The sequence below is a fragment of the Streptomyces glaucosporus genome, assembly GCF_039533345.1.
Classification (GTDB): Bacteria; Actinomycetota; Actinomycetes; order Streptomycetales; family Streptomycetaceae; genus Streptomyces; species Streptomyces glaucosporus.
Map to the genome: position 1 here is coordinate 1 of NZ_BAAATJ010000004.1, position 113,874 is coordinate 113,874.

A 113,874-nucleotide genomic window follows, 5' to 3' on the forward strand; every position below is an offset into this window, starting at 1 on the left:
TGCACTGCGTTCGCCCCCTGCCCGAACCGGGACGTCCCACCCCGACTCCGGGCCAGCCCGGCCTTCCGGACAGATAGCGATCATGCAACAGCCCCTGCCTTGATGATGCTCTTGCCCTCTTCCCAGACGTCGTTGGAGAGTTCCCAGATGATGACGCCCTGGGCTCCCACGTCCCTGAGGAACTTCAGTTTGGTGACGGCGGTGTCCGGGGTCTCGAAATAGATGTTGTGGGCATAGGAGTAGTCTCCCGGCGGCAGGGGGTTGGTGAGGACGGGCCGGGGGGTGGTTCCTGGAACCTTGATGTTCGCGTTCGCGGCTCGATGCGCGTCCGGGAACGCGGCCAGGATCTCCTTGTACCTCAGAACCTTGTATCCCGGGGGCACCTGCCCGGTCAGGTCGTCCGGGTCCTTGGCCGCGGCGAAGTCATATCCGTAGACGGGCACCCCTGCCGCTATTTTGTCGCGGGCCACTCCCTGCCCCGCCCCCTGCCAGTTCACGAAGAGCGGGTTCGTCCAGTACCAGAGGGAGTCCTCGACGGACAGAATCGGGTTGTTCTCCATGTTGTCCGATTCCGTGGCATTCGGGCTGCCTCCCGTTCGGGGGCCTGGCCAGCCGCCCTGTTGTTCGGGAAGGTACGACTCCTGGTAGACATCCGACTCGCGAATGTTCGACGTGTCCTTGCCGCGTATCTTGAACAAGGCGGTGTGCGGGCCCACCGGGGACCCGTCCCAGGACCCGGTGAGGTCGTAGGTCATGATCCCGAGCCAGTCGACGTGGTCCGCGATCCCTGAGTCGTAGTTGTTCCCGTACCACGAGGTGCCGAAAACGGCTGCCGACACGATTTTGTCGGGCATGGCCTGCTTCAGTCTCTGAGCGAGCAGCGTCAAACCCCGCCCTGCGGGATGCGGCCCGTCGCTCTTCATCCGGCCACCCTGGTCCTGCTGGCCGGGCCTGCCCCACCAGCACTCCAGGTCGAGGTCAACGCCGCCGAGACCGTTGGCGGTGACGAAGTTCACCACATTGCGCACGATCTGGTCGAGCCGCGGGGTGGCCGGGTTGTTCCCCACCTCCGTCATCAGGTCCAAGAAGGCGTAGTCGTTCGCGCCGCCCAGCGCGACCATGATCTTGGTGTTGTACAAATTCCCGGCGATGACCACTTCCGGGAGGACCGTCCTGATCTCGGCGACCGACGCGGGGTCGAAATCCCCGGGGTCGGTCTCGCTGAACGTCAGGAACGAGATAATGCCGTGCGTGATGTACTGGTACATCTCGCCGTTGCCGTAGTCGAACCCCTCCCCTTTTCGCCACGTGGGGATGTAGGCGATGATCTTCGATTGCCGGGCGGGTGTGCTGGAGGTCTGATCGTACAGTTCGTCGAAAAAACGCCAGCCATTCGTGTTGGCGTCACCCACCCCTGGCTCCGAAGCCCAGAAGGCCGCACGGAAGATATTGCCCTTGTACTTGGTGACGGCCCCCGCCTGGTACCCTTCGGGTTTCGCAACCCACTCGGGAACGTCAGGATAATCCGACGAAACACCCACTGGGAAATCACTCCTATGGTGCGGACCATTTTTCTCCGGATGAGCACCCCGTCCGGCGGGGTTGATTCAGTGCAGTCGCGGCCAGTCAACCAGAGGCGTTCCCATCACCCCAGGCCAGAATCAGCCATCGAAGGTTTCCCCGATTGTTCGGATGAACGGCTTGGACTCTTCGTCCCGGTCCTTGACCCGGAAACGGATTTCTGCTGCGAGGACCTGGGTATTTTGACCTGGCCGGCCGATCAGGGCTTCGGCGTAGTCGCGTGACGTCCGTTTCGTGATCATCCGAGGCCGGGGAGTGCGAGGGGGCGGCGGGCAGGTGGATCCTGCGGCCCTTCGCGCTGGCCGCGCCGCGCAGGGGCTTGCCGTCCACTGCGAGGCCGCGCAGCCCGGTCGCCTTCGGGCGGCGGCCGGCGAGCCACCTTCCGACGGCCAGGCGGTGGCGCATCCCACGTGGGTCACGCGGGGTCCGGCACCTCGGCCAGCCGTTCCAGCAGGCCCAGGACCTCCTCGGGTCCGACCTGCGGATTCCCGCGCAGTTGGTCAAGGGCAGGCGGGACCGGGGATGACGCGTCGGCAGGCATGGCCCTCCACCCGGATCACGGGGCGTGGAGAACTCCATGATCTTGGAAGCCGTGCCTGTCACGTTCCCAGATCACCACCGCCGAGCCGGCAGTTCGCCGCAAGCCGGGCGTCACGCGACTACGCCGAAGCCCTGGGGGCGCAGGACCCCGCGCCCCCAGCCCTCTGCCCGTCCAGGAGCCCAGGCGGCTCCCACAACGAACCGGCTGCAGACGGGCCGGGGCATCAACGCCGTCAGATGTGCTGTATATATGCCTGATGGCCGCTTCTCAGTTCCAGCTTCGCTGTGTTACCGAGCAGGAGTTCGCTGCCTGGGCGCGTATGATCGCCGACACCTACGGCGCGGATCGGTCGGAGGAGGAACTGGCCGATCAGCGAGCCGCGACGGACCTCTCCCGGACCCTGGCCGTGTTCGACGAGGGCCAGCCGGTTGCCGGGGCCTCCGTCTACAGCCGGATGCTGACCGTGCCCGGTGGCGTCCTGCCCGTGGCGGGGATCGCCTCGGTGGGTGTGGCCCCGACGCACCGCCGCCGCGGCATCCTCACCTCGATGATGCGCGCCCAGTTGACCGACCTGCACGAGCAGCGACGAGAGGCGATCGCCGCGCTTCGCCCTTCCGAGGCCGGCATTTACGGACGGTACGGCTACGGCCCCGCGACGGTCGGCAACCGGATGCGGTGCGACCGGCGCGCCATGCGCTTTCGCCCGGACACCGACTTCGGTGACGGAACCGTCCGGCTGCAGCACGCCGCCCAGGCCCGGCCCCTCCTGGAGGAGATCTACGATCAGGTCCGCATCACTACGGTCGGCTGGCCCGACCGGCAGGCGGCCCACTGGGCGGTGCGCCTCGCCGACCATCCGCACCGGCGCGGCCCGGCGACCTCGCTCCGGTTCGCCGTGCACTACGAGCGTGACGGACGCGCCACCGGCTACGCGCTCTATCGGCACAGCTCCACGCCGGACGGGCTCGGCGGCAGTGCCGGGGTGGTGGAGGTGGTGGAGCTGGCGGCGTGCTCGCGCCGGTCGTACGCGGCGCTGTGGCGCTTCCTCGCCGGGATCGATCTGGTGACCTGGATCGACTACGAGGGTGCCGTGGACGAGCCTCTGCCGCACCTGCTGGTCGAGCCGCGGGCGGTCCGGGCCGCACCGGTGGACCGTCTGTGGCTGCGGCTGGCCGATGTCGACAGGGCCTTGGCAGGCCGGGGCTACAGCTTTCCACTGGACCTGGTGCTGGAGGTGCGGGACGACTTCTGCCCGTGGAACAACGGGCGCCACCGGCTGCAGGCAGAAGCAGGTAAGGCCCTCTGCGAGCCCACGACCGCTCCAGCCGACCTACGGCTGACGGCGGCGGAACTCGGTGCCGCCTTCCTCGGCGGCACCTCGCTGACCGCCCTCGCGGCCGCCGGCCACGTCGAGGAGCTGCGGCGCGGTGCGCTCTCCCGCGCCTCGGCGGCCTTCCGCGGCGACCGCGAACCCTGGTACCCCGGCGGCTGGGCCTTCCCGCTCTACTGAACAGCCCCTCGAACGCCGCTGCCGTCTCGTCCGACGAGAGCCCGGCGACGGTCGCCCGGCTCGTGCGGGGGTTCCACGGCCTGGCGGCCGGCACTCCGCTGACCGATCTCACCGCGCTCAGCGATGACGGGTCGGGCAGGCGCCGGTCCAGCCGGCGAACAGGCTCCGCGGTTCGCGCCCACGCCGGCCGACAGGTCCGACGGTCCGGTTCCGCCGGGGCACCTCGTGTCGCGCTGGGACCTGCCGTCTGCGGCGTTCGCGGTTGACGCGGCTCGGGCGGCGGGACGCCGACCGACGGCGGTGCCTCGGCGCCCGCGACGCTGTTCGCGCCGCGGGCCAGGGCCTTCGGATGTGGAGGCGCGCTTACGGGAGGACGATGTCGCGGCCGGGTCCGCCTTCGAGGGTGTCCTTTCCGGTGCCACCGCAGAGGAAGTCGTCGCCGCCTTCGCCGTCCAGTGTGTCGCTGCCGGGGCCGCCGAGGACGATGTCGCGGCCGTCCCCGCCCATGACGTGGTCGTCGCCGGGGCCGGCGTGCACGGTGTCGTCACCGCCGTAGCCCTCGATCATGTCGTCGCCCCGGCCGCCCCACATCCGCTGGTTGCTGCTGTCACCCATCAGGTGGTCCATGCCGTCGCCACCGTGCAGGGCTGCGGGCCCCATGACCATGTCGTTCCCCGCGTCGCCCAGCACCGTGCGTGCGGTGTGGGCGTGCAGTTCGTCGTCGCCTGGGCCGCCGCTGACGGTGCCGACCCCGGGGGTGAAGGCGGCGATCGTGTCGTCGCCGTCGCCGAGGAAGACGTCGATCCTGTCGGGCCGTGGGCTGTCGGCGGGCAGTTCGCAGACGACGGAGGTGGTGTCCTCGGGTCTGGAGTACGTGCAGTGGTCGCCCGGTTCGATCGGGACCACATCGCTGAAGCCGATCCGCCGGATCCCGTCGCTGGTGTACATGGAGAATATGTTGAGGTTGTTGGCCTGCCCTGCGGCGGCGGTGAAGACGATCGACTGAGTTGCCCAGTCGGCTCCGACGCGGGCCTTCGCCTCGGCGGCGGTGGCGGCGGCTGCCGGGCCGACGGCGAGGCCGGCGGTCAACAGGGTCGCGGCGACCGCGCTGACGGCGGCTCGGCTTCGGTTCATGAGACCTCATCTCGGTGGAGTGACGGTGGACCGACCTGCTTGGCGTGGTGCTGCCGGGGACGGGGCGGCCCCGGCCGTAAAGGCAGTCCCCCCTGCTGGTCCGGATCCGTAGGACCGCGAACTGACGCGGCGTCATGGTAAGCCGATGTCCCTCCGGATGTAATGGTTGGACTTCTTTGGCCGGGCACGCTCCCGGTGTCGCCGCGACAGGGGGCGCCGGCTCGATGCTGGTTCGGCGAAGGCGAGTTGGCCGACGCAGTCGATGGCCGGGATTGCCGGAGGAGCGGAGGGCGGCTGCCCGGCCGCGGGCGGAGGGGCTTCGCCCTCAGGCGGAACGAATCGCGGTCGGATTCGCCGAGGCGGAGGCGGTGTCGGAGCGTTGGGTGATCGACCGGGGGAGCTGCCGGGGCCCTGGCCGCTCCGGACGTGGCGGGAGTGCCCGCCGCGGGCGCGCGGGGCGGTATCGGCGGTGGCCGAAGGGAACCCTGGCGCGGGGGCTGCCGTGCCGCGCCGGCACGAGGCGGCGACCGTGGAGGTGATCGCGGTGGACCACCGATGGATCGTCGGTCTGGTGGCCGTCGCGTGGGTGAGGGCGGAGGGCTCGGCGGGGGACCGTCATCAGTGGGGAACCGGCGACGGCCGAGCCGCAGCCCATGCCGCCCGCTCACCGCGGGGCGGTCCTGTCCGGAACAGCCGTGTCGGCGAACGTGGCACGGACCCGGGCGTGATCAGCCGGGCCTCTTCTCCATGGCCTGGCTGACGTTCACCGGGAAGTGTTCCGGTATCTGGTCCGCGAGCGTCCTGGGGTCGCCGCGGCGGCCCAGGTGAGCCGGAGCGCGCCGGGACTGATCCGCGTTGCCGGCGGCTTCCCTTCCCGCGGCATCCACGCTCCGGCGTCGTCGGTCCGGATCCGAGGAGTACGCACGCTCCCGCTGCGTGCCGTCGGCCGCGTTCCCCGCCCGATGCGCCGTACAACCGCAGCTCCCACCAGGCAACCTGTCCGGCGAGGCCGACTCGGGTGTACCGAAGCGCGCCATCGGGGCCCGGGGTCTCGCGTGCTGTGGAACTGGACGGCCCTCACGCCGGAACCGGGTCTCGCTGCCATGCCGCGGACGTCCCTCCCCGGCATCGCCCCGCACACCGGTCCGGGCCGTATTCTCGCTTTCCGGTCCCGGGAACGGTTCTGGCTCCCGGCTCACGGCAGATTCCCTGCTCGCCGCCCACCCCTGTGATCAATTCCGTTTGTGTCATTGACATTTCACTCAGAAGACGTACCGTTGGGAGCGCTCCCATTGCACCTTGCAACTGGAAGGAGTTCCCCCCACATGCGCAAGCAGAGTTCGTTAAACGGGCACTGGCGGTCGTCCCTCCGCCGGCCGCTCCAGGCGCTCGTCATGGTGTTCGCCGTGGTCGCCAGCGCACTGACCTGGTCCGCCCCCGCCCAGGCTCACGGCACCATCGTCAACCCCGCCTCCCGCGCGTACCAGTGCTGGAAGACGTGGGGCGGCAACCACATGAGCCCGGCCATGCAGACCGAAGACCCCATGTGTTATCAGGCGTTCCAGGCCAACCCTGACACCATGTGGAACTGGATGAGCGCGCTCCGCGACGGCCTCGGTGGCCAGTTCCAGGCGCGGACTCCCGACGGGACGCTCTGCAGCAACAACCTCTCGAGGAACGCCAGCCTGAACAAGCCCGGGCCGTGGAAGACGACCAACGTCAGCAACAACTTCACGGTCCAGCTGCACGACCAGGCGTCCCACGGCGCCGACTACTTCAGGGTCTACGTGAGCAAGCAGGGCTTCAACCCCAAGACCCAGACCCTGGGCTGGGGTGACCTCGACTTCATCACGCAGACCGGCCGCTTCGCCCCGGCGCAGGACATCAGGTTCAACGTCAACACCTCCGGCTACACCGGACACCACATCCTGTTCGTGATCTGGCAGGCCTCGCACCTCGACCAGGCCTACATGTGGTGCAGCGACGTGAACTTCGGCTGAGCCGGAGGGAGCCGCACACGGCACCGGCCTCCGCCGGGCACCGGTGACCCGCCGCCCGGCCGACCGAGCCCCGTCGGGGCAGGGGACCCGTTGGGTCACCCCGCCCCGACGGGGCCCCCTGCTCTCCCGGTGCGAACACACCCGATCGCGCGGCAGTCGCACGGTACCGGCTCCCCACCGTCTCGTCGTACGACTCCGGCACTCAACGGCCACGGAGAATCCTCGGCACCGTCAGCCCACCGGTGTATCGCGCCGCCCTGGCCTTCCCCGGCCTCGGCGCCCGGGCCGCCCCCCTGCTGCGCCTCCGCCTCGCCGACGTGGTGATGACGGAGGAGGACGGCAGCACCAGCCACCGGTCGTTCGCCAAGGACCTCACCTCCGCCCCGCTCACCATCGTCGGCACGGGCGCCTACGCCCCGCTGGCCAACGCCGTGCTGGACGCCATGCCCGGCGACTGGGGACCGGCGGTCCCGATTACGTGGACTCCCGGTACACCCTCGTCCGGAACAACACGGGCTCGTTCAAAGGCGCGCGGGGCGACGGCGCCATGACACTCGGACCGTACTGGGTGCCGGCCTTCTGAACCGACGCCCGGACCGGTCCCGGTGCGGCCTGCCGGCTCCTCCCGATGCGGTGGAGCCGGAGCGTGCGGGGGCTCGGGCCCCGGGCGCAACGGCAGAAAAGGCTCAGTCCTGCCGGGCGGCGGCGGAGTCCGGGTCCGGAGCGCTGTCCGCACGGCCCTGGTGCGTCAGGATCCGCAACGCGTCGGCGGAGCTCGGGTCGTTCGGGGTGTAGACCTCCAGACGGTGGTCGGGGCTGTCGGGCTGGAGCCAGACCTGGTAGGTGACGCTTGCGGCACCGACGGTGGGGTGCTGGAGGTGCATGGTGCCGACGGTGCAGTCGGCGACCTCCCCGGCCGCCCACATCATCGCGAAGTCGTCGCTGCGCATCGTGAGTTCCCCGATCAGCTCCGCCAGCCGCGCGTCGGTGGGAAAACGACCGGCGGTGAGGCGGAGGTAGGCGACGTGGACGCGGGCGAGTTCGTCCCAGTTGCGGTACAGGTCACGGGTGAGCGGATCGAGGAAGAACATCCGGGGAACGGAGGGACGCCGCGCCGACTCCTGCGGTGCGTTGAAGTCGATGTGCTCGGCGATGAGGGCGTGACCTGTGCGGTTCCACGCGAGCACGTCTCCACGCCGGCCCAGCACGATCGCCGGCGTCGCTTCGTCGAGCGCCTCCAGAAGCGTGAGCACCCGTGGGTTGGGCGTCTCGTGACACGGCTCGGAGAGTCCGGGGTTCGGCGGCTGCCGGGCGAGATTGTGCAGATGGACGCGCTCGACCTCGTCGAGTCGCAGCACCCGCGCGAGGGCGTTGAGAACCTGTTCGGAGGCGGTCCCCACCTGCCCCTGCTCCAGACGGGTGTAGTACCCCGCACTCACCCCCGCGAGTTGCGCGAGTTCTTCACGTCGCAGGCCCGGGACCCGGCGGGCGGCCCCGTATGTGCGTAACCCGATCTCGGCTGGTGTGACCCGGTCACGTCGGCTCTTCAGGAATGTTCCAAGGCTCTCCACGTCATCGAGGGCAGGCCGCCCGGACATCCCGTTGGGTACACCTGTCAGGTGTACCCATGGCAGGAGGATGGCTGGCGGACAGCCCTTGCCGGAGCGTGGGAGACATGTCCGAACAGCACGCGCACACCTCACCCGGCCGACGGGCCTGGCTCGGTCTCCTGGTGACCCTCGGGCCGGTACTCCTGGTGTCCATGGACGGATCGATCCTGTTCCTGGCGATGCCCCGGGTCAGCCAGGCGCTCACGCCCACCGCGGACCAGGCCTTATGGATCCTGGACATCTACGGCTTCGCCGTCGGCTCCCTGCTCATCGCGTTCGGCGGCATCGGGGACCGGTACGGTCGGCTGAAGCTGCTCATGATCGGTGCGGCGGTCTTCGGCATCGGATCCGCGGCTGCGGCCCTCGCGCCCACCCCGGAGTTCCTCATCGCCGCCCGCGCCCTCATGGGAGTGGCGGGGGCGACCCTCCTGCCCTCCGCCCTGGCGGTGCTGAGCGAACTGTTCGGCGACCCCCGGCGGCGGGCCCAGGCCATCGGGATCTTCGCAGCGGCATTCGCCGTCGGGTTCGCCATCGGTCCGGTCGTCGGCGGCGTCCTGCTGGAACGGTTCTGGTGGGGATCGGTCTTCCTGGTCAACCTCCCCGTCATCGCTCTGTTCCTGGTCTTCGCGCCGGTCCTCCTCGGCGAAGTACGCGCGACCCGGCCGGGCCGTGTCGACGCGTTCAGCGTCGCGACCTCCGCGGTCGGCCTCCTGCTCGTGATCTACGGTCTCAAGCACACTGCGGCCGGAGGCGTCTCGGCCGTCCCCCTGGCCACGGGAATCGCGGGAGCGGCGTTGCTGACGTGGTTCGCTCTCCGCCAGCGGCGCCTCGAGTACCCGCTGATGGACTTCTCGCTCTTCCGCGACCGCGTCTTCACGGTCGCGATCATCACCGGGTTGTTGCCGCTGGCCGCGTGGTCGGCGACCGCCTACCTGGCGGGTGTCTACCTCCAGTCCGTCCTCGGACTGCCGGTTCTGCGCGCCGCGCTTCTCGCCCTGCCCGGCGCTATGGTGCTCACCACCACGTGTATCGTCACACCGATGGTGGTGGACCGCATCGGCAAGCGGACCGCCCTGGTCATCTGCCACTTCTCCATCGCCGGAGGCCTTCTGCTCCTGCTTCCGGCCACGACCGCCGGCGGAGTCGGCTGGTACGTCGCTTCCACGGCCGTCGCGGGTGTCGGCTATGGCATCTCCTTCGCCGTCGTCGCCGACACCGCGGTCGGCGCGGTCCCCACGGAGCGAGCCGGTTCGGCAGGGGCCATCGCCGAGACCGGCAACGAGATCGGCAACGCCCTCGGCATCGCGCTCCTCGGCTCGCTCGCCGCGCTGATCTTCCGTCTCCAGGGGCCCGACCTCGCGCCCACCCTCGACGAAACGCTCCAGCTCCCCAGCCTGGCGTCCCACCTCGCCGGGGAAGCGAAGTCGGCCTTCGTCACCGGCCTGCACGCGGCCGCCGTCGTGGCCAGCCTCCTGCATCTGGCCCTCGGGGCCCTCGCGCTCCGCTGGCTTCCCAGGTCGGCAACACCGGAGGCCACCGCCGACCCCCTTTCCGAGGACACGGCGGACCGCGCGAGGACGACCGCCTGACGCACCGGGTGTGACACCGCCTGCCCCGGCGGCCGGAACCGGAGGCGCCGGGGCAGGCGGTGCCCCTCTTCCCGAAGGCTCCGGAGTCCGTTGCGGGACGGGCGCGTACGAGCCCTCGTCCTGTGTGCCGGCTGGTCCTGGCTGGTTTCGAGGGGTCTCAGCCAGGCGGCCGGTGGTCGGCCAGGGCACCCGGGGCAGCGCGAAGCCGTCGCCGGCCTCCATCCCCTTGATCGCCTGGACACCCATCGGCACCGCCGCCAGCCGGGCGTCGCCCACCCCGTACTTCTGCATCCCGCCAGGTCCGCGTGGCCGGGCCGGCGCCGGGTCAGCGGCGCGTTCCGGGCCAGCGCGGCCAGCTCGGCCTCGTCCACCGGATCGGCCGCCATCACCTTCTCCCACTTGGGCCACTCGGTGTTCCCGCTCGGCCCCGCGCATGGCCGAGCGGCTGGTTCGAGGACATCACGGTCGGCCGGTGACACCGTCGGGCCCAGAGGGTCCCCCGGCCGGAGGGGGTCGGCCGGGGGCGCTGGGAGGGGATGCTCAGGCAGCCGGGGTGTTCAGCACGTACTCGCGTGAGGCGTGGACCTCGCGGCGCAAGGCGGTCAGGTCGACGTCAAGGACGTGGCCGTTCCACTTTCGGGGCTCGCCGCCCACGAGGACGGCGCTGATGTTGCGTGCGTCGGAGCCCAGCACGACGGTGCCGATGGGGTCGTTGAGCGGCATGTTGTTGAGGTCCTCGGCCCGGACGACCAGCAGGTCGGCCTTCTTGCCCGGGGTGAGCGAGCCGGTGACGGCGGCCAGGCCGTTGGTGCGGGCGCCCTGGAGGGTGGCGAAGTCCAGGACGTCGTGGGTGGTGATGCGGGCCGGCTGCCGGTCGGTGCCGTGGGCGGCGTTGACGGCCCGCATCCGCTGGATGGCGTGCAGGGTGCGCATCTGCGTGAACATGTCGCTGACCAGTGCCACCTCGACGTCGATGCTCAGTCCGGGGCGGATGCCGGCGGACAGGGCCTCGTCGACGGCGGGGATCGCGGTCTCCAGGCCGATCTGAGCGTCGGAGGTGGGGGCGAGCGCCACGGTGGTGCCGGTCTCCCCCATCGCCTTCCACGCCTTCGGGGTCAGTCCGGTGGCGTGGACGAGGGTGACGTCGGGGCCGAGGATGCCGTCTTCGGCCCAGCACAGGACCGCCTCGGAGGAGGACGCGCCGAAGACGGCGTCCACGCTCACGCCGATGCCCAGGTCCCTCGCGACGCGGGCGAGTTCGGGGCCGTAGGCGAGCGCCGGGCCGGCGATCTCGTCGGTGGCGAGTGCCGCCAGGCGCAGGGTCAGCAGCTGGTCGTCGCTGTTGAAGTACCGTTCCCTGAGGCGGGTCAGGTCACCGGGCCACTGCTTGTCCCAGTCGCCGAAGTGCGGGCCCATGGAGGCGTGCACGCCGCGGATGCCGGTGTCGAGGAGGGCCTCGACGGCGGCGTCGGAGTGTTCGGGGGTGCGGGAGTTGTGGGAGAAGTCGAGCATGGTCGTGATGCCGCTGTCGATCGCGGTGAGGGCGGCCAGCTTGGTGCCGACGTACATGTCCTCGGGCCGGTAGACCGTGGCGTGGCCGGCCAGGGTGGTCATGACGTAGGCGCCGAGGTCGTCGACGTCCGGCATGATCCGGCGCAGCTGGGTCTCCCAGGCGTGCCGGTGGGTGTCGACGAAGCCGGGGGTGAGGACGGTGCCGGTGGCGTCGACGACGACGGCGTCGCCGGCGTCGAGGTCGGGACCGACGGCGGTGATGGTGTCGCCCTCGACGTGCAGGTCGGCGTTGTGCAGGACGCCGAGGTCGGGGTCCATGGTGACGATGGTCGCGCCGGTGAACAGGATGCTCCGTTCGTCCGCGGGGCGGCGCCGGAGCCGGTCGAGGACGGCCGCGCTGGTGGTGTCGTTGACGTTCACGAGGGGTCTGCTTTCCGTGGCTCTCAGGGAGCGGGTGGTGGGCTGCCGGGGGCGCCGGCGCCGGTCGGTTTCCGGTCCTGGTCGGCCCGGCCGCAAAGGCCAGGGCGCCGTTTTCCCGGGTGCCGCGCACCCGGGATCAGGACGTGTGCGGGCGCGGCCGGCGGTCAGCTGCGCTTCATGACGTAACCCGCGTGGTGCAGTTCGTCGCCCTTGAACTCCCCGTAGGCCCAGAAGCCGAGGTCGTCCAGGTAGTCGATGCGGTCGCCGTCGATCCAGAACCGGCCCTGGTAGGCGTGGGGGCGACCGCCCCGTGTCTCGTCGTAGCGGCCGTCGGCGGTGAGTTCCTGGTGCAGGAAGTCCTCCCGGTCGATCCAGACGCCGAGCCGTGGGCTGCCGGTCAGGTCCGGTGCGGCGGGGATGCCCGCCTCGGGGGCGGTTGGTCTGCCGGGGACGTCGGCGCCGGCCCACCGGACGGGCCGGCCGGCTGCGACCAGCGCGCGGACCTGCTCCGGGCGGGAGACGAGAGTGGCCACCGCGCTCGGCACGTCGGCGGCGAGTTCGTCGGGCACCACCAGGAAGTCGGTGGTGCTGCCCGGGGTCAGTGTCGCGACGTACTCCGAGCGTCGGCCGCGTCCGCCGACCAGCGCGACGGTGTCCACGACGGCGGGAACGACGGTCGTGCCCGTGCAGTCGACGACGATGGCGTCGTCGTCCTGTGCCGCGGTGACGATGGCGGGACCGACGCCCACGATCAGGGAGCCGATGAGCAGGATGTCGGCACCGGTCATGGTCCCGATCAGCGGGTCCATCGTCATGATCCGGGCGTTGGTGAACAGGACCGGACGGCCACCGTCGTTCGAGACGATCTCGTCGAGGGCCTCCGGGTTCCAGTTCACGGTGCCGGTGTCAGTGGTGGTCATGGTGTTCCTCAAGGTGGGTTCGGCTCGTCGGTCGGCCCGACGAACGAGGCGAGCGCCCGTGTGGGCAGGGGGAGATGCCCCGCGGTCTGCTCTGCGGTCACCGCAGCGGCATGACCACCAGGTTCGTCGCGCCGCGGAACCGGAACCAGGCCGCCGTGCTCCCAGGTGCGCGGCACCCACGGCCGGCCCCACTGCTCGTGCCGGGCCGCAGGGCGGTCCCGCGCGTTCCCGGTCCACCGCTTCCGGGGCTCGTCGCCTGTTCCGGCACCCTCGCCTGGCCACGCCGTGTTCCGCTCGCCATCGTGGGTGCACGACTCCCGGGAGGCCCGCTCCTGGGGGGACGGCGGCCTGGTCGCCTCCCGGCGCGGGCCCGAGAGTGAAGCCATGACCAGCAACGACACGCCCCGCGCCCCGCACCCGTACGTCGGGATGTGGGTGACCGCGGACGGCTTCATCCGCCAGGAACTACTGCCGGACGGCCGCTACGACGAGGCCCGCGGAAAGCGGCGGAGCGCCTACACCGGCCGGTACACCGTCACCGGTGACCACATCGACTACGTCGACGACACCGGATTCACCGCCACCGGCGACGTCCGCGACGGTGTCCTCTTCCACGAGCATCTGGTGCTCTACCGCGAGGGCGACGAGCGCATCCGGCGGGGAGGCACCCCGTCGTGTGGCTGAGGCTTCTCCGTCATCGGTCCGAGCGGCCAGGCGCAGGGTGAGGACGGCTCGAACGAGACGGGTGATCCGGGTGGTCGAGCACCGGAGCCTGCGGAGGGCCGCCAGGGCTTGAGGGCGGCGGCCTGCTCGACGAGGGCCCGGATCCTCGTGTGGGACCGGTTGTCAGCCTGCTGACCAGCGAAAAGGGTCTCCCACCGACCCCAGTGCGGGATGCGGATCGTGCCGTCGGCACCCCGGTAGCCCCCGTCGGCGCAGCGCGTGATGCCGGCCTCGGCGAGGGCGTCGACGATGCCGTGGGGGCGGACGGCGTGGACGGCGTCGGGCAGGGCCGGTCCACTGCGATGTCCCCCGGCCTTCGGCCGGGGGAGCCCCCGGTCGGTGGCGAAGTCACCCTCGCCCAGGCCGGTCAGGGCCTCGTACAGACCCGGCGCCCACGAGGCCAGAGCGAGCAGTGGCTGCCGGAAGCAGCCCGGCTTCCGCCACGCGAGTTCCGTTCACGCCTTCGGGCGCAGACGGGCCACGAGCCGTGCCCGACCAGCTCGTGCGGGACGCCGGGCACGGCTCGATACGGAACCAGCAGGGCCCCTCGGGTCGCCGGTGTCGAGTGAGATCGACACTTCGACGACGAGGGGCCCTGCCGTGTCACCGCCCCTGCCGGCCAGCCGTTTCAACTCCGGCGTCTACAACGTCACGTCCCGCGACAATCAGGTGCGGGTGACGCGGAAGGCGCTGACCCAATTGCCGATTTTCGAGTAACCGGTTCTGTCGATGACAATCGCCCCCCCGGTGCAGTTGTAGTTGTCCCACAGTTCCACTCTGGTCCCGCTCTCGGTGCGGGCGGACTCGATCTCATCGTTCCAGTTGTCGCCGACGTACTTGCACTGCCCTGCGTTTCCTTCGAACCACCTGTCCCTGCCTGACCAGCTTTTTCCGTCGTAGGCGTGGAACTTGCCGACTGCGGCAACGCCGTTGGAGGAGCCGGGGGACGAGAGTGCGAGGGGCTGGGCGTATGACGGGTGGGCAATGACGACTGTGGCGGCCAAGGCCGCGGACGTGAACAGAATTCTACGCAAGACATCTCCTTCGGTCGTCATGTCATGTTCGGGTGAACGAGGCCATGGGAATCGAAATCGATGCCCTCGGTGAGCTGGTGCACCTGGACCGGCGACGTTCCCTCCGCATCGGCGACCCCCGTACATGCTCGCCGGGCGGAACGCCTCGCGTGAGGTGCCGGCTCCCTCGCTCCCCTTCTTCCGCCTGCTCTGGAGACAGAGACGAGTCCGGTTCGGCGGTGGTCGGTTCAGCCGACCGGGCTCTTTCAGAGGTTCACACGGCGAGGCCGCCGGTGTCATGCGGTAATCGATGAGAACTGCGGCGCATTCGATAAACTTCCGTCCATGGTTGCAGGCGAGGCGGCAGGAGAGCCCGCCGGCGCGGTCGCGATGTCGTCGGCGGAGCCGAGCATTCACCAGTTGCGGTTGTTTCTGGTGTTGAGTGAGGAGTTGCATTTCGGTCACGCCGCGGCCCGGCTGTTCATCACACAATCCGCTCTCAGTCAGCAGATCCGCAGTCTTGAGAAGCGCCTTGGGGTGGCTCTTTTCGAACGCTCCAGCCGGGCGGTCGCCCTCACCCCGGCCGGCCGGGCGCTGCTGCCCGAGATCCGGGCGGCCATCGAGGCGGTGGAGCGGCTGCGGCGGACCGCGGACGCACAGCGGCGTCACCTCTCCGGCCGGGTGAGGGTGGGCACCGTCGGCGCGGAGGCGGCCATGCCGCACACCCGCGCCGTACTGCAGGCGCTGCGCCGCCGGCACCCCCGCCTGGAGGTGGAGATCCTCGGCCTGAACTTCGTCGACCAGCTGGGCGCCCTGTACCGGCGGGAGGCCGATGTGGTCTTCCTCAGGCCGCCGGTGCCCGGCGACATCGAGGTGCACCACCTGGCGACCGAACCCCGCGTGGCCTGCCTGCCCGGCGACGACCCCCTGGCGGCCCTGCCCCGGCTCACCCTCGACCGGCTCAGCGGATACCCGGTGGTGGACGTCCCCCCGCGGGTACCGCGGGTGTGGTGGGATTTCTGGGCGGTGGATCCGCGCCCCGACAACACCCCGGTGCGGTACGGTCCCGTCGCCGCGGACCTGGAGGCCCTGCTGCACATCGTGGCGCAGGGCGAGGCCATGGCCTTCCTCCCGGCCGTCGCCCGCGACCTCTTCCGCCGCCCCGGCGTGGGCTACGTCGACGTCGAGGACCTGCCGCCGTGCACCTCGGCCCTGGCCTGGGCGGCCGAACACCGCGACGACCCCGCCGTCGCCGCCGTACGACAGGCCGCACGATCGGTTCCACACGGCCGCACCCACCCCTGACCTCCCCTGCAGGCGACCGCGGCCGCCACGAGGCCGCTCAGGGCATCCCGGCGGCGGGCCCGGGGCGGTGCCGGGAACGGTTGCCGCGCGAGTCGTACGCCTTGTCGGCCGTACCCGGTCCGGTCGCTCGCGCGGCCTGCCGGGTCCGAGCCGGGAGGATCCCGCTCCGGCGACAGACTCTAGGGCTTGCGGGCCACCAGCGCGTAGCAGTTGACGGCGCTGTCGGGCAGTTCGGCTTCGAGTGCCTTCCCGGGCTGCCAGCGGTGGACCGACACGATGCCGGGCTCGACCAGTTCCAGTTCCTCCCCCAGCAGGGACCGGATCTGCTCCCGGCTGCGGGGTGCGCCTTGGGCGTTGATCCGGCCGCCGCGTGCGTAGATCTCGGCGACCCGGTCCATCAGGCGCGGGTTGGCGTCGGGGGTGGCGTGGCTGACGACCACGTGGCTGCCCGGTGCCAGGGCGGCCGTGAGGCGGCGGACGATCCCGCGGGGGTTCTTGTCGTCGCCGATGAGGTGGAGCAGCGCGCACAGGTAGAGGGCGACCGGCCGGTTCAGGTCGAGGGTGTCCGCGAGTTCGCGCGAGCCGAGGACGGCGTCGGGGTCGGTGGCGTCGGCGTGGAGGTACTCGGTGCGGCCTTCCGGGGATCCGGCCCGCAGGGTGGCGGCGTGGGCGAGCACGGTGGGGTCGTTGTCCACGTACAGCACCCGGCAGGTCGGTGCGATCCGCTGCACGGTCTGGTGGATGCTGGGGGTGTTCGGGGCGGGGATGCCGGTGCCGATGTCGAGGAACTGGCGGATGCCGGCCTCTTGGGCGAGCCAGCGGGCGGAGGCGTGGATGAAGGCGCGGTTGGCGGCCACGGCCTGACCGACCTCCGGCCAGATGCCCATGATCTCGCGTGCGATCCGCTCGTCCGTGGCGTAGTTGTCCTTGCCGCCGCCGAAGGCGTCGTAGACCCGTGCGCTGGAGGCCGCTCCCGCCGGTATGGCAGGTTCCCGGCCGCTGGAGTCGTCCGTGGTGGGCACGTCATGCATGCTTGCACTCCGGTCTGGGTCGTCGGCTCTCCGCTGCCGAGGGAGTCTCTGCGAGCGCCGGAAGCATATCGAGCGGACCCGCCCCCCCGGGGGTGATCGCCGGAACGAGCCAGGCGTCGTGCCGGCCCGGGGTCTCCCCGTCTCCGGTACGGACCGGCCTTCCTTCTCCGCACCGTGCCGGACTACGGGTACGCCTGCCACCGGCGTTCTGCCTCGGCGCGGGCCACTTCGGTGTCGTACTGACGCGCGTCGAAGTGGAACTCCGGCGGGGGACAGGGCGCGGCAGTGCCCCCCTCCCACGGAACCTCCCAGTCCGACCACTGCACGATCTCCCCGAACCGCTGCACGGCCACGGTCAGGAAGCCGCAGCAGCCACCGGTGCATTCCGGTTCCCCCAGTTCCAGACGGCGCGCCTCGCCGGTCGCCCGGAGAGGACTGGGGCGATCGGCCGGCAGTGCCACAGCCGCGTACGGTCCGCGGCCGCCTTCGCCGACCGTCCCCTCGACCACGTCCTCGCCGTTGACCCAGAACCGCACCTGAGCAGCGAACCGAGGGCCTGGCGGCATCACCCTGATCTCCAGACGATCGAACACCCACTCACCCTACTAGGCGCTTGGCGTCGGCTCGTGGCCCAGTCGACGCCTGTCCTCACCGGGCCGGCGGAAGGGCTCACGAGGTGCCCCCGGTCTCGTGGGCGTCGACCACGGCCCGGACGGGGTGCCTCCGGAAGTCGTGCTCACCTGCTGCCGGAATCCGCGAGCGGAACCGCCGCTCCCCCGCCGGTCGGCCCGCCGGATCCCGGGCGCCCGCGAGGAGCGCCGGCTCCGAACCGGGAAGCCGCCCGTCAAGGACGAGGGCGTGGGGGTTGTGGACAGCCGCGCCGGCGCCGTGAACACCACCGCGATCACTTCCCGGGCTTCGCCGGTCCGCCCCTCCACCAGGGGCCGGTGCCCCGGGAACCCGCTGAGGCACCGGGCCTGTGCCTGCGCCCGCGGCAGAACCGTACCCAGGGCCTGGCGGAGCGTCACTAGACTCCCGTCATGGCAGACATCGCACGTGGTATGCGGATCAGGGCGGGCGGCCCGGCCGACGCACCAGCCGTACTGGACATGCTCGACTCCGCGGTGGCCTGGATGAACAGTCGCGGCAACACCGAGCAGTGGGGCACGACACCGTACTCGCGGAAGCCGGGCGGAGTGGAGCGGGTCGAACGGTACATGACCGAGAACGCCCCGTACATCGCGGAGTTGGACGGGGCGCCTGTCGGAGCCCTGGTGCTGGACTCCGGGCCCAACCCGCAGATGCCGATCGCGCCGGCCGGGGAGCCCGAGCGGTACGTCCGGCTGCTGGTCTCCGACCGGCGGCACGCCGGTCGGGGCATCGGGGCGGCGCTGCTGGCCCACGCCGCGGAGGAGACCCGGCGGGCCGGCGTGGAGCTGCTGCGGGTCGACTGCTGGGCGGGCGGCGGGGGCGAACTGGTCGCGTTCTACGAGCGCAACGGTTTCACCCCCACCGAGAGGTTCCTGTCCGGCACATGGCCGGGACAGGTGCTGGCCCGGCGGGTCGGCTGACGGCACGGGCAGGGTGCCCGACGACAGGCCCACCCGGCGGGTCATGGGCGCCGGCCGGCCGCGCTCCGGTGGTGCACGGCTCCTCGTCCGTTCCGGGTGCCCTGCGGGGCGTCGTCGGCGCTGCCGCGATGCTCGCGCGCCGCGATCCGGGCCGGCTTCGTCAGCCGTCATGCCGTCGCGGACCGGGGCGGTACAGCCCCCAGGGGGCCCGTGCGTCCGGACGCATGGGCTCCCGCAGGGGGTGCCGGTCGGGGACGGGAGGGTGTTCTCGACCGGGGATCGCGTTCATGGCGATGCGGGCTGCGCCGAGGGCTCTGCCCCGGCGTCCGGTTCCAGACGGCGTCGCGGCTCGCGGATGCGTGTGGCGCGGGTGTCGTCGAGGACCGAAGGCCGAAGGACCGACGCCGACTCGGGCTTGCGGGCGGGCGCCCGCTTCCGGCCGGTACGGGTCCACGGCGGGGACCTGTCGTGTTCCTGGGGTCCGTTCCCCGTGGCGGTGGCCGTCGGACAGCCGGGCTGGGGCTCCGGCCGGCGGGCTCGGGATCGGACGGCGGTTCCGGGCCGCGCTTCACGCTCTTTCTCCCCGCCGGGACCGGTGTTCACGGCCGCGCTGTCAGACGGGGATGATCCGCCCGTTCTCGATCCGGTAGTTCTCGGTCGGCGAGCACCCGGTCGACGGCGTGATCAGCAGGCTGACGGCAACCGGTGCGGGTTCCGTACCGGCGGTGGAGAACTCGCACACCGCGTGGCGCCCGGTCAGCGGGAACCAGAACCAGGCGTCCGTCTCGCCGACCAGAGCACGGTCCGATTCCCTCCACGCACCGTCCTTGAAGGTGAAGACCTGGAGGCGCACGGATGCCGCGAGCGGGTCGGTTGGCGACCTCAGCGCGGTGAGTGTGAACGTGAAGTCCCTGCCCAGGACCGATGTGGCGATCCGTCGGCTTTCCGTCGCCCGGGGCCCGGTCTGCGGTTCCTTCCCCTGGCCCGCCGTCGGGCGGGCCTGCGGGCCGGCCGGCGGCGGGTTCGGCGGGCCGCCGGCGGTTGCGCCGACCGTGACGGTGGCGGCCGTGGCGGTGGCCAGGACGGCGCCCCAGCCTATGAGCGTGCGGAGGTTTCTGGTCACGGTGTCTCCACATGTGGTGGTGGGTACGGGTCGCGGGGGCGCTTCGTGTCGCTCCCGGCTGCTCGGGCCTCTTGGAGCTCACGGCCGGTCGGCGGCCGCGCCGACGCCGGTCCGAGGTGGTGCGCCTCCGTCTGCTGGGGCGCTGAAGGCCCTGTGAACGCCGGCCGGGACGGGCCCGCGGCAGGAGCAGCCGCCCGACACGGTTCGGGGAAACCCCTGCTCCTGCCGCCACGTCCCGGCCGGCGCCGGTACCGCCTGACGCGGTTACTTGCCGGGGAAGGACGGGGGCGTGGTGGGCATCGGCGCCTCGGACGGGCTGCGGCCGTCCCCGGTTCGTTGAGGCCGCACGTCGAGGACTTCGAACGTGAGGTGCCAGGTCGCCGGCGTCGACACCCGCTGTGTCACCTGGCCGCGCGCCTCGCGGAACTCCCCGGTGCCTCCGGTGATCGCGTTGACGACCGGGCCGGGTACCGGAATTCCGGCTTGCTCGCCCTGGACGGTGATCTGTCCCTCCGGCAGGACCGCGGTCGACGAGCACTGTCCCGCGTTGCGTTCGAGGTCGGTGATGACGCAGAACCCGCCGAAGCGTCCGACGAGGCGGTCCTCCGGTCCCCCGGTCGACACCAGGTTCCCGCTGAAGACGAACTGGTCTCCGACGCTGCGGCCCGCTGCGCCCAGATCCAGTTCCTCCCCGACCCGCAGCCGGGCCTCCACGCGGATGGTGCGGCTTCTCGCCGAGGAGTCTCCGGCAGGGTGGGTTGCCGTGGTCTCGGCCGTCTTCCGCGGGACCACGTCGGCCGACACGGATCCGATGGGAGCGAGCCCGGCGGATCCGCCGAGAACCGCAGCGGCGAGGAGTACGAAGGGTCGGCTGGCGAAGCCCATGGTCGCCTCCGTGTTCGTGGGGACGGGCAGGGTCGGAACCGTCCGGGCTCCGTCCGGCACCGGATTTCACCGGACGGCGACGCGCCGGGTCGGTTCGCGGGGGATCAGGCGCCCGAGCGGATCCGGGACCCGTGGGCGAGTGCGGGTGGGAAGGCCCGCGGCATCACCGGGGGAGTTCGTCCTGGTCGCTCCGGCGTGACGGATGTCGTCCGGACTGGTTCATGACGGGCACTCCGTCTGACGACAACGCTAATGGCAGCGGTGAAGACCTGCTCAGCGGAGAACCGGGACTGGGGCCATTGGGGTGCATTCCCCGGAGGGCGGGGGCTTCGCGTGCGGCGGAACCGTCCGGTCGGGCATGTGGTCCCGGTCGATCGCCCCGGCCGGAGGGCGGTGAGGGAGCGCCGGCGGTCACGGCGGGGGTCGGCCGCGGGTCCGCCGTGGGCGAACCCGTCTGGATGCCCGGTGGCCGCGGTGCTTGGGTGTGGGGATGGACCTTCTGGTGCTGGGCGGAACGGCATGGGTGGGCCGGGAGCTGTCCCGGCAGGCGATCGAGCGCGGCCACCGGGTGACGTGCCTGGCCCGCGGCGAGAGCGGGGGCGTCGCGGACGGGGCCGTGCTGGTGGCCGCCGACCGGCGCGATCCCTCGGCCTACGCGCCCCTGCTCGGCCGTGACTGGGACGCGGTCGTGGAGGTGTCCTGGCAGCCGGGCTTCGTCCGCGGGGCGCTCGACGCCCTGGGCGGCAGGGCCCGGCACTGGACCTGTGTCTCCTCCATCAGTGCCTACGCATCCCACGCCGTACCGGGCGCGGACGAGTCCGCGCCCCTCCTCGCCCCGACCGGCCGGAGCGAGGTCGACCGTGCGGTGTACGGCGAGGCGAAGGCGGCCTGCGAGCAGGCGTCGGAGACGGCCGTGGGCGGCCGTCTCCTCATCGCCCGCGCCGGGCTCATCGGCGGCCCGGGCGACCGCAGCGGACGTTCCGGCTACTGGCCGGCCCGCGCCGCACGCGACCCCCGGGGCCCGATGCTGGTCCCCGACACCCCAGCCCTGCCGACCCAGGTGGTCGACGTGCGGGATCTGGCCGCCTGGCTGCTCGACGCCGCGGAGGCGGGGAGGACCGGCACCTATGACGCCGTCGGTCCGGTCGTTCCCCTCAAGGAGTGGATCGCGCTGTCCCGCGCCGTCGGCGGGCACACCGGTCCGGTGGTCGCCGCCGATTCGGCCTGGTTGCTGGCGAACGGCGTGGCCGAGTACATGGGGGCCGAGTCGCTGCCGATGTGGCTGGTGAAGCCGGGCTGGGAGGGGTTCTCCGCCCGGAGCGGAGCCGCGGCACGCGCCGCGGGGCTGCGTCATCGGCCCCGGGCGGAGCTGCTGGCCGACACTCTGCGCTGGGAACGCGAGCAGGGCCTGGACCGGGTCAGGCGCGCCGGCCTGAGCGCCCGGCGCGAACGCGAACTGCTCGACGCCCTCGGCTGAACGGCCCCGTCGCCTTCCTGGTGGCCGCCCGCTGCGGCAAGCGCGGCCACGTCCGCCCCCGGCAGCGCCGCGGCGCCCCCGGTCGGCCGGCGCCTCCTGCCGGTCCGGGAGGCCGGCGTTCCCCCGTCGTGGCGGAGGGGGCCGCTCCAGCCGGTGCCGGCGCCGGGCGGGGTCACGGCCGCTCGTGGTCCGTGCGGAGGCGGGCGAGGAGTTTCCCGGCGGCGTCCAGGGCCGGTTCGCGCACCACATAGCGAGTGATGCCCCAGCGTCGCTGATACTCGGCCAGCGAGGCGGCGATCTCCTCCTCGGTGCCGATCCAGGCGTACGGCGCGGCCAGGACGTCCCGTGCGGTGCACCCGGCCAATTCGGCGAAGCGGTGCGCGGCGGCCTCCGCATCGTCGGTGATCTCCACCACCTGGACGAGCGCCTCGCGTGCGGGCGCGCTCTCCCGTCCGGCGGCACCCCGCTCCACCAGTTCCACCTGCCGGTCGATGTCCTCGCTCCGCCACCGCACTTCGTGGTTGTGCCCGTCCGGCAGGGTGCGGCCGAGCCCGCTCAGTGCGACGACGTCGGCGTGCTCGCCCGCCCATCGCAGCAGGGTGGAGTTGCCGCCGCCGAAGGTGAACGGCACCCGGTCCTGTACCGGGCGCGGGCCGTCCAGCCGCGCTGCCCGGGCGTACACCTCCGGGCCCCCGACGGTCACTTCCTTCCCCTCCAGCAGCGCGCGGCACGCCTCGGCCACGGCGGTGAAGCGCCGTACGCGCCCGGTGACGTCCGGGCGCTGCGAGCCGAGCATGGACCATTCGGCGGGGGTGTGCCCGGCGCCCAGCGCCAGCCGGGCCCGGCCGCCCGAGACGACGTCCAGGGTGGCGACGTCGGAGGCGAGCAGCAGCGGCTCGCGCACTCCGGCGTTGGCCACGTAGGGCCCCAGGCCGATGCGTCGGGTGACCGGCGCGGCGGCCGCCAGCGCGACGAACGGTGAGGCCGCCGCCCCGGGGTGGTCGGGGACGAGCAGTGCGTCGAAGCCCGCGGCCTCGCAGCGTCGGGCGAGGGCGGTCCAGGAGTTCATGTCATTCGGTACAGCCTGTACAGAAATCGAGACCATGGCGGTCATCCTGGCAGCGCGGGCCGTCCCACCGCCACACGCCGGAGGGCGGTCAGCCGACGGCGAACGCCTGATCCTCCTGGGCGTCGAGGCCCCACAATCGGCGGGGACGGTGAGGCGGCCGAAGGTGCCGGAAGCGCTGTGCGCCATGGTTGGGGCGGTCGCGGCCCCGGCGCGGTGGGCGTTCGTCGCCGCCGTACCCGATCGGCTGTGCGTGAGGGAGGCCCGTGCCCTGCCGGGCGCGGAAGGCGTCGTCCTGCGCCGCCCCGGGGAGCCCGCCGGTCACCGGAGGATGTCGGTGTTGGCGTCGAATACGTGGGACTGGCCGGGAGGCCCGGGCAGGATCTCCGAACGGATTTCCCCGGTCATGAAGGACAGCAGGAACCGTGCGCAGGACACGGCGTGGCCCTCCCACCCCGGGCCGCGCCCCTCGTTGATCGTCACCGTCCACTCCTCAGGAGCCCGGCCCGGCCCGGCGAGCCAGTAGAGGTACTGCCCGCCGTCCTCCACATAAGCCCAGGGCAGCAGGCGCGTTCCGTCCTCCGTCAGGCCGGCGGGCTTCGGCTCGCCGATCGCCCACAGTCCGGGCAGGACCTCCTCCCGCTCCCGGGTGACGGCGAGCAGGTCGTGGTCCTCGACCGGGCATCCCGGCTCCAGGAGCCAGACGACCTCGTCGAACACCCCGCCGCCGTAGAGGTCGACGAGCTGCTTGTAGTCCTCCGGCAGCGGCGTGCCCAGCTCGGCCTCCACGGCCTTCCAGTCGCGGGGGCGCGGCGGAGCCGGGGGAGGGACGAGTTCGGCGATGCGGGCCACCACGGGGTCCATGCCCTCTCTCCTTACCTGGTGTTTCGGCCAACTGCTACCGGCTGACGGGCTCGTGCACGGCAGGTGGTGGGATGCCGGGGGTGGCGGCGGGCTTGAGGGCGGCATGAACCAGGCTGGTGATGCGGGTGGTGGAGCACCGCGGTCCGCGCAGGAGCCGCCGGCTCCTCGGGGTGGCCATGGCCTGCTCGGCGCGTCGGAACGCGCTCGCGGCGGTCGGGCCCGCGCAGCTCACATCCGGGATCTCAGCACGTCGACCTCGCAGCCCGGCGCGAACGGGTCGAAGCCGTGCTCGACCAGCCAGCGGACCGCCAGCAGGCTCCGCAGCGACCACCACGCGCGGATCACGTCGAGGTCGACGCCGGTGCCGTAGCCGGCGATGACGTCGCCGAGGTGTTCCTCGTGTCCGAGTGTCAGGGTGGCGAGGTCGAACAGGGCATCGCCCCTGCCCGCCTCGGACCAGTCGATGATGCCGGTGATCTCGTCGCCGTCGACGAACACGTGAGTGATCTGCAGGTCGCCGTGCGTGAACGCCGGAGTCCACGGCCGGAGTGCGGCCTCGGCGATCCGGCGGTTGCGGGTGACCAGGCCGGCGGGCAGGACACCGTTGGTCACGAGCCACTCGCACTCGCCGTCGAGATCCGCCGCCAACTCGCCGAGGTCCCGGCCGGGCCAGGGCGGCAACGGCGCGTCGTGCAACTTCCGGATGGCGGCGCCCGCCGCGGCCCACGCCGCCGGCGACGCGGTCGACGGCTCGCCGAGGCGGCCGAGCGCCGTCCCGCGGACCGCGGCGATCGCGAGCACGGGCGGCTTGCGCCACAGGATCCGCGGGGTCGGGACCGGCGCCAGGGCCATCGCCCCGACCTCGACGTCGATGCGCGCCTGATCGGCGTCCACCTTCAGGAACACGTCTCCGACGCGCAGGGTCGCGCGCTGGGAATGGGCGACGACCACCTCGACCTCAGCCATGGCGGCCAGTATCCCGGGATGACCGCCGACGTCACCAGGTCCGCCGCGTGCGGTCGCGCGGCTCCGCTCATGACGTCCGGCGGCGGATGCACGCGACTTCGCACATCGCGCCGGCGTCGTGGTGTTCGATGTCCACGAGTGACGGCGGCACACGTCGGCTCGGGGGCGCAGCGGTCGGGCGGGACGAGGGGCTCCGTGGCGGGCGACGGCGGCCGGACGGCCTGCTCCGAGGAGGATCACCCCATGCGAATCCTGATCATCACCGCCGGTTCACGGGGAGACGTCGCGCCCTATACGGGCCTGGGGCGGCGCCTGCTGGACGCGGGCCATCAGGTCGCCGTGACCGCTCACCCGTCCTTCGCCGCACTCGTCGGCGGGTGCGGTCTCGACTGCCGGCCTGTGCCGGGGGACCCGCGGGAGCTGATCCGGGGCTGGGCCCGGGCGTCGTCGCGGGAGGAGGTCCGGGCTCTGACGAGGGCGTACGCGGACGGGCTCGCCGACGGGGTGGCGCAGGCCGTGGCGGACGGAGCCGACCTGCTGCTCACCGCCTCCGGCGCGGCACCGCTCAGCCGGGCGGCAGGCGAAGCGCTCGGTGTCCCCGTCGTCGGCACCTGCCTCGTACCGTCCTTCGCCACCAGGCGGTTCCCGCTGCCCAACGCGCGGAGCGCCGGCGACCTGGGGCCGGAGGGCAACCTCGCCGCGGGCCGGGATGTGCTCAGACGCGCGGAGGGGGTCTTCGCGAGCGCCGTCACCCGGCTGCGCGCCCGCCTGGGGCTGCCCGCCGACGCGTCCTCGGCGCCGGTGGACGTCCGGCCGGTCTTCCACGGCTTCAGCCCGCTGGTGGTGCCGCGCCCCGGGGACTGGCCGTCCTGGGCCGACGTGGTGGGCTACTGGTGGCCCGCGCGGCCGGACGGCTGGCGTCCCCCGGCCGAACTGGCCGACTTCCTCCAGGCCGGTCCGCCTCCGGTGTTCATCGGGTTCGGCAGCATGGCACCGGGGCAGGGGGAACGGCTCAGCGAGCTGGTGGCCGCGGCGGTGAAGCGGGCGGGCGTGCGCGCGGTGGTGCAGGCGGGGTGGGCCGGTCTGAGCGGCAGCGGGGCCGACGTCCTGGCCATCGGTGACGTCCCGCACGACTGGCTGTTTCCGCGCACCGCCGCCGCCGTCCACCACGCCGGGGCGGGCACCACCGCGGCCGGACTGCGGGCCGGCGTGCCCGTCGTGCCCGTGCCCGTCATGGCCGACCAGCCCTTCTGGGCGTCCCGGCTGTACCGGCTGGGAGTCGCGCCACGGCCTGTGCCGTTCCAGGACCTCACCGCCGAAGCCCTCGGCGACGCGATCACGGCCTGCCTGTCCGAGCCGGCCCACCGCCGCCGCGCGGCCGAACTCGCCCGCGGAATCGCCGCGGAGGACGGCGCCGCCAGGGTGCTCGCCCACCTCGGCTCACCGGGCATCGGGTGAGGGGGCGCCGGGTGAGGCCGCAGCGCCGTGCTGCCGTGCTGCCGTACTGCCGTGCCGGGCCGCCCGGGGCGATCCGCCGCATCCGGTACGGCCGAAACGCGCGGGCGACTCGAACGCGCCCGCGCCCCTGGCCGCCTCCCGGAGTCGTGAGCAGCGGACCCGGCCACCGGCTCGGGGGCCGCCTCGCCGCCATCGGGCGGGACACCCGGGTGGCCCGGCCGGCGGGAGCAGCGAAGCCCGTCACCGGACGACAGTGATCTCCGGGAGCGGCTGCCGCCATTCACCCTGTTCCGCGACGAGAACCCGGCGGGCCAGCCGCCGGGCCCGGACCCATCCCGCGTCGGTGGCCAAGGCGGCCCTTGTCCACCGGTCGGCGTTCTCGCCACCGCTCATCCCGCTGAGGATCGCGTCGATCTCCCGCAGGTCGGCCACGGCTCCGTCGGCGATTCGCCCATCGGCCACCAGGACCTCGGCCGTGCGGAAGGCGTGATCGAAGTCCAGGGCGATCTCGTCCGCCGCCACGCCGTGCCTGTCCAGCCAGGCGGTCTGGGTCCGGGCGTCGGCCGCCAGCACGGTCAGCGACTCGATCAGCAGACGCCGGCGGAACGAAGAGCCGGGGGTCCCCATTCCACGATCGTCGCACGCGCCGCCCCTTCCGGGCACCCGGGCGAGCGTTCGACCACACGCCGGGGGACCGGGAGCGGGGTCGTCTTCCGCGGGCCGGTTCGGGAGTTGAGGGACGCGTTGCGGTGAAGGCCCCGATCGCCCGGGCCGTGTCACGGCCCGTGAGGCCCGCCTCGCCCGGCCGACGGGCCGACGGGTCGCCGGCGCGCCGCGACGTCGTGAACGGGGGTGCGGCACGCGGTCCCCGCGGACGGCGTGCGAAGGGGTGCCGAGCGGGATCGGTTCGGCCGGCGCGAACCCGACCGACCGCCCGTCTCGACTGCCGGGAACGCCCGGGCCGTGCGGCGGGCACACCCCTGGGAGGTCCACGGGACGCCGTCTAGACTCGCTCCACGGTGCCCGGCGGCTCGAAGGGAACACGTTTCTGTGCATAGGTACGAGAACCCTGTGATCAGCGGATTCCACCCCGATCCGAGCGTGTGCCGGGTCGGTGACGACTACTACCTGGTGTGTTCCAGTTTCGAGTACTTCCCCGGGCTGCCGCTCTTCCACAGCAAGGACCTCGTGCACTGGGAGCAGATCGGCAACGTGCTCGACCGGCCCGGGCAACTGCCGCTGCCCCTCCCCGGCTCCAAGGCGTCCGGCGGTCTCTACGCCCCCACGATCCGCCACCATGACGGCCGTTACTGGGTCGTCAACACCAATGTCGACGGCGGCGGCAACTTCGTCGTCTCGGCCGAGCGGCCCGAGGGGCCGTGGAGCGACCCGGTGTGGATCGACCTGCCCGGAATCGACCCCGATCTGGCGTGGGAGGAGGACGGCACCTGCTGGTGCGCCTTCTCCGGGTCCGCGGGCGGCATCAACATGGCCAGGATCGACCCGGTGAAGGGCGAGGTGCTGGAGGGGCCTTTCGCCACGTGGTCGGGCAGCGGCCTCAAGTACCCCGAGGCGCCGCACCTCTACCGCATCGGCGACTGGTGGTACCTGCTGATCGCGGAGGGCGGCACGGAACGCGGCCACAGCGTGTCCGTCGCCCGCGGCCGCTCGCCGCGCGGCCCCTGGGAGGGAGCGCCCGCCAACCCCCTGCTGTCCCACAGCGGCACCGCCCGCTCCATCCAGAACACCGGCCACGCCGATCTGGTGGAGGCTCCCGACGGCAGTTGGTGGATGGTGCTGCTCGGCGTCCGCCCCCGCGGCTTCACACCCGACGTGCACGTGCTCGGCCGCGAGACGTTCCTGACCCCCGTGGAGTGGGACGAGGACGGCTGGCCCGTCGTCGCGCCCGTTCCCGAGAGCCACGCGGCCCCGGGCGGCGCCTGGCACCCCGTTCCGGCCCCGCCCGCCCGCGACGACTTCGACGGGCCCGCTCTCGCTCCGCACTGGATCTCGCCGTTCGCCCGCCCGGAGGGCTCCTGGTCGCTCACCGAGCGCCCCGGGTGGCTGGTCCTGGGCGCCACCGGCCCCACCCTCGACCGCCCCGGATACACCTTCGTCGGCCGCCGCCAGCAGCACCACGACTGCCGCGTCACCGCCGCGATCGACCCGGGTACGGGACGCGGCGGTCTGTGCGTGCGCCTGGACGAGGCCCACCACTACGAGGTGGAGGCCGGGAACGGGGAGGTCCGCGTCGTCGCCCGGATCGGCCCGCTGCGCCAGACCGTGGCCGGCCGGCCGGTCCCGGCCGGGCCGCTGACCCTCGCCGTGACGATCCGGACGTCCGACCTCGTGCCCGCCTCACCCGAACTCACCGACGGCGGGACCACGGGCCCCGACACCATCGCCTTCTGGCTCGGCGATCCCGGCGCCCCGGACGCCCGGCCGCTCGCCGAACTGGACGGGCGCTACCTGTCCACCGAGGTCGCCTGCGGCTTCACCGGCCGTGTGATCGGCATGTACGCCACCGAGGGCACGGTCGCCTTCGACTGGTTCGAGTACTCCCCGGTCCCGGCGTCCTCCGTGTGACGCTCGGCGTGCGGCCGTGTGCGGCACCCGTGTCCGTGCGGGCGCCGCACACGGCGTGCCGCGAGGCCGCGCCCCGGGGGGCGGTGGCCGGCGGTGCCGGCCGGTGCGGGGCCGTCGCCGGCGAGTACCTCCGCGGTACCGACCCGGCATCCTGGGCGGCCTCTTCGCCGGTTAACCTTTCCCCATGCCCCCTCGACCCGTCGGATCGCGCCCCACACTGTCCTTGGTGGCCAAGACTGCCGGTACGAGCGTGCCCACCGTGTCCAAGGTGCTGCGAGGCGGGACCGACGTCTCGGCCGAGACGCGCGCGAAGGTCATGGAAGCCGTGCGGGCCGTCGGCTACACCCGCCGGGCCGGGTCCAAGGGCGAGAGCGCGCGGGACGAGAGCGGCTTGTCCAACATGCTCGACCTCGTGGTCACCCACTTCGAGGGGTCGTGGGCGAACCTGCTGACAGCCGGGGTCGGGCGGGAGGCGGCTGCGGCGGGACTCGACGTCGTGCTGACGCTCGCCGATCCGCACGGCGACTGGGTGTCGCGGGTCCTGAGGAGACGCACCGTCGGCACGATCGGGACGCTGATCGATCCCACCTCCCCGCAGTTCAACGCGCTCTGCGCCGCGGGCGTCCCCGTGGTGCTGATCGACCCGATGAGCACACCGCCCCCGGGGGTGGCGAGCATCGGCGTGGCGAACTGGGACGGCGGCCGCATGGCCGCCGAGCACCTCCTGTCCCTCGGCCACGTGCGGATGGGGGTCGTCGCCGGCCACGCCCGCCATCTCTTCAGCCGGGCGCGTGTCGACGGTTTCCGTGCGGCGGCCGACACGGCGACCGCCGACAGTGCCACGGTGTCCGTGGTCCACGGCGGGTGGAACCGCGCCAAGGCGGCGAACGCCACCCACAACCTGCTCGACAGCGACCCGGGGATCACGGGGATCTTCGCCTGCTCGGACTCCATGGCACTCGGCATCTACGACGCACTGGACGCCCGGGGCCTGCGGATTCCCGAGGACGTCAGTGTCATCGGCTTCGACGACCTGCCCGAGGCGCAGTACATCACCCCCGGGCTGACGACCGTCAGACAGCCCAGTACCGAGCTGGGCGCTGCGGCGGTCAAGCTCCTGATCGAGCTCTCCCGGGGGGAGGACGGCGGCGCCCGGTCCCCCGCCCGTATGGAGCTGGCCACCGAGCTGGTCGTCCGTGCCTCCACCGGGCCCCCCGCCCCGGCGACCGCGGCGCCACGCCGGTGACGCGGGCGGGCGTGTCCCGGCCGGTCCCGTCGCGGCGCTGTCAGCGCGGCGCTGCCGTCACGACCTGCAGGACGAGGCGGCTCGGATGGGCGGCGCCGTAGCGGATCGTGTACTCCGCCGCGGCGGGCGCCGGGATCGCACCGGCCGGCTCGAAGGCGTTGCGTCCGACGTCCCAGCGCGGTGACGAGCTCGGTGCGACGTCGACCCGCACCCGGTGGCCCGGCAGGAACGTGTGTGCCGTCGACCAGAGGTCCACGGTGAACTCCTGGTCCCGGCCCGGCTCGACGGGCCGCCTGTCGCCGCGGCCCGTGACCGGGTCGACGGACCGCGCCGACCCTCGCTGTATGCCGTCGGCGACGACGCGGCTGCTGCCGTCCGGGTGTTCGTCGCACAGCCGCACGACCACGTCCGCGTCCGTTCCCGTGGTCGCGACGTGGACGACGGCACGGACCGCGCCCATCACCGTGAGTTCCTCGGTGAGCGGCGCGGTGCGCCACGAGACCACGTCCTGCCGCGCCTCGATCGCCGTCTGGTCGGCAGGCCCCGCCTCGAACGGCGCGAAGAGGAGCACCGCGCCGCCGCACGTCGGCACCGGGGATGCCGGATCGCTGGTCAGCCGCCGTTCACCGCTCCCGGCCGGTTCGGCCGCGAGGGATTCGCCGGCGCTCAGGTACAGCTCGAGCGTCCGCGTGCCGCGCGGGGGGAACTCGTCCAGGTCGATCCACCGGTTCGAGCCCATCAGGAACACGCGCACCGGCGGCGTGTCCGCCGCGCCCGCGCGGAGGGTGGCGTCGAACCACCGCAGGTGCTGCGCGGTGAGGTCTCCCCTGCCGCCGAGGTCGTCGGCGGACGCGCCCGGCCCGAAGTCCACGCCGGCCGTCCGGCCCGACATGTCGTCGTGCGTCCAGGGGCCGACCAGGAGGCGGGGCACCGGCCCGCCGGTGTCCTTCGCCCGGTGCAGCAGGCGCCGGTAGATCTCCAGGGTCGACCCGAGGAAGACGTCGAACCACCCGCCGATCAGGAAGACCGGGATGTCGATCGCGTCGATCCGGTCGACGATCTTCCCGGCGCGGTGCCGAGCCGACCCGAGAGGCTCCCGCAGCCGGTCCAGGCCCCACACGACGATCGCCTCGGCGTCCGGGTCGGCGTGCAGGGCGCCGGCCCGGTACGCGTCCCCGGATCTGATCGCGCGCTCGGTCGCCTCCCACCGCTTCCGCTCGGCCTCCCGTCCGGGGGCGGAGTCGATGCGCGTGATCATGTCCGGGGCGATCGCGTAGTGCGTCCACGCGAGGGTGCTCCCGATCTCCGGCACCCCGCCGCGGAACCGGAAACCGTCGAGCGCCGACATCGCCGGCGTCATGGCGGGAGCGATCGCCCGCAGGGCCGGAGCACCTCCCAGGTGGGCGCTGAACTGGGTCTCCGAGGCGTAGGACGCGCCCCACATTCCGACGGCGCCGGTGCATTCGGGAAGCGCCGCGAGCCACGCCACGGCGTCGGCGCCGTCGGCCTCCTCCTGCGCGCAGGGGTCGAAGACGCCTTCGGAGCCGAAGCGTCCCCGCACGTCCTGGAGCGCGACGAGGTATCCGGCGGCGACGAGACGCCCGACGTCGAGCATCCCCTCGTGTTCGTCGCGGGTCGCGTCATAGGGGTGGCGGGTCAGCAGGGCCGGCCACGGCCCGGTCCCGTGCGGAACCAGCAGGACGGTCCGGAGCCGTGTCCCGTCACGCAGTGCGCAGGTCACCTCGCGGCGTTCGGCGACCGGCGTCGGCGGTACGGGAGCGATGGGGGCCTGTTTGCCGGACTCGGTGTGGGCGCGGGGCAATTCGACGGTCCTTTCCGGGGGTGGCACGGGGTGTTTCGCGTGCTGGACGACGGTGGCCCGCCCCCGCCGAAGGGCACGGCGGGGGCGGGCGCGGGACGTCCCGGTTCGGATTCCGGTGCTGGTTTCAGCCCTTCACGGCGCCGGTGAGGCCGCCGACGATCCGCTTCTCGAAGACCGAGAAGAAGACCAGTGCGGGCAGCATGGCGAGCGAGGTGAACGCGAGGACCTTCGCGGTGTCCGTGGAGTACTCCGAGGAGAACACCTGGACGCCGAGCGGCAGGGTGTAGTTCGCCTGCGAGTTGAGGATGTACAGGGGCAGGATGTAGTTGTTCCAGCTGCCGACGAACCCGAGGATTCCGACGGTGACCACGCCGGGCAGCGACAGCGGGATCACCATGCGGAAGAAGAATCCGAGCCGGCTCGCACCGTCGATCGCGGCGGCCTCCTCGATCTCGTTGGGAATGGCTCTGAGGAACGGCACCAGGATGATGACGGTCACCGGCAGGCCGAAGGCGATCTGGGGGATGATCACGCCGAGCAGGTTGTCGGTGAGGCCGAGGCCCTTGACGACGAGGTACAGCGGGGTGATCGCGACGACCAGCGGGAACATCAGGCCCGCGGCGAACAGGGAGTACATCGCGCCTTTGAGCTTGAAGTCGTAGCGCGCGATCACGAAGCTCACCATCAGGCCGAGGACGACGGTGCCGGCGGTGCTCGCGATGGCGACGATGAGGGAGTTGGCGAACTGGCCCCAGAAGGTCGTCGACTGCAGGACGCCGCTGTAGTTGTCGATCACCCAGGGGCTCGGCAGGGCGGCCGGGTCCGTGGTGATCTGCGAGTTGGTGCGGAAGCCGCCGAGCACGATGTAGAGCACCGGTGCGACGCAGACACCGACGAAGAGCAGCGCGACGAAGTAGGTGACGGGGCTCCCCCACTTCTGCGGCTTGTCGCGGTCGCCGCGGCGGCCGGTGGAGGGCTTGGGCTCCGCTGCGGAGGACGTCCGGGAGGTGGCGGTCGTCACGCTCATCACACGGTCCCTTCAGTGATGGCGCCCTTGAGGTCGCGGCGCAGGACGAAGCGCTGGTAGAGCAGCGCGACGACGAGCGAGATCACGAACATCACGACCGCGACGGCGCTGCCGTAGCCGTAGTTGGCCGCGTTGCGGCCCTGGGCGAGCATGTAGATCGCCATGGTCGAGGTGCCCGCGGTGCCGGAGACGTACTGGCCCCAGATGATGTAGACGAGGTCGAACAGCTGCAGTGAGCCGATGATCGACAGGAACGCCCAGATGCGGATCGTCGGTCCCAGCAGCGGCAGCGTGATGCGGCGCTGGATCTGCCAGTAGGAGGCGCCGTCGATCTGCGCGGCCTCGAAGAGCTCGTCGGGGATGGACTGCAGGCCGGCGAGCATGAGGATCACCGCGAAGCCGATGTACTTCCACGTGATGATGGCCATCAGCGTCCAGATGGCCAGGTCCGGGTCGGCGATCCAGTCGGCCTCCAGGGAGCCCAGGCCCATCCGGCGCAGCAGGTCGTTGACGGCTCCGTTGCTCTGGAGCATCAGGCTCCAGCCGGTGCCGACGATGATCTCGGAGATGATGTAGGGCGCGAAGATCAGGACGCGGATCGTCGAGCGGCCGCGGATCTTCTGGTTGAGCAGGAGCGCGAGGACGATCGCCAGCGGGCCCTGGATGACCAGGGAGAGCACCAGGATCAGACCGTTGTGCCACAGGACGTCGTGGAACGCGGGGTCGGTGAGGATGAGCTTGTAGTTGTTCAGTCCGACCCAGTCGGTGGGCTCTCCGTAGCCCTTCCAGCGGTAGAAGCCGTAGTACGCGGCGAGCACGACCGGGAAGATCACGAACGCCAGGAACGTGATGATCGCCGGTGCGGACAGGACCGCGATCTCCAGTCGTATCCTGGCACGGCCTCGGCGGTGCGCAGCCGCTCGCGGCGGAGCCGGGGGCACGGACACAGCCGCGTCCCCGGCTCCGGGCGTGCCCTGCGACTGGCGGCCGTCGGCCGTGTCAGTGCCCAGGGTGTTGCTCATGTCTGCTTACTCAGCCCTTCTCGGCGGCAGCTTTGACGTCCTTGACGATGTCGGCCGCGGATCCCTTGCCGGCCAGCAGGTTGACGACGGAGATGTTCATGGCGTTGCCGACGTTCTGGCCGTACATCGTGTCGAGGAACTGCATCGAGTAGGCGGCCTTGTTGAAGGCCTGCAGCGCCGAGACGTTGTAGGACTCGGTGACGACCCCCTGGGCCTCCTTGTTCACCGGGATCGTGTCGAAGGCCTCGGCGTAGGCCTCCTGCTGCTCCTTGGTCACAACGAACTGGAGGAAGCCCAGGGCCTCCTTCGGCGCGTTCTTGGACAGCGAGTACCCGCCGGCGCCGCCCATGATGGCGGTCGGGTCGCCCTTGCCGCCGGGCACGGCGGGGAAGGGGAACCAGCCCAGGTCGGGGAGCTGCTTCTTGTCCGGGGTCAGGTCGGCGATCACCAGGGGGTCCCAGCTGCCCATGAGTTCCATGGCCGCCTTGCGGTTGGCGATCAGGCCCGCCGACGATCCGGCGCCCTGCTGCGACGACGCCGTCAGGAAGCCCTTCTGGAAGGGTTCGGTCTCCATGAGTTCGGCGAGGTCCTCGCCGGCCTTGGTCCAGCACGCGTCGTCGAACTTGAGCGACTTGGCGGCCTCCTGCATGACCTCCTGGCTGCACTCGCGCAGGGCGAAGTTGTAGTACCAGTGGGCGGCCGGCCAGGCGTCCTTGGCGCCGACCGCGATCGGCGCGACCTTGATCGCCTTCAGCTTCGCGATGGCGTCCTTGAGCTCGTCCATCGTCTTCGGCGGCGAGGCGATGCCGGCCTTCTTGAACAGGTTCTTGCTGTAGTAGATGCCCTCGGGCTGCGTGTCGAGCGGCATCGCGTAGACCTTGCCGTCGATCGACACGCCCTCGAGAGCCGCCTCGCCCACGTTCGTCCGGTCGGTGTCGGTCAGCTCCAGCGCCTGGATCTGACCGGCGTCGACCATGGCCTGCATCTTGCCGCCACCGCGCTGCAGGAAGATGTCGGGCGCGGAGTTGGAGTTGAGCGCGTTCTGCAGCTTGCCGTCGAGGTCCTCGTTCTGGATCGACTGGACCTTGATCGTGACGTCCGGGTGCTGCGCGTGGTACGCCTTCGCGGCGTCCTTCCAGTACTGCGCGCCGCGCCCTTCCATCGCGTTCGTCCAGAGGGTCAGCGTGACCTGGCCGTCGGACGAACTCCCGATGTCGTCGCCGCCGCCGGCGCAGCCGGTGGCGGCGACGGCGATGCACAAGCCGATCGCGGCAGCCGTCGCGCTGCGGGTTTTCCTCATCACCGTGGAAACTCCCTGATCTGTCGTCAGTGATCCAACTGCCGTTAGTTTGCGCAAACTAATGAGCCGTCCGCGAAGCGGGAGCTAAGGTGTACAGTCAAAAATGAGCGAGAAGCAACCAAGAGTTTTCGCAAGTTGCCCAATCGTTACTGATGCGGCCGCCGCCGTTCGTGATCACGAACGGGCACGGTGACGATCAGGGACGGACTCGGCCGCCCCCGGCCGGGCCCCGGCTTCCGGGCTCCGATCTGAAAGGTTGGCTCCCATGCCGAACGCCTCCGGCGCTCCGACAGGACACAGGCCCCGCAGGCGTCCGTCCCCGGCGGACCTCACCCCACACCGCCCCGCAGCAAAGGAACCCCCACCATGCGGATCGTCGTCCCCCGGCAGCCGGCAGCCCGGCTCTCCGACGCCTGGCGCCACTGCGTCGGCACGGGCCGGCTCGACCTCGCGCTGCGGCGCGACTACCAGGAGTCGCTCAACCTCGTCCAGAAGGAGATCGGTTTCCGGTACATCCGGGGACACGGCCTGCTCAGCGACGGAATGGGCGTCCACCGCCCCTACGAGCACGCCGGCGAGCGGCGCGTGCGCCACGCCTTCACGTACGTCGACCAGGTCGTGGACGCCTACCTGGAGACGGGCATCGCGCCCTTCATCGAACTCGGCTTCATGCCGTCCGGGCTCGCCTCCGGCGACGACACCGTGTTCTGGTGGAAGGGCAACATCACTCCCCCTCGCGACGAGAAGGAGTGGGCGGACCTCGTCCGCGCCGTCATCGGGCACCTGGTCGACCGCTACGGCGTCGACCAGGTGCGCCGCTGGCCGATCGAGGTGTGGAACGAGCCCAACCTGGCGGCGTTCTGGTCCGCGGACCAGAACGCCTACCACCGCCTCTACGAGGTGACCTCGCTGGCCGTCAAGGAGGTCGACGCCGGACTCCAGGTCGGCGGCCCCTCGCTGGCGCCGGGTTACGAGGACGAGTGGATCCTGCGCTTCGCCGAGTTCGTCGAGGCCCGCGACCTGCCGATCGACTTCGTGAGCCGCCACGCCTACTCCTCCGGCCCCGTCCAGCCCGTGCCGTTCGGCGCCCACCAGACGCTCATGCCGGCGTCGGCGCTGCTGGAGCAGTTCGGCGCCCCACGGCGGCAGCTCGCGGGCACCGGGCTCGCGGACCTGCCGGTCCACATCACCGAGTTCAACTCCTCGTACCGGCCGGACAACCCGGTCCACGACACCGCGTTCCACGCGGCGTACCTCGCTCCGGTGCTGGTCAACGGAGGTGACATCGTGGACTCCTTCTCGTACTGGACGTTCAGCGACGTGTTCGAGGAGGTGGGCATCCCCACCGCGCCGTTCCACGGCGGCTTCGGCCTGCTGACCCACCGCCAGATCAAGAAGCCCACCTACCACCTGTACGCGTTCATGGCCGAGATGGGCGAGCAGGTGCTCGCCCGGGGCGGGGACCACCTGGTGACGCGGCACGGCGACGGGCGCGTCGCCGTACTGGCCTGGGCGCCGGCCGACCCGGCCGGCGGCGAGCCCGTCGACGGCCACACCGTCCGGCTGTCCCTGCCCGTCGGCGCCCCGGACGCGCGGGGCTCCGCCTTCGCGCGCCGCCGCTCCGTGAGCGAGGACGCCGGCAATCCCTGGGCCGCCTGGTGCGAGATGGGACGGCCGCTCGCGCCCGACAGCCGACGGCTCGACGCCCTCCGCGAGGCCGCCGAACCCGCCCGCTCGCACCGGAGCGTGCCCGTCGCCGGCGGGCGCGCCGACGTGGACCTCGTCCTGGGCCGCAACGAGGTGACGCTGCTGGAGCTCATCCCGGTCGTCGACGAGACGCCGGAATGGTGGAGCGACGACCGGCTGTTCGGTCTCGGCGCCGAGGGCTCCGACGCCTCCGTGAACCGGCCGTGAGCGCCCCCGGCGCCCGCCGGGGCTTCGGCGGCGGGCGCCGCCGCTCCGGGCCGGACGCCGGGCTCGCCGCGAACGGCGCCGGCCTACTGCGCCGGAGTCCCGGCCGACTGGCCGGGGGTGCAGGTCACGTCCGCCGGGATGTCCGCGGCGCCCTGGCCCTGGAGGCCGAAGGTGGTGCTTCCGCCGCCGCCGAGGGTGCCGTTGTAGCCGGCGTTGCGGACGGTGACGTTCCGTCCGTTGACGGTGAGATTTCCGTTCCACACGTTGCCGATGGACTGGCCGCCGGGCAGCGTCCAGGTGACGGTCCAGCCGGTGATCGGCGCGCTGTGCTCGTTCCTGACGGTGACCTCGGCGGTGAAGCCGCCCTGCCACCGGCTGGTGACGCGGTAGGTGGCGGTGCAGTCGCCGCCGGGGGCGGGACCGCCGCCGCTGAGCGCTGCGGCGATGGCGTGGTAGGCGGGCTTCTTGGCGAAGTTCTCGTCCCACGGCAGGGCGGCGCCCTCGCCGGGGAAGACGGAGGGCACCCAGGAGTACTTGTCGGTGTAGTCCCAGAGTGTGATGCCGACGCACCGGGAGACCGCCAGGCACGCCCTGACCACAGCGCCGTAGTCGTCGGCCTGCTGGGCGTCCTTGGCGGCGGTGCGCGGCAGGGTCATGCGGATGTCGAGTTCGGTGAGGGCGACGTCGACGCCCAGATCGGCGAAGCGCTGGATGTTCCGCTGAATGCTCGCCGGGACCTGGCCGGCGATCAGGTGGGCCTGCATGCCGACGCCGTCGATGGGGACGCCCCGGGCCTTGAAGGACTTCACCATCTCGTAGACGGCGTCGCTCTTGGGGCCGATGCCTTCGATGTTGTAGTCGTTGTAGTAGAGCTTGGCGTCCGGGTCGGCGGCGCGGGCGGCCTTGAACGCCTCGGCGATGTAACTGTCGCCGATCTTCTGCTGGAAGACCGACTGCCGGCGGCTGCCGTCCTCCTCGAACGCCTCGTTGACCACGTCCCAGTGGATCAGTCGGCCCTTGAAGTGGTCGACCTCGTGGGTGATGTGGTTGCGCATGACGTCGAGGAGCTCGCCGGCCGGCACGTCGCCGACCCAGCTCGGCAGCTGGTTGTGCCACACCAGGGTGTGTCCGCGCACCGACTGGCCGTTGGACTCGGCGAGGTCGACTATCTCCTCGGCGGCGGTGTAGTCGAACCGGCCCCGGGACGGCTCGGTGTACTGCCACTTCATGGTGTTGCCGACGGTGATCTGGCCGAACTCGCTGCCCAGGATCTGCGTGTACCGGGTGTCGGACAGTTCGGGGTTGTCCGTGGCGGAGCCGAAGTAGCGGCCCTTGGCCTCGGCCAGTTCGCCCAGGGTGGCGGTGTCGGCGTGGGCCGGAGGAGCGGGCGCGACCGCGGCCAGGCCGGCCGACAGGGTCGCCAGCGCTGTGACGAGGAGGCCGGCCGTGCGGCGGCCTCGCGCCGGATGGTGGCGGAACATGGTTGCTCCTTCGATTCGGAAACGTCCGGGGCCTGGTGTGTTGTCGTGCTGGTGGGGCGGCGAACCGGTCCGGCCTCGTCCCTGTTCCTCCCCGCGGACGGGAAGTGCCGCCTTCCGGTGCCGAGGTGGAGGCGGGCTCCGTCCGGCTCCTCCCCCGGCGCCCCGGCCGCCGCGGGCGCGGTGCACCGGTTGCGGAGGAGCCGGACGGAGCGGCGCGGCGGCCGGATCACCGGAGCGGTCCGGATCTGTTCCCGGGCCGCCTGCCGGTCAGGCGACGGTGCAGTCGGTGCCGTTGAGGGTGAAGGCGGTGGGTTCGGCGGTGTTGCCGGTGTGGGTGGCCTGGAAGCCGATGCCGACGGACGCGCCGGGGGCGATGGTGGCGTTGTGCGGGGCGTTCCTGGCCGTCACCCGGCCGGAGGCGGGTGAGTAGTCGGCGTTCCAGCCGGAGGTGATGGTCTGGCCGCCGGGCAGGGTGAAGGTCAGGGACCAGCCGTCGATCGGGGTGGTGCCGGTGTTGGTGATGGTGATGTTCGAGACCAGGCCGGTGTTCCACGCGGTGACGGTGTCGGTGACCTTGCAGACCGGCGTCCCGGGATCCGGGTCGGGATCCGGGTCGGGGCCCGGCTCGGAGGTCTGGAACTGCGTGAAGAACTTCCACACCTCCTGCGGCAGCCAGGTCCGGGAGCCGCTGTCGCCGGGGGCTCCGTCCTGCGGAGCGGCGATGTGTCCCTCGTCGAACGCGGCCCAGGCGACCGGGTACCCCTCCGCGCATCCCGAGTAGGTGGTGACCCGGTGCGTCAGGCTGCCCTGTGCCGGCTCGGGCGGGTTCTGGGGGGTGCAGCCGTTGTTCCTGACGAACCTGTCCCGCATCGTCCGTCCGCCGGAGATGCCGAGCACGGTGTCCCGGATGCCGTGCACTCCGAGGTAGGCGATGGGCCGGTCGCCGCCGCTGCATCCGCTGAGCTGTCCGCCGTTCTGGACCGCGACCGCGCGGAAGACCGTCGCCCGGGAGCACGCGAGCGAGTAGGACATGGCGGCGCCGTAGCTGAATCCCAGCGCGAAGCGCTGGGTGGTGTCGATGCACAGCTCCGCGTCGAGCACCCTGATCATGTCGTCGACGAAGGCGATGTCCTCCCCTCCGGTGTTGGCCCAGCCGTTGTTGAGGCCCTGGGGCGCGACGAAGATGGTGCTGTTGTTCGCCAGCCGCTGGAGGCCGTAGTAGGCCCAGGTGCCCGTTTCCACGGTGCGGCCCGTGTCGACGTCGGTGGAGGTGGCGCCCAGCCAGTGGAATCCGAAGACCAGCCGGTAGGGGTGGTTGGGGTCGTAGCCGTTCGGGATCCGCAGGATGAAGCTGCGGTTCTTGCCGCCGCTCTGGATGGTGTGGTTGCCGCTCGTCAGCCTGGGGGTCTTGCCGCATCCGGAGGTGGCGGCGGTGGTGCCGGCGGCGGTCGTGGCGGCCGTGGTGCCGGCGGCCGTGGGCGGCGTGTTCGGGCCGTGACCGCTGCCCAGTGCCGTGCCTCCCATGGTCAGGGTGAGCAGTACCGCCACCACGGCGGGCCATAAGAGGGGCCTTGCTCTTGTCATCCCGTCACTCTCCTTTTCGCCGGGGCATTGCCATGGACAGACAGGGGTTCAGAGGGGCGCGAACCGTGAGGATGCGATGCGCGGCCCGGCTGTTGCGGCTTCCTGGACAGCGACGACAAAGCGTTGTCCAGAATTTCGAACACTATTCGCACCGCCGGGCAGTCGTGGACGGCAGGGAGGCCCGGAGGCGTCGGCACCCTTCCGCCCCGGGCCCGCCCGCGGAGGAGCGGCGCGTACGCAGGTCGTCCTTCCGGGCGGCCTGCCGGGGTGTGGCGCCGGCGGGCCGGCCGGGGCGGGCCGGCGGCACCGTGACGGTGCCCGTGGCCCGGCCGGGGACGGTGACGGGCCGGGCCACGGGGGTCCCGGTGTCAGTAGCCGTAGATCATCTTGTAGGCGACCTCGGGGAGGAACTGCCCGGCCGAGGAACCGGCCCCGACTCCGCAGTTGCCGTCGGACTCGCCCGGGACCTTGATCCACAGGAGCATCTCCGCGCCGCCGCCCTTCTGGGTGGGGGTGCCGATCCGGCGGCCGGCGGGGTTGCACCACTGGCCGTTGGAGCCGTTGCCGTTGCGGCTGGTGTCCACGACGAACGGCTTCGTGTAGCCGTAGCGGGCGCTGAGTTCCCGGTTGACGGCGTTGGCGTAGGCGATGTTCTCGGAGGTGGTGAAGTAGTTGGAGACGTTGAGCGAGAAGCCGCGGGCCTGGCGGAGGCCGGCCTCGTGGAGGCGCTGGGCCATGACCTGCGCGCTGGCCCAGCCCGGGTTGCCGGCGTCCATGTAGACCCAGGTGTTGGGGGCCTGGCGGCTGAACTGGGTGAGGGCGTTGGTGAGCATGCTCTCGCGCTCGTCGATCTGGGCCTGGTTCATGCAGCCGTAGTCCCCGAGGGAGTCCGGTTCGAGGATGACGACGGCCGGGCGGTTGCCGATCCCGCCGGCGAACTGGGAGATCCAGGTGGCGTAGGCGGACGGCGAGGAGGCCCCGCCGGCGGAGTGCCCGCCGCAGTAGTCGCGGTTGTAGATGTTGTAGGCGACGAGGATGGGCAGTTTGTCCGCGCGGTCCGCCGCCCCCGTGTACGCGCTCGTCGCGGTGTTGATGGCGCCGCTCCAGGAGCCGAACCAGCGGGCCGTCGGGGTGTTGGCGATGGAGGCGTTGATCGCGGACGCCCGGCCGTCACCGGGGTTGGCGGCGACCCATCGCTTCGCGCTGGAGTCGGGGTCCACGTAGAAGCCGTTGGTCAGGGTGGTCGGGTCGGCCGCGTGGGCGGACGGCGCGACGGTGAGTGCCAGAGGCAGCGCGAAGAGCGCTGCCATCAGGGCGCGGAGTCTGCGGCGCATGGCTGTACCTCGATTTCCTGGCAGGGATGCGTCACGCGCTCTCGTCCCGAGCGTGCGACGCGCTGAGGAAGTGCGGTGGTACGACGTCCCCACGGCGGCGGCCGGTCGGCGGGGACGACCTCCCCCGGAGGGCCCTCGTCGGCAGACCGGGAGCGCTCCCACTGGAAGCGATCCCAGAATTCCTGAGGGCCTTGAGGGGTGCTCGGTATCATGTGATGGGCTGGTAGAAGTGTCAAGGGTCGATGTACGGCCGCCCATCGCATGGCGGCGGCGAGGCTTTACGGACTCCACAGACTGGAAGCGCTTCCAGTCCTCCGCACCTCCAGAGCCCACCCGCCCGCCGTCACCGGCCGAGCGGACGGCAGCGGAGAGGACCGGAGCGAGATGCTTCTCGCCCGGCCGAGAGGGAAAGGCTCATGGCTCCATGGCAGTAGATGCGCCCCACCCGCAGCCGACACTCGACGAGGTGGCCGAACTCGCCGGCGTGTCCCGCTCGGTGGCCTCCCGCGCCCTCAACAACGCACCGCACGTCAGCCGCGCCAAGCGCGAGGCCGTCGCGCGGGCCGTCCGGCAGCTCGGCTACGTGCCCAATCCGACCGCCCGCGCGCTGGCCACCCGCCACACGGGAGCAGCCGCCCTGGTCGTCGCGGGAGAGGACCCGTCGATCTTCGCGGACCCGTTCTTCGCCCAGGTGATCGTGGGAGCGTCGGCCGCCCTGGAGGAGGCCGACCTGCACCTGATGCTGTGCCTGGCGGCCTCCGACCGGGGCCGCAAGCGGGTGGAGCGGCTCCTCCGGGCCAAGGGCGCCGACGGCGCCATGCTGATGGCACTGCGCGAGGACGACCCGCTCGTCCCCGTGGCCGAGCAGGCGAAGATGCCCGTCGTGTTCGGGGGACGCCCGGTCGGCCCCGCCCCCCGGTGGTACGTGGACGTCGACAACGTCGGCGGAGCACGCGAGGCGACCGAGTACCTGATCTCGCGCGGCCGCACACGCGTGGCCATGATCTGCGGGCGCCTGGACACCGAGGCCGGGCGTGCCCGGTACCGCGGCTACCGGGACGCCATGCTGGCGGCCGGCCTCGATCCGTTCCCGCCGCGGGAGGGGGACTTCACCGAGCCCAGCGGTGCCGCCGCCATGGCCGCGCTCCTGGCGGAGCGTCCCGACCTGGACGGGGTGTTCGCCGCCAACGACAACATGGGAGCGGGAGCGCTGCGCACGCTGCGTGAGGCCGGCCGACGAGTCCCCGACGACGTCTCCGTGGTCGGCTTCGACGACCTGGCCGTCGCCGGGCTCGCCGACCCGCCGCTCACCACCGTCCACCAGCCCATAAACGCCCTCGGACGGGAGATGGCGCGCATGCTCGTCGCACTCGTCGACGGGCAGGACCCCACCCCGCTGATCCTGCCCACCCGCCTGGTCACCCGTTCCAGCGCCTGACGGGCCCGCCGCGGCGGGGGCAGCCCCGCTCCGACGAGGACGGCTCCGCTTCGACGGGGCGGCCGGGCCGAGGCCACTACCGCGGTCCGGCTGGTCATGGGCGGGGCGTCGCGGCGGGTGAGGCAGGTGTATCGCTGGGCGGCCGGGCTGGACGTGCTGTATGCCCGGGCAGCGGGGGTAAACAGAAGTCGATCGCCGTGAAGAGTACGCCGAACGGTACGCGGCAAAGGCAGGGGAAGAACTCCGTTCTCCTGGGCCGTCTCATCGCTCCAGCCGGAACCGGTTCCCGACCGCCGCAAGCAGCCGGTGGTGGCTCATCGTCCAGGCGTATTCGTGCAATCCATAGGAGCCCTCGCCGACCGGACCCCTGCGGGCGGCCACCCTGGAACGCGCCCGCGCCCTCTACCACGACCTCGGCGACCGCGGCCGCGAAGCCATGGCGTGGAGCATCTCCACAGTGACGGCCGGCGCTCTGTCCCGGCCGTGGGGGCCTGCGCTCCTCGGCGGCCCGCCGCACCGGTCCTGGAGCAGCTCCCGGGCGGCCTCGGTGTGGCCGGACGATGACGATTCCGTGCCGCTTGCGCAGGGTCACCGACAAACCAGCCAGGCCGCGGGCAGCGCCCCGGCACGCGGTCCCTCGCTGTACTCCTCGGGCAGCAGCACTCGGCCAGGGGCGGCTGTTGTTCTCGAGAGGAGGAGAACCGACTCCGCACTCTGGACAGGCGGCTGACTCTCCCTCACGACATCTGATTTCACCGTGAGTTGCAATTGATCCGAAGGATTTGTGGTGAGCTCCGGACAACAAATAGGACACGATCCAGGCCGTGCGTTCCTATCTGAGTGGTTGAACGATGAACATAGGGAACGTCCGCCCCGCAGGGAGCGCGAGACACGTGAGAAAGCGAGGAGCGGTGGGCAACAGGGGGAAAGCCTTTGAGTGAGTACAAGTGCAGCAGGTGTGGCAGCTCGGCACGGTCGAAGCCATACGCGGAGGGATTCTTCTGCCGCCCGTGCCGTCAGACGGAGTACGGGCCCGGCGAGCCGAAGCCGAAGAAGAAGCGGAAGAGGCCGCCTGTACTGCAGAACCTCCGGGGCGGTGCGGCACGCAGAGCATTGGAGGCGAGGGTGCCTCAGCCATGGCTGCGTCCAGCCATCAGGGACAAGGCGAAAACGTCGACGATCGCGCATACGCCTCCAGGGCCGCTGCGGGAATCGAAGCCGGGGTGGTGGGAGAACGACGACCGTTGGTAACGGGGCGTCTTTCCGCACCACAGCTCCCCGACCGCTGCCCGGGATAAAGCACCGGACTGTAACGGGAGCAGCACCACAATCCCGACGACGTCCCGCAAGGTGGGAGGTGGGCGCTCAAGGGCCCTTGGTTCCTCCCGGTGGAGCGGATCGTGGAAGAGTGACCAGACGGGGCGCTGGAGGCTGTAAAGGAGTCGGTACGGCCGGGGCATCGGCCGCTCAGCCCACTGGGCGCCCAGCAGTGTCGGACAGGGTTGTCTCCGGGGCTCTCCCGAGATCTTTCTCCACCGCGGCCTTGGCGGTGGAGCGGGCAACTGTCCGGCCTGCTCGATCGTCCTCCGGGCATGCCCCACCTAAGCCCCGAACCCTCCCAGACTCTGCCGTGGCCGCACTGCGGCCACGGCGCCACCGCCGAGGACCCGGTCGGCTGCCGCGGCGTCCACGTCCCCGGCCACACCGTCTGCCTGGCCCACCTGGACGAGGCCGACCGTGACACCTATCTGACCGGCCTGGCCCCCGGGGCCGACATCAACCACCGCGGCACCACCTTCACCGAAGACCTGTTGGACCAGCTCTTCAACGCTCTGCGCGACCCCTCCACCGGACATCCCCGCCTCGGTACCGCCTGGTTCGTGTCAGCCACTTTCCAGGGCTCCGCCGGATTCGTGACAGCCTCCTTCGCGGGCGACGCCTGGTTCGAGACTGCCACCTTCGAGGGCGACGCCGTGTTCGGGGAGGCCACCTTCCACCGCGACGCCCTCTTCGGGAAGACCATCTTCGAGGGCGGCACCTGGTTCAGGGAAGCCACCTTCCACCGCGACGTCTGGTTCGGGGAGACGGTGTTCGAGCGGGCGGGCGGTCTGGGACCGCTGGTGTGCGCCGGGCGAGTGTGGTTGTCCGGGGCGGTGTTCGGCGGACCGGTGACCCTTTCCCTCGCCGCGCGCCGTCTGGAGTGCCGGCGGACCTGCTGGGCCTCCACGGCCGAGGTGCGGCTGCGCTACGCCACAGTGGACTTCTCCCACGCGGTCTTCGAATACCCCCTCACCATCGCCGCCGAGGCCGACCCCTTCGTCCTCCCCACCGGACGACCGGTGAACGAGCAGGTTCTGGCCTGTGCACCCGGTGCCGGGGTGCGGCTGGCCTCGCTGCGCGGAGCGGACGCCGCCCATTTGGTACTCGTCAACGTCGACCTATCAGGGTGCCTGTTCACCGGCACGGTACATCTGGACCAGTTGCGGCTGGAGGGCGCCTGCACCTTCGCCACCGTCCCGCCCGGCACCCACTGGCGGCGGACGCCCGGTGCGGTTCACTCCGCGCCACACCCTGGCCGAGGAACACCACTGGCGCGCCCGCCAACCGGCAGCGGTGCGAGGATGGAACACCGCGGTGCTGGGGGCCGGGCCCGTTGGGCCAGCGCAGCTGGCGCCAGTGTACCGGGCGCTGCGCAAGGCGCTGGAGGACGGCAAGGACGAACCCGGTGCGGCGAACTTCTACTACGGCGAGATAGAGATGCGCCGCCACGATCCCGGCACTCCCCACGCCGAGCGCGCCCTGCTGAGCCTGTACTGGGCGGTCTCCGGGTACGGGCTGCGGGCCTCCCGGGCGCTGGGCTGGCTGGCCGGCGCGATGCTGGCCACGGTCGTGCTGCTGATGAGCTTCGGTATCCCCCAGAACTCCCCCGGTCAGGAGGCGACCGGTACCGTGCCGCCCGGCGGCGGTCGGATCACCTTCACCATAGACAAGGAAGATCCGCGCAACCCCACTGGGGACCGGTTCACCGGCGAACGGTTCGAGAAGGCGCTGGGCGTCACGCTCAACTCGGTGGTGTTCCGCTCCTCCGGCCAGGACCTGACCACCGCCGGCACCTACATCGAGATGGCCTCCCGCCTGGCCGAACCCGCTCTCCTTGGTCTGGCGGTACTGGCCGTCCGCGGCCGCGTCAAACGCTGACCCGACCGCCTCTGCGGTCAACGCCGCTCGCGGAATGCCGCATGGAGGACATCAATGCCCAGATCGCAGCCCCGTCCACTGAAATCCTCCAAACGGCCTGCCAACGGTTTCCGGCGGACGCGGACGGTCGTCAGGGGGTCAGCACAGGATCCGCCGCCGACCCGGAGCAGCGCCTCCGCCAGTGGCCGCCGGACCTGGCAGCGTTTCGTGGAAAGATCACCGGGGAGTGCAGCCCTTGCGTCCTCAGTTCCTCGCGCGTCCGCGCATAGGACGGTCCAGGAATTCCGGAATCCACCGGGAAGACGGCCGCGGAGGGTGACGTCAGGTCGTAGTGCAAGGGTCTGTGGCATCGTGATGGACGGGCGCGGCCTTCTCTTTCGCATGTGGGCGGTGGGATCGGGACCGGACGATGCGGCGGCGTAGCATCTGCTGCACCCTCCCGGACAAGGTCACTCAGGCCCGCACCCGCAAGAAGCGTGGCTCCTATGATGGCCAGCCGTCGGAGTACGGCGAGATCCATTCGGAGATGGGGCTCGCGCTCGGCGCGCGGCGCTCGGGCGACCTCGACGCCGCCGAGGCCCACCTGCTGCACATCCGGGACGGCTACGCCGACGTGTCCTCGGCGGCGGGGGACCACCTGCTCCTCGCCGAACTCGGCTTCCTCGCCGAGCTCCGCGGCGACGCGGACCGGTCGGTCGCCTGCCACCTGCGGGGTCTGGACGTCGCCCGCTCCCTGGGCGAGCCGCGCGCTCTCGCCCTGTCCCTGGAGGGCCTCGCGGGCGCGGCGGCGCTGCTCGGACACGGGGACGCCGCCGCGTGCGCGGCCGTGCTGCTGGGGGCGGCGGACGCCGCGCGCAGCGGCGTGGGGGCCCCGCTGCCGCCCGCCGAGCGCGGCGACGTGGACCGTGTCGCGGCGGCGGCCCGGAAGGTCCTGGGGGAGCCCGCCTTCACGGAGGCGTTCGAGCGGGGTACGCGGCTGACCGCCGGGGAGGCGGTGCGCCAGGCGTGTACGGCACTCGGCTGGCCGGCGGGCGAGGCCGGGTGACCGTCGGCTTGTCCGCTCGTTGATCTGCCGGTGTCGCCTGCGGATCGCGTTGTGCCGGAAGTTTTCAGGTCGGTTGACGCGATCCTTCCGCGGGGACGCCCCGTCCGAGGCAGCATACGCAGAGGAGTGGATCGGCTACCCGCCGAGACGGAATGGGGGATGATGGCTCGCCGGCCGGGCCCGGAGCCCACCAGCACCCTGACGGCGCTCCACACCGGGCGGCACCCGCACTTCCGGGTGCCGTCGCAGGTCGCCGACGAGGGGGCCGGTCCCACCGCCGGGTGAACGGCCCCGGTCGGCGCCCGATGCTCCGGCCGGGCGCCGGGTGCCGACCGGGCGGGACGGCCGGAAGGCGACCGGAACCTGCCATGTCGACCGCATGGTCGGGGCCGGAAGCCGTCCGCCACGCGGCCCGGTCGCTGTACGTCGGGGCCCGGAGCGGAAATCCTCGCTCCTCGGGGTGGACCGGCCGGTCCCCTCCGAAGACGGGCACTGCCCGAAGCAACAGGTCAGGAATTGGGAGCACACATGGCAGCACAGGCCGACAGGCAGGAGGAACACCTGATGGGACGGGTGTGGACGGTACGCCTGGACCCCTACGGCCGCCCCTCCGCCGGCACGGTCCGGCTCTCCTGCTCCCGCCCGGCCTGCGCCGACCAGCGCCTTCCCGGCGCAGCCGCGGGGCGCAAGGCCGCGATCGACCACGTCAACGCGCATCTGGCCCGCATCCGCGCGGGCGGCGGGCCGCGCGGCGGGGCGCGGTGCTCCTGCCGTGCCGCCGGCTGTGCCTGGCACGTCCCCGATCCCTCCGCCGGACCGCGCGGCGGGGCTCGGCCGACGGCAGGGGCCGCGCAGTGCGGCGGTCCGGTGGTGCTGACGGTGTACGCGGACCGCGCGGGAAGGCTGTGGCGGATCGCGGAGACGTGCGCCCGGTGCGCGGCCGCCACCGCCGGCTGCCGTGTTCTGGACATCGCCCCGTCCCCGGCGCGCACCGCCCCGGTCGGGGCGGACCGGGCCGCGGGGAAGCCTGCCGCGGAGCGGGAGTCCGCGGGCGGCGCGGTGGGCGGTGGTGTGGCGACGGTGTTCTCCGACCACGGCTCCTCCCCCGCCGCCGGCGCCCCGTCCTCCCCCGCCGCCGGTACCCCGTCCTCCCCGGCCACCGCAGCGGCGCCGGTCCCTCGTGCCCGCGCCGCCTCGCCGGGTGGGGCGCCCCGGCAGGCGAAGCGGCGGGGGAAGATCGCGCAGCGGATCGTGCCGCACGACCTCGAACCCGACGTCCTGCGGGTGGAGCTCATCGAACTCGGGGACGCGTTCCGCGCCTACCAGCAGCGCCCCGAGCCCGATCTCCTCCTCCTCGCCGAACTCCACGAGCGCAAGGCCCGCGCCTTCCGTCTGTGGGCGGACGTGAGCGGCGACGGCTCCCTGCGCCACGAGGCGGTGCGCGCCGAGAAGGCCGCACAGACCACCCGCGAGATGCACGCCAACCGTGTCGGCGGCACGGCGACCGGCGACGGGACGGTGGTGGAACGGCTGCTGACCCGGCAGCAGGCCGAGCACGCGCGCGCCGTGCTGGACCATGTGGCCGTCCACGCCCCGCACCCGGAGGCCGGGGTGCGCCTGGCGGTGCTCATGCTCACCCTGCGGGCCGCGCGCGGCGGCACGGGGAACATCACCGGCCAGGACCTGACCGGCTGGCTCCAGGGCGATGCCGAGCGGGTGCTCCGGCGGCTGGTCGCGGACGGGTGGCTGTGCCTGCCCGGCACCGTCGAGGAGGTGATGGCCTCCCGGCCCGAGAACCCCACCGCGTTCACCGTCCCCACGCTGCTGCCCGAGCAGTCCCGCCCGTTCGCTTTCGGCAAGACCACCCGTTCGAGGATCTCCGGCTGGGCCCAGAAAGCGGTGGGCGACCGGAAGCTCCGCAAGAGGAAACTCGGCGCCGCCACCCGGCTGCTGGCCCTGTACACCGCCGCCCACGCCCGCCCCGACGGCTGCCTCGGACACCTTGAGGACGGCGGACTCCGCCTGGACGCGGTCGCCGCGTTCACCGCCCTGCCGTCCGACCACATCGCCGAGCACGCCGAACTTCTGGTCACCGCCGACTGGCTCGCCGAAGCCGGCACCGCCCAAGGGGTGCTGCGCGGGCGGCTCACCGAGCGCGTCCTGCCCCTGGGAGGACTGCTGTGACGCACCGGGCCCTGCCCCGGAACGGGCGCCGGCGGAACAGGCGCCGGCTCTCCCTCCCGTGAAGTCCCCGCACCGGGCGTACGCCGCCGCAGCCGCCCAGCCGGCTGAACATACAGTGATCGTTCCGGACAAATGGGTCCGCTAATTGCATTGCGGCGCCGCGAACGGCGGTGCCACCATTCGGGCACTCGTCGCCTCACCGGCCGGGCCGAGTCCGGCGTGCGGAACTGTCCCGGCCCTCACCGGCCGGGCCGAGTCCGGCGTGCGGAACTGTCCCGGCCCTCCCCGATCCGGACCGGGAATCCGGGGAGCCGCGGTGCCGGCGACGGCGTCGTCGCTCATCGGCGAAAGCTCCGGAGAGCGGCCGTGAACGGAGCACCGGCAGTCGACCAGGAGGACAGATGTCGAGCACTCGGGTCCGGGAGGCGAACGCCCGCGACTTAGACGGCGAGAGAGACGAGCGGAAGGCATGACCGCGGACGCGGGCCGGCCGCCGTCCCCGGCGAAGCGGCGGGCGATGCCCGCCCTCGTCCGGTACGCCTTCTCGGAGGCGCCGGCCGTGGCCGCCCTGACCGCGGTCGCGGCCGTCCTCGCCGGTGCGGCCCCGGTCGGCATCACCATCGCGATCGGCGGGCTGGTGGACGCGCTCACCCCGGCGATCGGCCAGGGTCCGGGCACCCCGGCGGCACGGGAGTGCTACCGCTGGATCGCCCTGGTCGTCGCGCTGTTCCTCCTCACCCACCTCGCCGAGTCGGCACGGACGGCCCTGGGCCGGGCCCTGGGCCGCCGGGTCACCGGCCGGCTCGGCGAGCGCGTGATGACGGCCGCGTCCGGGCCGACGACCATCGGCCACCTCGAGGACCCCGCCCACCTCGGCCGGATCGGGCGGGCCCGGGGCGAGGGAACCATCGACATGCCCCCCGGGGAAGCGGTCTTCGGCTTCTCCGCCAAGGCCTCGATGTGGGTGACCGGCATCGGTTCCGCGGCACTGCTCACCCAGGTCGCCTGGGGACTGGGGCTGATCGTCTTCGCCGTCTTCGTCGTGATCCACTCCCGGCTGGTCCGGAACTACCGGATCGCCGTCGTCGAGACCGTGAACCAGACGAAGAAGCTCCGCCGTACGTCCTACCTGCGGGACGTGCCGACCACGCCGGACGCGGCCCGGGAGGTCCGCCTCTTCGGCCTCGCGGCTTTCTTCCGCGACGCGTACCACTCGGAGTGGCGCGCGAACATGGCGGAGGTCTGGCGGCGGCGGCGCGAGCACGACCTGTTCGTCGTCGTGGTGGTCGTGGTCACCGGCGTCACGGTCGCCTCGGTCTTCCACTACCTGGCGCACCGGGCCGCCACCGGAGGTGCGACGGTGGGTGACCTGGCGGTCGGCGGCCTGGCCGTCCGGGCGCTCCTGCAGATACTCCGGGCGGACGACGACGATCTCCGCGTGGGCTTCGGCTCGGAGGCGGCCGCCGAGGCGTTCGCCTTCCCGGTGGTGGCGTCGCCGGCCGTGCCGGACCAGGCCCCTTGGCCGGGGCCGGCCGCGACCATCTCCTGCGAGAATCTCCGCTTCCGCTACGGCGGCGCCGCGGACGAGGTGCTGCACGGCATCGACCTCGCCGTTCCGGCGGGCCAGTCGCTCGCCGTCGTCGGCCTCAACGGGGCCGGCAAGACGACGCTGGCCCGGCTCCTCGCCGGTCTGGACGCTCCGAGCGGGGGTTCGGTGCGCGTCGGCGCGACCCCGGTCGAGGACGCCAACCGCCGGAGCTGGCAGCGTCAGGTGGTCGCCGTCTTCCAGGACTTCGGCCGGTACGAGCTGACCGTGCGGGACAACATCGCCTTCGGTTCCCTGGCCCACGCGGACGACGAGGAGGGCCTGCGCGCCGTGGCGCGCCAGGCCGGGCTGCTGAAGTTCATCGAGGGACTGCCGAACGGCTGGGACACGGTGATGTCCAGCGGGTATCCGGGCGGGGTCGACGCGTCGGGCGGCGAGTGGCAGCGCATCGCCATCGCCCGGGCCCTGTTCGGCCTGCGGCACGGCGCACGTCTTCTGATCATGGACGAGCCGGCCGCGAGCCTCGACGCCCGCGCCGAGGCCCGGCTCTACGACACGTTCCACGAGCTCACCGCGGGCGCCACCACCATCGCGATCTCGCACCGGTTCGCGACCGTGCGCAAGGCGGAGCGGGTGGTCGTACTCGATCACGGCCGGATCGTCGAGGACGGCACGCACGAGGACCTGATCGGTGCCGGCGGCCGGTACGCCGAGCTGTTCCGCCTGCAGGCGAAGCGTTTCGAGGAGGCACAGTCGTGATGGACGCCCTGCGCTTCGCCCTCACCATCGGGCCCCGCACCGACCGGGTCCGGTCCCTGCTCGTGGTGGCGGTGGCGCTTCTCGAACAGGCCACCGGGATCGGCCTCGCCGTGCTGCTCGGACTGCTCAGCGAGGCGGCGAGCCGGGGGTCGACCAGCGGCCTGGCGGCACTCGCGCTGTGTGTGGCGGTCTTCGTGATGCTCACCCAGGGCACCTTCATCGCCGGCTACTTCACCCGTCTCCGCCTGCAGGAGGAGATCCAGAACGAAGTCGAGCGCCGGTTCGTCGACGTGGTCGGCACGACGCCGACACTGGAGGTCCACGAGCGTTCGAGCCGTTCCGACAAGGCGGCGGTGGTCCGTGGTGCGCGCGGCGAGATCGGGCCGGCCTTCGACCGGCTGATGTGGCTGGCCGGGGCCGCGCTGGCCCTGATCGCCTCGGCCGTCCTGATGGCCTCGGTCGTTCCCGTCCTCGCCGTGCTGCCGCTCTTCGCCGTCCCCACGGTGCTGGCCACCCGGTCGGCGGACAGGAAACGCGGTCAGGCCGTGCGGCGCGCCACACCCCGGACCCGGCTGGCCGGTCATCTGTTCACGCTCGCCACCACGGCCGCGCCCGGTCGCGAGGTCCGCCTCTTCGGACTGGCGGACGAGCTGCGGCGGCGGCACCGCGAGGAGTGGGACCTGGCGGGCCGGGACATCGCCCGGACCGATCTGCTGGCCCGGGTGCCGGTCGCGCTGGCCTGGCTGTTCTTCGTGCTGGCGTACGCGACCGCCGTCGTCCTGATGGTGCGGGCCGGCCTGGCCGGCGACGCCTCGCTGGGCCTCGTCGTCGCAGCCGTCGCCGTCAGCAGCCAGATCACCGGGCAGGTGCAGAGCCTGCTGACCCTGACCTTCTGGACGCTGGAGTCGCTCCGGGCGACCCGGGCGTTCCTCGACGTGGTGGAGGACGGCGCCGAGGAGCGGGCGGCCGTCGTGCCGGCCGGGCCGGCGACGGTGCCGTCCCGGCTGGACGGCGGCATCAGGGTGGAGGGTCTCTCCTTCCGGTACTGGAACCGCGACCGGCCTTCACTGAGGGACATCGACCTCGAACTCCCGGCCGGTGCCGTGGTGGCCCTGGTCGGCGAGAACGGCGCGGGGAAGTCGACGTTCGTCAAGATGCTCAGCGGTCTCCACCGGCCGAACGCGGGACGGATCCTGGTGGACGGGACCGATCTCGCGCAGTTCGCGCCGGAGGAGTGGCGCGCCCGGATCACGGTGGCCTTCCAGGATCCGGTGCACATCGAGATGACCTTGCGTGACGCGGTCGGGCTGGGCCGGCTCGAACACCGCGACGACCCGGAGCGGATCCTCCGGGCGCTGCGGACGGCCGGCGGCGACAGGCTCCTCGCGTCGCTGCCCGAGGGCCTGGACACGCGCCTCGGGCGGAAGTCGTGGGACGGCAAGGGACTGTCGGGCGGCCAGTGGCAGACGGTCGCCAACGCCCGGGCGGCGATGCGGCAGGCGCCGCTGCTGCGGATCCTGGACGAGCCCTCCGCCAGTCTCGACGCACGGGCCGAGGAGTGGCTGTTCCGGCAGTACGCCGACCTGAGCCGTCCGGAGGGCGGCGTGACCGTCCTCGTCACGCACCGCCTCACGACCGCCCGGGCGGCCGACCTCATCGTGGTCCTGGACGACGGCCGGGTCGCCGAGGTCGGCACCCACGACACGCTGAGCCGGGCCGGCGGACTCTACGCCGAGTTGTTCCGCCTGCAGGCCCGGTACTTCGTCTGATGCCTGCCCGGCCGGTCCGCACCCCTCGGGCGGGCGGCGCCGCCCGTCCGCACAGGGCGTTCCGCGGCGCGGCCACGCCCCGGCCGGTGGCGAGGCGGTCGCCGGGACGGGACCGCGGTGCCCGCCGCAGCGGTCGTGGGCGTGCGGGCACCGGCAGGGACCCGCGGGAGCGTCATGGCGTGACGGCCGCTCAAGTGCGGGAGCCCGGAAAAGGAATCCGGTGGGGCGGCACCGCCCCGTTATGCTGGCTCGTCCCACGGGCCAGGAAGGATCCGCACATGAGCAGCGCCACGCCGCCCTTTCCCGACCGGATCGAACTCGCGGGAGAGGGTCTCGTCCTGCGTGACTGGACGGAAGCGGACCTGGCGGCGATGCCGGACCTGTTCGACCACCCCGACATCGCGTACTGGACCCCGATCGTCTCCCCCTTCGACGAAGCGGCGGCGCGCGCACGGCTGGACCTGGCCCGGCGGCTGCGGGCGGAGGGCACGACCATCCTGCTCGCCATCACCGTCGACGGCCGCGCGCCGCTCGGCGAGGTGATGCTGCGGCGCGCGGCCGGGGCCATGGAGATCGGCTACGCCGTGGGCCCGGCGCACCGCGGCCAGGGGCTGGCCGTGCGGGCGGTGCGGGTGATGGCCGCGTACGCCTTCGAGCGGCTGGGCGTGGGGCAGGTGATCCTGGAGCTGGAGGCCGAGAACGCCGCCAGCGTCGCCGTGGCCACCAAGGCGGGCTTCAGCCTCCTCGACGTGCCGCTGATCGAGGGGGAGGAGAAGGGGCGGCCCTACGCCCTGCAGACATGGGGGCTGCTGTCGCCGGCACCGTGACACTGTCCGGTCGTGAGGGCTTTCCGGACGGCGGAGGACCTACCCGGCGGCGGAGTTCCGCGCTCGGCCACCGGGGACCGTCCCGCCGACCGGCGGGAGCGGCCGGAGGCCGCCTGTTCCGTACCCTGGCGGCATGCGCATGCGCCCCACTCTGAGCTGGACCCCCGCCGAGGACCTGCCGCCGGGCATCACGGACCCGGAGCCGGTCGCCGACGCGCTGAGCACCGGCGGTGTGCTGGTGCTCAGCGGGGCCGGCATCTCCACCGAGTCGGGCATCCCCGACTACCGGGGCGAGGGCGGAAGCCTGAGCCGGCACACCCCGATGACCTACCAGGACTTCACCTCCGACGCCCGGGCCCGGCGCCGGTACTGGGCGCGCAGCCACCTCGGCTGGCGCACCTTCGGCCGTGCCCGCCCCAACGCCGGGCACCGGGCCGTGGCCGCGTTCGGACGGCACGGTCTGCTGTCGGGTGTGATCACCCAGAACGTCGACGGCCTGCACCAGGCCGCCGGCAGCGAGGACGTCGTGGAACTCCACGGAAGCCTGGCCCGGGTCGTCTGCCTGTCCTGCGGCGCCCTCAGCCCGCGCGGTGACCTCGCCCGGCGGCTGGAGGAGGCCAATCCGGGCTTCGAACCGGTGGCCGCCGCGCTCAACCCGGACGGCGACGCCGATCTCACCGACGAGCAGGTCGGGGACTTCCGTGTGGTGCCCTGCGCGAGCTGCGGCGGCGTCCTCAAACCGGACGTGGTGTTCTTCGGCGAGAACGTTCCGCCGCGGCGGGTCGAGCACTGCCGCGAGCTGGTCCGCGAGGCGTCCTCGCTGCTGGTCCTGGGTTCCTCGCTGACGGTGATGTCCGGGCTCCGGTTCGTCCGCCAGGCGGCCGGGGCCGGAAAGCCGGTGCTGATCGTCAACCTGGCCCCGACCCGGGGCGACCGGCACGCCCTCGCCCGGGTCGCGCTCCCGCTGGGGGCGGCCCTCACCGCCGTGGCCGGCCGGCTGGGCATCCCCGTCGACGGCGAGGCGGCGGCCCGGACGAGCCCGTGACCCGGCCGCCCGGGGCCGGCCCCGGGCGGCGGGGCAGCCGGCCCGGACCGCCACCGGCACGCCCGTACCGCGCGGCGCGGTCACTCCGGCCAGGCGGAGTTCCGGATCACCTCGACGAAGTCGGTGCGGCGGAAGCCGGGGACGAAGTGCTCCAGCACGTCCGCGTTCACCGTGCCGAAGGTGGTGTCGGGGCGGTGTTTGAAGCCGTCCGTGAACGCCTGCAGGATCTGCCGCTTGAAGTCGGGGCGGGGGTGCGCGGCGGTGATCTCGTCGATCTCGGCCCGGCTGACGTTCGCCAGACGCAGGCCGAGTACGTCGGTCTCGACGCCCGCGGTGGTGGCCGCGATCTCGGGAGCCATCTTGTACGGCACCTCCGGGGTGGTGTGCAGCGCGATGGCCGTCCACACCGTGTCCGCGTCGGCGGCCGGGACGCCGCGGTCCAGGAGGAAGGCGCGCGCCTGGTCCGCGCCGTCCATCTCGAACCGCTGGTCGTCGCCGCGGTACGGCGGCACCAGGCCGGTGTCGTGGAAGAGCGCCGCCACGTACAGCAGCTCCGGGTCGGGCCGGATGCCCAGGGCCCGGGCCTGGAGACGGCCGAAGAGGTAGACCCGCCGGGAGTGGTGGTAGATCAGCGGCGGGGTGGTGTCGCGGATCAGCTCGGTGGCGTCCCGGGCGAGCCTGCTGTCGGGGATCTCGATGCCGGCGATCTCTTCGGTCACGGTGGCCTCCCTGGGGAACGGTGACGCGGGTGTCCGCAGTTGCTTCCACTCTCCGCCGGAACCGCCCGCCGCGCCCGCTGCCGAACGGCGGAGAACCCCGGAAGCGGTCATGGTCCTCCGCGGCCGTCCCGGCCGGCGCGGGTCAGAGGTCCTCCGGAGCGGCACCGACGGCGCCGGCGGAGCGGAGCGCCCGGCCCAGGGCGCCGGTGAGGACGCGGGGGTGCCGTCGCCACCACCACATGTCGGGGCGGGGCGGCCGGTGGAACCGTCCGAGGGCCAGGCCGTCGTCGGCCACGGTTGCCGCCCTGAACCGCTCGTCCGCGGCCTCGACCTGCGGTGTCCAGGTGTGGACGACATGGTCGTGCAGCAGGAGCCATGCCTCGTGGAGCCAGTCCCGGCAGTAGAGGTCGTTGGTGTACTCGTGGATGTCGTCGCCGTATCCGCGTTCGACCGCGTTCACCAGCTCCGTCCACGCGTTCACCCTGTCGGCCACGGTGAATGCCGTCCGCCATCCGCGCCGGTGCAGCAGTTCGCCCACTTCGGCCTCGTCATGGGTGCCCATCGTGGCGAGGCTCTCACGGACGAGGCCGGCGGGTCCACCGCGATCCGCCCGCAAGCCGTCCCGGAGCGGACGGGGGCGCGTCCGGCCCCGGCCGGCCCGGGCCGTGACCGGGGACCGTCGGTGTGACCGGAAAAACCCTCCCGAGGAGGAGCTTCCGGCGTTTGGGTGGTGGAGCCCCGCACCGCACAACCCCGCCCGCACCGGCGCGGGGCTTTTCCGAAGCACGTCCCTTCCCACAGGAGGAGACACCGGTGATGCACAAGCGCACCGCGGCACTGGCCCTCGCCGTTCCCGCCCTCTGGCTCGCGGCCGCCACGTCCCCGGCCCACGCGGCGCCCGGCGAGGTCCAGACCGTCTGCGCCAGTACGCTCACTCCCGCCGGCTGGGTCGATGTGAGCTGGGGGACGAGCCTGTCGTGCGGCTCGGGCAGCGCCCCCAACGTCAAGCAGATCAAGCAGCTCACGGGACTGCCCGTGGGCACGACCGTCAACGCGTGCGCCTCCACCTATCCGCCCGCGGGGTGGGTCCAGACCGGCAGCAGCTACTACAGCAGCAGTTGCCGGTACTCCACCGTGCCCAGCTTCAACCCCAACGCCTGGACGCTCAAACGCGTCTCCTGACACCGGCTTCCCGCCGCGCCCGGCCAAAGGCGCGGCGGGGTGGACCTCTCGTCGCCGGGAACACGGGCCCGTGCGCTCGGGCCGGCCGCTGCCCCGCGAGCTCGGGGCCGCCGGCACGGCCGCGGTGCCGGGGCCGCAAGGAAGTGCACCGTGGGACGACAACAGTGCACTGAGTGCTAATGACACGGTGGGGGCCGGGTGGCACCATCCTCGACCGAAGCGGGGGATCCGCACACCCCGCCACGACGGATCCAAAGGAGACCACCGTGGTAGGAAAGCGAAGAGAGAACGTTGCCATTGCCTTACCGGCCGGAAGACGCAGGCGGACAGCGGCGCTGTCCGCTTTTTTGGTGGCGGTGTTCGCCTGCTCCGCGCTCACCGCTGCTCCCGCGCCGGCGGCGGAGGCCCGCGGTGCGGCGCTCGATGTCGACAGGGACCACGTCATCTACTGGAACAGGGTCCTGGAACGCACCTTCCGCCAGCTGAACGGCGAGGCCGCCGCGCCGACGCGGCTCGCCCGGGCCGGAGCCATGGTGCACGGTGCGATCTACGACGCGGCGAACTCCGCGAAGTGCGTCCGCCCCGCGGGCTGCCTGGGGCAGCCCTACCTGGTCAAGGTCCCCCTGCGGTCCGGCTCCTCGCCCGACTACGACACCGCGGTGGACTACGCGGCCTACACCACGCTCAGGGCAGTGTGGCCGGACATCGACTTCAGCGCCGACCTCGACGCCGCGCAGGCCGCCATCCCCTCCACCGTCACCCCGGCCCAGCGCCAGGACGGCGCCGACGTGGGCACCGCCGCCGCGCGGGCGATGATCCAGAGCCGGGAGGGGGACGAGGCCGACGACTCCACGCCCTACGCCGCGAGCACGCGGCCCGGCTTCTGGCGCCCCACGGGCTCCGGTGCGGCGGTCACGCCGAACTGGGGCGGGGTCAGGCCGTTCGTCCTGACGTCCGGCAGCCAGTTCTCCCCCGGCCCTCCCGCGAACAAGACCTCCATGGGGGAGCTGCTCGAGAGCCCCGAGTACGCCACCCAGGTCAACGAGGTCAAGGAGTACGGCGGGGTGAACAGCCCGGCCCGCACCGCCGACCAGACGGAGGCCGCCCACTTCTGGGCGAACGACCTGGACGGCACCTACAAGCCCATCGGGCAGATCTACGCGAACACCCGGACGCTGGTCAGGCTGAACAGGATCCAGACGTCGGGCACCGCGAAGCTGTTCGCCCTGCTGTCGCTGTCCCTGGCCGACGCGGGGATCTCCGCCTGGCACACGAAGTACCGGACCGACATCGACCTGTGGCGTCCCGAGAGCGCCATCACGATCGACGGCGACGGCAACCCCGCCACCGTGGCGGACCCCTCGTGGCAGCCGCTGTCCGCCGACCGCTCGGGGAGGCACTTCTCCCCGCCCTTCCCCGCCTACGTCTCCGGGCACGCCACCTTCGCCGGCGCCTGGGAGAAGACCATGCAGTTCTGGTTCGGCAGGGACGCCATGTCCTTCGACGCGGCCACCGACGACCCGTACGCGCAGGGAGTCATCCGCAGCTTCGGCAGCTTCTCCGCCGCCGCGCGGGAGAACGCCCTCGCACGGATCTGGCTCGGCGTGCACTACCGGTGGGACGCCGAGCAGGGCCTGGAGACCGGCCGGCGCGTCTCCGGCCACGTCACCGCGAACCGCCTGGGCGTGAACACCTCCGCGGACTGGATCTCCTTCGGCAGCCCCTACACCCAGACCGGCTGCCCGCAGCAGGGCCGGAAACTCATCGACGAACACCGCTGGTCCCAGTACCGGTGCGACCTGCTGGAAGACGGCGCCAGCTTCAGGCTGATGGTCAGATGACCCCCTGGCTCCCCGCGGTCCCGCGCCGGCGCCCGAAGGGCGCGTGCCCCGGGGGCACCGGCCGCGCCCCCCGAGGTCTCGCGCAGCGGGCGGCACGCGCCTTCCCCGGTATGTGAGCGGGTGGGGGGCTTCCGGGCTCGGCGCAGGTCACGGCACCTGCCGCCGAGCCCGGGAGGCCCCGCGGTGCGCGGCAGGCCCGCCCTGGCGTCCCGGGCCGGACGGCGGTTTTCGTCGGCGTCTGCCGCCGGCCCCGGCAGCGGACGGGTCCCGGCGCGGGAACGTCCACGGGATCCGGCGATCCGGCGCCCGCGCGGCCGACTGACGCCTCCGGCGGCCGGCCTGCGCAGGCCGGGCATCCGGCCGGTCCGTCCCGCGGAGAGCGCGCCCCGGCGCGCCGGGCCGGCCGGTCGCGGTCACGCACGGATGGCGGCCCCCGGTGGCGGCCGCCGGGCCGGCGAAGCGTCCGGCACAGCTGCCCTGGGCGGTGCGGGGCGCAGACGCGGAGGGCTTCGTACGAGCGCATCGACGGCGGCGACCACCTCGGCGACGTGGAGCGGCCGGCCATGGGAGCGGCCAGTGCCGGGCACGTCCCGCACACCATCGCCGACTCGGACGTCGACACCCCCTTCCAGCCGCCGCCGTCGGCCTCTTCCGGCGCGGCATGGGGGCCGGCCGCGCCGCGGACGGCTTCTCCAGCCTGGTGGAACTCATGGAAAAGGCCGGGGAATGGCTCACCCCCGTGCGGCCACCGGTGCTGTGCGTGGACGGGAAGTCCCGGCTCCAGGCGCCGGACCGCTCCCGGTCGGGGCTGCCGACGACGCTCGAGGACGGCCGGTCGTCAGTGGGCGGCGCCGAGTTCGATGCACAGCACGCCGGCGGCGATGAGGCCGATGCCCGCGCCCATGACCTTGGTGAGGGGTTCGCCGAAGAGGACGTGTGAGGCGACGGCGGTCAGGGCGACGCCGCCGGCGGCCCAGACTCCGTAGGCGACGCCGAGGGGGAGACCGCCGTCCAGGGCCAGGGTGAGGCAGGCGAACGCGGCCAGGTATCCGGCGAGGACGGCGGCGAGCCACTTCCTGCCGCCGCCCTGGGAGGCCATGCGCAGGCACAGGGTGGCCGCGACTTCGGTCAGAACGGCGCCGGTCAGGAAGACCCAGGTCACGAGGCCGCTCCTTCCTCGTGGGTCCGGCGGGCGTGTGCGGTCTGCGCGCCGAGTTCGACGCACAGCACGCCGGCGATGACCAGGGCCATGCCGGAGCCCATGACCGCGTTCAGCGGGTCGCCGAAGACGATGGTGGCCAGGACGGCGGTCAGGGCGACGCCGCCGGCGGCCCAGACTCCGTAGGCGACGCCGAGGGCGAGGCCCGCGCGCAGCACGAGGGACAGCACGGTGAAGGATCCGGCGTAGCCGAGGGCGACGACCGCGTAGAGCGCCGGGCGGTCGAGGGCTCCGCGCAGGGAGAGGGTGGCGGTGACTTCGAGCAGGATCGCCGCGGTGAGCAGCAGCCACTTCTTCATCGGGAGGTCTCGTCTTCCAGGAGCTCCTCGGCCACCTCCAGGAGGTGGGCGCGGTCGTGGTCGGGGACGGGGAAGACGCCGGTGGCGGCGGCCGTCCAGTAGCCGTCGGCGAGCAGCCGGGCGGCGGTGAGACGGGCCCGCGCCGCGTCCGTCAGGGTGTCGGGCAGCGCGATCCAGGGCTCGATGCGGCGGACCCAGGTGTCGGTGAGGGCGGTGCGGTAGTGGGCGTCGGAGTGGATCGCGAAGTCCGCGCGGTCGAACGGGGCGGCCAGGGCGACCTCGACGTAGGCGCGGATCCGCTGGTGCGGCGAGGCGGTCTCCAGCGGCCGGCCGAGCCGGTCGAGCAGGAGCTTCTCCCACCGGTCCGCGACGTGGTCGACGACCGCGAGCATCAGCGCTTCCTTGGTCGGGAAGTGGTACATCAGCCCCGGTTTGGTCAGTCCGACCTGCCTGGCCGCCGCCTCCAGGGTGATCGATCCGCCGCCCTCGGCGCGGAGCAGGTCCAGCGCGCCGTCCAGGATCCGGTGCCTCGCGTTCCCCGCCACGCCCTCACTTTACCGACCGGAAGGTAAAGTTCATCGGGGTGGCGGCGGCCACGCCCGGTGGGCACGGCGGCCGGCTGGTCGTCTCCGCGGCGGGCGGAGGCCGCGGAACCGCTCCGAACCGGCACGGGGCCCGGGGGCGCGGACCGGGCCTCCCACGAGGGCGAAGCGCTCTTCTAGACGCCGGTCGTGCCGTCGAGCAGCTCGCGCAGGATGTCCAGATGACCGTTGTGACGGGCCGTCTCCTCGGTGAGGTGGAGGAGGATCCAGCGCAGGTCGACGTGGTGGCCCCCGCGGAAGGCCCGCTCGGCCCGGGTGTCCAGGCTGTTCCCGGCGACCAGTTCGCGGTAACGGGCGCTCTGTTCGGCGTACTCGTCGAGCAACCGCGTGAGCGGGAAGTCGACGGCGATGCGCATCTCGCGGTCGGGATCCTCGTCGGTCCAGGGACCCCGGTCCTCCTCGCCGAGGAAGACCACCTGGAACCAGTGGTACTCGACCCAGCGGAGGTGGTTGATCACTCCGCTCACGGTCATCAGCGGTGAGCCCGGAAGCAGCGCCCTGCGGGCGTTCTCCGCGGAGATGCCCTCGCACTTGGCGCGGGCGGTGTCGCGTGCGTAGTCGAGGAACGTGGTGAGCTGGGTGCGCTCGTCCCACGCGGGAGGTATGTCGTCGATTCTGGTCATCACACGGAGCATTCCCTGTCGCCGCCACCTGTGTCGAGGCGTTTACCGGCGGGCCCGCCCCGAGGTCTCGTGCCGCGTCCCGGCCGCACCCCCGCCGGGCGGGCCCTTCGTCCGTTCCGGGAGTCAAGATCGATTGTCAGTGGCGGGTGAGACGGTAAGGGCACCGAGTTCCGAAAGAGGGGGAGCTGCCATGTCCGGCAACCAGAACTACATCAACCACGTCGCCCTCGTGCTGGACGCCAGTTCGTCCATGTCGCACCTGAGCCGCAAGGTCGTCGAAGTCGCCGACCAGCAGATCGCGTACCTGGCCCGCCGGTCGAGGGAGCTGGACCAGGAGACCCGCGTCACGGTGTACGTCTTCGCGGACACGGTGGAGTGCGCCATCTACGACAAGGACGTGCTGCGGATGCCGTCGCTGAAGCAGCTGTACCGGACCGGGGGGATGACGGCCCTGCTGGCGGCCGCGCTGAAGTCGCAGCGGGAGCTGGCGCAGACGGCCCAGCTGTACGGCGACCACAGCTTCCTGACGTTCATACTCACCGACGGGCAGGAGAACGCGAGCCACCGCTGTCCGGACGCCCCCACCAGGGATCCGCGCGGACTGGTCAAGGCCGTGGCCGAGATGATCGGGACGCAGGAGGACAACTGGACACTGGCCGTCCTCGTGCCGGACCAGATGGGGAAGCGCGAGGCCATGCAGTGCGGTTTCCCGAAGGAGAACATCGCCATCTGGGACGCCACGAGCACACAGGGCCTGGAGGAGGCCGGACAGGTCATCCAGCAGGCCACCGAGAGGTTCATGGTGGGCCGCACCCAGGGCATCCGGGGATCGCGGGCGGTGTTCTCCACGGGTGCGGACGCGGTCAACAAGGACACCATCAAGGCGGCCGGCCTCACCCCGGTGAACCCGTCGGAGTACCAGTTGATCCCGGTGCCCCGTGAGGTGGCGATCCGGGACTGGGTCGTCGAATGCGGGCACGCCTACCGTACCGGCTGCGCGTTCTACCAGCTGAGCAAGTCGGAGAAGATCCAGGCGCAGAAGCAGATCGCTGTGCTGGAGAAGAAGACCGACCGGGTGTACACGGGGCCCGAGGCCCGGGCCCTGCTCGGTCTGCCGGACGTGGAGGTGCGCGTCAAGCCGGACCACAACGACGACTTCACGATCTTCGTGCAGAGCACCAGCGTGAACCGGAAGCTCGTGCCGAACACCCGGCTGCTGCTCATGCTCTGACGGCCTGGAACCTCCCGCCGGACCCCGGATCGCCCGCCCCGGCGCTCCGCCGGCAGCGGAGTGGACGGCCACGGGCACAGCAGGGGAGCGGGTGGGGGCCGCCGGGCACCGGCCGGGTGGCCACCGCGCCGCGCAGCGGTCCGGTGCGGGCAGCCGCCCGGACCTTGCCAAGCACCGCCTCGATGCTGTCGTGGCGGTGTCTCCCGCGGAGCGGCACTCTGCGGGGGCGGTGGACGCGGCCGGTGGCCGGCCGCCTACCGCGGCTGTGTCGCGATCTGGACCAGGTTGCCGCAGGTGTCGTCGAAGACGGCGGTGGTGACGGCGCCCATCTCCAGGGGTTCCTGGATGAAGCGGACGCCGAGGTCGCGCAGGCGCTCGTACTCGGCCCTCACGTCGTCGACGGCGAACTGGACGAGCGGGATGCCGTCCTGGACGAGCGCGTCGCGGTAGGTCCTGGCGGCCGGGTGGCCGACGGGCTCCAGGAGGAGTTCGGTGCCGTCGGGCTCGTCGGGCGAGACGACGGTCAGCCACCGGTCCTTCTCCCCCACCGGGACGTCGTGCTTCTTCACGAAGCCGAGGATGTCGGTGTAGAAGCGCTCGGCCTTTGCCTGGTCGTCGACGAAGACGCTGGTCAGACGGATTTTCATGGGGCGCTCTCCTGTGCTCCGGGTGCGTCGGGCACGAGCCACCGCTCGGTGATCTGCCGCAGCGGGGCCGTGTTGAGGTCGTGGAACTTGTAACGGCCCTCCCGCCTGGTCTCGACGAGCCCGGCGGCCTCCAGCACGGCGAGGTGCTGGGAGACCCCCTGGCGCGAGATGCGGAGCTGGTGCTTCATGCTCAGCCGCGAGCAGATCTCGAACAGTGTCTGTCCGGACTTCTCCGTGAGCTCGTCGAGGATGGTGCGGCGGGTGGGATCGGCCAAGGCTTTGAACAGATCGTCGGCCACCACCACAGGATAGGCAAGTAACTACTTGCCTATCAAGTCGAGGCGGGGCGCGCCCCGAACCGGCCCGCTGCCGGAGCATGCTCCCCCGGTTCGGTGGCCGTGACGCCACCGAACCGTCCCCGACAGCCGCGGCGCCGGCCGGTGCCCTCACCCGCCCCTCGGACGGGACGCGCCGGAGCGGTCACCCCGTGCCGGGGTCTCGCCCACCTCCAGACGCGGCCAGTCCGCGAGGTCCCGCAGCAACTGCCGGTCGTGTGTCGCGACGACGACGGCGGCGCTCGTGCCGCGGATCGCGTCGGTCAGCTCGTCGACCAGCGCCGGCGACAGGTGGTTGGTCGGCTCGTCGAGCAGCAGGACGTCGTGCCGCGCGCCGAGCAGGCACGCCAGCCGGACCCGGTACCGCTGTCCGACCGAGAGGGTGGACAGCGGACGGTCGCGGTCGGCGCAGGCCCCCAGGGCTTCGAGCGCGACGTCGACGCGGCGCTCGGCGTCCCACGCGTCGAGCCGGGAGGCGGCGTCGAGCGCGGCGGTGTAGCGGCCCTCGGCGGCGGGATCGCCCCCGGCCATGGCGAGGGCGGCCTCGTCCAGCGCGGCAAGGGCCGCGAGCGACGCGGCCAGCGCCTCGGATGTCAGGGTGCCGACGGTCTCGCCGTCCCGTGCGGACAGTTCCTGACGGGCCAGGCCGATCGTGCCGGTCCGGTGCACGGTGCCCTCGTCGGGTGTGATCAGCCCGGCGAGGACGTGCAGCAGCGTCGTCTTGCCGCAGCCGTTCTCGCCGACGACGGCGACCCGCGACCGGGGGGGGGAGAGGGTGACGGAGACGTCGTCCAGGACACGCCGGGACCCGCGGGTGACGGTGACGCCCTCGGCTCGGATGTGCGCGTGGCCGTCCGCCCCGGCGGGCAGGGGCATGGCGTCGGGGGTCGGGGGGAGGTTCACGGGATGCTCCGCGGCTCGTGGTGGAGCCGGGCAGCGGGTGGCGGCCGCCCGGCGGGGACCGGGACGGCGAGCGCGGGGTCAGGAGAAAGGCGCCGCCGTCAGCGGGCGGGCCGGATCCTCTGCGACCAGATACCTCGTGCCATAGAAGTCATGTTAACGCTGCCGGGGTTCCGTTCGTCCGGACCGCGTCCGGCCGTGGAGCGGGCACGCGGGATCGCCCGCCCCCCGTCCCCGGTGGCAGCGGGGCGCGGCCCTCTCGTCCGGGCCGGGACGGCCGTGTCCCCCGTCCCCGGACGCCACTCCCCCGCCGCGGGCCCGCTCCGGAACGGGGCGGGCCCGCGTTCAGAGGCTGCCGGTGACGCGGAGCGCGCTGCCGGTGCCCAGGCCGAGACGGAGGGCCAGGGCGAGTGCTTCCTCGAAGGTCACGTCGTCCCCGGCCAGACGGACGGCTGCCAGGGCCGGCGGGACCTCGCGGCGGTCGCACAGCGTGGCCCACTGCCGCCGGGTGAGAGCGAGGTAGCGCAGGCCGCTGAGACCGGCGAGGACGGCCAGGTCGGAGGTCTCGGCACCGGACAGGTCGAGGCCGTGTAGGTTGGGGGCGGTCCTCAGCGGGGTGAGGTCGACCGGGGCTGTGGTGTCCAGCGAGAGGGACGCCAGATGGGGATGGCCTGCGAGCGGAGCGAGGTCGCCGCCGTCGAGGGTGACGCGGAGGGATTCGACGGGCAGGCCGCGCACGGGCGTCAGGTCGGCGGTGGTGGAGCGGTTGAGGTGGAGGCAGCGGAGGCCGGGCGCGGCGGTGAGCGGGGTGAGGTCGACGGTGCCGGCGGCGTCGTTGATGTGGATGGCCTGGAGAGTGGGCGGAACCTCGTCCGGGATGCCGCCGATGATCTGCCGGGTGCCCGGGTCGCCGGCGGGCTCGTTCAGGGAGATGCGGTCGTCGTACTTCTCGTAGGAGCCCTGTTCGAGCAGTTCCAGGTGTTCCTGGAGCAGGGAGGTGACGGAGTCGGCGACGTACTCGGGGCCTTCGTCGTAGTCGCGGCCGGTGAGGATGACCTGGCCGGGCCGCCCGTCGCGGGCGGGGTCCATGTCCACGGCGAGGAAGTTGCCGTCCTCGCCGGTGGCGAAGCGGATCCAGCCGGGGTGGTCCCCGCAGCGGCGGACGGTGTCGGCGGGGGTGGTGTCGAAGACCACGGCGTCCCACTCCAGGTCCCAGCCGTGCCAGGGACGGTCCTGCCAGTCGCGCCACTCGGTGCACTCGGCGACCAGACCCTCCAGGGGCAGCCAGCCGTAGTTCCCGATCAGGTAGCGGTGCCGGTATTCGATGCCGTCCCCGTCGGCGATCAGGTACAGCGCCCGCAGGTCGGCGGGCAGCGGGCGGCCGATGCGGCGTTCGGCCTCGTCGAGCGCGGCGGCGGTGACGGGTGGTGGCAGTTCTTCGGAGTGTCCGAGGATGGCGGCGCGCCGCTCCAGGTAGGCGCGGAACCTCGTCGCGGCCAGCTCCGGGTCGCCGGCCGGGGCGGCGGTGCTCCCTTCCTGGCGGAGGCCGGGCTGCGGCAGGCGGTGGTCGGGATCCAGGACGATCTCGTACCCGCCGCCGTACTCGGGCACGCGGCTGACGGCGCCCGTGAACGTGACGAGCCGGTACTCGCCGGAAGGCAGGCACTCCATCTCCCAGGCGACGGGGTCCCAGCCCCGGTCGTCGCGCACCGCCTCCGCGAGTTCCCTCAGCAGGGGGTGCAGATCGGGGCGCCCCCCGGGGACGTGCGCGCCGTGGAGCGTGTAGCCGCCGGTGATTCCGCTTCCGCCGCTGCCCGCGTGCCCCGAGAACACGGCGCGGGTCCAGTCCTCCGGCGCGTTCGCGGCGATCCGCTCGGCCATGCGGTGGGCCGCCTGCTCGACCATGTGCTGCTGCTCCCGTTCTGTCGGCGATGCCGGTCATCCTGGCAGGGACCACTGACACGCACGGCCGCGGGCTCTCCCGACGCCCCGCCCGCCGTGCGGTGCCGGAAGCCGGTGCGGCAGACTCCTCGACGGCGGCCCCGGACCGCGGCGCACCCCGCCGGCACGGCGGAGGGCGTTCTGAGCGAGAATCACCCCACCCGCACCGGACCCGCCTCTTCGGGGCAGGCCGTCGATCGGTGCGGTCCGCGCAGACGATCGAGGAACACCGAGGAACATCAGGGAACATCGGGCGACCTCGAGGAACTTCGAGGAACATCGGGCAACTTCGAGGAACTTCAGGGAAAGAAGCATCCAACGACGTGGGCATCATCGGTGACAGCCTGAGCAAGGCCGAGCAGCGGATCTTCACCCGTCCCATCCCCCGGACGGCACCCGCGCAGATGCGCTTCCTGGTCAGGAGCGAGAAGAGCACCCGGGCCGTCGCGCGGCTGCTGGGGATCTCCCAGCGCACCGTGGAACGGTATGTGAAGGGGCAGATCAAGCGGCCGCGTCCGGAACTCGCCGACCGCCTGGCCCGCGAGGTGCGGGCGCGCTGGCAGCCCAGGGTTCGGGAGCGGGCCCGCCGCCGGGCCGCCACCACCGACGGCATCACCGTCGAGGCCCGTGCCCGGTTCGGGTTCACCGCCGCTCCCGGTTCCACCGACGACGGCCGGATGCGGCGGATCACCCGGCACCTTCCGCCCGACTACGCCGCCCGCCTCTTCGAGGCCCAGGCCGCCGGCGCTCCGGAGGACCGGCTCCGGGCCGTGGTCGCCGAGGGCCTGCAGGAGGAGTACTTCCGCGACGGCGGCCGCCGCGCCCCGGGTCTGCTGGTGGAGTTCACCGACATCGACTACATCGAACTCGACTACTGAGCCCGCCTCCCGGGACGGCGGGCGCCCTCCGCGCAGCGCGGGGCGCTTCATCCGACGGGTGGCCGGTTCGCCCGGCCGGGCCGGACGTTCCGGCCGGGCTCTCCGGTCGGGGGCGGTCCCCGTCCGGCGGCGGTGCGGTCCCGTCGCGGAGCGGATGCATACGATCGCCGGCATGACGCTGCGACCCGTGATGGTGAACATCAAGGCCCTCGATGCCCCGGCGGTCGGCCGGTTCTGGGCGGAGACGCTCGGCTGGAGTGCCTACAGCCCCGGCGCGACCACCTATGTCGGCCCCGCCGGCGGCCTCGTCTGGCCGGATCCGGTCTTCCTCGGTGTCGACGTCGTTCCCGTCCCGGAACCCAAGACGGCGGCGAAGAACCGTGTGCACCTCGACCTCGCCACCGCCTCCGCGGCCCATCAGGCGGAGTTGGTGGCGCGTCTGAAGACTCTCGGGGCGACGCCCGCCGACGTGGGCCAGGGCGACGTGCCGTGGACGGTGCTGGCCGACCCGGAGGGCAACGAGTTCTGCGTGCTGGAGCCCCGGGAGGCCCACCGGGACACCGGGCCGATCGCCGTAGTGGTGGTCGACTGCGCCGATCCGCGGGCGATGGCCCGGTTCTGGGGGGAGGCGCTGGACTGGACGCTGCACGAGGTGACCGACGACCATGCGGTGCTGCGCTCCGCCAAGGGAGTCGGCCCGTACCTGGAGTTCCTCCGCACGTCCGGCGTGAAGACCGTGCCGGACCGCGTCCACCTCGACCTGCTGCCGTATCCCGGTGACGACAAGGCGGCGGAGGTGGCCCGGCTGCGGGCCCTCGGCGCCACCGACCTCGACCTCGGCCAGGGCGACGTGCCGTGGACGGTGCTGGCCGACCCGGAGGGCCACGAGTTCTGCGTCCTCGCCCTGCCCTGACGGACCGCCCTGACCGGCCCGGCCGGCCCGGCTGCCCTGACGCGGGGCCCCGACGGTGCCGTGGCACGTGAGCCCCGTGTGCTCGTGCGCCGTGGCCCCGGGGTGGGCCGGCCGGGCGGGTAGGGTCGCGCGCATGTGGGAGGGGCTGGAAGCGGTCGACTGGGCGGGCCTGGAGCACAACTACGGACCCACCGGGGACGTGCCGGGCCTGCTGCGCCGGCGCGCGGGGCCGGACCGGGCGGACGCGCAGGAGGCCGCGTCCGAACTGTTCGACCTGCTCTACCACCAGGGCGGCTGGATCTGTCCGGCCGCCACGGCCGCGCTGCCCTTCCTGCTCCGTCCGGCCGCCGCCCCGCGTGTGCCGAGCCGCCGCGCGGTGCTGGAACTGGTGGCGGAGCTGGCAGGGGAGGCCGGGCAGGTCGCCGAGGGGTTCCTGGATCCCGGCTGGCCGTCGGCCTGGGAGCGGGCGCTGCCGGAGGTGCTCGCCCTGCTGGCCGATCCCGCACCGGAGATCCGGCGGGCCGCGGCCGACGTGGCCGGTGTGCACCAGCCCCGGCGCGGACGTCCTCCCCGCACTCCTGCGGTGCCGGCGGGCGGAGAGCGATCCGGTGACCCGGCTCGACCTGGTCCTGGTCCTGGCCCTCGGCCGGGCGGTCCGGCGGGAGCCGGCCGGCGACCGGTCCGACGAGACCGGCGCCCTTCTCCGCTCGTTGCTCGGCTCCCCCGAGCCGCAGCTCCGGCTGGCGGCGGTGCACGCGCTCGCGGCCGGCGACCCGGACTTCGCGGCGGGGCGGCTGGAGCTCGCGCTGGACGCGGTCCGTCATCCGAGCGTGGCGTTGTGGCGGCACACCAACTCGGTGGGGAGCGGGGTGCGGGGTGTCCAGCACTGAGCCTCCGCCAACTTGAAGATGGAGGTCAAAGGGCTGGTGTGACGGCCTTCCAGGTTGCTCACGCGGGTAATCAGCGGTTGTCTGCGGAGTGGATCATCTGTCAGCGGTTGACCTCAAGGTCCGTCAGGACAAGCAGGGCGCGTAGAAGCCGGGTCGCGCGGGCGGGGTCGGTGCGGAGCTTGGTGAGGGTCCGCCAGTTCTTCAGGTGGGCGAAGCCGTGCTCGACCGGTGCGCGTCCGACGGCGAGGACGCGGTGGGCGGCGCCGGGGTGAGCTTGTGGGTGCGGCTGGCGATGAAGCCGGTGACGGCGGTGGTGGCCGGCCGGGCGCGGTCAGGTTTCGGAGCTGTGATCGGCTTCAGGCTTGGGGAAGGCGACGCTGATGCGTGTGCCGTGGTCCAGCCGGCTGTCGAGGTCGATGTGGGCGTGGTGGTGTTCGGCGATGGCGGTGGTGATGGCCAGGCCGAGGCCGGTGCCGCCGTGAGTGCGGCTGCGGCCTTTGTCGGCTCGGTAGAAGCGGTCGAAGACATGGTTGACGGCGTGGGCGGGGATGCCGGGTCCGTTGTCCTGGACGGTGAGGATGACCTGGCTGTCGCCGGTGCGCAGTTCGACGGTGCAGGGTGCGGCGGGTGGTGTGTGCATGCGGACGTTGCTCAGGAGGTTGGCGAGTAGGCTGCGTAGCTGCGCCTCGTCGCCGAGGACGGTGACGCTGTCTTGGATGTGCAGGGTGTAGGGGCGGGCGGGTTCGACGGCTGCGGCGTCGCAGACGGAGTCGGTGACGATGCGGCTGAGGTTGACGGGCTCCAGGGGCGCTTCGCTTTCCTCGTCGAGGCGGGCGAGCATCAGCAGGGCTTCGACGAGTTTGCCCATGCGCTGCACTTCCGCGTGCATGCGGTCGATGGCCTCGTCGACGGAGGCTTTGTCGGGCAGTGCTCCGTGCTGGTAGAGCTCGGTGTAGCCGCGCAGGGACTGCAGCGGGGTGCGCAGTTCGTGGGAGGCGTCGGCGACGAAGCGGCGCATGCGTTCTTCGGATGCCTCGCGTGCGGCCATGGCGCTTTGGATCTGGTCGAGCATGGCGTTCAGCGCGTGGGCGAGGCGGCCGACCTCGGTGGTGGGGGCGGTGTCGGCCGCGGTGATCCGGCGGGTGAGATCACCGGAGGCGATGGTGTCCGCGGTATCGGCGGCGTGCTCCAAGGGCCGCAGTGCCCGACGGACCGCCAGGGTGCTGACCACGGCCACCATGCACAGGCCGGTCAGTTCGGTTGCCACGATCACGACCCCGTTGGCGGTGGCGAGCCAGGCCAAAGCGGTTGCGGCGAGAGCGAGTGCGCACAGGGCCGTGACGAGGGCGCCGATCCGGGTCCGCAGGGGCCGCTGTCGCAGAAGCCGCCTGCCTCGCCCCGTGGCCACAGTGGCACGCAGGCGCGCGATCAGCCTGTGAGGGGGAGTACGGGAGGGGCGGGCCGCAGGGGTCATCGGGGTTCCCGGATGCTGTAGCCGACTCCGCGCTGGGTGTGGATCAGGGCGGGGCCGAGACTGTCGATCTTGCGGCGCAGGTAGCTGATGTACGTGGCGACGACGGTGTCGTCGCCATTGAAGTCGTAGGACCACACGTGGTCGAGGAGCTGGGCGCGGGGGACGACGCGCCCGCGGTGCAGCATGAGGTAGCGCAGCAGGCGGAACTCGGTCGGTGACAGGTCGATGGCGGTGCCGGCCCGGTGGACGGTGTAGGTGGCGGAGTCGAGTTCCAGGTCCGCGACGCGCAGGACCGGGTCGGTGCCGGCCCGGGGGCGGGTGCGGCGCAGTACGGCTTGGATACGGGCGGCGACCTCGTCCAGGCCGAAGGGCTTGGTGATGTAGTCGTCGCCTCCTGATGTCAGGCCGCGGACCAGGTCCTTGCGTGTGTCGCGGGCGGTGAGGAAGACCACGGCCTGCGGCAGTCCGTCCTGGCGCAGACGGTGCATGACCTCGAAGCCGTCTCCGTCGGGCAGCATCACGTCCAGCAGGATCAGCTCGGGAAGGAAGTCACGCGCGGCGGCGAGGGCTTCGTGAGCGGTCGCGGCGGTGCGTACGTCGTAGCCGACGAAGCGCAGGAACCGGCTGAGCGTGTCGAGGATCGCTGGTTCGTCGTCGACCACGAGCAGCCTTCCTTCGAAGGTCGGGCCGGGATTACGGCCGGTGTCGGTGTGTGCTGTGGCATCGCCTGGCATCGGGGGCTTCACTTCCTGCTGATCATCGGTGTTCTGTTCGATCGTGGCCGATCTCCGGGCCGTCTTCCATGTGAGTTCCGTGGGAAGAGGGCCGCCCGGGCTCCGAACCAGCGCTGTCGCCCGAACCGCCGTTCTAGCGTGGATGGCGCCTCGTAGCGGGCCTGGCCCGGCCGGTTCAGGGGATGAGCCGGCCGGGCCTCCCCGTCCTCCTCCTCGTCAGCACATCATCTGGGGGCTTTTGCGTGTCTACACTGCTCTACCGGCTCGGCCGTGGGTGCTTCCGGCATCGAAAGGCCGTCCTCGCCGCCTGGCTCGGTCTGCTCGCGGTGGTGGCGGTGACCGCGCTGAGCGTGATGAAGCCGTTCACCTCCGCTACCACCATCCCGGGCACCGAAGCCCAGCGCGCCCTCGACGTCATGGAGGAGGAATTCCCCTCCACCGACGAGTCGCATGTCACCGGCAAGATCGTCATACAGGCGCCCGCCGGACAGAAGATCACTGCGAATGCCTCCGCGCAGGCGGTCGCCGACCTGTCCGAGAAGGCCGCTGACGCCCCCGGCGTGGTCTCGGTGACCGGCCCTGCCGCCCAGAGCGGCACCGTCTCACCTGACGGCCGCACCGGCATCATCGAGATCGTCTTCGACGCCGAAAAGGCCGACGGCATCCCCGGCGTGACCTTGCTCACCCTTCAGGAAGCAGCGCACCATGCTCGCAGTGCGGGACTTACCGTGGAGACGGGCGGGGACGCGTTCACGCCCCCGGTCGAGGTGATGGGCCCGGGAGAGATCATTGGCGTTCTGATCGCCCTGGCCGTGCTGATCCTCGTCTTCCGGTCCCTGCGCACCGCCGTCATCCCGATCGCGACCGCGCTGGTCGGCGTGGCCGTCGGCGTGCTGTCCCTCCTTGCGATGACCAGCGTGATCACCATGGACAGCACCTCCATCACCCTGTCGGTGATGCTGGGCCTGGCCGTGGGCATCGACTACGCCCTGTTCATCGTCTCCCGTCACCAGACCCAGGTCCGCGAGGGCATGGATCCGGAGGAGTCGGCCGCTCTCGCCACCGGCACCGCCGGCGGCGCGGTGGTCTTCGCCGGAGCCACCGTGGTCATCGCCCTGGCCGCCCTCGCCGTGGTGAACATCCCCTTCCTCACCGTCATGGGCCTGGGCGCCGCTGCCACCGTCGTCGTGTCCGTCCTGATCGCCACCACCCTGCTGCCCGCCCTCCTGGGCTTCATGAGCCGGCGCATCACCTCCAGCCGCGTTCCGGCGCTGGCCCGCTCCGCCGCACGCGCCCAGCGGCGCCAGGCCGATCCCCGAAGGACCCCCGCGGCCCGCCGCTGGGCCACCGCGACCACCCGTCGGTCCTGGCGGGTACTGATCCTGTGCGTCCTGGGCCTGGGCATCCTCAGCGTCCCGGTCACCGACCTGCAACTCGGACTCGGCGGCGGCCCCGACCCGCGCAGCTCCGCCGGCCGCGCCCAGAAACTGATCGACGACAGCTTCGGCCCCGGCCACAGCGGCCCTCTGGTCGTCCTGGCCCAGGGGCCCGACAAGACCACCACGACCACCGCCGCACAGCAGGCAGCCGACCGGATCAAAACCCTTCCCGGCGTCGTCTCCGTCTCCCCGCCCATCGCATCCGACTCGGGCAACGCCGTCCTGCTCCAGGTCACCCCCTCCTCCGGCCCCGACACACAGGCCACCGCCACCGTCCTGTCCGAGATCCGCAGCGCACGCGACGGCATCGAGCAGCAAACGGGCACCCAGCTGAATGTCACCGGCAACACCGCAGTCAACATCGACGTCGCCGACAAGCTCTCCGCCGCCCTGCCCGTCTACTGCCTGCTGGTGATGGGCCTGGCCCTGCTGCTGCTCACCGTCGTCTTCCGGGCCATCGCCGTGCCCCTGAAGGCCGCACTCGGCTTCCTGCTCTCCCTCGGGGCCTCCCTGGGCGTCCTCGTGGCGGTCTTCCAGTGGGGCTGGCTGGCCGGCCCCCTCGGCATCGCGGACACCGGGCCCGTCCTGAGCTTCCTGCCCATGCTGCTCGTGGGCATCCTGTTCGGCCTCGCCATGGACTACGAGGTCTTCCTCGTCTCCCGCATGCGCGAGGAATACACCCACGGCAAGCCTCCCACCGAAGCGGTCATCCGCGGCTTCGGCCACAGCTCCACGGTCGTCACCGCCGCAGCCCTCATCATGATCGCCGTCTTCGGCGGCTTCATCCTCGCCGAAATGCAGGTCATCAAGGGCATGGGCCTGGCCCTGGCCGTCGGCGTCCTCGTGGACGCCTTCATCGTCCGCATGACCCTCGTACCGGCCGTGATGGCCCTGCTCGGCCACAAAGCATGGTGGCTCCCGCGCTTCCTCCAGCGCACCCTGCCCAACGTCGACGTAGAAGGCGAACAGCTCACGCGCCACGCCACCACCCCGCAGACCCTGCCCCACCACACCCCGCAGACCGTCTCCGCCCTGCCCGACAGGTACAACCAGTGAGGTAGTCCTCGAGACCCAAGCACCGTGCCGAGCTGACGTCGCATTCACACCCGAGCCACGTCAGCGCGGCCAGGTCCCCAAGCGAGCTGTCCCAGCGGGAGAAGAGTCAGGGCGTGCACGGTGCCAGCGCGTACGCATCGCCCCCGCTCACGCGACCCGTCTCCTGCACACCCTGTTCGTTCTGATGACCCCGAAGTCAACCACTGACAGATGATCTACTCCGCAGGCAACCGCTGACTACCAGCGTGAGCACCCTGGAGGCCCGTCACACCAACCCTTTGATCTGAATCCTCAAGTTGGCGGAAGCTCACTCAGTAAGCTTCCGCCGGGACTGTAAATCGTTCGGTGTAACTCCCGATCATGGAGGATGCATCGATGACCAGTGAGAACGTGGCCGAGCAGGACGCTGTCGAGTCGGCAATGGCTATGTCGGCGAAGGCCGTGGACGACCAGCTGATCGACGAGCTGGTGGGGCGGGCCCAGGCCGCGGACCATCGTGCAGACCTGCGTGGTGCATCTGCTGCGGAACTCCTTCCGCTATGCAGCCCGCCAGGACTGGGACAAGATCGCCAAGCTCCTCAAGCCCGTCTACACGGCGCCGACCGAGGAGGCCGCCCTGGAGCGGTTCGCCGAGTTCGCCGACGTCTGGGGCCGGAAGTATCCGGCGATCGTGAAGCTGTGGGAGAACGCCTGGGAGGAGTTCACCCCATTCCTGCGGTTCGACACCGAGATCCGCCGCATCGTCTGCACCACGAACGCGATCGAGTCGGTGAATGCCCGCATCCGGCGGGCGGTCAAGGCCCGCGGGCACTTCCCCAACTAGACCGCCGCCCTGAAGTGCGTCCACATGGCGATCATGTCGCTCGATCCCACCGGCAGAGGCCAGGCCCGCTGGACCATGCGCTGGAAGACCGCGCTGAACGCCTTCGACATCACCTTCGACAGCCGCCTGCCGGCAGCCCGTCAGCAGCCCAACTACCCCAGTTGCACCGCTCGTTTGACAGACCCGTGGGCGGAGGCTCACTGGACGGCGGCGCTGTTCACCGGCCCCTCCCCCGCCTTCGCCCTGGGGCTGCTGGCCGACCACCCCGACCAGGAGCAGCGGATCGGTGCCCTGGCGCAGGCGGGCGGGCTGCTGTCGCAGTGGCATTCGCCCGCCGGCGCGCTGTTGCCGGCCATCGTGGCGCGGCTGGACGATCCGGTTGCCGAGGTGCGCTACCGGGCGGCCGAGCTGCTGGCCTGCCTCGGCCCGTCGGCCGCCGGCCACGCCGACGCGGCCCTGTGGGCGCTGGCCCGGACGAACGACCCGCGCTGCCTGCCGGGGCTGGCCGAGCGCGTGTCCGGCGCCCGGTCCGGTTTCGCGTCCGCCGCCGCCCACTACGGCAGTGCCCGTGACGCCTTCCACCATCCCGCTCTGCCCGCCCTCCACGAGGTGCTCACCCTCCTCCCGGACCATGCGGAGACGCTGCTGCCGGCGGTCTGCGCCCGGCTCGGCCCCGCCGAGGACGTCCGGCTGGTCCGCGGGCTCTGCGACGTGCTCGCCGTCTGGGGGCCCGCCGCGGCGGCGGTACCGCGACTGCTCGGTCTGCTGGAGGACGAGCAGAGGTGGGCCGCGGCGGCGACGGCCCTGGCCGGCATCGGGCCGGCGGGCAGCGGGGGACGCGACCTGCTGCTGGCCCGGTCGCTCTCCGGCGGCGCGGACGCGGAGCTCGCCGCCTGGGCGTACTGGCGGATCGGCGGAGAGCCGGGCCAGGCCCTGAAGGTGCTGGGGCCGGCCGCCACCGAGGGCCGCTTCCCCCATCCCGCCCTGCGCAGGCTGGCCGATCTCGGCCCGCACGCCGCCGGCTTCGCCGACCGGCTCCGGACGATGGCCGACGCGGCCGAACCCTGGACCGGGATCGAGGCCGCGCACGCCCTCTGGGCCGCGACCGGCGAGACCGGGAGCACCGTCCCCGTCCTCCTGGAGGCCGTACGGGACCTGGCCGACGGCGTCTGCCGACCGGTCATGCTCCCCGCCGTGCGCCGTCTGACCCGGATGGGGCGCGCCGCCCGGCCCGCGGCCCGGCACCTGCGCGATCTGCCCGCGAGCGACCGGCGCCTGCACTACTTCGGCGGCTGGCGCGCCTTCACCGAGGACGAGTCCCTCCGCGCGGCCGTCGACGAGCTGCTCGCCGCGGCCGGCTGAGATCCGGGACGGATCCCACTCCGTGTCTCCGGGAGGTTCCCTCCGGGGCGCGGTCCTGTGGTACGGGGTCCGGTGGTACGGGGTCCGGGCAGGGGGCTCCGCGGTCACCGGGGGCGGTGCTCCGCGTGGTGCTCCGGGAGTTCGCCGGCTTTCCCCGGCCCGGCCGGGGCGGCTCGGGCATACTGGGGTACGCGCACTTCGCGTACAGGTGTGGTGAGGCCCCGGCGGACTGCCGGGGCCTCACTGCTGTGCGGAGCCGGTCGGCGGCGGTGTCAGGCCACCGACTGCAGGCGTCCCTTGCCCGCTCGCGGGGGGCGGCGCCGGTACTGGGGCACCTGGATGGGGGGAGGACCTCCGGCGGCCAGCACTTTGGTGAGCTCCGTGCTCATCTCGTGCTCGCTCTCGTAGCCGGCGATGGCGGGGTTGAGGGCGTAGCGGTGGCCGCGGCCCGCTCCCGAGCGCTGGACGATGCCCCGGCGGACGAGCAGTGCCATGGCACGGCTGACAACGGCCTGGTCGACGTTGAGGAGGTCCGCGATCTCGGCTTGGCGGAGGGGCACCGCTCCGCCGGGCTGCTGCTGGGCGACCATGACCGACAGCACGTTGATCGCCGTCGGGGTCAGTTCCAGCCGGTGCAGCATGGCGAGCAAGTCAGTGGCCATCAGCATGGCGTGGTTCCTTTCGTCAGGCCGTGTCACCGAGGGAGAACGGGCACAGGTCTCCTGCCAGCTCGTCGGGGAAGTGTGTGTCCAGTTGCATGGCCCTTAGCTCGGCGAGCAGTTGCTGCTGCTCCTCGCCGTTGCCGTTGAAGGCTACCCGAGGGTTGAGCTGGTAGGTGCTCCGCTTCACCTTGCGGAGGAGGTTCTTCTCGCACAGGGCGCTGAGGGCCAGGCCGATGCTGGTGCGGCCGACCCCGATCTCCTCGGCGATCTCGGCCTGGGTCGCCGCGATGAGGCCGCGTTTCTGCCGGCCGATGAGGTTGGACAGGACGGCGGTCTGCAGGGGGCTGATGATGCGCTTCATCAGGCAGTAGGGCAGGACGTACCGGGTGAAGTAATTGCTCACCAGGGAGTAGCCGTCCTTGCCGAGCATGTCGTGCGGAGGACGGCGGTAGACCACCGCTTTGACCGCGTGGACGGGGCTCGTGCCGAACTGCTCCGCGATCCGCCGGGCGAGGTCCTCGTTGTGGGCCGCGCCGGCGGGCTGCACCTGGGTCGGGGCGGGCCTGGGCGGCCGGCCGCGAGGGGTCCGAGCTGGTTGCACTCCATGATCCTTTCGCGTACAGGTGCCCGGCACTGTAACGAAAAGTTGATTCTGGAGTCATAAAACACGCCCAGGACATGACACCAGCGTCAAGTTTTTGTCGCCGACTGCCGACATCGGGCCTGGATGGGCCCGGGACGCCGGGAGCCCCGGGCCGGGTCGCGACCGGCGCCGAAACTTGTCCCCATCGTCAAGTTTTCGCCGAGAGTTGATCTCAGGATCAAGTTTCACCCCGTAATGTCGGCCGTGATGGGGCATCCAGGGGGGCGTAATGTCGGTGGCCACCGACATTACGTTTCGCAAAAGCGCAGGTCAGAGGGGGAAATCGCAAAATTCCTCTTACCAAAAAAGGCCCGCGCCGAACGCCTTCCCGTCACTGCCCTCTTGGTTGGTGCCCGGCTCGGCGACCGGCCGGGGGCCGCCGACCGGGACGGTCCGACCGTCACCGGGGAATCCGGCTCTCACGGTCACACTGCCCGACATCCCTCCCCGTTCTGCCCGCACCACCGAACGTCAACCCCGATGGCGGTGCGGCCGAGCAGCCGCCCGCACTGGTCACCCCCGCCCCATCGGGCCGCAACCGCGTTCCGTCTTTCCCGCCCGGGCACCACCGTCCGCCGCCGACGGCGAGGACCGCCCCGTCGGGGCACCGCAGGCCCGCCAGGGCCGAGGAGCCGCCGACCCGGGCGCAACCCCGGCCGGCCTGCCGAGACTGCGCCAGAGACACGGTGCCGGTGCCAGGACCGCCGGGTGATCACCGGAGCCCGGACGGGACCGGAAGCCCTGCGGCGGCCGTGAGCCGTCCGCCGGAGACACGGGACGCGCGTGTACGGGTTCCCTGCTGCCGGACGCCCTGAGCGTCAACTCGCGGCACGCGGTCGGTCCGACGTCGCTCCCCGTCCCAACACGCGGTTTCAAAACCGGGTTTTGAAACCGCGGGACTACCGGGCATCGCCGGGCAGACGTCAAAACCCGGTTTTGACGCGCTCGAAGAGCACCCGCAGTGCTTCACTTCGCGCACCTCGTGCCATGCTGTCCCAGTCCGCCAGTACTGGTCCAGCAGGACCGGGAAGCACACGGAACCAATGGAGTACCGCTCATGGCACGGATCACCGCGCTCATCAACCGCAAGGGCGGAGTCGGCAAGTCGACTCTGACCGTCAACACCGCGGCCATCACCGCCAACGTCCTCGGTCCCTCCCCCGAGGGGGAGCCCGACTACGTGGCCGCCGTCTCCGCAGACCCCCAGGGCTCCGCCACATGGTGGTCCGAGCGCGTCGGGGACGACCTTCCCTTCTCGTTCATCCAGACCAAGTCCCGTGCCGACCTCGAGTTCTTCCCCGAGCTGAAGAAGTCCCGGAAGGTCAAGCACGCTTTCATCGACACCCCCGGTTGGATGGACCTTCCCGAGGACGAGAGGCAGCGGGCCGGTGACCCCTTCGGGGACAGCGCCGCCGCCGACGCGATGCGCGCCATCCTGAAGATCGCCGACGACATCATCGTCCCCATCGAACCCGAGCCGCTCGGGTTCATGCCCACCCGCGACACCATCGAGGAGGTCGTCAAGCCGCTCGGCCTGCCGTACTGGGTCGTCATCAACAACTGGGACCCGCGCGACGGGGAGGCCGACCTCGAGCAGACGAAGGACTTCGTCCGCGCCCAGGGCTGGAAGCTCGCCAACACGGTCATCCGCCACTACAAGGTCCACACCCGGGCGGCTCTGGAAGGCACCGTCGTCACCCAGTACAAGAAGAACCGCGTGGCCATGGAGGCCCGCGAGGACTTCTACCAGCTGGCGCTCGAGATCGGAGCCGGGAGGAAGGGGCGCTGATGGCGGCAAGCAAGAAGAAGACGGCCTGGACCGACCTGCTCGGCACGAAGCCCCCGGCCGCTGCCAAGGAGACCGACGCGGCCGACGAGCCCCAGCAGCCTCCCGTGACGGTGCTGATGCACACCATCGTCGGGAACCCGGAGAACCCGCGGTCGGAGGAGGACTACACCGACGACGACCCGGAGTTCCGCGAGCTGAAGGCCTCCATGAAGGAGATCGGTCAGCTTCAGCCTCTCGCCGTGGTCTCCCGCGGCGTGTACGAGCGGGCCAAGCCGGAGGTCCTCACCCAGGCCAGACCGAAGGTCAGGGAGCAGCTCCGCAAGGCCGACTGGGTGGTGATCACCGGCAACCGCCGTCTGGCCGCCGCCCGCCAGCTCGGGTGGACCCGCGTCGACATCCGGGTCCAGGACCAGCTCGGCGACGAGGAGGGGCGACTCGACGACGCCGTCATCATCGAGAACATCCACCGCAAGAACATCGCCCCCATCAAGGAGGCCGAGTTCCTCAAGCGGATGGTGGAGAAGTACGGCTCTCAGGACAGGGTCGCCGAACGCATCGGCAAGTCGCAGATGTACGTCTCCCACCGGCTCTCGCTGCTGAAGCTCGCCCCCGACATCCAGGAGCAGGTCGACGCCGGGGAGCTGAAGCTGAAGGAGGCCCGCCAGCTCGCCAGCCGGACCGAGGACCACGCAGAGCAGCGGGCACAGGTCGCCGAGATCAAGAGACGAGCCGCCGAGCCCAAGCCGCGGCGGAAGCCCGAGACCGCGCCGGTTCAAAACCCGGTTTTGAACCCGCCCGTGGACGGTGAGGAGACGACGCCGTCGGCGGCCGTTCAAAACCCGGTTTTGAACCCGTCCGCGAGCGGTGACGAGCCGGCATCCCCGGCGGCCGTTCAAAACCCGGTTTTGAACCCGCCGTCCCGGACCGGGTCCGCGGGGGCGGTACCCGAGCCCCGGGCGGCCCGCGGCGCTGGTGAGGTGGAGCCGAAGAGGGAAGCGGACCTGCCGCACAGCGGTCCGTCGTCCATCGTCGAGCAACTGGCGCGCATGGACGAGGCGACCTTCTTCGAAACCGTCCGGCTGCTGAACCAGCAGGCCCGGCTGCGGAACGCGGAGATGTTCCGCACGATGCTGAAGGAACTCGAGACGGCGTAGAAGCCGGTCGCGGTTTCCCGTCGACCGATCGGTCCGGCTGCCGCAGCCTCGCGCGTGCGGCAGCCGGACCGCGGTCTTCGAGGGGCCCTGGAAGGCCTGCTGATGACTGTGCCCTGAGTGCTGTGCAGCACTCAGGGCACAGTCATCAGCAGGCCGCTTCGAGGCGGTGCCGGTGGAACCGCTGCCCCGGGCGACGAGTCGGCGGATGGCCGTGTGCCGCGTCTCCGGCCGGGGACAGCCGACGCGGGACGTCCGCGCCGGCCACGGTTCTTCCCGTCTCCCCCTGCGCGCTCAGAGGGCCTCCCCCGCCGGCTCGTCGTCCGGGGATCGGTTGTTCTGGGCGGGGACGGTGTGCTCGTAGGCGCGGGACTGGAGCAGGTAGGCGTCGCGGAACGCGCCGGTTCCGGTGGCCGGGTCCATGAGCTGCTCGAAGGTGCCGGCCTCGGCGACGCGGCCCCGGTCGAGGACGTAGATCAGGTCGGCGTGACGCACCGAGTGCAGCCGGTGGGTGATCAGGACGACCGTCTGGCCCTGGCCGGCGAGATCGCGGATCCGGTCGAAGACCCGCTGCTCGGCGACCGGGTCCAGCGCGCTGGTGGGCTCGTCCACGATCAGCACCTCGGCGTCGCGGTAGCGGGCGCGGGCGATGCCCAGGCGCTGCCACTGGCCGCCGGAGATCTGGTGCCCGTCCTTGTAGCCGCGGGCGAGCAGGGTGTCCAGTCCCCTCGGCAGTGTGGCGAGAAGACCGTCAGCACCGGCGTACGCGGCGGCGGCCTCGATCTCCGCGTCGTCCATGGGGGCCGCGGGGCGGCCGATGCCGATGTTGACCCGGGCGGTGAACGGCCACCGGTGGAAGTCCTGGGCGACCATGGCCACCCGCCGGAAGATCTGGGCGCGGTCCGCCTCGCGGGAGTCGACGCCGTCCCACAGGATCCGGCCTTTGCCGGGGTCCGGCTGGTACAGCCCGCACAGCAGCTTCACCAGCGTGGACTTGCCGCTGCCGTTGCTTCCGACCAGCGCGACGATCCTGCCGGTGGGAATGGTGAGGTCCACTTCCCGCAGGGACGGCTCCGGAGCGGTGCTGCCGGGATAGGTGAAGGTGACCTTCTCGAAGCGGATCTCCCGGACCCGCTCGGGCAGGTCACGTCCCCGCGCCGGGATGGCCCGCCGGGCCGCTTCCCGGCACAGGGTCTCGAAGTCGGCCACGAACAGGGCCTCCTGGTGGAGGTCGGTGATCTGGAGTACGAGCTGGTCGAGGGAGGCGGAGCCGGTGCGGATGGCCAGGACGGCGGTGCCGGCCACGGACAGCTCCGTTCCGCCGAACCACACCAGCAGACCGAGCACGCCGTAGGTGGCGACGGTGGCCACCCCGGTGGCGCCGTCCGCGAGCAGCCCCTTGCGGGCGGCCGCGCGGGCCAGGCGGGTCTGCTCGCGCTCGCTGGTCTCCGCCATGCCGCGGAAGTGGGTGAGGAGGAACGGGCCGACGTCGTGCACCCGCACTTCGGCGGCGGCCTGCTGGTCGATCAGCAGCCGGCTCAGGAGCTGGCCCGCGCGGGCGTGCTGCACGAACTGGTGGAAGCTGACGTAGCGCATCTTGGCGATCGTCAGCGAGCTCCAGGCGCTCGGCAGGGTCATCGCCACCAGCAGCGGCAGCAGCGCCGGGTGGAGGACGGTCAGCACACCGGCCGCGGCGGCGAGCGAGATGAGGGAGGTGAGGACCGCGGTGCAGTACCTGACCATCCGGCGGGCCGAGTCCGCGCCGTAGCCCGCGGAGTCCAGCAGCCGGTGGAACTCGTCGTCCTCGATCGCCGCCAGTTCCACCCGCGCCACCAGCGACAGGTACCGCTCGGTGGCCACCCGCTGCACCTTGGGCTCCAGCGCTCCGGTGGCCGCCGTCGACGCGGACCGCAGCAGCGACCCCAGCAGTGCGGTCACGGCCGCCGCCGTCAGCGCGGGCACCGCCGCCGACAGCCGCTGCGCCGTCGTCCCGTCGGTCAGCAGGTGCCCCAGGACGGTGTTGACCGCGACCAGTCCGACGGCCTGCGCGATGCCCCGTCCGAGCTCCGAGAGCCACACCGTGCGCAGCGCCCGGGCGTCGGCTTGGTGGGCCAGCCGCACCGCGGTGCCGACGAGTTTCGGCAACATGCGGGCCATGGACCACAGCCCCAGGGTCAGCCAGGCCCCCTGGTGCCGGCTCCACCCCACGTCGTAGGCGAGTTCCCCGCCGAACAGCAGTCGTTCCGAGGCCGAGAGGTCCTCCTGCGCGGGCGTCCGCGCTTCCGTGGACCGCTTCACGCCCACCTCCCCGCGCCCGGTCGCGCCGCCTGGCGCGCATCGCGTACGGCCGCGCCGGCCGGGTACCGGCCCGGCGTTCGGGGCGGCCGGCCTGGCCGTCGCTGTTCGGCATCGGCAGAGCCGTCCATGTGCACGGGCATGGGATTCACAACCCCTCCGGAGAAGACGGGAACGGGTTCAGGCGCTCCCATAACGGCCCCGGAGGCGCCGCCGTCACGGACGGATGGGGGAGGCCGCGGCCGTCAAGTCTCTTTCAGGGCGACGGCGGTGGCGGTTCCCTCGATCCCGGCGACGGGTCCCTGGTAGAGGATCCGGCCTCCGTGCCGTCCGGGTCCCGGGCCGAGGTCGATGAGCCAGTCCGCGCGCCGGATGACGTCCAGGTTGTGCTCGATGACGACCACGGTGTGGCGCTGGTCGAGGAGGCGGTCGAGGACGTCGAGGAGGACGGCGATGTCGCGCAGGTGCAGGCCTGTGGTGGGTTCGTCGAGGATGTAGAGGGCCGGTTCGGTGGCCTCCCTCAGTTCCCTGGCGATCTTGACGCGCTGGCATTCGCCTCCCGACAGCGTCGTGAGCGGCTGGCCGAGGCGGAGGTAGCCGAGGCCGACCCTCTCCAGGTGGAGGAGCGCCTCACGGATCCCCTTGTCCGGCAGCCGCTCGACGGCGTCGGTGATCGTCAGGTCGTCGATGTCCGCGATGGACAGCCCGTCGACCCGGTGGCGGAGGACCTCCTCGGTGAACCGCCGCCCCTGGCAGGTCTCGCAGACGGTCTCCTGGCCGTCCATGAAGGCCAGGTCGGTGTGGACGACGCCCAGTCCCTGGCAGTCGGGGCAGGCGCCCTCGGAGTTGGCGCTGAACAGGCCGGGGGGCAGGCCGCTGTGCCTGGAGAAGAGCCTGCGGACGGCGGACGCGATGCCGGTGTAGGTGACGGGCGTCGAACGGCGGTTGGTGCTGACCGGTTTCTGGTCGATCACGATCGCGTCGTGCCGGTCGGCCAGTTCCGCGGCGAAGCTGGACTTGCCCGATCCCGCGACTCCGGTGAGGACGGTGAGGACTCCGGTGGGGATGTCGACGGTCAGATTCCTGAGGTTGTTCCGGGTGGCGTTCGCCACGGTGATCGCGCCGGTGGCCTTCCGAGGGGCGGTGGTGACGGGCGTGCGCCGGTCCAGGGCGGCGGACGTCGCCGTCCGTGCCGTTCTGAGTTCGCCGAAGGTGCCCTGGAAGACCAGTCGCCCCCCTCCGGCTCCCGCGTCGGGCCCGATCTCGACGATCTGGTCGGCGATCTCCATGACGGCGGGGTCGTGCTCGACGACGAGGACGGTGTTGCCCTTGTCGCGGAGCTGCCGCAGCAGGGTGGTCATCGAGGCGATGTCGTGCGGGTGGAGGCCGACGGTGGGCTCGTCGAAGATGTAGATCATCTCGATGAGGCTGCTGCCGAGGTGCTTGACGGTCTTGATCCGCTGCGACTCCCCGCCGGACAGGCTGGTGGTGGCGCGGCCGAGGTGGAGGTATCCCAGTCCGATGGTGGTCATGGCCCGCAGCCGGCTCTGGAGGGCGGCCACGACCGGGGCGACGGTGGGGTCGGTCACCTGCTCCAGGAGGGCGGCCAGTTCGGTGATCTCCATGCGTGCCATCTCGCCGATGGTGCGGCCGAGGACGGTGGCGGTGCGGGCGGCCTCGTTGAGGCGGTCCCCGTGGCACTCGGAGCAGGTCTCGGAGCGGGTGAAGCGGGCGATGACCTCCCTCTTGCGGTCGGAGAGGCTGTCGGTCGTGCGCAGGTAGATCCGTTCGAACCGCTCGACGATGCCCTCGTAGTCCTTGGGCGGCCTGGTGCCCAGGCGTGCGGCGTGCTCCCCGCCGTGGAGCAGCGCCCTGCGCTCGGCCTCCGTCCAGTCGCGCAGCGGGGTGTCGGCGTCGAAGCTGCCGATGTCGGCGTACTGGGAGTACCAGTAGCCGCCGCTGCCGAACCCGGGCAGCAGGATCGCCCCCTGGGAGAGGGACTTGTCCAAATCGAGGAAGCGTTCGACGGCGCTGACCACGACCTCGCCGATCCCGGAGCAGGTCGGGCACATCCCGGCCGGGTCGTTGAACGAGAAGTGGTTCGACTCGCCCACGTGCGGTGTGCCGATGCGGGAGAACAGCAGCCGCAGGTAGGTCCAGGCGTCGGTGACTGTTCCCACCGTGGAGCGGGCGTTCCCGCCGATCCTGCGCTGGTCGATCACCACCACCGGCGAGAGCCCCTCGATCGCCTCGGTCTCGGGGCGCGTCCACTTCGGCAGCCGGTTGCGGACGAACGGCGGGTAGGTCTCGTTGAGCTGGTGCCCGGCCTCCGCCGCGATGGTGTCGAACACCAGCGAGGACTTGCCCGAGCCGGACACGCCGACGAACACGACCAGCCGGCCGCGCGGGATGTCCACGTCCAGCCCCTTCAGGTTGTTGGTCCGGGCTCCCCTGATGCGGATCATGCGCTCTGACATGAGGCCGAGGCTACGAACGGATGCGGACGGATTCCGGCCGCGTCTTGGAGCGGGGTGGAGCGGGGTGGAGCGGGGTGGACGCGATCCGGTGCGGTCGGCGACTCGTTCTTGTCCGCTGTGGGTTCCGCACCGGGTCGGCGGCTCCTCGGCCCTGGCGGGCCTGCGGTGCCCCGACGGGACGGTCCTCGCCGTCGGCGGCCGCGGCGACGTGCGGGCGGGGTGAGGGAGGCGTGGCCGGGGCCGGATGTGGCCGGGGTGGCCACCGGCGGTGCTCGGTCGGCTGTCCCGCCGCGGTGGCGTGCTTTCGGTGGTGCGGGAGTGGAAGGGGGGAGGTGACGGCCCGATCGGAAGGGTGCGGGGGGAAGGTCCGGCTCCTCCGGTGTGTGTGAGGGCGGGGCCTTCGGACGTGGTGTGTCGGCCCGGCAGCACGGTGGTGTCCCAGGAGGTGCGGCGGGAGTGTGGTGCGACCGGGCCTCTACTTATAAGAGGCGCGAGGCGCCATTGCGGCTCTGACCTGCGGTGATGTGAAACCGAGTGTGTCGGCGCCGACACATTTGGGGGTGCGGAATGTTAATGGGGAGCGCACATTTCGCCGAAAACTCAAGTATCACTGGACTTTCTATTTCCGCAGGTCAGAGGCTTGCGTGTCGGGCCGTCCGAGGGGGCCGAACAAGGCTTCAACGTGCCGCGGCGGACAACAAAAGTAAAGAAGTGTTGGACTTCCGGCGCGTTCTCGCAGCAGAAGCAAACCAGGAGTTGAGTTTCGAGGGGTCGCGGTGTGCCGTCGCGAGGTCGTCGGGGGGACCGGAGTCCCGACGCGCGTACCGGCGGCAAAAGACAAGAAGCAGTTGTGTTTTGGAGTAGGGTCTTCCTCGCCTGAGTAGTGAAGGAGGTCCTGTGACATCTGATTCGCCCACCCCCCGCCAGGTGGGCCCCCGACCGGTGCCGGCCCAGGCCGACAGCCAGGAGTTCGACGACATCCTCGTCGCATTGGGCAGGCAGCTGGGAGAGGCTGCCGAGTCCACCCAGCAGGCGTCCGGGTCGCGCAAGAAACTCAAGGGCGTCACCTTCGAGTACGAGCCCGAGCCCCGCACCGTCCACGACATGGCCGGCGACCAGGGCTACAGCATCGCCAGCAACTGGTTCACCCAGTTCCTCGCCCAGCTGGCGGTCGCCAACAGCGTCACCAAGTCCGAGATGTGCGTCTTCCTCTACGTCGCCGGAGGGCAGATGGCCGGCACCGGCATCGCCCAGTACACGCAGCAGGAGATCACCGACGGCCTCAACAAGGAGGCCAGGCGCACCGGAGCCCGCTGCATCACCCGCTCCACCGTCAACCGCGCGATCAAGGCCCTGTGCGAGTACGGATGGCTGGAGAGGCACGGCAAGGGGAAGATCCGGCTGAACGTCAGGCTGTGGTTCCGCGGCAACAGCACCGCCCAGCAGGCCGTCCTCGCCGACCTCGAACGCGAGCACGGACACGACCCGGAAGCCTTCCCGTACCGGATCGGCCCGCAGCGAGGCGAGCAGCAGACCCTCGACTTCCCCCTGGACGACACCCAGCCGCCCGCCCGACAGGAGCGCACCGGATGACATCCCTGCGACACTGCATTCCAGGACACACCGCGACAAGGAGGACTCCTTAGATGGCCGAGGTCATGTCACCCCTGGTCGGCGAGCGCATCTGGGCTCTGCCGATCTCCGGCAGCGCGGTCAAGTTCCTCCAGTACCTGCTGTACCGGTCCGAGTTCGGCGGCCACATCCCCGTCAAGCAGAAGGACATGGCCCGCGAGTACCACCAGAAGACGCCGCAGGCCATCAGCGCCCTGATGGCGCCCCTGTGCGACCTGAGGATCGTGCTGCGTCCGCGCAGCGAGGAACGCGACGGCAACAGCTACCGGCTCCACCCCCTGGCCGCCAAGTACGAGAGCCACGAGGCGATGGAGGCCGCCTTCCGCCAGGCGCTGCGGGACATCAAGGCCGGCGAGCTGCCCAACCTCCGGCTCCCCGCCTACGTCATCGCCCCGCCCGCGCAGGGACGCCCCACCCTGCAGGTCGCCGTCTGAGCGGTCAGGGCCCGGCAAACCGATGGCCCCGCCGGGATCCCGGCGGGGCCATCGAGCCTGAGTAGAAGGTCGAAAATCAGTATACCCGCTGAGGCCGCTCTCTCACCCGCCGACGGACGGCCCGGTCGCCCGGCCACGCCGGGAACGGGCGGACCGGCAGGTCACCACCGGCGGCGCCGCGGTCGCGGAGCGGAACCCGGGCCGGGGCTCCGGGATGCCCCCGCTCAGGAGCGGCCCCGGAGGGCGGCCGGAGCCGGACCGGGGCTCACTCCCGTACGCCCGCCAGTTCCACGGCCCGGCGGCGCAGGGCGAGCGCGGCGGGGACGACGGACGAGACCACGGCGAGCACCGCGCAGGCGGCGACGGTCGCGCCGATCACCGCCCAGGGCAGCTCGATCGCGGTCCGCACCGACAGCAGGCTCAGCGCGCTCCACATGCCCGCCAGGTTGAGCCCGGCGACCGCCAGCCCGAGCAGTGCGCCCACCGCGACCACCGTCAGCGCCTCGGCGCCCACCAGCCGCAGCACCTGCCCCCCGGTGGCTCCGGCGAGGCGCAGCACGGCCAGGTCCCGCACCCGGTCGGAGGTCGCCATGACCATGGTGTTGGCCAGGGAGATGCCGGTGTAGAGGAGGGCGATGCCCAGGACCAGCAGGAGACCGAGCCGGGTCGTGCGGTCGGTCTCCGGGTGGCCGGCCCGGATCCACCGGTCCGCGGTGAGCACCTGCCCGCCCGAACCCCGCACCGCCTCGCGCAGCCCGGCGGCCACGGAGTCCGCATCGGCGCCGTCGGCGAGGGCGACGTCGACCCGGTCGACGGTCGCGCCGGGGGCGTTGCGCGGGGTGACGTAGACGCCGTTGCCGCCGGTTCCGGTGGTCATCACCGCGGCGATCCGCAGCGTCCTCTCCGTGCCGTCGCCGAGCCACACCCGCACGCGCTGCCCCACGGTGTGCCGCTCCCACTCCTCGTTGACGATGATCGACTCGTCGTCGAGGTCGCCGACCCTCCCGGCGACGAGCGGCAGCCGTGTGGTGGCCGCGAGCGGGCCGGGCTCGGCCGCACGGGCCTCGGACCTGACGAGCGCCACACCTTCCTCCAGGACGTGGACGGCGCTGGAGGAGGTCGGCGACACCTCGGCGCCGGGCACCCGGCGCAGCCGGGCCAGCGTCGCCTCGTCGAAGCCGGATCCGCCCGCCGGGGTCACGACGAAGGCGGCGGCGGTCCGCTCGCGCGTCTCGGCGGCCTTCGCCCCGTTCAGCGTGGCGGTGGCGCCCAGCAGCGATCCCGCGAGGGCGACCGTGACCAGGACGGGCGCCGCGACCGCCGCGGTGCGGCGCACCCCGGCGGCCGCGTTCTCGCGCACCAGCATGCCCCCGGCGCCGGGCAGCCGGGCCGGCAGCCAGGCCAGCAGCCGGACCAGCGGGCGCACCACGGCCGGCGCGAGCAGCGCGACCGCGGTGATCAGCAGCATCGGCCGGCTCACATAGGTCTTGCGGTGCAGCAGCTCGCCCGGGTCGCCGGCCAGCGCCAGGCACAGCGTGACCACCGCGGCCAGCAGCAGCGCCGTGCCGGACAGCAGGCGGCCCCGCGTCATCGTCCCGCTGTCCGCGGACGCCTCGCGCAGTGCCTGCGCGGGACCGGTCCGGCCGGCCCGCCAGGAGGCGGCGGCGACGCCGCACAGGGCGACGAGCAGGCCGGTCCAGAAGGCCGCGTGGTACGGCCAGGTGTGGTCGCCGATGGCGAACCAGTCCGGTGCGAGTCCGGCGTCGACCACCCGCTCGGCCAGCCGCGGCGCGCCGTGGGCGCCGAGCAGGCAGCCGGCGGCGGAGGCGAGGACGCCCACCGCGAGCGCCTCGGCGAACACCATGCGGCGGACCTGCCCCGGAGTCGCCCCGGCGGTGCGCAGCAGCCCGAACTCCCGGCGCCGCTGGGCGACGGCGAACGCGAAGGTGGACGCCACCACGAACACCGACACGAAGGCGGCGACGCCGCCGGCCGTGCCGAACATGGCGTTCATCGCGGTGACGGCCTCGCGGTCCCGGTCCGGGTCGGCGTCGGCGTACCGGCGCGCGTCCCCGGTCAGCACCCGGGCGCCGCTGCCGCGCACCGCGTCCCGTACGGCCGCCGGGTCAGCGTCGACGGCGAGCTGGACGCTGACGGGGGACAGCCGGGCGGCCCGTGCGTCGGTGTAGAAGACGGCGTTCTCGAAACCGCGGTCGGCGACGGTGCCGACGACCCGCACGGTGCCGCGGTCGGTTCGGACGCGCTCGCCCGGCCCGGCCCAGTCGCCGCTGACGACGACCTCGCCGGCGGCCCTCGGAGCCCGTCCCGCGGAGAGCTCGTACGGGGCGAGGGCAGCGGTGGACCAGGGGTGGCCCACCAGGTCGCCGGGGCCGCCCCGGGCCCGCACGGGGAAGGACCGGTCCTCGACGACGGGGCCCAGCTCCCTGAGCTTCGCGACGGTCGCCGCGGGCACGGGACGCGGATGCGCGAGCTCGTGGGTGCGGTCGCCGATCGGGGTGGGCACCCGCAGGGTGTCCGCGCCCTTGATGACGACCGGCGCGGCGGCGAACCGCTCGGGCCCCCGGTCGGGCGCGTCCAGCGAGGAGGCGAGGGTCAGCCCCATCACGGCGAGCAGCGCGACGCCGAGCGAGAGCGCGGTGAAGCTGCCGGCGAAGGTGGTCCAGCGGGTGCGCAGGGTGCGCAGGGCGACGCTCAGCACGGCACGGCCTCCAGTCTGGTCATGCGCGCGGCGATGGCGTCGGCGCTCGCCCCGGTCAGTTCGCCGTTGACGCGCCCGTCGACGAGGAAGACCACGCGGTCGGCCCAGGAGGCGGCGACCGGGTCGTGGGTGACCATGACGATCGTCCGGCCCTCGCGGTCGGCCATGCCGCGCAGCAGGGCCAGTACCTCGCGGCCGGTCCGCGAGTCCAGGGCGCCGGTCGGCTCGTCGCCGAAGAGCACCTCGGGGCGGGTGATCAGGGCACGGGCCAGTGCGACGCGCTGCTGCTGGCCGCCGGACATCTCCGCCGGCCGGTGCCGCGCACGGTCGCCGAGACCGACCTGCCGGAGCACCTCGCGCACCCGGGCCCGGGAGGGGCGGCGGCCGGCGAGCCGCAGGGGCAGCGCCACGTTCTGCTCGGCGGTCAGCGACGGCAGCAGGTTGAACGCCTGGAAGACGAAGCCGATCCGCTCCCGGCGCAGCAGGGTCAGCCCGGTCTCGCTCAGTTCCGTCAGTTCGGTCCCGCCCAGGGTGACCGAGCCGGACGTGGGCCGGTCCAGACCCGCCGCACACTGCAGCAGGGTCGACTTGCCCGAGCCGGACGGCCCCATGACGGCGGTGAACGTCCCCTCGGGGAAGGAGAGCGAGACCCGGTCGAGCGCCGTCACGGCGCTGTCGCCCGACCCGTACCGCCTGCTGACGGAGCGCAACCGGATTGCGTCGTTGTTCATCTGTCCCCACTCGGTCGATGCCGGTCCCCGCGCGGTGGGCGGGGGAATTCCTCGGGAAACGGCGCCCCGGGGGCCGTTCCGACGCCTCCACGAAACCGCGCGGGGGCGCCCCGGCGCAGTGCGGCAGGACCGAGACCCGGGGTATGGCCAGGCATACCCCGGGCCCACCCCCCAGACCGATGGCCCCGGCCCCGCCGGGCCCCTACGGTGACCCCCATGCATCCTCGGAACGTGTGGCAGGCCATGCGCCGCCCCGGCTTCCTGCTGTCGCCGTGGCCGTGGCGCTCGGCCGCGTACCTGCTCACCGGCGCGGTGACCGGCGTCGTCGTCCTGGTGGGGATCGTGGTCTCGGCGGTGGCCGGCGGTGTGCTCGCCGTCGTGCTGGTGGGGCTGCCGCTGCTGGTCCTCACGGTCCTCGCCGGCGTCCCGGTGGCCTGGGTGGAACGGCACAGGCTGCGCCTGGTCGACTCGGACCCGGCCCCCGGCCGGCACGCCGAGCCCGCCGCGGCGGGGCTGTGGGCCTGGCTGACGACCCGGCTGCGGGAGCGGGCGACCTGGCGGGAACTCGGCCACGCCCTGCTGTTCGCGGGACTGCTGTGGCCGGTCGACGCCCTCGCGGTCACGGTCGCGCTGCTCTTCCCGCTGTCCGTGGCCGCGGCTCCGCTGCTGATGGCCACGGTCGGCGGCGGGCAGGAGGTGAAGGTGCTCAAGCAGTGGACGGTCACCACCTGGCCGGCCGCCTTCGGCGTCGCGGTGCTCGGGCTCGTCCTCATGGCCCTCTGCGCCTACGTCCTGGGAGTCGCGGCCGGCGCCCGGGCCGAACTGACCCGGCTGCTGATCGCCCCGCGCGACGGCGACCTGAGCGCCAGGGTGGTCGAACTCGCCCGTTCCCGCGCGCGGTTGGTGGACGCCTTCGAGGCGGAACGGCGCCGCATCGAACGCGACCTGCACGACGGCGCCCAGCAGCGTCTCGTCGCCCTGACGATGACGCTCGGACTGGCCCGGCTGGACGCGCCGCCCGGCCCGCTCGCCGACCAGCTCGCCAAGGCGCACGAGGAGGCGGACAGGGCGCTCGCGGAGCTGCGCGAGCTCATCCACGGCATCCACCCCAAGGTGCTCGCCGACTACGGTCTGGAGGCCGCCGTCGCCGATGCCGCGGACCGCTCCCCGGTCCCCGTGGACGTCGACCTCGAACTGCCGGGGCGCCTGCCCGAGTCCGTCGAGGCGGCCGCGTACTTCGTGGTCTGCGAGGCCCTCGCCAACATCGCCAGGCACAGCGGGGCGAGCCGCGCCGAGGTGAGCGGCCGGCACCGCGACGGGCGGCTGTGCCTGCGGGTGCGCGACGACGGCCGGGGCGGCGCGGACGCCGCGGCCGGCACGGGGCTCACCGGACTCGCGGACCGGGTGTCGGTCCTCGATGGCAGACTCTCCCTGTCCAGTCCGCCGGGCGGACCGACCCTGCTGAGTGTGGAGTTCCCTTGCGATCCCTGCGAGCCGACCGACCGCTCCGTGTAGTGCTGGCCGAGGACGGCGTCCTGCTGCGGGAGGGGCTCGTCGGCCTGCTCGGCCGCTGCGGCCACGAGGTCGTGGCCGCCGTCGGCGACGCCGGGGCGCTGATCGCCGCGGTCGGGGAGCACGCCCCCGACATCGTCGTGACGGACGTCCGCATGCCCCCCGGCTTCCAGGACGAGGGGCTCCACGCGGCGGTGCGCCTGCGGGAGCGGACGCCCACGCTGCCCGTTCTGGTCCTCAGCCAGTACGTGCAGCGGACGTACGCCTCCGAACTGCTCGACTCCGGGGACGGAACGGGCGTCGGCTACCTGCTCAAGGACCGGGTCGGGAGGGTCGGGCAGTTCGTGGACGCCCTGTGCGAGGTCGCGGCCGGCGGCACGGTCGTCGACCCGGAGGTGGTACGGCAGCTGCTGCGCCGCCGCCGCGACCCGCTGGAGCGGCTCACGCCGCGCGAGCGCGAAGTCCTCGCCCTGATCGCGGAGGGCAGGTCGAACGGCGCGATCGCGCGTGAACTGGTGGTGTCCGAGGCGGCCGTGGGCAAGCACATCGGCAGCATCTTCACCAAGCTGGATCTGCCGCCGGCGGACGAGACGCACCGCAGGGTGCTGGCGGTGCTGGCCTATCTGAGGGCGTGATCCGGCTCGTACCCCGGGCAACCGCACGCCGGTCCCGCCCTGTCGCGTGGCCGGGGGTCGGTACTGGTGGGCTCGCGTGTTCAGACTGTCGCTGGTTCCCCGAGGAACTCAGTTCCCTGGTGACCGGCTGTGGTCCCCAGCGGCGTACATTTCCGGGACTCGTCCACCGCCGTCATCGACTACGGCCAGGGGCCCTTCGAGTTCATCCACACAGCGGCGTCCGGCACGCACGCTCGCGGGTTGCCGAAAAGCCCCGGTCGACCGGCTTGGTTCGCGGTCCGGGATCGTGGTCGCCGACCAGATCACTCCGCCATGGGCAGGCACTCGGCGAGCAGGTCGACAACGTCCCGCCAAGCTCGCTGCGCGTGCTGAGGGTGAAAACCGACCCCAGGAAGCACGATGTGGTCGACCGGTGGGTGATGGAAGGCGTGGAAGGCGCCGCCGTAGACCACGAGGCGCCAGTCAACGCCCGCAGCCTGCATTTCGGCAGTGAATGCGTCCCGTTGCGCGGGTGGCATGATCGGGTCTTCCGACCCGACCCCGGCCCACACCGGGCAGTGAATGCGCGCCGTCTCGCCTGGTCGGCCCGTGGTCAGTCCGTTGACTGTCGCGATCGCGCGCAGGTCGACGCCGTCGCGCCCGAGTTCCAGCGCGATCGCGCCCCCGGTGCCGTAGCCGACGGCGGCGATCCGGTCCGGGTCGGTCCGCGGCTCGGCGCGGAGCACGTCGAGTGCCGCGTGGCCGATGCCTCGCATCCGGTCGGGGTCGGCGAGCAGCGGCATGCAACGGGCCAGCATCTCCTCAGGGTCGCCCAGATAGCGCCCGCCGTGGAGGTCGAAGGCCAGGGCCACGTATCCCAGTTCGGCGAGCGCATCGGCCCGGCGGCGCTCGACGTCGCTGAGCCCCACCCCCTCGGGTCCGACCAGGACCGCGGGCCGGCGGTCGACACCGGCCGGGAGCGCGAGATGCCCGGTCATCGTCAGGCCGTCGGCCGCGTATTCGATCGTGCGCGTTGTGACCGTCGTCATGAGCCTGGACTGTAGTGATCGTCGAGCCCGGTCGGCCGGTGTTCCGCCGCCGGCGGAAGGCAGGTCTCTGACGTATTCCGGAATCACCCCGTCAGCGGTTCGGCTCAGAGCCCGTGAACAAACCGCCGTCCGACCGAAGGGCGGGCGCACCGGACGCCCTCGCGCCTGAGGACGGCATGCACGCGGGGCGAGCCGTGGACACCGCCGGCGTCGGCCTCGGCCTCGGCCTGAAGGATGCAGCCGCGCAGGGCCTCGTGATGGACACCGAGTTCCTCGGCCATGCGGCGGATGGCGGGCTTCGGTTCCGACACGCGGCACATCCGCACCGCACGCTCACGCAACTCCAGCGGGTACTTCCTTGGGGCAGGCATCGTCCGGGTTCCTTTCACGAATCCCATCTGACCTGCTGTCACCCCTCCTCGTATCTCGGGGGGAACCTCACTGCACGCCAACAAACCCCCTCCGAGTGTTAGCATGGACGGCTAGGTTCGATTGACTTTCGAGCGATATCGATCGATAATCGATATATGAATCGCCTCTTCATAGCCATGCTGCGGGCCGGCGTCGTCACGGCGATCCTGCTCGGTCTCTTTGGCCAGATCGTCGTCATCCCGACAGCAGCGGCCGATGAGGTCGAGCGCTTCCCTCCTTACGCTCCTTTCGCCGCTCCCTACGTGACGGTGGCGATCGTCGGCGTCGCCTGCGTCCAAGTCGCGCTCATCGCAGTGTGGATGTTGCTCGCCATGGTCGAACGGGATGCGATCTTCACGCCGTTGGCCTTCCGGTGGGTCGACATCATCACCGGGTGCTCGATCGTGGCGACGCTGCTGGCGATCGGGGTCACGGGGCATCTGCTCGTGGCCAGCATCCCCTCGCCCACCGACGGCATGGAACTCATCGGCGCCACCGGCGCCGCGCTCGCGGGCGTCGCCGTGGGGGCGTCGTTCACGATGCTCACGGTCATCATGCGGGGCCTCTTGAGCAAGGCGGTGGACCTGCAGGCCGAGATCGCCACGGTGGTCTGATGGCGATCATCGTCGACCTCGACCTCCAGCTCGCCAAACGCCGCCTGTCGGTCGGTGAGTTCGCCGCTGCCGTCGGCATCACGCCCGCCAACATCGCCGTGTTGAAGAACGGTCGCGCGAAGGCGGTGCGGTTCACGACGCTCGACGCGATCTGCCGCACGCTGGACTGTCAGCCCGGCGACGTCCTGCGCTGGGTACCCGACGATCCCGAGGAAGATGAGTCGCACGCGTAGCACGCCTGTGGGCCCGGCCTTCCGGGCCCACAGGCGTGTCACCTCGGCAGACCGGCCGGATTGGTCGCCCACTCGGTGTTCGGTTGCCCGGTGAGCCGGAAGGCGAGTGCGCCGCCCGATCGGGTCGGACGAGTCGTCCAGGATTTCTGACATGGCCGTCCGTCGAGACGTACGGCGTCCACGTACACGTGCGTGTCGTCGGTGTCGGGCGCGTTGATCGTGATGTCCCCGCGGCCGGGCCGGGCCAGAACCGCACTCGGGCCGCGGCGGTCGGCCGGCCTGCCACCGCGCGGTCAGGTGGGGGCCGTGGCCGGAAGGCCGGTTCCGGTCCTGGGCGGGGGCCGTCCGGTGGTCAGCCGGAGGGCTCCCACGGGGTCGGTGCTTCCGGCTGCTCCTGCGGAGGGGACACGACGGGGCACGCGTGGCCCGACTGCGTCATCGCCCATCCGTCCCCGAACACATGGAGGCTGCTGGGCGCGGCGGAACGGCGCGCGGTGTCGTCGTCGGCTTCCGCGTCGGCGCGGGGAACGGCGGTGGGGACCGGCGAAGCGGCGTGGCTCACCGTGCACGTCAGCTGGAGCATGGCCCGACGGCTCAGCGGAGCCGTCTCACCGGGGAGTTCGACGAAGATGATGCCGCCGTCGTTCGCCACCCGTGGCACGTCCGTCAGGCGGGGCAGCTCCGTGGTGGCCGACGGGGCCTCGTTCGCGGCCGACGCCTCGAACAGCAGGCGTACGACGGCCTCGAGGTCCCCGGCGTCGTCGATCCGGTGGGGACGGGGCGTCAGCTCCCCGTCGCGCAGGAAGAAGAGGGAGACGGTGGTGGGCGTCGAGGACGGTGCCGGGCCGGGGGAGAACATGCCGCTCGCCGGCGCACCGGCCTCGATGACACCGGACGGGGGGACTCCGCACGCCGTGAGCGCGACCGCGGCCGCGGCCGTGAGCCCGGACAGCAGCGCCGCCGTCCGTGCGCCCCTCACCGTGCGCCCCCGCCGGTCTCGGTGGCGGTGTCGTCGTGGTGCAGCGGGAGTTCGACCGTGAACACCGCGCCGCCCCCGGGCAGGTTCGCCGCCCGGATGCGTCCCCCGTGCAGGTGCACGTTCTCCGCCGTGATGGCCAGACCCAGTCCGCTGCTCTCGCTCCTGGCCCGTGAGGTGCTCGCCTTGTAGAACCGCTCGAAGATGTGCGGCAGGGCCTCCTCGGAGATCCCCGGTCCGTTGTCGGTCACCTCGATGACGGCCCACGCCATGCCGTTCCCTTCCTCCCGCACCCCCATGGTCAGCCGCACGGGCGGCTCTCCGTGCCGCAGCGCGTTGCCGATCAGATTGGCCGTCACCACGTCGAGTCTGCGCGGATCGACGCGCGCGCGGAGCTCACCCGGTCCGGGCAGCCGGGTCTCCACCTGCTCCTGCCGCCACCGGGAGGCGACGGTGCGCCGTATGGACTCGGCCAGGTCGATCTCGTCCCGGTTGAGTTCGGCCGCCCCCGCGTCGAAACGGGAGATCTCCATCAGGTCGTTCACCAATCCGCTCAGCCGGTTCGTTCCCTCGCTGATGAGCCGCAGCGCCTCACCGGTCTCCCCTTCTCCCTCCAGGTCCAGCATGTCGGTGACCGCCGACATCGCCGCCAGCGGCGTGCGCAGCTCGTGGGAGACGTCCGCCACGAAGCGGCGCCCCTGGGCCTCCAGGCGGCGCAGCTCCCGTACGGTCCGCCCCAGTTCGGCCGCCATCTCGTTGAAGGACTGGGAGAGATCGGCCAGTTCGTCGGAGCCGGTGACGTCCAGCCGGACGTCGAGATGCCCCGCGGCCATCCGGCGCGTCGCCCGGCGCAGCGCCCGTACGGGACGCAGTACGCCGCTCGCGGCGAGCAGCGCCAGGACGACGGCGAGGCACAGGGCCACCAGGGTGGCCCGCTCGATGCCGTGGACCATGGCCTCGACGTACCCCTCTTCGGTGGTCTGCGGGACCTCCAGGTACATCACGAGCCCGGAGAGCCTGCTCTCCAGGCCCTCGCCCCAGGTGTACGTGACGGGCATGCCGACGACGAGACGAGGACGCCCGTCGACGTTCATCCGCTGGAACACCGCGGCGCGTCGGTCCCGGACGGACCGGAGCATCTCGGGGCTCGGCTCGACGAAACCGGCGCTCGGCGCGTAGGCGCGGTGACCGCCGTACACGGCCATGACCCGCCAGCCCGACGACCGGTTCGTGCGCAGCACCTGGTCCACCGCGAACTGGAGGTCCGCCTGGTTCGGGGCAATGGGGATGGAGGGCGCGACGGCGTCGACGCTCGTACGGAACCGGTTGATGACGGAGTCCTGGCTCTGCTGGAGCACCCCCGTGCGCGCCTCGCGGAAGGCGAGGGCCCCGGTGCCCAGGGAGCTGGCCATGGCCACCAGGACGAAGGACGCCAGCAGGCGGGGGCGCAGACCGCGCAGGGGGAGCGGGATGCGTGCCAGGGCCGCCCGGAGGAACCGCCGGGGGCCGGCACCCGGTACGGCGGCGGGGGGCTCTTCAGCCGTGGGGACCTCGGGTGCGGTTCTCCGCTCCCCGGCGGTCCTCCGCGCCCGTACGGTCTTCCGCGCCCGTACGGTCTTCCGCGTCCGTACGGTCCTCCGTGTCCGCGCGGACGTCCGGTCGCTCATGAGGTGCCGAAGCGGTAGCCGAACCCGCGTACGGTCTGCACGTAACGAGGATTCCTGCCCTCGCCGAGCTTGTTGCGCAGTCGCTTCACACAGGCGTCCACGAGCCGTATGTCGCCGTGGTAGCTGTGTTCCCAGACCGCTTCCAGCAGCTGCTGGCGGCTGAACACCTGGCCGGGCGAGGCCGACAGGGTCAGCAGCAGCCGCAGTTCGGAGGGGGCGAGGGTGACGGGTTCGCCGCGGTGCGTCACCACGAGCCCGGCGCGGTCGACGACCAGCTCGCCGTGCGTCTCCGCCCGGGGACGGGTGCCGTCCGGCAGCGACGCGTCCTGTCTGCGCAGTACGGCCCGTATCCGTGCGTCGAGCACCCGGGCCTGCACGGGCTTCACCACGTAGTCGTCCGCACCGGTCTCCAGTCCCACGACCACGTCGACGTCGTCTCCCCGGGCCGTCACGATGATGATCGGCACCTGGTCGCGGTCCCTGATCCGGCGGCACACGTCCAGGCCGGACATGCCGGGCAGCATGAGATCGAGCACGACGACGTCCGGCCGGAAGGGGAGGAGCTGTTCCAGCCCTTCCTCCCCCGTTTCCACGGCGGAGACCTCATGCCCCTGATGCCGCAGACCCAGTTGGACGGCCCTGCGGACATCCAGGTCGTCTTCGATGATCAGGACTCGTGGCATTTCGGCAGTGTAAGCAGACCGGATGAGACGACCGTCCCGAGGAAGGCCCCTCTCCGACCGCCGTTACACAACGATCACACGGGCCGGGGAACGCGGGCGTCGTTATCCTTCCGTGACAGCGCCGGCTCATGGGGATCATCTGGGATCACCAGATTGAGCTGCCATGTACTCGGTACGAGAGCGGCAATCCGCACCCGCCACCGGCAGCACCGCGGCCGGTCACCGCGCCGGTCGCCGACGCCGGTCCGCCCATCGCCGGAGACGGCCGCGCCGCCGGGGCCGGAGCCTGCTGATCGGCCTGCTGGTGGCCGCCGGACTGCTGGGTTCGGCGGCGTACCTCCTGGGAGGCGGGCGGAGCGACGCGTCGAGCGGTGCGCCGCACCCGCGAAGCGCGCACGTCACCCCCACTCCCACACCGTCCCCCTCCGCCTCCCCTTCCTCCTCCCCCTCTCCCTCCGCGAGCCGGACCGAGATCGACGTCCCCCCGACGGGCAGCGGTACGTTCGTCACCGCGCAGGCCAGTGGGGAGACGGTGGGCAGCGGTTCCCGCCCGGTGCGCTACGTCGTGGAGGTCGAGACCGGCCTCGACATCTCGCCGTCCCAGGCGGCGAACGAGATCGCCGAGATACTCGCCGCCCCGCGGGGCTGGACCCACGACCCGGACAACGCGTTCCAGCTGGTGGGCGCGGGATCGCCGCACGACATCGCGATAAAGATCGCGACACCGGCGACGGCGGACGCCCTGTGCTGGGCGGGCATCCAGCAGGACACCGGAGGCGAGTACAACTGCGAGGTCCCCGGAGGGGTGGTGGTGAACCTCAAGCGCTGGGTCGAGGGCTCGCCCAACTTCGACGGGCCGATCCATGACTACCGGGCGCTGATCATCAACCACGAGGTGGGGCACTTCCTCGGTCACTCGCACGTGACCTGCGGGGGCGCCGGGCGACTGGCCCCCGTGATGATGCAGCAGATCAAGGGCCTGCACGGCTGCGTCGCCAACGCCTGGCCCTACGACGAGAACGGCGACTTCGTCACCGGGCCGCCCGTATGACCGGACCGGTGCCGGTCCCGAGGCCGGCCGTCACGGCGGCCGGCCGTTACAGCTCGGTCATGCACCGGCCCCAGGGCCATGAACTGCCGGCACCACTGTGGATTCCGCGTTCTCCTGCGTCCGCAGGCGGGCGTTGTCACGTTGCCGGGTGTGTGGGTGTCCGACGGCGTGTCGAGGTGCGGGGGCCGGGTGCCGGCCCTGGGCTCAGGCCGCGGCAGGCCGGCCGGTGACGCCGGTGGCCTGCTCCCGGACAGCGGAGCGGACGGCCATCCCGGCGCGGTGTCGGGTGCCGGTCATCAGGTGGCGGCGGGACCGGAAGCGGGGTGAGATGCCGCTGAACGCGGCCAGGAACCGCTGCGCGGCGCGCACGCCGCGGAAGTCCTTCACCGCCCGTTCTCGTTGCCGGGTGGGCTGGTGGCTGTTCTCGGCCCGGTTGTTCAGGCCCTTGTGCGGACGGTGCTCGGCAGAGGGCATGACCTCGCGGTGGGCCGCGCCGTAGGAGCGGAGCTTGTCCGTGGCGATCACCCGCGGCACCCAGCCCGTCTTCGTCAGCAGCGTGCGGAAGAAGCGCTTGGCCGCAGCCGTGTCCCGGCGGCTCTGCGCCAGGACGTCCAGCACCGTCCCGTCCTGGTCCACAGCCCGGCACAGGTATTTCCGCTCACCGTTGATCCTGGTGAAGACCTCGTCCGGATGCCGCTCGCCGCCGGGCTGAGGCTGTCGGCGGCGCAGGCCGTCGGCGTACTGCTGACCGGACTCCGGGCACCAGCGCCGGACGGTCTCGTACGAGACGATCATGCCGCGCTCCAGCATCAGCTCCCCGACCTCCCGGAAACCGAGCGGGAAGCGGAAGTACAGCCACACGCAGTGCGAGATCACCTCGACCGGATACCGGCGCCCCCTGTACGACGGCGCACTGTCCACGAGCGGTCCCCCTCCACCATGACCAAGCCGGAGATCATTCCACCCGGACAGCCGACGTGACAGCACCTACCGGGCCGCCACGGGCCAAGGACGTCCGCGCAGCCCTCGGCCACGAACTGCTGCCGGGGAACGTCGAAGGCACCCGCGCCAAGCTGAAACGCCTGGTCAACCCCGGGATCCTCACCGAGGCCGACACCGGCAACTTCGCCAGGAAGCAATAGCCGACACAGCCTCCACCAGCAGCCTTGCTCCCACCTCGGCCGGAAACGGACATCACCTTGCGAACCACCCACTCGCACGCCTTCCAAGGGGAGTTCGGCACCACACCGGGACGGTATCGAGCCCAGGCCGCGAAACGATCCGCTGACGTTGAAACGAACTGACAGCGGGAACCCGGAACGGCTCGAATCCCGCCTCGGCGGCGGTGACATCTCGGGTCAGCGTCCTGCGGGTGTCACGGGTTCCAGGTCATAGTGGCGTAGACCCGGTCGAAGCGTCCCGCGGCAAGGTCCTGCCGGGAGATCGACCAGGAGTAGAAGGCCATCTCCAAACCGTCGAGCCCGTGCATCCACTGGGCCAGACACACCCAGTCCTCGGGACGTACGTCCGTATCGGGCGCGGGCAGTTCGCCTCGGGCCACCGCTCGTGCCGCTTCCCGCCCGGCCGCCACGCTGGGGTCCTCCGCCCAGTTCTCGTCCTCTGCGTACCCACCCAGCTGAAGCCCGCGGCCGATGTCCTCGCCCGGCATCTCAGTCCATACCTCGATCAGTTCGTTCGCATGGGGGTGGTCCGGGTGATCCACGCAGCCCAAGGGCTGCCCGGGAGCGTAGACCGCGGTGTAGTACGGCAGGGAGACGCCGGTGTTCAGGTGGAGCAGCCCTTCCGGGAGATCCGTTTCGTAGGGGTAGTTCTTCCATTCCGGGTCGAGGTCCACAGGGCGTTCCTCGACGGGTGTGCCGGCGGGAATGTGGAGCGCACTCCCCAGGTTTTCCACCCCGATCCGGTCGGGGTCGGGGTCGGCGAACAGCAGCAGGTGGCCGTCGGCGGGCAGGTCGAGGTCGGTCACTCCTGCGGGCAGCGCGGCGAGGTCGATGGTGGCGGCGAGCTTGCCCCGGGGATCGGGGGCGTCCGCGGGAAGCATGAGGGGCCCGCCGAGCCGGCCCACCACCGGCCCGTCCCCTCTGGTGCCCAGCAGGGCGCAGGGTCGGGCGAGGTCCGTCCACCGTGCGATGTCGTCCGGGGGGATGCCCTCTGCGAGGGCGCTCTCACGGAACTCATTCAGTGTGTCCAGGTCTTCGGGGGACATGAGAAGCTCCTTGCGGTCAGGTCGGTTCGACGGGAGGCATCGCGCCGGGTGAGCGGCGGATCGTGGACGTCAGTGGTGCAGCGTGACGGTCACGCCCCGTGCCCTGAGTTCGGTCACCACGGGGTCGGGGACGCCCGACGGCGAGGTCGCAATCCGTTCGGCCAGGTGGACGTGTGACAGCGCCGGCATGTCGAGCAGAGGCCCGAGGTCCTGCAGGGACAGGCATCCGCGCAGGTCGAGTTCCGCGAGGCGGGGCGAAGCGGTGAACAGGGTGATGTCCTGCAGTGCGGCCCAGCGCGGACCGGCCACGCTGAGCGAGCTGAGCCGTTCCACGGGTACGCCCTCGACCGAGGGGCGGTCGTTCAGGGAGCGGAGGGTCAGTTCACGCAGGCCGGAGCAGTCCCGGAGGGCCCCGAGCGATTCCAGGTTCTCCATGTACAGCAGGGTCAGTGTGGTCAGCGCAGATCCGGACAGGTCACCGAGGTCGCGGACGGCGGAGCCGTTGATCATCAGCGTGCGCAGCGCGGGCAGGCGGTCGAGACCCTTGAGGTCGGCCAGCGCGGAGCAACTGGTGAAAGTCAATTCCCGCAACGCCGGCAGCTCGCCCAGCCCTTCGGTGGTGCGCAGTGCCGCACTGCCGTGAATCCCGAGCTTCGTCAGCCGGGGGTGACCGTCCAGCCCTTCGAGCGTCGTCAGCTCGTCGCAGCTGTCGAGTTCGAGGGACTGGAGTCGAGGGAGAGCCGCGAATGGCGAGAGGTCGTGGAGCTGGTCGCCGCTCATCCGGAGGTGGGCGAGGTTCGGCAACCCGGCGAGTCCCTCCAGGTCCGTGAGAGACCCGCAGGAGCGGAGATCCAGGGATTCCAGAGCGTCGAGCGCCCCGCTGAACGGACGGAGGGAGCGCACCTTGGTCCGACTCAGCCTCAGCTGACGCAGATTGCTGAGGCTCAGCAAGGGCTCGAAGTTCTCGACGGCGCCGCACCGGCTCAGGTCGAGGCGGGTGAGCCGGGAAAGACGGCTGACCGGGGTGAGGTCCTCCACGCTCGCGCAGTCACCGAGATCGAGGTCCGTGAGACCGGTGAGTTCACCGACCTCGGTGAGGTCTGTGAGCTCGTCACACCGGTAGAAGTCGAGCTTTTCGAGCATCGTGAGATGCCGCAGGCCGCGCAGGGAGGATGCGTACGGCAGCCGCAGTTCCGTCCTGCCCTCCTGGCGGAACGCCGGAGCCAGCAGGTGCTCGGCGAAACTGTCCGGGTCACGTTCCGTCCTCCACAGACGGACGAGGAACTTGGACGCGTACGGGTCCAGAGGGGTGAACCGGGCGGCCAGTTTCAGGGCATGCCCGCCGTCACCTGGCGCGGACAGGGAGACCAGTTTCCTGACGGCCTTGCGCGCGCGGTACGCCGGGGCGTCCAAGTTCTCGCAGAAACCGAACGGGTCTCCGTCGGCTATCGCCCACAACCGGAGCAGTTCCTCGGTGGAGCAGTCGGACATGCCGCTGTACCGCACGGCCGGCTCCAACGCCGCGTCGCCGCCGCCGGACGCTGCCAGCAGCATGAGCTCCCTGACCGCCTCACCCGCCTCGGCGGGATCCGCGTTTTCCAGAAGCGCCTTTAACCGCCTTGTTCGCGCTGTCGTGTTGTTGTCCTGCGTGTCGTCGGTGGGCACACCGGGGGAAGTCGGTCGTGTCATGGGAGGACTCTAGGAGGCAGGTGTGACATGAAGCCTCCTCTTGATCGTGGACACCTGGCAACTGGGATCCCGGGTTCCACAGGAAGCAGCGTCAGGTGGGAAACGAGTACACGAAGCGGTACACCGAGGAGTTCGAGCGGGACGCGATCGCACTCGTCGATTCCTCGGGCAAGACGGTCACCGCCGTCGCCCGGCGCAGGCGGTGTTCGCTGCCCCGGCCTGTACGACGACCAAGCCCGCCCCGGACCTGATCGGCCGCGACCTCCATGCCGAGCGCCTCGTCCTGCCCGGGGACGTCCTCCGCCTCCCGCACGTCGTACCCGGCGTCCCGCAGCGCGACGGCTGCGCGGACCGCGGGGTGGGCGCCGTGGCCGCCGGGATCCGCACCGACCCGCCGGAGTCGTTGCCGAGCCCGAGCGCGGCCATGCCGGTGGCGACGGCCGCTCCGCCGCCGCCGCTGGAGCCGCCCGGCGTCCGCCGCGTCACCGCGGTGCGGGCCCGGACACGGGGGAGAGCCCCGCCGCACCCCGGTGACGGCTCGTCACCGGGCGCCGGGCCGCAAGCTGCGGAAGGTGCGGCGGTAGGTGTCCGGGGGCACGCCGACGGTGCGCTGGAAGTGCCGGCGCAGCGTCGTGGCGGTGCCCATGCCGGAGGCCGCCGCGATGGCCTCGATGCTGTCGCCGGTGGTCTCCAGCAGTTCCTGGGCGCGCCGGATCCGCTGGGTCAGCAGCCATTGCAGCGGGGTGGTGCCGGTCACCGACCTGAAGTGGCGGCCCAGGTTGCGCGAGCTCATGTTCGCCCGGCGGGCCAGGTCCTCCACGGTCAGCGGTCGGTCGAGCCGTTCGATCGCCCAGGGGAGCAGCTCGGCGAGCGGGTGGTCGTCCTGCTCGGGCACCGGGGCGGTGACGAACTGGGCCTGGCCGCCGGCCCGGTGCGGGGGCACGACCAGGCGGCGGGCGACCGTGTTGGCGACCGCCGCGCCGTGGTCGAGGCGGACCAGGTGCAGGCACAGGTCCATCGCGGCGGCCTTGCCGGCGGAGGTGAACACGCTGCCGTCGTCCACGTAGAGGACGTCCGGGTCGACCTCCACCCTGGGGTGGCGGGCGGCCAGGGTCCGGGTGTGCGCCCAGTGCGTGGTCGCGCGCCGGCCGTCCAGCAGGCCGGCGGCGGCCAGCACGAACGCGCCCGTGCACAGGGAGGCCACCCGTGCGCCCGCCTCGTGGGCCGCGCGCACCGCGTCGACCAGGTCGGCGGGCGGGGCCTCGTCGACGTCGGCCCAGCCGGGGACGATCACCGTGTCGGCGTGCGGGAGCCGGTCGAGCCCCCGGTCGGGCTCCAGCCGGAACCGGCCGAACCGCACGGCGCCCGGTCCGCAGACGACGACGCTGTACCAGGGATCGGCCGTGCCGGGCGGACCGGTGCCGAAGACCTCGTACGCCACGGACAGCTCGAAGTGCAGCATCCCGTCGGTGACGGCCAGCGCGACAGTACTCACGTCCGGAATTGTACGGACCGTGTCGCTTCGGACACTAGCGCCGATCAGCCGCCGACGTCAGGATGCTGACGGCTGATCATTTCGAGTACGGCGGGAGAACCGATGGGACGGGGACACACGGTGGCGGTGTTCGGCGCTTACGGGCACACCGGGCGCTTCGTGGTGGCGGAGCTGCGGGACCGCGGGTTCGTTCCGCTTCCGTCCGGACGCGACGCGGACAGGCTGCGGGCGCTCGCGGCGTCCCACCCGGGGCTCGACACCCGGACGGCCTCGGCCGGCGACCCGGCCTCGCTCGACCGCGCGCTGGACGGCGCGGACGCCGTGATCAACTGCGCCGGGCCCTTCGCGGCGACCGCCGCCCCGGTGATCGAGGCGGCACTGCGCGCCGGGATCCCGTACGTGGACGTGGCGGCCGAGATCGAGGCCAACCTCGACACGTTCACGCACTTCGCGGACCGTGCCCGCGCCGCGGGCACGGTGGTGGTCCCCGCGATGGCCTTCTACGGCGGCCTCGGCGACCTGCTGGTCACCGCCGCGATGGGCGACTGGACGACGGCCGACGAGGCGCAGATCGCGTACGGGCTGGACAGCTGGCACCCCACGGCCGGCACCCGCGCCGCGGGCGCGGTCTCCCGGGAGCGAAGGAACGGACGGCGCGTCCGCTACAGCGGCGGGCGGCTGGAGTACCGCGACGACGCCCCGCCGACCCTGGAGTGGTCCTTCCCCGAGCCGATGGGGACCCGGACCGTGATCGGGGAGTTCAGCATGGCCGACATCGTCACCGTCCCCAGCCATCTGGCCATCCCCGAGGTGCGCACCTGCATGACGGCCGGGGCGGCCAGGGACCTGGCGGCCCCGGACACCCCGGCGCCGGCCGCGGCCGACGAGCACGGGCGGTCCGCGCAGACCTTCCTCGTCGACGTCGTCGTGCGCTCCGGCGGCAGAGAGCGGCGCGCCGTGGCGAGCGGCCGGGACATCTACGCCGTCAGCGCGCCCCTCGCGGTGGAAGCGGTCCACCGTGTCCTGGCGGGACGGGCCAGGACGACCGGTGTCGTCTCCGCCGGCGCGGCCTTCGACGCGCCCGACTTCCTCCGCGCCCTGTCCGCGCACCTCTCGTTCGACCTGCGGCGGTGAACCCCGCTGGGGCCGGCCGCCCACGCCGGCCGGCCCCAGCGGGAAGCCCGCGGCACGGTGCTCCCGGATGCCTCCGCATAGCGTTCACCTTCAATTCGTTGCAACGAACAGATGTCTCCTGTTGCATTAATCTTGAAGACGTTGCAACGATTTACCACTCTCTACCTGCACTTATGTAGTTAATGTGCAACTACTTCATTGCCGAAGTCGTGAACGCAACGTAGCTTTTCCGTCACGAGAAACAAAGGGCCGAAGAGACGCACGACGCGGAAGTCCGACACTCCCGCTCCGGTCTCCGCCGCCCCGGACACCCCGCCACCGGCCACGGCGACATCACCGCCCGCGACCGGCACCGAGGAAGGACGGAAAGATGAGCACCACTCGGGACTACCAGGCCGCGGAGCGACTCCTGCGCCGGTCCGCCCGCCCCGGCGAACTCGTCGTCGGCGACAAGGTCAGGCCGCGGTGGACCGACGGAGGCGCCCGTTTCCGGTACGCGGTGAGCAACGGCGCCGGCAGGCGGTTCGTGCTGGTCGACCCGGCGGCGGGCACCCGCGAGCCGGCCTTCGACCACGCCCGGCTCGCCGCCGCGCTCACCGCCGCCTCCGGGCGGCAGGCCGACCCGGAGGCCCTGCCGTTCCCGGCCTTCGAAACGGCCGGGAACACCGTGGAGTTCGACGCGTTCGGCGAGCACTGGCGCTGCCGCCTGGACGACTACACCTGCGAGCGGGCCGAGCCCGCGCCGCCGGGCAACCCGCTGGAGGTGCCGTCCCCCGACGGGAAGACCGCGGTGTTCCGGCGGGGGCACGACCTGTGGGCGCGCTCGCTGTCCGACGGCCGCGAGTGGGCGCTGACCACCGACGGCGGGCCCGACCACCGCTACGGCCCCGGCCCGGACTGCACGGGCAACGGCACGCTGCTGCGCAAGTTCGGCCTGCCGCACCTGCCGCCCGCGGTGGCCTGGTCGCCCGACTCGACGAAGGTGCTGGCGCACCGCACCGACGAGCGCGGCGTCCGGCAGACCCACCTGGTGGAGGCCGGACCCGCGGGCGGCGGCGCACCCGTCCTCCACACCCAGCGGTACGCCTACCCCGGCGACGAGCGACTGCCCCGCGCCGAACTGGTCGTGCTGGACGTGCGGGCGGGCACCGTGGTCCGCGCGCAGGCCGAGCCGCTGCTCATGCCGCAGTTCTCGCCGATCACGGCCGGGTGGGCGTGGTGGGCGGAGGACGGCTCGGCGGTGTACTACCTCGACCGGCCCCGGGACCTGCGCACGCTGACCCTGCACCGGCTGGACCCGGCCACCGGCGAGGTCACCACCGTGCTCCGCGAGACCGGGACCACCCGCGTGGAGCCCAACCAGTGGATGTACGAGCCGCCGATCGTACGGGTGCTGGCCGACGAGGTGCTGTGGTACTCGCAGCGGGACGGCTGGGGCCACCTGTACCGGTACGGCCTGCGCACCGGCGAGCTGCTCGGGCGGGTCACCTCCGGGCCGTGGGCGGTGCGGCGGATCCTGCGCGTCGACGAGGCCGAGCGGGTGGTGTACTTCACCGCGTCCGGGCTGGTCGGCGAGGACCCGTACCGGCGCACGGTGTGCCGGGTCGGCCTGGACGGCTCCGGCTTCGCCAGGCTCACCGACGACGGACTGGACCACGTCGTCACCGTGCCGGACGGCCAGGGGTACTTCGTCGACTCCGCGTCCACCGTCGACACCCCGCCGGTGACGACGGTCCGCGACTGGACCGGGCGGGTGCTGGTCGAGCTGGAGCGCGCCGACATCGGCGGGCTCACCGCCACCGGCTGGACGCCGCCGGAGCGGTTCCGCGTCAAGGCGGCCGACGGGGTGACGGACGTCTACGGGGTGCTGTACCGGCCGCGGGGGTTCGACCCCTCCCGGCGCTACCCGGTGGTGGACACCCTCTATCCCGGTCCGCAGGTCAACCGGGTCGCCCCGTGCTTCGACCCCGGCGGGACGGGACTCGACGCGGAACCCCTCGCGGCGCTGGGCTTCGTGGTGGTGGCGCTGGACGGGCGGGGCACCCCGGGGCGGGACAAGGCCTTCCACGACGCCTCCCACGGCCGGCTGGCCGACGCGGGCTGCCTGGCCGACCACGTCGCGGCGCTGCGGCAACTGGCCCGGACCCGGCCGTGGATGGACCTGGACCGGGTGGGAGCGTTCGGCCACTCCGGAGGCGGATTCGCCGCGGCGCGGGCGATGCTGGACTTCCCCGAGGTGTACAAGGCCGGAGTCGCCCTCTCCGGCTCGCACGACGCCCGCTGCTTCAACGCGGGCTTCGTGGAGTCCTGCGACGGCGCGGACAACCCCGAGGCCTGGGCCCGCGCCTCCAACACGGACCTCGCGGACCGGCTGGCGGGCAAGCTGCTCCTCGTCCACGGCGAGATGGACGACCAGGTCCACCCGGACCACACGCTGCGGCTGGCCGACCGGCTCGTCGCCGCCGACAAGGACTTCGAGCTGCTCATCGTGCCCGGGGCCGAGCACACGCTCATCGACTGCCTGGCCTACGTCCGCAAGCGCTGCTGGGACTTCCTGGTGCGCGAACTGATGGGCACGCGGCCGCCGGCGTACCGCCCCGCCCCCATCGTCATCGACCCCGAACTGCTCGGCGAGCTGTTCGCCTGAGCGCGACACCGCGGGCGGGAGCCGGGGAGACCGTCGGGGTGGGGCAGTGGCGGAACCGGTACCGGCTCGGCCGGTTCCGCCGTCGCCGACGTGCGGGGGCACGCTTCCGCTGCGGGTGCGGGAACAGGAGGAGGACCGGCCGGTGGAGCAGCTCGCGCCGTACTCCGGGACGATCGGGCAGGAGCGGCTGCGGACCACCCTCCGCCTCGGCCACGAGGCGCTGGGCCAGGCGGTCGCCATGGGGCCCAATGCCCGGCACCAGGACCGGGAGGAGGTGACGCGGCGGGTGACGAAACCGCCCGGCGCCTGCGATGTCGCGCTCCCGGTCACCTTCACGGTCCGCCGTCCCCGGCGGGGACGCGGGCGCCGTGCGCGCTCACGCGCGGACGGTCCCGCCGCCCGGCGGCCGTCAGTCGAGGAAGCGCAGCAGCTCGGCGGTGACGAACGCGGGGTTCTCCTCCACGAGCCAGTGGCCGGCTTCCGGCACGTCCACCGCACGCACGATGTCGGTCATCTTCGGCGCCACGGTGTTCCGGACCGGGGCGAGCTGCCCCTGGGCGGTCATGAGGAGGGACGGGACGCGTACCGGCTCGGCCGCTTCGATGTCGCGGACGTCCTCGTCGAGGGCGCGGTAGAGGTCGAAGCCGCCCGACAGGACGTCGGGCCGGCTGTAGGTCCGCGCGTACTCGTCGATCTCGGCGGCGGTGAAGGGGGACTTGCGAGAGGTGCCGCCGAACGCCGTTCCGCCGAAGGCGACCTGCGGGTAGAACAGCGCCAGGTACTCGCGGACGTCGTCGCCGACGACCGCCTCGGGGACCCGGGGCTGGGAGTGGAAGGCGATGTGCCAGCTCAGGGAGCGGTAGGCGGACGCGTCCATCGCCGGTCCGGGCAGCGGCAGGTCGAGGTAGCCGAGGCGCTCGGTGTCGTCGGGGAACTGGGAGGCGTACTGGAACGCCACCGCGGCACCGAGGTCGTGGCCGACGACCTGGGCGTCGCGTATCTTGAGCCGCTCGGCGACGAGGGTGTGCACGTAGCGTGCCAGAGTGGCCTTGTCGTAGCCGGCCGGCGAGCCGCTGCTGTCGCCGAGTCCCGGAAGGTCGACGGCGTAGACGGTGTGGTGCCTGGCCAGTTCCGGCATGATCGGCCACCAGCCGTACCAGGTCTGCGGCCAGCCGTGCAGCAGGACGACGGGGGAGCCGCTGCCGCCCTTCACATAGTGCATCCGCACTCCGTCGACGGTGGCGAACTCGTGCCGGAAGACGCTGTTGAACTCCGGGTCGTCGTGCGTGGCGGACGCGTGGGGAGGAAAGCCGGCCTCTTGCGGGGTGCAGGCGGCTGTGCCGGTGGTCAGTACGGAGGCCAGGACGACGGATGCCGCGGTCCGGGCGAGGCGCGGTGAGCGGCGCGGTGACATGGTCGCCACGGGGTCCTTCCTGTGAGCGGGCGAGGGGGTCGAGGGGGCCGGGCGGGCTCAGGCGGTGCGGCGGACGACCAGGATGTGATCGGTGACCTCGGCCGTCCGGCCGTCCGGCCCGGTCGCCTCGCGCGTCCGCGCTTCGGCCCGCTCGACCGTCCACGTCCGCGGGGCCAGGGCCAGGTCCGCCGCGACTTCCCGCGGGGTCGGATACCGGATGTCCGGGTCCTGCACCCACGACCACGGCGCTGTCGAGCCGTGGTCGACCACCAGCAGCCGCCCGCCCGGGCGCAGGGCGTGCGCGGCCGAGCGCAGGACGGCCGCCCTGTCCAGGTCGAGGGGGGTGTGCAGGTAGTGGGCGTTGACCAGGTCGAACGCGCCGGCGGGGAAGGACTCGCGCAGGTCGCACTGCCGCGCCGTGACCCGGTCGGACAGGCCGGCCCGGGAGGCGAGGCGGGCGAGCCGCTCGACGGCCACGGAGGACACGTCCACGGCCGTGACCCGCCATCCGTGACGCGCGAGGTACAGCGCGTCGCCGCCGTTGCCGCATCCCAGATCCAGTACGTCGCCGGGCGGCAGGCCGGCGACCGCCGAGGTGAGGCATGGGTTGGGCCGGGGGGAGACGGCCTCCGGCCGGGCCGCGTGGATCCTGTTCCAGTAGGCGACCGCGTCTGTCGCGCTCATCGGGGGCTCCTCGTGTCGGGGGCTGAACGCGCACCAGTTTCGACGCGCCCGCCCAGGCCGGCACGTTCTCTTGCGGTTCCTGCAAGATGGCGTGGTGGAAGACGTACCGCAGGACGAATTCGACGGGATCGGCCCCCGGTTGCGCGCGATACGCCGCGCCCGCGGCCTCACCCTCGCCACCCTCGCCGAGGCGACCGGAGTGTCGGAGAGCACCCTCTCCCGGCTGGAGAGCGGGAAGCGCCGACCGACCCTGGAGCTGCTGTTCCCGCTGGCCCGGATCTACGGCGTCCCCCTGGACGACCTCGTCGGCGCCCCCCGCACCGGCGACCCCCGCATCCACCTGAAGCCGATCCGGCGGTTCGGGGCGGTCTTCGTCCCGCTGTCACGCCGGCCGGGTGCCATCCAGGCGTTCAAGATGATCATTCCTGCCTCCGACGGCCCCCGGGAACCGACCCCGCAGACCCACGAAGGCTTCGAATGGCTCTACGTGCTCAACGGCCGCCTGCGGCTGCTGCTCGGTGAGCGCGACCTGACCCTGGAGGCCGGCGAGGCCGCCGAGTTCGACACGACCCTTCCCCACTGGCTGGGCAGCGCCGACGGCGGCACGGTCGAACTGCTGATCCTGTTCGGACCGCAGGGGACACGCGCGCACCTGCGCGCAACGCCCGCCCGGCCCTCCCGGGAACGGAACGGGCAGTGACCTCGGCCCGTCCCCGGCGGATTCCGGGCGGCGCACGCGGACGCTCGTCGGACGCGTCAGGCGCGGGATGTCCCCCGAAGCCGTCCGGCGGTCCCCGGCCCGCGCGGGTCCCCTGGGGCGTCCGCCGCGGTCCGCGTGGGGATCGCGGACCTCGCGCGTGGCACCCTGCTGCGGCCGCCCCGCCGGTCAGGTGGATGATGTAGCAGACGTGGGAGGGAAGGGGCGGGGATGGCGCGCTGGACGGTGGAGAGGCAGGAGACGACTCCTGCGGGGCAGGTGCGTGTCGGCGGCGCGGGCTGGACGGCCGCGTGGCTGACAGGGGCCGTGGCGCTGTCGGCGGAGGGCGCGCTCGCGCTGGTCGTCCACTTCCTGGCGGGCTTGCGGAACGAGCACTACTTCGCCGCCGGCCTCCCGGCGTACGTCGGGTACCTCTTCGTGGCCGTGGTCACCGTGGTCATGCTCGGCCTGGCGGGGCTGATCGGCTCGGCGGTGGCCGTCCTGCCGGTCGTGCAGCTGTCGCGCTGGTCGGCCCGCAGGGCCGGGCGGCCGGAGACGATGCGCTGGTGCCTGGGCGTCTGCGGGGCGTTCGCCGCGGCGGCCGCCGTGTGCACCGGGGTGCCGACGGCGCTCCTCGGCGGCGGTTGGACTGTGCTTCCGCTGGTCCTTCTCGCGGTTTTCCTCGGCTTGGTCCCCGCCGTCCTGTGCACCCGGGCCGTGACCGTCCTGCGCGGCACCGGTGCCCGGTTCGGGATGGCCGTGGTGGTGTCCGCCTGCGGACTGACGCTCTCGGCGGTGGTTTTCGCCGGTGGCCTGGCGGCCTACGGGACCGGCCTGGTCCAGGTGTACGAGCCGCCGCGGCTCACCGCCGCGAAGCTCGTCGGTACCTGGACCGACGACCAGGGCGGCACCCTCACCCTCCGGGCCGATGGCACCGCGGTGGCCAACGGCCTGGACGTCCACACCACGGAGACGGCGTACGGCGGGGACGCACCCGAGCAGTGCAGTGGCTCCGGTTCGTGGGCGCGGGGCACGTCGCCGTCCGGAACCCCGCAGCTCGATCTCAGCATCAGCGGCTGCGCGGAGGGCAGCGGCTGGCAGTTCGGCGGCACCGAAGAACAGCCCACCCTCTACTACTGGATCGGCGACCCGGACTCACTCGACCAGTACACGCTGCACCGCGGGTCGCCGGTGTCGTAGCCGGAGGCGGGCTCGCCTGTTCGGCTGTCACCGGCTCCCCCGTGGAGTCCACCCCGCCGGTGACCGGCCGTGCCCGCGGCTCCGGAGGCGGCCCTTCCACCGCGTCCGGGGCCGTGCGCGTCAGGGCGTCAGGGTGCTCGCCGGCAGCGCCTGCCCCGGCGCGAGGGTCTCCAGGACGCGCCGGGCCCGGTCTCCGGCCCGCAGCGTCTCGCCGTGGCCGCACCGGGCGCCGGCGCGGCGGGCCTCGGTGCGGGCCACGGCGGACAGCACCTCGCCGACCCGCTCGGCGCCGCCGAACTGGAACCCCAGCTGGGTGGTGTAGCACGCGGCCGCGGCGGTCTTGCGGGCCAGGACGGCGCCGATGTCCACCGTCACCTCGCCCGTCGCCCCGTCCGTCGCCGAGCCCGTCGCCGCGGGCCCGCCGGGGGGAGGCCCGTCCGCGGCGCGCGGCGCGCGGGCCACGTAGGGGACGTCGCGCCACCAGCAGGTGCGCGGTGGCGGCGCGGTGGCGGCGACCGCCCGGGCCGTGATCACGTGGTCGACGTGGCCGCCGATCCCCTGCGGGGCGAGGACGAGGTCCGCCGCCGCCAGGTGCGGGCGGAGCAGCCGCTCCAGCTCCGCGCCGACCGTGTCGCCGGCACGGGGCGGAGTGAAGAGTTCCGGCGCGCTGCCGTACCCGCGGTGCGGCGCCTCGGGCAGCGGCAGGTGCACCGGGGGCAGCGCGCCCAGCACCCGCTGCGCGGCGGTGTCCTCCGCGCGGCGCAGGGCCATGTAGTCGGCCTCCGCGGGCAGCCCCTTGTCGAGCTGGGT

96 protein-coding genes and 7 pseudogenes (1 of these 103 only partly in view) are annotated in these 113,874 nt (G+C 72.2%); 46 read left to right on the plus strand and 57 right to left on the minus strand.

Annotated elements, in window-relative coordinates:
* Window positions 1-80: 80 nt before the first annotated feature.
* Window positions 81-1,541: a glycoside hydrolase family 18 protein gene (locus ABD358_RS06055; protein ID WP_344629810.1), complete on the minus strand. Its 1,461-nt coding sequence runs from the start codon at window positions 1,539-1,541 to the stop codon at window positions 81-83.
* A 455-nt stretch (window positions 1,542-1,996) separates the two neighbouring features.
* A complete protein-coding gene (locus ABD358_RS06060) occupies window positions 1,997-2,122 on the minus strand; it encodes a hypothetical protein (RefSeq protein ID WP_344629811.1) in 126 nt (41 codons plus the stop codon).
* Between the two features lie 256 nt (window positions 2,123-2,378).
* On the opposite strand from ABD358_RS06060, the gene ABD358_RS06065 reads away from it, so the two are divergent.
* Window positions 2,379-3,632, plus strand: coding sequence for a GNAT family N-acetyltransferase (locus ABD358_RS06065; protein WP_344629812.1), 1,254 nt, complete (start codon window positions 2,379-2,381; stop codon window positions 3,630-3,632).
* 363 nt (window positions 3,633-3,995) lie between these two features.
* Here ABD358_RS06065 and ABD358_RS06070 read toward each other — a convergent pair whose 3' ends face one another.
* Complete coding sequence (locus ABD358_RS06070; protein WP_344629813.1) at window positions 3,996-4,766, minus strand: calcium-binding protein; 771 nt, start codon at window positions 4,764-4,766, stop codon at window positions 3,996-3,998.
* A 1,325-nt stretch (window positions 4,767-6,091) separates the two neighbouring features.
* On the opposite strand from ABD358_RS06070, the gene ABD358_RS06075 reads away from it, so the two are divergent.
* Both ABD358_RS06075 and ABD358_RS06080 read left to right on the plus strand, forming a co-directional pair.
* Window positions 6,092-6,766, plus strand: a complete 675-nt coding sequence (locus ABD358_RS06075) for a lytic polysaccharide monooxygenase auxiliary activity family 9 protein (protein WP_486388648.1) — start codon at window positions 6,092-6,094, stop codon at window positions 6,764-6,766.
* A 242-nt stretch (window positions 6,767-7,008) separates the two neighbouring features.
* Window positions 7,009-7,317 (plus strand): hypothetical protein, encoded by a 309-nt coding sequence (locus ABD358_RS06080; protein ID WP_344629814.1) that lies wholly within the window; start codon window positions 7,009-7,011, stop codon window positions 7,315-7,317.
* Between the two features lie 135 nt (window positions 7,318-7,452).
* On the opposite strand, the gene ABD358_RS06085 is transcribed toward ABD358_RS06080, so the two are convergent.
* A complete protein-coding gene (locus ABD358_RS06085; RefSeq protein WP_344629815.1) occupies window positions 7,453-8,364 on the minus strand; it encodes a helix-turn-helix transcriptional regulator in 912 nt (303 codons plus the stop codon).
* A gap of 77 nt (window positions 8,365-8,441) precedes the next feature.
* Between ABD358_RS06085 and ABD358_RS06090 the strand changes: the two genes are divergently transcribed.
* Window positions 8,442-9,965, plus strand: a complete 1,524-nt coding sequence (locus ABD358_RS06090) for an MFS transporter (protein WP_344629816.1) — start codon at window positions 8,442-8,444, stop codon at window positions 9,963-9,965.
* Window positions 9,966-10,226: 261 nt separating this feature from the next.
* Here the strand turns inward: ABD358_RS06090 and ABD358_RS06095 are convergent.
* The 3 genes and pseudogenes from ABD358_RS06095 to ABD358_RS06105 form a co-directional block, all read right to left on the minus strand.
* Window positions 10,227-10,402, minus strand: a pseudogene (locus ABD358_RS06095) (chorismate synthase); the annotation flags it as partial.
* 103 nt (window positions 10,403-10,505) lie between these two features.
* Complete coding sequence (locus ABD358_RS06100) at window positions 10,506-11,897, minus strand: amidohydrolase family protein (RefSeq protein ID WP_344629817.1); 1,392 nt, start codon at window positions 11,895-11,897, stop codon at window positions 10,506-10,508.
* Between the two features lie 164 nt (window positions 11,898-12,061).
* Window positions 12,062-12,817, minus strand: a complete 756-nt coding sequence (locus tag ABD358_RS06105; RefSeq protein ID WP_344629818.1) for an Atu4866 domain-containing protein — start codon at window positions 12,815-12,817, stop codon at window positions 12,062-12,064.
* Window positions 12,818-13,201: 384 nt separating this feature from the next.
* Here ABD358_RS06105 and ABD358_RS06110 point away from each other — a divergent pair, with 384 nt between their 5' ends.
* Window positions 13,202-13,501, plus strand: a complete 300-nt coding sequence (locus ABD358_RS06110) for an Atu4866 domain-containing protein (RefSeq protein ID WP_344629819.1) — start codon at window positions 13,202-13,204, stop codon at window positions 13,499-13,501.
* A gap of 21 nt (window positions 13,502-13,522) precedes the next feature.
* Here ABD358_RS06110 and ABD358_RS06115 read toward each other — a convergent pair.
* The 3 genes and pseudogenes from ABD358_RS06115 to ABD358_RS06125 form a co-directional block, all read right to left on the minus strand.
* A pseudogene (locus ABD358_RS06115) lies at window positions 13,523-13,839 on the minus strand (IS5/IS1182 family transposase); the annotation flags it as partial.
* 48 nt (window positions 13,840-13,887) lie between these two features.
* A pseudogene (locus ABD358_RS06120) lies at window positions 13,888-14,147 on the minus strand (hypothetical protein); the annotation flags it as partial.
* Between the two features lie 58 nt (window positions 14,148-14,205).
* Window positions 14,206-14,595, minus strand: coding sequence for a peptidase inhibitor family I36 protein (locus ABD358_RS06125; protein WP_344629820.1), 390 nt, complete (start codon window positions 14,593-14,595; stop codon window positions 14,206-14,208).
* Window positions 14,596-14,943: 348 nt separating this feature from the next.
* On the opposite strand from ABD358_RS06125, the gene ABD358_RS06130 reads away from it, so the two are divergent.
* Window positions 14,944-15,858, plus strand: coding sequence for a LysR family transcriptional regulator (locus tag ABD358_RS06130; protein ID WP_344630105.1), 915 nt, complete (start codon window positions 14,944-14,946; stop codon window positions 15,856-15,858).
* A 179-nt stretch (window positions 15,859-16,037) separates the two neighbouring features.
* Here ABD358_RS06130 and ABD358_RS06135 read toward each other — a convergent pair whose 3' ends face one another.
* A complete protein-coding gene (locus tag ABD358_RS06135; protein WP_344629821.1) occupies window positions 16,038-16,880 on the minus strand; it encodes an SAM-dependent methyltransferase in 843 nt (280 codons plus the stop codon).
* Window positions 16,881-17,071: 191 nt separating this feature from the next.
* A complete protein-coding gene (locus ABD358_RS06140) occupies window positions 17,072-17,482 on the minus strand; it encodes a hypothetical protein (RefSeq protein ID WP_344629822.1) in 411 nt (136 codons plus the stop codon).
* Window positions 17,483-17,929: 447 nt separating this feature from the next.
* Here ABD358_RS06140 and ABD358_RS06145 point away from each other — a divergent pair, with 447 nt between their 5' ends.
* Complete coding sequence (locus ABD358_RS06145) at window positions 17,930-18,460, plus strand: GNAT family N-acetyltransferase (protein WP_344629823.1); 531 nt, start codon at window positions 17,930-17,932, stop codon at window positions 18,458-18,460.
* 613 nt (window positions 18,461-19,073) lie between these two features.
* On the opposite strand, the gene ABD358_RS06150 is transcribed toward ABD358_RS06145, so the two are convergent.
* Both ABD358_RS06150 and ABD358_RS06155 read right to left on the minus strand, forming a co-directional pair.
* The gene (locus ABD358_RS06150; protein WP_344629824.1) at window positions 19,074-19,583 is read right to left on the minus strand and encodes a hypothetical protein; all 510 of its coding nucleotides are present in this window, start codon (window positions 19,581-19,583) and stop codon (window positions 19,074-19,076) included.
* 264 nt (window positions 19,584-19,847) lie between these two features.
* Window positions 19,848-20,387, minus strand: a complete 540-nt coding sequence (locus tag ABD358_RS06155; protein WP_344629825.1) for an allene oxide cyclase barrel-like domain-containing protein — start codon at window positions 20,385-20,387, stop codon at window positions 19,848-19,850.
* Between the two features lie 571 nt (window positions 20,388-20,958).
* Here ABD358_RS06155 and ABD358_RS06160 point away from each other — a divergent pair.
* A complete protein-coding gene (locus ABD358_RS06160) occupies window positions 20,959-21,945 on the plus strand; it encodes an NAD-dependent epimerase/dehydratase family protein (protein WP_344629826.1) in 987 nt (328 codons plus the stop codon).
* A 172-nt stretch (window positions 21,946-22,117) separates the two neighbouring features.
* On the opposite strand, the gene ABD358_RS06165 is transcribed toward ABD358_RS06160, so the two are convergent.
* The 4 genes from ABD358_RS06165 to ABD358_RS06180 form a co-directional block, all read right to left on the minus strand.
* Window positions 22,118-23,014 carry an LLM class flavin-dependent oxidoreductase gene (locus ABD358_RS06165; protein ID WP_344629827.1) on the minus strand — a complete coding sequence of 299 codons (897 nt, stop codon included), beginning with the start codon at window positions 23,012-23,014 and terminating at the stop codon, window positions 22,118-22,120.
* A gap of 318 nt (window positions 23,015-23,332) precedes the next feature.
* A complete protein-coding gene (locus ABD358_RS06170; RefSeq protein WP_344629828.1) occupies window positions 23,333-23,875 on the minus strand; it encodes an SMI1/KNR4 family protein in 543 nt (180 codons plus the stop codon).
* 34 nt (window positions 23,876-23,909) lie between these two features.
* Window positions 23,910-24,107, minus strand: coding sequence for a hypothetical protein (locus ABD358_RS06175; RefSeq protein ID WP_344630121.1), 198 nt, complete (start codon window positions 24,105-24,107; stop codon window positions 23,910-23,912).
* Complete coding sequence (locus tag ABD358_RS06180; RefSeq protein ID WP_344629829.1) at window positions 24,104-24,841, minus strand: phosphotransferase family protein; 738 nt, start codon at window positions 24,839-24,841, stop codon at window positions 24,104-24,106. The genes ABD358_RS06175 and ABD358_RS06180 overlap by 4 nt, the downstream gene beginning before the upstream one ends.
* A 243-nt stretch (window positions 24,842-25,084) precedes the next feature.
* Here ABD358_RS06180 and ABD358_RS06185 point away from each other — a divergent pair, with 243 nt between their 5' ends.
* A complete protein-coding gene (locus tag ABD358_RS06185; RefSeq protein ID WP_344629830.1) occupies window positions 25,085-26,299 on the plus strand; it encodes a glycosyltransferase in 1,215 nt (404 codons plus the stop codon).
* A 240-nt stretch (window positions 26,300-26,539) separates the two neighbouring features.
* On the opposite strand, the gene ABD358_RS06190 is transcribed toward ABD358_RS06185, so the two are convergent.
* Entirely contained in the window at window positions 26,540-26,926 is a 387-nt protein-coding gene (locus ABD358_RS06190) for a hypothetical protein (protein ID WP_344629831.1), read from the minus strand.
* 423 nt (window positions 26,927-27,349) lie between these two features.
* Between ABD358_RS06190 and ABD358_RS06195 the strand changes: the two genes are divergently transcribed.
* On the plus strand, window positions 27,350-28,885 hold the full coding sequence (locus tag ABD358_RS06195; RefSeq protein ID WP_344629832.1) for a glycoside hydrolase family 43 protein: 1,536 nt from the start codon (window positions 27,350-27,352) through the stop codon (window positions 28,883-28,885).
* A gap of 226 nt (window positions 28,886-29,111) precedes the next feature.
* Window positions 29,112-30,131, plus strand: coding sequence for a LacI family DNA-binding transcriptional regulator (locus ABD358_RS06200; RefSeq protein WP_344629833.1), 1,020 nt, complete (start codon window positions 29,112-29,114; stop codon window positions 30,129-30,131).
* A gap of 40 nt (window positions 30,132-30,171) precedes the next feature.
* Here ABD358_RS06200 and ABD358_RS06205 read toward each other — a convergent pair whose 3' ends face one another.
* From ABD358_RS06205 to ABD358_RS06220, 4 genes are all read right to left on the minus strand, one after another.
* Window positions 30,172-31,953 carry a CocE/NonD family hydrolase gene (locus ABD358_RS06205; protein ID WP_344629834.1) on the minus strand — a complete coding sequence of 594 codons (1,782 nt, stop codon included), beginning with the start codon at window positions 31,951-31,953 and terminating at the stop codon, window positions 30,172-30,174.
* A 124-nt stretch (window positions 31,954-32,077) separates the two neighbouring features.
* Window positions 32,078-32,980: a carbohydrate ABC transporter permease gene (locus ABD358_RS06210; RefSeq protein WP_344629835.1), complete on the minus strand. Its 903-nt coding sequence runs from the start codon at window positions 32,978-32,980 to the stop codon at window positions 32,078-32,080.
* Complete coding sequence (locus ABD358_RS06215) at window positions 32,980-34,002, minus strand: carbohydrate ABC transporter permease (RefSeq protein WP_344629836.1); 1,023 nt, start codon at window positions 34,000-34,002, stop codon at window positions 32,980-32,982. Before ABD358_RS06215 ends, ABD358_RS06210 begins: the two co-directional genes overlap by 1 nt.
* A gap of 10 nt (window positions 34,003-34,012) precedes the next feature.
* Window positions 34,013-35,302, minus strand: a complete 1,290-nt coding sequence (locus tag ABD358_RS06220) for an ABC transporter substrate-binding protein (protein ID WP_344629837.1) — start codon at window positions 35,300-35,302, stop codon at window positions 34,013-34,015.
* A gap of 366 nt (window positions 35,303-35,668) precedes the next feature.
* Here ABD358_RS06220 and ABD358_RS06225 point away from each other — a divergent pair, with 366 nt between their 5' ends.
* Window positions 35,669-37,216 carry a GH39 family glycosyl hydrolase gene (locus ABD358_RS06225; protein WP_344629838.1) on the plus strand — a complete coding sequence of 516 codons (1,548 nt, stop codon included), beginning with the start codon at window positions 35,669-35,671 and terminating at the stop codon, window positions 37,214-37,216.
* A gap of 83 nt (window positions 37,217-37,299) precedes the next feature.
* On the opposite strand, the gene ABD358_RS06230 is transcribed toward ABD358_RS06225, so the two are convergent.
* From ABD358_RS06230 to ABD358_RS06240, 3 genes are all read right to left on the minus strand, one after another.
* The gene (locus tag ABD358_RS06230; protein WP_344629839.1) at window positions 37,300-38,697 is read right to left on the minus strand and encodes a glycoside hydrolase family 10 protein; all 1,398 of its coding nucleotides are present in this window, start codon (window positions 38,695-38,697) and stop codon (window positions 37,300-37,302) included.
* 267 nt (window positions 38,698-38,964) lie between these two features.
* Window positions 38,965-40,281, minus strand: coding sequence for a CE1 family esterase (locus ABD358_RS06235; RefSeq protein ID WP_344629840.1), 1,317 nt, complete (start codon window positions 40,279-40,281; stop codon window positions 38,965-38,967).
* Between the two features lie 368 nt (window positions 40,282-40,649).
* Window positions 40,650-41,615, minus strand: a complete 966-nt coding sequence (locus ABD358_RS06240) for a glycoside hydrolase family 6 protein (protein ID WP_344629841.1) — start codon at window positions 41,613-41,615, stop codon at window positions 40,650-40,652.
* 424 nt (window positions 41,616-42,039) lie between these two features.
* Between ABD358_RS06240 and ABD358_RS06245 the strand changes: the two genes are divergently transcribed.
* From ABD358_RS06245 to ABD358_RS06290, 10 genes and pseudogenes are all read left to right on the plus strand, one after another.
* Window positions 42,040-43,053, plus strand: a complete 1,014-nt coding sequence (locus tag ABD358_RS06245) for a LacI family DNA-binding transcriptional regulator (RefSeq protein ID WP_344629842.1) — start codon at window positions 42,040-42,042, stop codon at window positions 43,051-43,053.
* 1,592 nt (window positions 43,054-44,645) lie between these two features.
* Window positions 44,646-45,080 (plus strand): annotated as a pseudogene (locus ABD358_RS06250) (pentapeptide repeat-containing protein); the annotation flags it as partial.
* Between the two features lie 649 nt (window positions 45,081-45,729).
* Window positions 45,730-46,251, plus strand: coding sequence for a hypothetical protein (locus ABD358_RS06255; RefSeq protein WP_344629843.1), 522 nt, complete (start codon window positions 45,730-45,732; stop codon window positions 46,249-46,251).
* A 409-nt stretch (window positions 46,252-46,660) separates the two neighbouring features.
* Window positions 46,661-47,296, plus strand: coding sequence for a hypothetical protein (locus tag ABD358_RS06260; protein ID WP_486388649.1), 636 nt, complete (start codon window positions 46,661-46,663; stop codon window positions 47,294-47,296).
* 159 nt (window positions 47,297-47,455) lie between these two features.
* On the plus strand, window positions 47,456-47,581 hold the full coding sequence (locus ABD358_RS06265) for a hypothetical protein (RefSeq protein WP_344629844.1): 126 nt from the start codon (window positions 47,456-47,458) through the stop codon (window positions 47,579-47,581).
* 243 nt (window positions 47,582-47,824) lie between these two features.
* Window positions 47,825-49,480: a hypothetical protein gene (locus ABD358_RS06270; protein WP_344629845.1), complete on the plus strand. Its 1,656-nt coding sequence runs from the start codon at window positions 47,825-47,827 to the stop codon at window positions 49,478-49,480.
* A 469-nt stretch (window positions 49,481-49,949) separates the two neighbouring features.
* The gene (locus tag ABD358_RS06275) at window positions 49,950-51,785 is read left to right on the plus strand and encodes an ABC transporter ATP-binding protein (RefSeq protein ID WP_344629846.1); all 1,836 of its coding nucleotides are present in this window, start codon (window positions 49,950-49,952) and stop codon (window positions 51,783-51,785) included.
* Complete coding sequence (locus tag ABD358_RS06280) at window positions 51,785-53,554, plus strand: ABC transporter ATP-binding protein (protein WP_344630106.1); 1,770 nt, start codon at window positions 51,785-51,787, stop codon at window positions 53,552-53,554. Before ABD358_RS06275 ends, ABD358_RS06280 begins: the two co-directional genes overlap by 1 nt.
* A gap of 278 nt (window positions 53,555-53,832) precedes the next feature.
* Window positions 53,833-54,381 carry a GNAT family N-acetyltransferase gene (locus ABD358_RS06285; RefSeq protein ID WP_344629847.1) on the plus strand — a complete coding sequence of 183 codons (549 nt, stop codon included), beginning with the start codon at window positions 53,833-53,835 and terminating at the stop codon, window positions 54,379-54,381.
* A 133-nt stretch (window positions 54,382-54,514) separates the two neighbouring features.
* Window positions 54,515-55,426 carry an NAD-dependent protein deacetylase gene (locus tag ABD358_RS06290; protein WP_344629848.1) on the plus strand — a complete coding sequence of 304 codons (912 nt, stop codon included), beginning with the start codon at window positions 54,515-54,517 and terminating at the stop codon, window positions 55,424-55,426.
* An 80-nt stretch (window positions 55,427-55,506) separates the two neighbouring features.
* Here ABD358_RS06290 and ABD358_RS06295 read toward each other — a convergent pair whose 3' ends face one another.
* Together ABD358_RS06295 and ABD358_RS06300 are read right to left on the minus strand one after the other, a co-directional pair.
* The gene (locus ABD358_RS06295) at window positions 55,507-56,145 is read right to left on the minus strand and encodes an HD domain-containing protein (RefSeq protein WP_344629849.1); all 639 of its coding nucleotides are present in this window, start codon (window positions 56,143-56,145) and stop codon (window positions 55,507-55,509) included.
* 142 nt (window positions 56,146-56,287) lie between these two features.
* Window positions 56,288-56,707 carry a hypothetical protein gene (locus ABD358_RS06300; RefSeq protein ID WP_344629850.1) on the minus strand — a complete coding sequence of 140 codons (420 nt, stop codon included), beginning with the start codon at window positions 56,705-56,707 and terminating at the stop codon, window positions 56,288-56,290.
* A 254-nt stretch (window positions 56,708-56,961) separates the two neighbouring features.
* Here ABD358_RS06300 and ABD358_RS06305 point away from each other — a divergent pair, with 254 nt between their 5' ends.
* Entirely contained in the window at window positions 56,962-57,327 is a 366-nt protein-coding gene (locus ABD358_RS06305) for a hypothetical protein (RefSeq protein ID WP_344629851.1), read from the plus strand.
* Between the two features lie 350 nt (window positions 57,328-57,677).
* A complete protein-coding gene (locus ABD358_RS06310) occupies window positions 57,678-59,168 on the plus strand; it encodes a vanadium-dependent haloperoxidase (RefSeq protein WP_344629852.1) in 1,491 nt (496 codons plus the stop codon).
* A gap of 838 nt (window positions 59,169-60,006) precedes the next feature.
* Here ABD358_RS06310 and ABD358_RS06315 read toward each other — a convergent pair.
* The 4 genes from ABD358_RS06315 to ABD358_RS06330 form a co-directional block, all read right to left on the minus strand.
* Window positions 60,007-60,330, minus strand: a complete 324-nt coding sequence (locus ABD358_RS06315; protein WP_344629853.1) for a DMT family transporter — start codon at window positions 60,328-60,330, stop codon at window positions 60,007-60,009.
* Window positions 60,327-60,686: a DMT family transporter gene (locus ABD358_RS06320; protein ID WP_344629854.1), complete on the minus strand. Its 360-nt coding sequence runs from the start codon at window positions 60,684-60,686 to the stop codon at window positions 60,327-60,329. The genes ABD358_RS06315 and ABD358_RS06320 overlap by 4 nt, the downstream gene beginning before the upstream one ends.
* Window positions 60,683-61,231, minus strand: a complete 549-nt coding sequence (locus ABD358_RS06325) for a TetR/AcrR family transcriptional regulator (RefSeq protein WP_344629855.1) — start codon at window positions 61,229-61,231, stop codon at window positions 60,683-60,685. The genes ABD358_RS06320 and ABD358_RS06325 overlap by 4 nt, the downstream gene beginning before the upstream one ends.
* Window positions 61,232-61,404: 173 nt before the next feature.
* On the minus strand, window positions 61,405-61,911 hold the full coding sequence (locus tag ABD358_RS06330) for a DinB family protein (RefSeq protein ID WP_344629856.1): 507 nt from the start codon (window positions 61,909-61,911) through the stop codon (window positions 61,405-61,407).
* Between the two features lie 190 nt (window positions 61,912-62,101).
* Here ABD358_RS06330 and ABD358_RS06335 point away from each other — a divergent pair, with 190 nt between their 5' ends.
* Complete coding sequence (locus ABD358_RS06335) at window positions 62,102-63,142, plus strand: vWA domain-containing protein (protein ID WP_344629857.1); 1,041 nt, start codon at window positions 62,102-62,104, stop codon at window positions 63,140-63,142.
* A gap of 254 nt (window positions 63,143-63,396) precedes the next feature.
* On the opposite strand, the gene ABD358_RS06340 is transcribed toward ABD358_RS06335, so the two are convergent.
* The 4 genes from ABD358_RS06340 to ABD358_RS06355 form a co-directional block, all read right to left on the minus strand.
* Window positions 63,397-63,789 carry a VOC family protein gene (locus ABD358_RS06340; protein WP_344629858.1) on the minus strand — a complete coding sequence of 131 codons (393 nt, stop codon included), beginning with the start codon at window positions 63,787-63,789 and terminating at the stop codon, window positions 63,397-63,399.
* Window positions 63,786-64,088 (minus strand): ArsR/SmtB family transcription factor, encoded by a 303-nt coding sequence (locus ABD358_RS06345; RefSeq protein WP_344629859.1) that lies wholly within the window; start codon window positions 64,086-64,088, stop codon window positions 63,786-63,788. Before ABD358_RS06345 ends, ABD358_RS06340 begins: the two co-directional genes overlap by 4 nt.
* 147 nt (window positions 64,089-64,235) lie before the next feature.
* The gene (locus tag ABD358_RS06350) at window positions 64,236-65,027 is read right to left on the minus strand and encodes an ATP-binding cassette domain-containing protein (RefSeq protein ID WP_344629860.1); all 792 of its coding nucleotides are present in this window, start codon (window positions 65,025-65,027) and stop codon (window positions 64,236-64,238) included.
* Between the two features lie 342 nt (window positions 65,028-65,369).
* Window positions 65,370-66,929: an SMI1/KNR4 family protein gene (locus ABD358_RS06355; protein ID WP_344629861.1), complete on the minus strand. Its 1,560-nt coding sequence runs from the start codon at window positions 66,927-66,929 to the stop codon at window positions 65,370-65,372.
* Window positions 66,930-67,288: 359 nt separating this feature from the next.
* Between ABD358_RS06355 and tpg the strand changes: the two genes are divergently transcribed.
* From tpg to ABD358_RS06370, 3 genes are all read left to right on the plus strand, one after another.
* Window positions 67,289-67,843: a telomere-protecting terminal protein Tpg gene (tpg, locus tag ABD358_RS06360; protein WP_344629862.1), complete on the plus strand. Its 555-nt coding sequence runs from the start codon at window positions 67,289-67,291 to the stop codon at window positions 67,841-67,843.
* A gap of 172 nt (window positions 67,844-68,015) precedes the next feature.
* The gene (locus ABD358_RS06365) at window positions 68,016-68,756 is read left to right on the plus strand and encodes a VOC family protein (RefSeq protein WP_344629863.1); all 741 of its coding nucleotides are present in this window, start codon (window positions 68,016-68,018) and stop codon (window positions 68,754-68,756) included.
* Window positions 68,757-69,364: 608 nt separating this feature from the next.
* The gene (locus tag ABD358_RS06370) at window positions 69,365-69,646 is read left to right on the plus strand and encodes a hypothetical protein (RefSeq protein ID WP_344629864.1); all 282 of its coding nucleotides are present in this window, start codon (window positions 69,365-69,367) and stop codon (window positions 69,644-69,646) included.
* A 331-nt stretch (window positions 69,647-69,977) separates the two neighbouring features.
* Here the strand turns inward: ABD358_RS06370 and ABD358_RS06375 are convergent, their stop codons facing one another.
* The gene (locus ABD358_RS06375) at window positions 69,978-70,913 is read right to left on the minus strand and encodes a sensor histidine kinase (protein ID WP_344629865.1); all 936 of its coding nucleotides are present in this window, start codon (window positions 70,911-70,913) and stop codon (window positions 69,978-69,980) included.
* Between the two features lie 203 nt (window positions 70,914-71,116).
* Window positions 71,117-71,854 carry a response regulator transcription factor gene (locus ABD358_RS06380; protein WP_344629866.1) on the minus strand — a complete coding sequence of 246 codons (738 nt, stop codon included), beginning with the start codon at window positions 71,852-71,854 and terminating at the stop codon, window positions 71,117-71,119.
* Between the two features lie 242 nt (window positions 71,855-72,096).
* Between ABD358_RS06380 and ABD358_RS06385 the strand changes: the two genes are divergently transcribed.
* Window positions 72,097-74,349 carry an MMPL family transporter gene (locus tag ABD358_RS06385; protein ID WP_344629867.1) on the plus strand — a complete coding sequence of 751 codons (2,253 nt, stop codon included), beginning with the start codon at window positions 72,097-72,099 and terminating at the stop codon, window positions 74,347-74,349.
* A 484-nt stretch (window positions 74,350-74,833) separates the two neighbouring features.
* Window positions 74,834-75,310: pseudogene (locus tag ABD358_RS06390) on the plus strand (transposase); the annotation flags it as partial.
* Between the two features lie 1,496 nt (window positions 75,311-76,806).
* Here the strand turns inward: ABD358_RS06390 and ABD358_RS06395 are convergent.
* Together ABD358_RS06395 and ABD358_RS06400 are read right to left on the minus strand one after the other, a co-directional pair.
* Window positions 76,807-77,196 (minus strand): MarR family transcriptional regulator, encoded by a 390-nt coding sequence (locus tag ABD358_RS06395; RefSeq protein ID WP_344629868.1) that lies wholly within the window; start codon window positions 77,194-77,196, stop codon window positions 76,807-76,809.
* Window positions 77,197-77,218: 22 nt separating this feature from the next.
* Entirely contained in the window at window positions 77,219-77,797 is a 579-nt protein-coding gene (locus ABD358_RS06400) for a replication/maintenance protein RepL (protein ID WP_344629869.1), read from the minus strand.
* A 1,099-nt stretch (window positions 77,798-78,896) separates the two neighbouring features.
* On the opposite strand from ABD358_RS06400, the gene ABD358_RS06405 reads away from it, so the two are divergent.
* Window positions 78,897-79,628: a nucleotide-binding protein gene (locus ABD358_RS06405; protein WP_344629870.1), complete on the plus strand. Its 732-nt coding sequence runs from the start codon at window positions 78,897-78,899 to the stop codon at window positions 79,626-79,628.
* A complete protein-coding gene (locus ABD358_RS06410) occupies window positions 79,628-80,782 on the plus strand; it encodes a ParB/RepB/Spo0J family partition protein (protein WP_344629871.1) in 1,155 nt (384 codons plus the stop codon). Before ABD358_RS06405 ends, ABD358_RS06410 begins: the two co-directional genes overlap by 1 nt.
* Window positions 80,783-81,073: 291 nt before the next feature.
* On the opposite strand, the gene ABD358_RS06415 is transcribed toward ABD358_RS06410, so the two are convergent.
* Both ABD358_RS06415 and ABD358_RS06420 read right to left on the minus strand, forming a co-directional pair.
* Window positions 81,074-82,936, minus strand: coding sequence for an ABC transporter ATP-binding protein (locus ABD358_RS06415; protein WP_344630107.1), 1,863 nt, complete (start codon window positions 82,934-82,936; stop codon window positions 81,074-81,076).
* 383 nt (window positions 82,937-83,319) lie between these two features.
* Complete coding sequence (locus ABD358_RS06420; protein ID WP_344629872.1) at window positions 83,320-85,551, minus strand: ATP-binding cassette domain-containing protein; 2,232 nt, start codon at window positions 85,549-85,551, stop codon at window positions 83,320-83,322.
* Window positions 85,552-86,448: 897 nt separating this feature from the next.
* On the opposite strand from ABD358_RS06420, the gene ABD358_RS06425 reads away from it, so the two are divergent.
* Entirely contained in the window at window positions 86,449-87,144 is a 696-nt protein-coding gene (locus ABD358_RS06425; protein ID WP_344629873.1) for a hypothetical protein, read from the plus strand.
* A 53-nt stretch (window positions 87,145-87,197) separates the two neighbouring features.
* Window positions 87,198-87,617: a hypothetical protein gene (locus tag ABD358_RS06430; RefSeq protein ID WP_344629874.1), complete on the plus strand. Its 420-nt coding sequence runs from the start codon at window positions 87,198-87,200 to the stop codon at window positions 87,615-87,617.
* A gap of 265 nt (window positions 87,618-87,882) precedes the next feature.
* Here ABD358_RS06430 and ABD358_RS06435 read toward each other — a convergent pair whose 3' ends face one another.
* Together ABD358_RS06435 and ABD358_RS06440 are read right to left on the minus strand one after the other, a co-directional pair.
* Window positions 87,883-90,336: an FtsX-like permease family protein gene (locus ABD358_RS06435; RefSeq protein ID WP_344629875.1), complete on the minus strand. Its 2,454-nt coding sequence runs from the start codon at window positions 90,334-90,336 to the stop codon at window positions 87,883-87,885.
* Window positions 90,330-91,067 (minus strand): ABC transporter ATP-binding protein, encoded by a 738-nt coding sequence (locus tag ABD358_RS06440; RefSeq protein ID WP_344629876.1) that lies wholly within the window; start codon window positions 91,065-91,067, stop codon window positions 90,330-90,332. The genes ABD358_RS06435 and ABD358_RS06440 overlap by 7 nt, the downstream gene beginning before the upstream one ends.
* Window positions 91,068-91,310: 243 nt before the next feature.
* On the opposite strand from ABD358_RS06440, the gene ABD358_RS06445 reads away from it, so the two are divergent.
* On the plus strand, window positions 91,311-92,582 hold the full coding sequence (locus ABD358_RS06445) for a sensor histidine kinase (protein WP_344630108.1): 1,272 nt from the start codon (window positions 91,311-91,313) through the stop codon (window positions 92,580-92,582).
* Complete coding sequence (locus ABD358_RS06450; protein ID WP_344630109.1) at window positions 92,582-93,214, plus strand: response regulator; 633 nt, start codon at window positions 92,582-92,584, stop codon at window positions 93,212-93,214. The genes ABD358_RS06445 and ABD358_RS06450 overlap by 1 nt, the downstream gene beginning before the upstream one ends.
* Window positions 93,215-93,516: 302 nt before the next feature.
* Here ABD358_RS06450 and ABD358_RS06455 read toward each other — a convergent pair whose 3' ends face one another.
* Both ABD358_RS06455 and ABD358_RS06460 read right to left on the minus strand, forming a co-directional pair.
* Window positions 93,517-94,242: a dienelactone hydrolase family protein gene (locus tag ABD358_RS06455; RefSeq protein ID WP_344629877.1), complete on the minus strand. Its 726-nt coding sequence runs from the start codon at window positions 94,240-94,242 to the stop codon at window positions 93,517-93,519.
* Window positions 94,243-94,346: 104 nt separating this feature from the next.
* Window positions 94,347-94,655, minus strand: coding sequence for a transposase (locus ABD358_RS06460; protein WP_344629878.1), 309 nt, complete (start codon window positions 94,653-94,655; stop codon window positions 94,347-94,349).
* Between the two features lie 114 nt (window positions 94,656-94,769).
* Here ABD358_RS06460 and ABD358_RS06465 point away from each other — a divergent pair, with 114 nt between their 5' ends.
* Both ABD358_RS06465 and ABD358_RS06470 read left to right on the plus strand, forming a co-directional pair.
* Window positions 94,770-95,267 (plus strand): DUF2975 domain-containing protein, encoded by a 498-nt coding sequence (locus ABD358_RS06465; RefSeq protein WP_344629879.1) that lies wholly within the window; start codon window positions 94,770-94,772, stop codon window positions 95,265-95,267.
* On the plus strand, window positions 95,267-95,500 hold the full coding sequence (locus tag ABD358_RS06470) for a helix-turn-helix domain-containing protein (protein ID WP_344629880.1): 234 nt from the start codon (window positions 95,267-95,269) through the stop codon (window positions 95,498-95,500). The genes ABD358_RS06465 and ABD358_RS06470 overlap by 1 nt, the downstream gene beginning before the upstream one ends.
* A gap of 352 nt (window positions 95,501-95,852) precedes the next feature.
* Here the strand turns inward: ABD358_RS06470 and ABD358_RS06475 are convergent, their stop codons facing one another.
* From ABD358_RS06475 to ABD358_RS06485, 3 genes are read right to left on the minus strand one after another with little or no spacing between them, the layout of a single operon-like run.
* Window positions 95,853-96,479 carry a hypothetical protein gene (locus tag ABD358_RS06475; RefSeq protein ID WP_344629881.1) on the minus strand — a complete coding sequence of 209 codons (627 nt, stop codon included), beginning with the start codon at window positions 96,477-96,479 and terminating at the stop codon, window positions 95,853-95,855.
* On the minus strand, window positions 96,476-98,143 hold the full coding sequence (locus ABD358_RS06480; RefSeq protein ID WP_344629882.1) for a sensor histidine kinase: 1,668 nt from the start codon (window positions 98,141-98,143) through the stop codon (window positions 96,476-96,478). Before ABD358_RS06480 ends, ABD358_RS06475 begins: the two co-directional genes overlap by 4 nt.
* Entirely contained in the window at window positions 98,140-98,826 is a 687-nt protein-coding gene (locus ABD358_RS06485) for a response regulator (RefSeq protein ID WP_344629883.1), read from the minus strand. Before ABD358_RS06485 ends, ABD358_RS06480 begins: the two co-directional genes overlap by 4 nt.
* Before the next feature lie 163 nt (window positions 98,827-98,989).
* Between ABD358_RS06485 and ABD358_RS06490 the strand changes: the two genes are divergently transcribed.
* On the plus strand, window positions 98,990-99,877 hold the full coding sequence (locus tag ABD358_RS06490) for a DUF3152 domain-containing protein (RefSeq protein WP_344629884.1): 888 nt from the start codon (window positions 98,990-98,992) through the stop codon (window positions 99,875-99,877).
* Window positions 99,878-100,081: 204 nt separating this feature from the next.
* On the opposite strand, the gene ABD358_RS06495 is transcribed toward ABD358_RS06490, so the two are convergent.
* Window positions 100,082-100,798 carry an IS6 family transposase gene (locus tag ABD358_RS06495; protein WP_344629885.1) on the minus strand — a complete coding sequence of 239 codons (717 nt, stop codon included), beginning with the start codon at window positions 100,796-100,798 and terminating at the stop codon, window positions 100,082-100,084.
* A gap of 56 nt (window positions 100,799-100,854) precedes the next feature.
* Between ABD358_RS06495 and ABD358_RS06500 the strand changes: the two genes are divergently transcribed.
* Complete coding sequence (locus ABD358_RS06500) at window positions 100,855-101,019, plus strand: hypothetical protein (protein WP_344630122.1); 165 nt, start codon at window positions 100,855-100,857, stop codon at window positions 101,017-101,019.
* A 233-nt stretch (window positions 101,020-101,252) separates the two neighbouring features.
* On the opposite strand, the gene ABD358_RS06505 is transcribed toward ABD358_RS06500, so the two are convergent.
* Window positions 101,253-102,104: a YwqG family protein gene (locus ABD358_RS06505; RefSeq protein WP_344629886.1), complete on the minus strand. Its 852-nt coding sequence runs from the start codon at window positions 102,102-102,104 to the stop codon at window positions 101,253-101,255.
* 69 nt (window positions 102,105-102,173) lie between these two features.
* Window positions 102,174-103,793, minus strand: a complete 1,620-nt coding sequence (locus ABD358_RS06510; RefSeq protein WP_344629887.1) for a leucine-rich repeat domain-containing protein — start codon at window positions 103,791-103,793, stop codon at window positions 102,174-102,176.
* A gap of 95 nt (window positions 103,794-103,888) precedes the next feature.
* On the opposite strand from ABD358_RS06510, the gene ABD358_RS06515 reads away from it, so the two are divergent.
* Window positions 103,889-104,044, plus strand: a complete 156-nt coding sequence (locus ABD358_RS06515) for a transposase (protein WP_344630123.1) — start codon at window positions 103,889-103,891, stop codon at window positions 104,042-104,044.
* Window positions 104,045-104,162: 118 nt separating this feature from the next.
* Here ABD358_RS06515 and ABD358_RS28385 read toward each other — a convergent pair.
* Window positions 104,163-104,270, minus strand: a pseudogene (locus ABD358_RS28385) (amidase family protein); the annotation flags it as partial.
* Window positions 104,271-104,334: 64 nt separating this feature from the next.
* Entirely contained in the window at window positions 104,335-105,288 is a 954-nt protein-coding gene (locus ABD358_RS06525; protein WP_344629888.1) for a helix-turn-helix domain-containing protein, read from the minus strand.
* A 102-nt stretch (window positions 105,289-105,390) separates the two neighbouring features.
* Here ABD358_RS06525 and ABD358_RS06530 point away from each other — a divergent pair, with 102 nt between their 5' ends.
* The 3 genes and pseudogenes from ABD358_RS06530 to ABD358_RS06540 all read left to right on the plus strand — a co-directional run.
* Entirely contained in the window at window positions 105,391-106,422 is a 1,032-nt protein-coding gene (locus tag ABD358_RS06530) for a saccharopine dehydrogenase family protein (RefSeq protein ID WP_344629889.1), read from the plus strand.
* 370 nt (window positions 106,423-106,792) lie between these two features.
* Window positions 106,793-109,069 (plus strand): S9 family peptidase, encoded by a 2,277-nt coding sequence (locus ABD358_RS06535; protein ID WP_344629890.1) that lies wholly within the window; start codon window positions 106,793-106,795, stop codon window positions 109,067-109,069.
* Between the two features lie 109 nt (window positions 109,070-109,178).
* Window positions 109,179-109,418 (plus strand): annotated as a pseudogene (locus ABD358_RS06540) (hypothetical protein); the annotation flags it as partial.
* Window positions 109,419-109,478: 60 nt separating this feature from the next.
* Here the strand turns inward: ABD358_RS06540 and ABD358_RS06545 are convergent.
* Window positions 109,479-110,483: an alpha/beta fold hydrolase gene (locus tag ABD358_RS06545; protein WP_344630110.1), complete on the minus strand. Its 1,005-nt coding sequence runs from the start codon at window positions 110,481-110,483 to the stop codon at window positions 109,479-109,481.
* A 57-nt stretch (window positions 110,484-110,540) separates the two neighbouring features.
* Complete coding sequence (locus ABD358_RS06550; RefSeq protein ID WP_344629891.1) at window positions 110,541-111,167, minus strand: SAM-dependent methyltransferase; 627 nt, start codon at window positions 111,165-111,167, stop codon at window positions 110,541-110,543.
* Between the two features lie 94 nt (window positions 111,168-111,261).
* Between ABD358_RS06550 and ABD358_RS06555 the strand changes: the two genes are divergently transcribed.
* A complete protein-coding gene (locus ABD358_RS06555; RefSeq protein ID WP_344629892.1) occupies window positions 111,262-111,867 on the plus strand; it encodes a helix-turn-helix domain-containing protein in 606 nt (201 codons plus the stop codon).
* A 228-nt stretch (window positions 111,868-112,095) separates the two neighbouring features.
* A complete protein-coding gene (locus ABD358_RS06560; RefSeq protein WP_344629893.1) occupies window positions 112,096-113,064 on the plus strand; it encodes an MFS transporter in 969 nt (322 codons plus the stop codon).
* A 120-nt stretch (window positions 113,065-113,184) separates the two neighbouring features.
* Here the strand turns inward: ABD358_RS06560 and ABD358_RS06565 are convergent, their stop codons facing one another.
* Window positions 113,185-113,874, minus strand: the 3' portion of a protein-coding gene (locus tag ABD358_RS06565; RefSeq protein ID WP_344629894.1) for a PIG-L deacetylase family protein. The gene runs 141 nt beyond the window's last position; the window shows 690 of its 831 coding nt (coding positions 142-831); its start codon lies beyond the right edge, outside the window; its stop codon occupies window positions 113,185-113,187.

Coding starts and splice junctions, on each gene's coding strand:
- ABD358_RS06480 (WP_344629882.1), bottom strand. CDS start 98,143: ATGAGCGACCGGACGTCCGCGCGGACACGGAGGACCGTACGGACGCGG.
- ABD358_RS06405 (WP_344629870.1), top strand. CDS start 78,897: ATGGCACGGATCACCGCGCTCATCAACCGCAAGGGCGGAGTCGGCAAG.
- ABD358_RS06335 (WP_344629857.1), top strand. CDS start 62,102: ATGTCCGGCAACCAGAACTACATCAACCACGTCGCCCTCGTGCTGGAC.
- ABD358_RS06070 (WP_344629813.1), bottom strand. CDS start 4,766: ATGAACCGAAGCCGAGCCGCCGTCAGCGCGGTCGCCGCGACCCTGTTG.
- ABD358_RS06550 (WP_344629891.1), bottom strand. CDS start 111,167: ATGAGCGCGACAGACGCGGTCGCCTACTGGAACAGGATCCACGCGGCC.
- ABD358_RS06180 (WP_344629829.1), bottom strand. CDS start 24,841: ATGGCTGAGGTCGAGGTGGTCGTCGCCCATTCCCAGCGCGCGACCCTG.
- ABD358_RS06560 (WP_344629893.1), top strand. CDS start 112,096: ATGGCGCGCTGGACGGTGGAGAGGCAGGAGACGACTCCTGCGGGGCAG.
- ABD358_RS06365 (WP_344629863.1), top strand. CDS start 68,016: ATGACGCTGCGACCCGTGATGGTGAACATCAAGGCCCTCGATGCCCCG.
- ABD358_RS06420 (WP_344629872.1), bottom strand. CDS start 85,551: ATGTCAGAGCGCATGATCCGCATCAGGGGAGCCCGGACCAACAACCTG.
- ABD358_RS06220 (WP_344629837.1), bottom strand. CDS start 35,302: ATGAGGAAAACCCGCAGCGCGACGGCTGCCGCGATCGGCTTGTGCATC.
- ABD358_RS06470 (WP_344629880.1), top strand. CDS start 95,267: ATGGCGATCATCGTCGACCTCGACCTCCAGCTCGCCAAACGCCGCCTG.
- ABD358_RS06505 (WP_344629886.1), bottom strand. CDS start 102,104: ATGTCCCCCGAAGACCTGGACACACTGAATGAGTTCCGTGAGAGCGCC.
- ABD358_RS06415 (WP_344630107.1), bottom strand. CDS start 82,936: ATGGCCCGCATGTTGCCGAAACTCGTCGGCACCGCGGTGCGGCTGGCC.
- ABD358_RS06165 (WP_344629827.1), bottom strand. CDS start 23,014: ATGAACTCCTGGACCGCCCTCGCCCGACGCTGCGAGGCCGCGGGCTTC.
- ABD358_RS06085 (WP_344629815.1), bottom strand. CDS start 8,364: ATGTCCGGGCGGCCTGCCCTCGATGACGTGGAGAGCCTTGGAACATTC.
- ABD358_RS06330 (WP_344629856.1), bottom strand. CDS start 61,911: ATGACCAGAATCGACGACATACCTCCCGCGTGGGACGAGCGCACCCAG.
- ABD358_RS06270 (WP_344629845.1), top strand. CDS start 47,825: ATGGCAGCACAGGCCGACAGGCAGGAGGAACACCTGATGGGACGGGTG.
- ABD358_RS06240 (WP_344629841.1), bottom strand. CDS start 41,615: ATGCGCCGCAGACTCCGCGCCCTGATGGCAGCGCTCTTCGCGCTGCCT.
- ABD358_RS06535 (WP_344629890.1), top strand. CDS start 106,793: ATGAGCACCACTCGGGACTACCAGGCCGCGGAGCGACTCCTGCGCCGG.
- ABD358_RS06510 (WP_344629887.1), bottom strand. CDS start 103,793: ATGACACGACCGACTTCCCCCGGTGTGCCCACCGACGACACGCAGGAC.
- ABD358_RS06235 (WP_344629840.1), bottom strand. CDS start 40,281: ATGACAAGAGCAAGGCCCCTCTTATGGCCCGCCGTGGTGGCGGTACTG.
- ABD358_RS06145 (WP_344629823.1), top strand. CDS start 17,930: ATGGCAGACATCGCACGTGGTATGCGGATCAGGGCGGGCGGCCCGGCC.
- ABD358_RS06160 (WP_344629826.1), top strand. CDS start 20,959: ATGGACCTTCTGGTGCTGGGCGGAACGGCATGGGTGGGCCGGGAGCTG.
- ABD358_RS06280 (WP_344630106.1), top strand. CDS start 51,785: ATGGACGCCCTGCGCTTCGCCCTCACCATCGGGCCCCGCACCGACCGG.
- ABD358_RS06355 (WP_344629861.1), bottom strand. CDS start 66,929: ATGGTCGAGCAGGCGGCCCACCGCATGGCCGAGCGGATCGCCGCGAAC.
- ABD358_RS06265 (WP_344629844.1), top strand. CDS start 47,456: ATGATGGCTCGCCGGCCGGGCCCGGAGCCCACCAGCACCCTGACGGCG.
- ABD358_RS06395 (WP_344629868.1), bottom strand. CDS start 77,196: ATGGCCACTGACTTGCTCGCCATGCTGCACCGGCTGGAACTGACCCCG.
- ABD358_RS06490 (WP_344629884.1), top strand. CDS start 98,990: ATGTACTCGGTACGAGAGCGGCAATCCGCACCCGCCACCGGCAGCACC.
- ABD358_RS06245 (WP_344629842.1), top strand. CDS start 42,040: ATGGCAGTAGATGCGCCCCACCCGCAGCCGACACTCGACGAGGTGGCC.
- ABD358_RS06230 (WP_344629839.1), bottom strand. CDS start 38,697: ATGTTCCGCCACCATCCGGCGCGAGGCCGCCGCACGGCCGGCCTCCTC.
- ABD358_RS06285 (WP_344629847.1), top strand. CDS start 53,833: ATGAGCAGCGCCACGCCGCCCTTTCCCGACCGGATCGAACTCGCGGGA.
- ABD358_RS06190 (WP_344629831.1), bottom strand. CDS start 26,926: ATGGGGACCCCCGGCTCTTCGTTCCGCCGGCGTCTGCTGATCGAGTCG.
- ABD358_RS06530 (WP_344629889.1), top strand. CDS start 105,391: ATGGGACGGGGACACACGGTGGCGGTGTTCGGCGCTTACGGGCACACC.
- ABD358_RS06455 (WP_344629877.1), bottom strand. CDS start 94,242: ATGACGACGGTCACAACGCGCACGATCGAATACGCGGCCGACGGCCTG.
- ABD358_RS06545 (WP_344630110.1), bottom strand. CDS start 110,483: ATGTCACCGCGCCGCTCACCGCGCCTCGCCCGGACCGCGGCATCCGTC.
- ABD358_RS06380 (WP_344629866.1), bottom strand. CDS start 71,854: ATGCCAGGCGATGCCACAGCACACACCGACACCGGCCGTAATCCCGGC.
- ABD358_RS06060 (WP_344629811.1), bottom strand. CDS start 2,122: ATGCCTGCCGACGCGTCATCCCCGGTCCCGCCTGCCCTTGACCAACTG.
- ABD358_RS06430 (WP_344629874.1), top strand. CDS start 87,198: ATGGCCGAGGTCATGTCACCCCTGGTCGGCGAGCGCATCTGGGCTCTG.
- ABD358_RS06275 (WP_344629846.1), top strand. CDS start 49,950: ATGACCGCGGACGCGGGCCGGCCGCCGTCCCCGGCGAAGCGGCGGGCG.
- ABD358_RS06090 (WP_344629816.1), top strand. CDS start 8,442: ATGTCCGAACAGCACGCGCACACCTCACCCGGCCGACGGGCCTGGCTC.
- ABD358_RS06130 (WP_344630105.1), top strand. CDS start 14,944: ATGTCGTCGGCGGAGCCGAGCATTCACCAGTTGCGGTTGTTTCTGGTG.
- ABD358_RS06440 (WP_344629876.1), bottom strand. CDS start 91,067: ATGAACAACGACGCAATCCGGTTGCGCTCCGTCAGCAGGCGGTACGGG.
- ABD358_RS06170 (WP_344629828.1), bottom strand. CDS start 23,875: ATGGACCCCGTGGTGGCCCGCATCGCCGAACTCGTCCCTCCCCCGGCT.
- ABD358_RS06065 (WP_344629812.1), top strand. CDS start 2,379: ATGGCCGCTTCTCAGTTCCAGCTTCGCTGTGTTACCGAGCAGGAGTTC.
- ABD358_RS06340 (WP_344629858.1), bottom strand. CDS start 63,789: ATGAAAATCCGTCTGACCAGCGTCTTCGTCGACGACCAGGCAAAGGCC.
- ABD358_RS06225 (WP_344629838.1), top strand. CDS start 35,669: ATGCGGATCGTCGTCCCCCGGCAGCCGGCAGCCCGGCTCTCCGACGCC.
- ABD358_RS06210 (WP_344629835.1), bottom strand. CDS start 32,980: ATGAGCGTGACGACCGCCACCTCCCGGACGTCCTCCGCAGCGGAGCCC.
- ABD358_RS06110 (WP_344629819.1), top strand. CDS start 13,202: ATGACCAGCAACGACACGCCCCGCGCCCCGCACCCGTACGTCGGGATG.
- ABD358_RS06290 (WP_344629848.1), top strand. CDS start 54,515: ATGCGCATGCGCCCCACTCTGAGCTGGACCCCCGCCGAGGACCTGCCG.
- ABD358_RS06300 (WP_344629850.1), bottom strand. CDS start 56,707: ATGGGCACCCATGACGAGGCCGAAGTGGGCGAACTGCTGCACCGGCGC.
- ABD358_RS06185 (WP_344629830.1), top strand. CDS start 25,085: ATGCGAATCCTGATCATCACCGCCGGTTCACGGGGAGACGTCGCGCCC.
- ABD358_RS06320 (WP_344629854.1), bottom strand. CDS start 60,686: ATGAAGAAGTGGCTGCTGCTCACCGCGGCGATCCTGCTCGAAGTCACC.
- ABD358_RS06410 (WP_344629871.1), top strand. CDS start 79,628: ATGGCGGCAAGCAAGAAGAAGACGGCCTGGACCGACCTGCTCGGCACG.
- ABD358_RS06465 (WP_344629879.1), top strand. CDS start 94,770: ATGAATCGCCTCTTCATAGCCATGCTGCGGGCCGGCGTCGTCACGGCG.
- ABD358_RS06260 (WP_486388649.1), top strand. CDS start 46,661: ATGCGGCGGCGTAGCATCTGCTGCACCCTCCCGGACAAGGTCACTCAG.
- ABD358_RS06305 (WP_344629851.1), top strand. CDS start 56,962: ATGCACAAGCGCACCGCGGCACTGGCCCTCGCCGTTCCCGCCCTCTGG.
- ABD358_RS06075 (WP_486388648.1), top strand. CDS start 6,092: ATGCGCAAGCAGAGTTCGTTAAACGGGCACTGGCGGTCGTCCCTCCGC.
- ABD358_RS06215 (WP_344629836.1), bottom strand. CDS start 34,002: ATGAGCAACACCCTGGGCACTGACACGGCCGACGGCCGCCAGTCGCAG.
- ABD358_RS06485 (WP_344629883.1), bottom strand. CDS start 98,826: ATGCCACGAGTCCTGATCATCGAAGACGACCTGGATGTCCGCAGGGCC.
- ABD358_RS06125 (WP_344629820.1), bottom strand. CDS start 14,595: ATGACGACCGAAGGAGATGTCTTGCGTAGAATTCTGTTCACGTCCGCG.
- ABD358_RS06105 (WP_344629818.1), bottom strand. CDS start 12,817: ATGACCACCACTGACACCGGCACCGTGAACTGGAACCCGGAGGCCCTC.
- ABD358_RS06445 (WP_344630108.1), top strand. CDS start 91,311: ATGCGCCGCCCCGGCTTCCTGCTGTCGCCGTGGCCGTGGCGCTCGGCC.